The organism is Streptomyces sp. NPDC001787 (assembly GCF_040297465.1).
Classification (GTDB): Bacteria; Actinomycetota; Actinomycetes; order Streptomycetales; family Streptomycetaceae; genus Streptomyces.
Window position 1 is genome coordinate 115,344 of sequence record NZ_JBEOZE010000013.1, and the last position, 106,951, is coordinate 222,294.

The 106,951-nt window shown below is 70.7% G+C and carries 92 protein-coding genes, 1 tRNA gene, 2 pseudogenes and 2 riboswitches (1 of these 97 running past the window's edge); of the genes and pseudogenes, 53 read left to right on the forward strand and 42 right to left on the reverse strand.

Features of this window, described 5'->3' with window-relative positions:
• The 4 genes from ABT170_RS19505 to ABT170_RS19520 form a co-directional block, all read left to right on the forward strand.
• A protein-coding gene (locus tag ABT170_RS19505; RefSeq protein ID WP_351868887.1) for a WxL domain-containing protein crosses the window boundary here: on the forward strand, nucleotides 1-147 show its end. 1,488 nt of this gene lie to the left of the window's left edge; 147 of the gene's 1,635 nt are visible here — the last part of the coding sequence; its start codon lies beyond the left edge, outside the window; the stop codon is at nucleotides 145-147.
• A 249-nt stretch (nucleotides 148-396) separates the two neighbouring features.
• The gene (locus ABT170_RS19510) at nucleotides 397-2,460 is read left to right on the forward strand and encodes a hypothetical protein (protein WP_351868890.1); all 2,064 of its coding nucleotides are present in this window, start codon (nucleotides 397-399) and stop codon (nucleotides 2,458-2,460) included.
• Nucleotides 2,461-2,795: 335 nt separating this feature from the next.
• Nucleotides 2,796-3,440 carry an IclR family transcriptional regulator gene (locus tag ABT170_RS19515; protein ID WP_329944222.1) on the forward strand — a complete coding sequence of 215 codons (645 nt, stop codon included), beginning with the start codon at nucleotides 2,796-2,798 and terminating at the stop codon, nucleotides 3,438-3,440.
• Between the two features lie 66 nt (nucleotides 3,441-3,506).
• On the forward strand, nucleotides 3,507-4,295 hold the full coding sequence (locus tag ABT170_RS19520; RefSeq protein WP_351868893.1) for a S16 family serine protease: 789 nt from the start codon (nucleotides 3,507-3,509) through the stop codon (nucleotides 4,293-4,295).
• On the opposite strand, the gene ABT170_RS19525 is transcribed toward ABT170_RS19520, so the two are convergent.
• The 8 genes from ABT170_RS19525 to ABT170_RS19560 all read right to left on the reverse strand — a co-directional run bounded on the left by ABT170_RS19525 (nucleotide 4,225) and on the right by ABT170_RS19560 (nucleotide 11,134).
• Nucleotides 4,225-5,661, reverse strand: a complete 1,437-nt coding sequence (locus ABT170_RS19525) for an MFS transporter (protein ID WP_351868896.1) — start codon at nucleotides 5,659-5,661, stop codon at nucleotides 4,225-4,227. The genes ABT170_RS19520 and ABT170_RS19525 overlap by 71 nt on opposite strands.
• A gap of 21 nt (nucleotides 5,662-5,682) precedes the next feature.
• Nucleotides 5,683-5,871 (reverse strand): hypothetical protein, encoded by a 189-nt coding sequence (locus ABT170_RS19530; protein WP_329944225.1) that lies wholly within the window; start codon nucleotides 5,869-5,871, stop codon nucleotides 5,683-5,685.
• A 249-nt stretch (nucleotides 5,872-6,120) separates the two neighbouring features.
• Complete coding sequence (locus ABT170_RS19535) at nucleotides 6,121-6,786, reverse strand: helix-turn-helix domain-containing protein (RefSeq protein ID WP_351868899.1); 666 nt, start codon at nucleotides 6,784-6,786, stop codon at nucleotides 6,121-6,123.
• A gap of 88 nt (nucleotides 6,787-6,874) precedes the next feature.
• Nucleotides 6,875-7,852, reverse strand: coding sequence for a glycine betaine ABC transporter substrate-binding protein (locus ABT170_RS19540; RefSeq protein WP_329944227.1), 978 nt, complete (start codon nucleotides 7,850-7,852; stop codon nucleotides 6,875-6,877).
• Nucleotides 7,849-8,715 (reverse strand): ABC transporter permease, encoded by an 867-nt coding sequence (locus tag ABT170_RS19545; RefSeq protein WP_351868901.1) that lies wholly within the window; start codon nucleotides 8,713-8,715, stop codon nucleotides 7,849-7,851. Before ABT170_RS19545 ends, ABT170_RS19540 begins: the two co-directional genes overlap by 4 nt.
• Complete coding sequence (locus tag ABT170_RS19550; RefSeq protein WP_443034319.1) at nucleotides 8,712-10,001, reverse strand: ABC transporter ATP-binding protein; 1,290 nt, start codon at nucleotides 9,999-10,001, stop codon at nucleotides 8,712-8,714. The genes ABT170_RS19545 and ABT170_RS19550 overlap by 4 nt, the downstream gene beginning before the upstream one ends.
• The gene (locus ABT170_RS19555) at nucleotides 9,994-10,641 is read right to left on the reverse strand and encodes an ABC transporter permease (RefSeq protein WP_329944229.1); all 648 of its coding nucleotides are present in this window, start codon (nucleotides 10,639-10,641) and stop codon (nucleotides 9,994-9,996) included. Before ABT170_RS19555 ends, ABT170_RS19550 begins: the two co-directional genes overlap by 8 nt.
• Before the next feature lie 19 nt (nucleotides 10,642-10,660).
• Nucleotides 10,661-11,134: an Lrp/AsnC family transcriptional regulator gene (locus tag ABT170_RS19560; RefSeq protein WP_266931474.1), complete on the reverse strand. Its 474-nt coding sequence runs from the start codon at nucleotides 11,132-11,134 to the stop codon at nucleotides 10,661-10,663.
• A gap of 122 nt (nucleotides 11,135-11,256) precedes the next feature.
• Between ABT170_RS19560 and hppD the strand changes: the two genes are divergently transcribed.
• Together hppD and ABT170_RS19570 are read left to right on the forward strand one after the other, a co-directional pair.
• Nucleotides 11,257-12,402: a 4-hydroxyphenylpyruvate dioxygenase gene (gene hppD, locus ABT170_RS19565; protein ID WP_329944230.1), complete on the forward strand. Its 1,146-nt coding sequence runs from the start codon at nucleotides 11,257-11,259 to the stop codon at nucleotides 12,400-12,402.
• Nucleotides 12,403-12,615: 213 nt separating this feature from the next.
• Nucleotides 12,616-13,959 (forward strand): Nramp family divalent metal transporter, encoded by a 1,344-nt coding sequence (locus ABT170_RS19570; protein WP_351868906.1) that lies wholly within the window; start codon nucleotides 12,616-12,618, stop codon nucleotides 13,957-13,959.
• A gap of 88 nt (nucleotides 13,960-14,047) precedes the next feature.
• Here ABT170_RS19570 and ABT170_RS19575 read toward each other — a convergent pair whose 3' ends face one another.
• Nucleotides 14,048-15,793: a tetratricopeptide repeat protein gene (locus tag ABT170_RS19575; RefSeq protein WP_351868908.1), complete on the reverse strand. Its 1,746-nt coding sequence runs from the start codon at nucleotides 15,791-15,793 to the stop codon at nucleotides 14,048-14,050.
• Nucleotides 15,794-15,890: 97 nt separating this feature from the next.
• Here ABT170_RS19575 and ABT170_RS19580 point away from each other — a divergent pair, with 97 nt between their 5' ends.
• Nucleotides 15,891-17,258: an FAD-binding oxidoreductase gene (locus ABT170_RS19580; RefSeq protein ID WP_351868911.1), complete on the forward strand. Its 1,368-nt coding sequence runs from the start codon at nucleotides 15,891-15,893 to the stop codon at nucleotides 17,256-17,258.
• A gap of 37 nt (nucleotides 17,259-17,295) precedes the next feature.
• Here the strand turns inward: ABT170_RS19580 and ABT170_RS19585 are convergent, their stop codons facing one another.
• Nucleotides 17,296-17,778 carry an SsgA family sporulation/cell division regulator gene (locus tag ABT170_RS19585; RefSeq protein WP_329944234.1) on the reverse strand — a complete coding sequence of 161 codons (483 nt, stop codon included), beginning with the start codon at nucleotides 17,776-17,778 and terminating at the stop codon, nucleotides 17,296-17,298.
• A gap of 247 nt (nucleotides 17,779-18,025) precedes the next feature.
• Between ABT170_RS19585 and ABT170_RS19590 the strand changes: the two genes are divergently transcribed.
• Complete coding sequence (locus tag ABT170_RS19590) at nucleotides 18,026-19,936, forward strand: RDD family protein (RefSeq protein ID WP_351868914.1); 1,911 nt, start codon at nucleotides 18,026-18,028, stop codon at nucleotides 19,934-19,936.
• A 128-nt stretch (nucleotides 19,937-20,064) separates the two neighbouring features.
• Nucleotides 20,065-20,727: an RDD family protein gene (locus tag ABT170_RS19595; RefSeq protein ID WP_329944236.1), complete on the forward strand. Its 663-nt coding sequence runs from the start codon at nucleotides 20,065-20,067 to the stop codon at nucleotides 20,725-20,727.
• 68 nt (nucleotides 20,728-20,795) lie between these two features.
• Here ABT170_RS19595 and ABT170_RS19600 read toward each other — a convergent pair whose 3' ends face one another.
• Complete coding sequence (locus tag ABT170_RS19600; RefSeq protein WP_329944237.1) at nucleotides 20,796-21,113, reverse strand: hypothetical protein; 318 nt, start codon at nucleotides 21,111-21,113, stop codon at nucleotides 20,796-20,798.
• 417 nt (nucleotides 21,114-21,530) lie between these two features.
• Between ABT170_RS19600 and ABT170_RS19605 the strand changes: the two genes are divergently transcribed.
• Both ABT170_RS19605 and ABT170_RS19610 read left to right on the forward strand, forming a co-directional pair.
• Complete coding sequence (locus ABT170_RS19605) at nucleotides 21,531-23,930, forward strand: immune inhibitor A domain-containing protein (protein WP_329944238.1); 2,400 nt, start codon at nucleotides 21,531-21,533, stop codon at nucleotides 23,928-23,930.
• 124 nt (nucleotides 23,931-24,054) lie between these two features.
• The gene (locus tag ABT170_RS19610; RefSeq protein ID WP_329944239.1) at nucleotides 24,055-24,399 is read left to right on the forward strand and encodes a hypothetical protein; all 345 of its coding nucleotides are present in this window, start codon (nucleotides 24,055-24,057) and stop codon (nucleotides 24,397-24,399) included.
• A gap of 37 nt (nucleotides 24,400-24,436) precedes the next feature.
• On the opposite strand, the gene ABT170_RS19615 is transcribed toward ABT170_RS19610, so the two are convergent.
• Together ABT170_RS19615 and ABT170_RS19620 are read right to left on the reverse strand one after the other, a co-directional pair.
• Nucleotides 24,437-25,033 (reverse strand): isochorismatase family protein, encoded by a 597-nt coding sequence (locus tag ABT170_RS19615; protein ID WP_329944240.1) that lies wholly within the window; start codon nucleotides 25,031-25,033, stop codon nucleotides 24,437-24,439.
• 232 nt (nucleotides 25,034-25,265) lie between these two features.
• Entirely contained in the window at nucleotides 25,266-26,594 is a 1,329-nt protein-coding gene (locus tag ABT170_RS19620; RefSeq protein ID WP_329944241.1) for a nicotinate phosphoribosyltransferase, read from the reverse strand.
• 89 nt (nucleotides 26,595-26,683) lie between these two features.
• On the opposite strand from ABT170_RS19620, the gene clpS reads away from it, so the two are divergent.
• The 10 genes from clpS to ABT170_RS19670 all read left to right on the forward strand — a co-directional run bounded on the left by clpS (nucleotide 26,684) and on the right by ABT170_RS19670 (nucleotide 34,703).
• Nucleotides 26,684-26,992: an ATP-dependent Clp protease adapter ClpS gene (gene clpS / locus ABT170_RS19625; protein ID WP_329944242.1), complete on the forward strand. Its 309-nt coding sequence runs from the start codon at nucleotides 26,684-26,686 to the stop codon at nucleotides 26,990-26,992.
• Between the two features lie 113 nt (nucleotides 26,993-27,105).
• The gene (locus ABT170_RS19630) at nucleotides 27,106-27,690 is read left to right on the forward strand and encodes a DUF2017 domain-containing protein (RefSeq protein ID WP_329944243.1); all 585 of its coding nucleotides are present in this window, start codon (nucleotides 27,106-27,108) and stop codon (nucleotides 27,688-27,690) included.
• A 397-nt stretch (nucleotides 27,691-28,087) separates the two neighbouring features.
• The gene (locus tag ABT170_RS19635; protein ID WP_329944244.1) at nucleotides 28,088-29,518 is read left to right on the forward strand and encodes an amino acid permease; all 1,431 of its coding nucleotides are present in this window, start codon (nucleotides 28,088-28,090) and stop codon (nucleotides 29,516-29,518) included.
• A gap of 106 nt (nucleotides 29,519-29,624) precedes the next feature.
• Complete coding sequence (locus tag ABT170_RS19640) at nucleotides 29,625-30,047, forward strand: M67 family metallopeptidase (RefSeq protein WP_329944245.1); 423 nt, start codon at nucleotides 29,625-29,627, stop codon at nucleotides 30,045-30,047.
• A 34-nt stretch (nucleotides 30,048-30,081) separates the two neighbouring features.
• Nucleotides 30,082-30,246: riboswitch (cobalamin riboswitch) on the forward strand.
• 38 nt (nucleotides 30,247-30,284) lie between these two features.
• The gene (locus ABT170_RS19645) at nucleotides 30,285-31,328 is read left to right on the forward strand and encodes an ABC transporter substrate-binding protein (RefSeq protein WP_351868922.1); all 1,044 of its coding nucleotides are present in this window, start codon (nucleotides 30,285-30,287) and stop codon (nucleotides 31,326-31,328) included.
• The gene (locus ABT170_RS19650; RefSeq protein ID WP_351868925.1) at nucleotides 31,325-32,365 is read left to right on the forward strand and encodes a FecCD family ABC transporter permease; all 1,041 of its coding nucleotides are present in this window, start codon (nucleotides 31,325-31,327) and stop codon (nucleotides 32,363-32,365) included. Before ABT170_RS19645 ends, ABT170_RS19650 begins: the two co-directional genes overlap by 4 nt.
• A 28-nt stretch (nucleotides 32,366-32,393) precedes the next feature.
• A complete protein-coding gene (locus ABT170_RS19655) occupies nucleotides 32,394-33,179 on the forward strand; it encodes an ABC transporter ATP-binding protein (protein WP_329944248.1) in 786 nt (261 codons plus the stop codon).
• Between the two features lie 69 nt (nucleotides 33,180-33,248).
• Nucleotides 33,249-33,350 (forward strand): putative leader peptide, encoded by a 102-nt coding sequence (locus ABT170_RS19660; protein WP_323179689.1) that lies wholly within the window; start codon nucleotides 33,249-33,251, stop codon nucleotides 33,348-33,350.
• 124 nt (nucleotides 33,351-33,474) lie between these two features.
• The gene (locus ABT170_RS19665) at nucleotides 33,475-33,753 is read left to right on the forward strand and encodes a MoaD/ThiS family protein (protein WP_351868929.1); all 279 of its coding nucleotides are present in this window, start codon (nucleotides 33,475-33,477) and stop codon (nucleotides 33,751-33,753) included.
• Nucleotides 33,753-34,703, forward strand: coding sequence for a PLP-dependent cysteine synthase family protein (locus ABT170_RS19670; protein WP_329944249.1), 951 nt, complete (start codon nucleotides 33,753-33,755; stop codon nucleotides 34,701-34,703). Before ABT170_RS19665 ends, ABT170_RS19670 begins: the two co-directional genes overlap by 1 nt.
• Nucleotides 34,704-34,871: 168 nt before the next feature.
• Here the strand turns inward: ABT170_RS19670 and ABT170_RS19675 are convergent, their stop codons facing one another.
• Nucleotides 34,872-35,417, reverse strand: a complete 546-nt coding sequence (locus tag ABT170_RS19675) for a type II toxin-antitoxin system PemK/MazF family toxin (RefSeq protein ID WP_351868932.1) — start codon at nucleotides 35,415-35,417, stop codon at nucleotides 34,872-34,874.
• A 213-nt stretch (nucleotides 35,418-35,630) separates the two neighbouring features.
• Here ABT170_RS19675 and ABT170_RS19680 point away from each other — a divergent pair, with 213 nt between their 5' ends.
• On the forward strand, nucleotides 35,631-36,383 hold the full coding sequence (locus ABT170_RS19680; protein ID WP_329944251.1) for an MBL fold metallo-hydrolase: 753 nt from the start codon (nucleotides 35,631-35,633) through the stop codon (nucleotides 36,381-36,383).
• A 91-nt stretch (nucleotides 36,384-36,474) separates the two neighbouring features.
• Here the strand turns inward: ABT170_RS19680 and ABT170_RS19685 are convergent, their stop codons facing one another.
• Together ABT170_RS19685 and ABT170_RS19690 are read right to left on the reverse strand one after the other, a co-directional pair.
• Nucleotides 36,475-37,740 carry a PTS transporter subunit EIIC gene (locus ABT170_RS19685; protein ID WP_329944252.1) on the reverse strand — a complete coding sequence of 422 codons (1,266 nt, stop codon included), beginning with the start codon at nucleotides 37,738-37,740 and terminating at the stop codon, nucleotides 36,475-36,477.
• 265 nt (nucleotides 37,741-38,005) lie between these two features.
• A complete protein-coding gene (locus ABT170_RS19690; RefSeq protein ID WP_329944253.1) occupies nucleotides 38,006-39,265 on the reverse strand; it encodes a PTS transporter subunit EIIC in 1,260 nt (419 codons plus the stop codon).
• A gap of 208 nt (nucleotides 39,266-39,473) precedes the next feature.
• On the opposite strand from ABT170_RS19690, the pseudogene ABT170_RS19695 reads away from it, so the two are divergent.
• The 4 genes and pseudogenes from ABT170_RS19695 to rdgB form a co-directional block, all read left to right on the forward strand.
• Nucleotides 39,474-39,719, forward strand: a pseudogene (locus ABT170_RS19695) (PTS sugar transporter subunit IIB); the annotation flags it as partial.
• Between the two features lie 263 nt (nucleotides 39,720-39,982).
• Nucleotides 39,983-40,720 carry a ribonuclease PH gene (rph, locus tag ABT170_RS19700; RefSeq protein ID WP_329944254.1) on the forward strand — a complete coding sequence of 246 codons (738 nt, stop codon included), beginning with the start codon at nucleotides 39,983-39,985 and terminating at the stop codon, nucleotides 40,718-40,720.
• Nucleotides 40,721-40,843: 123 nt separating this feature from the next.
• A complete protein-coding gene (locus ABT170_RS19705) occupies nucleotides 40,844-41,233 on the forward strand; it encodes a hypothetical protein (protein ID WP_329944255.1) in 390 nt (129 codons plus the stop codon).
• A 61-nt stretch (nucleotides 41,234-41,294) separates the two neighbouring features.
• On the forward strand, nucleotides 41,295-41,897 hold the full coding sequence (gene rdgB / locus ABT170_RS19710) for an RdgB/HAM1 family non-canonical purine NTP pyrophosphatase (protein ID WP_329944256.1): 603 nt from the start codon (nucleotides 41,295-41,297) through the stop codon (nucleotides 41,895-41,897).
• Nucleotides 41,898-41,961: 64 nt separating this feature from the next.
• Here rdgB and ABT170_RS19715 read toward each other — a convergent pair.
• The 3 genes from ABT170_RS19715 to bcp all read right to left on the reverse strand — a co-directional run bounded on the left by ABT170_RS19715 (nucleotide 41,962) and on the right by bcp (nucleotide 44,313).
• Nucleotides 41,962-42,045, reverse strand: a tRNA-Leu gene (locus tag ABT170_RS19715).
• 149 nt (nucleotides 42,046-42,194) lie between these two features.
• Nucleotides 42,195-43,691, reverse strand: a complete 1,497-nt coding sequence (gene proP, locus ABT170_RS19720; protein WP_329944257.1) for a glycine betaine/L-proline transporter ProP — start codon at nucleotides 43,689-43,691, stop codon at nucleotides 42,195-42,197.
• 154 nt (nucleotides 43,692-43,845) lie between these two features.
• Nucleotides 43,846-44,313, reverse strand: a complete 468-nt coding sequence (gene bcp, locus ABT170_RS19725) for a thioredoxin-dependent thiol peroxidase (protein WP_351868938.1) — start codon at nucleotides 44,311-44,313, stop codon at nucleotides 43,846-43,848.
• Between the two features lie 128 nt (nucleotides 44,314-44,441).
• Between bcp and ABT170_RS19730 the strand changes: the two genes are divergently transcribed.
• The 3 genes from ABT170_RS19730 to ABT170_RS19740 all read left to right on the forward strand — a co-directional run bounded on the left by ABT170_RS19730 (nucleotide 44,442) and on the right by ABT170_RS19740 (nucleotide 45,655).
• Nucleotides 44,442-44,762: a DUF3618 domain-containing protein gene (locus tag ABT170_RS19730; RefSeq protein ID WP_329944259.1), complete on the forward strand. Its 321-nt coding sequence runs from the start codon at nucleotides 44,442-44,444 to the stop codon at nucleotides 44,760-44,762.
• Nucleotides 44,763-44,815: 53 nt separating this feature from the next.
• Nucleotides 44,816-45,157: a GroES family chaperonin gene (locus ABT170_RS19735; RefSeq protein ID WP_266931414.1), complete on the forward strand. Its 342-nt coding sequence runs from the start codon at nucleotides 44,816-44,818 to the stop codon at nucleotides 45,155-45,157.
• Nucleotides 45,158-45,230: 73 nt separating this feature from the next.
• Nucleotides 45,231-45,299, forward strand: a riboswitch (guanidine-III (ykkC-III) riboswitch).
• Nucleotides 45,300-45,334: 35 nt separating this feature from the next.
• The gene (locus ABT170_RS19740; protein ID WP_266931412.1) at nucleotides 45,335-45,655 is read left to right on the forward strand and encodes a DMT family transporter; all 321 of its coding nucleotides are present in this window, start codon (nucleotides 45,335-45,337) and stop codon (nucleotides 45,653-45,655) included.
• 68 nt (nucleotides 45,656-45,723) lie between these two features.
• Here the strand turns inward: ABT170_RS19740 and ABT170_RS19745 are convergent, their stop codons facing one another.
• On the reverse strand, nucleotides 45,724-48,126 hold the full coding sequence (locus tag ABT170_RS19745; RefSeq protein ID WP_329944260.1) for a transglycosylase domain-containing protein: 2,403 nt from the start codon (nucleotides 48,124-48,126) through the stop codon (nucleotides 45,724-45,726).
• Between the two features lie 178 nt (nucleotides 48,127-48,304).
• Here ABT170_RS19745 and ABT170_RS19750 point away from each other — a divergent pair, with 178 nt between their 5' ends.
• The 4 genes from ABT170_RS19750 (at nucleotide 48,305) to ABT170_RS19765 (ending at nucleotide 52,001) form a co-directional block, all read left to right on the forward strand.
• Nucleotides 48,305-49,105: an ABC transporter permease gene (locus ABT170_RS19750; protein WP_329944261.1), complete on the forward strand. Its 801-nt coding sequence runs from the start codon at nucleotides 48,305-48,307 to the stop codon at nucleotides 49,103-49,105.
• Nucleotides 49,106-49,112: 7 nt separating this feature from the next.
• Complete coding sequence (locus ABT170_RS19755) at nucleotides 49,113-50,021, forward strand: ABC transporter permease (RefSeq protein WP_502970540.1); 909 nt, start codon at nucleotides 49,113-49,115, stop codon at nucleotides 50,019-50,021.
• Nucleotides 50,022-50,067: 46 nt separating this feature from the next.
• Complete coding sequence (locus tag ABT170_RS19760; RefSeq protein WP_351868944.1) at nucleotides 50,068-51,144, forward strand: ABC transporter ATP-binding protein; 1,077 nt, start codon at nucleotides 50,068-50,070, stop codon at nucleotides 51,142-51,144.
• 161 nt (nucleotides 51,145-51,305) lie between these two features.
• Nucleotides 51,306-52,001, forward strand: coding sequence for a DUF1707 SHOCT-like domain-containing protein (locus tag ABT170_RS19765; RefSeq protein ID WP_351869025.1), 696 nt, complete (start codon nucleotides 51,306-51,308; stop codon nucleotides 51,999-52,001).
• Between the two features lie 33 nt (nucleotides 52,002-52,034).
• On the opposite strand, the gene ABT170_RS19770 is transcribed toward ABT170_RS19765, so the two are convergent.
• The gene (locus tag ABT170_RS19770) at nucleotides 52,035-53,279 is read right to left on the reverse strand and encodes an SGNH/GDSL hydrolase family protein (RefSeq protein ID WP_351868946.1); all 1,245 of its coding nucleotides are present in this window, start codon (nucleotides 53,277-53,279) and stop codon (nucleotides 52,035-52,037) included.
• Nucleotides 53,280-53,376: 97 nt separating this feature from the next.
• On the opposite strand from ABT170_RS19770, the gene ABT170_RS19775 reads away from it, so the two are divergent.
• A complete protein-coding gene (locus ABT170_RS19775; RefSeq protein WP_329944264.1) occupies nucleotides 53,377-54,945 on the forward strand; it encodes a DUF445 domain-containing protein in 1,569 nt (522 codons plus the stop codon).
• A 264-nt stretch (nucleotides 54,946-55,209) separates the two neighbouring features.
• Here ABT170_RS19775 and ABT170_RS19780 read toward each other — a convergent pair whose 3' ends face one another.
• Nucleotides 55,210-55,512, reverse strand: coding sequence for a hypothetical protein (locus tag ABT170_RS19780; RefSeq protein WP_266931401.1), 303 nt, complete (start codon nucleotides 55,510-55,512; stop codon nucleotides 55,210-55,212).
• A gap of 262 nt (nucleotides 55,513-55,774) precedes the next feature.
• On the opposite strand from ABT170_RS19780, the gene ABT170_RS19785 reads away from it, so the two are divergent.
• The 3 genes from ABT170_RS19785 to ABT170_RS19795 are packed head-to-tail and all read left to right on the forward strand — an operon-like array spanning nucleotide 55,775 to nucleotide 58,977.
• On the forward strand, nucleotides 55,775-57,256 hold the full coding sequence (locus ABT170_RS19785; RefSeq protein ID WP_351868951.1) for an MFS transporter: 1,482 nt from the start codon (nucleotides 55,775-55,777) through the stop codon (nucleotides 57,254-57,256).
• The gene (locus tag ABT170_RS19790) at nucleotides 57,253-57,849 is read left to right on the forward strand and encodes a TetR/AcrR family transcriptional regulator (RefSeq protein WP_351868953.1); all 597 of its coding nucleotides are present in this window, start codon (nucleotides 57,253-57,255) and stop codon (nucleotides 57,847-57,849) included. The genes ABT170_RS19785 and ABT170_RS19790 overlap by 4 nt, the downstream gene beginning before the upstream one ends.
• Nucleotides 57,850-57,900: 51 nt before the next feature.
• Nucleotides 57,901-58,977, forward strand: coding sequence for a phosphotransferase family protein (locus ABT170_RS19795; protein ID WP_351868955.1), 1,077 nt, complete (start codon nucleotides 57,901-57,903; stop codon nucleotides 58,975-58,977).
• 175 nt (nucleotides 58,978-59,152) lie between these two features.
• Here the strand turns inward: ABT170_RS19795 and ABT170_RS19800 are convergent, their stop codons facing one another.
• The gene (locus ABT170_RS19800) at nucleotides 59,153-60,502 is read right to left on the reverse strand and encodes an FAD-dependent oxidoreductase (protein WP_351868957.1); all 1,350 of its coding nucleotides are present in this window, start codon (nucleotides 60,500-60,502) and stop codon (nucleotides 59,153-59,155) included.
• 169 nt (nucleotides 60,503-60,671) lie between these two features.
• Between ABT170_RS19800 and ABT170_RS19805 the strand changes: the two genes are divergently transcribed.
• Complete coding sequence (locus ABT170_RS19805; protein ID WP_351868960.1) at nucleotides 60,672-61,319, forward strand: TetR/AcrR family transcriptional regulator; 648 nt, start codon at nucleotides 60,672-60,674, stop codon at nucleotides 61,317-61,319.
• A gap of 21 nt (nucleotides 61,320-61,340) precedes the next feature.
• Here the strand turns inward: ABT170_RS19805 and bla are convergent.
• From bla to ABT170_RS19830, 5 genes and pseudogenes are all read right to left on the reverse strand, one after another.
• Nucleotides 61,341-62,320 (reverse strand): annotated as a pseudogene (gene bla / locus ABT170_RS19810) (class A beta-lactamase).
• 55 nt (nucleotides 62,321-62,375) lie between these two features.
• The gene (locus tag ABT170_RS19815; protein ID WP_329944271.1) at nucleotides 62,376-62,942 is read right to left on the reverse strand and encodes an NADPH-dependent FMN reductase; all 567 of its coding nucleotides are present in this window, start codon (nucleotides 62,940-62,942) and stop codon (nucleotides 62,376-62,378) included.
• A 36-nt stretch (nucleotides 62,943-62,978) separates the two neighbouring features.
• On the reverse strand, nucleotides 62,979-63,581 hold the full coding sequence (locus ABT170_RS19820) for a hypothetical protein (protein ID WP_329944272.1): 603 nt from the start codon (nucleotides 63,579-63,581) through the stop codon (nucleotides 62,979-62,981).
• Between the two features lie 116 nt (nucleotides 63,582-63,697).
• Entirely contained in the window at nucleotides 63,698-64,927 is a 1,230-nt protein-coding gene (locus ABT170_RS19825; RefSeq protein ID WP_351868963.1) for an MFS transporter, read from the reverse strand.
• Between the two features lie 72 nt (nucleotides 64,928-64,999).
• The gene (locus ABT170_RS19830) at nucleotides 65,000-65,311 is read right to left on the reverse strand and encodes an ArsR/SmtB family transcription factor (RefSeq protein ID WP_351868965.1); all 312 of its coding nucleotides are present in this window, start codon (nucleotides 65,309-65,311) and stop codon (nucleotides 65,000-65,002) included.
• Nucleotides 65,312-65,697: 386 nt separating this feature from the next.
• On the opposite strand from ABT170_RS19830, the gene ABT170_RS19835 reads away from it, so the two are divergent.
• Nucleotides 65,698-66,870 carry a hypothetical protein gene (locus ABT170_RS19835; RefSeq protein ID WP_351868968.1) on the forward strand — a complete coding sequence of 391 codons (1,173 nt, stop codon included), beginning with the start codon at nucleotides 65,698-65,700 and terminating at the stop codon, nucleotides 66,868-66,870.
• 25 nt (nucleotides 66,871-66,895) lie between these two features.
• Here ABT170_RS19835 and ABT170_RS19840 read toward each other — a convergent pair whose 3' ends face one another.
• Together ABT170_RS19840 and ABT170_RS19845 are read right to left on the reverse strand one after the other, a co-directional pair.
• Complete coding sequence (locus tag ABT170_RS19840; RefSeq protein WP_351868971.1) at nucleotides 66,896-67,405, reverse strand: DUF6879 family protein; 510 nt, start codon at nucleotides 67,403-67,405, stop codon at nucleotides 66,896-66,898.
• A gap of 215 nt (nucleotides 67,406-67,620) precedes the next feature.
• Entirely contained in the window at nucleotides 67,621-68,436 is an 816-nt protein-coding gene (locus ABT170_RS19845; protein ID WP_351869027.1) for an aminoglycoside phosphotransferase, read from the reverse strand.
• A 256-nt stretch (nucleotides 68,437-68,692) separates the two neighbouring features.
• Between ABT170_RS19845 and ABT170_RS19850 the strand changes: the two genes are divergently transcribed.
• Entirely contained in the window at nucleotides 68,693-69,934 is a 1,242-nt protein-coding gene (locus tag ABT170_RS19850; RefSeq protein ID WP_351868974.1) for a helix-turn-helix domain-containing protein, read from the forward strand.
• A 134-nt stretch (nucleotides 69,935-70,068) separates the two neighbouring features.
• Nucleotides 70,069-70,758 (forward strand): ATP-binding protein, encoded by a 690-nt coding sequence (locus tag ABT170_RS19855; RefSeq protein WP_351868977.1) that lies wholly within the window; start codon nucleotides 70,069-70,071, stop codon nucleotides 70,756-70,758.
• 8 nt (nucleotides 70,759-70,766) lie between these two features.
• Here the strand turns inward: ABT170_RS19855 and drmB are convergent, their stop codons facing one another.
• The 5 genes from drmB to ABT170_RS19880 form a co-directional block, all read right to left on the reverse strand.
• Complete coding sequence (gene drmB / locus ABT170_RS19860; RefSeq protein WP_351868980.1) at nucleotides 70,767-72,611, reverse strand: DrmB family protein; 1,845 nt, start codon at nucleotides 72,609-72,611, stop codon at nucleotides 70,767-70,769.
• A complete protein-coding gene (locus ABT170_RS19865) occupies nucleotides 72,608-75,832 on the reverse strand; it encodes a helicase-related protein (protein WP_329944284.1) in 3,225 nt (1,074 codons plus the stop codon). The genes drmB and ABT170_RS19865 overlap by 4 nt, the downstream gene beginning before the upstream one ends.
• Nucleotides 75,829-77,742 (reverse strand): UvrD-helicase domain-containing protein, encoded by a 1,914-nt coding sequence (locus tag ABT170_RS19870; RefSeq protein WP_329944285.1) that lies wholly within the window; start codon nucleotides 77,740-77,742, stop codon nucleotides 75,829-75,831. The genes ABT170_RS19865 and ABT170_RS19870 overlap by 4 nt, the downstream gene beginning before the upstream one ends.
• Nucleotides 77,739-82,508 (reverse strand): DEAD/DEAH box helicase, encoded by a 4,770-nt coding sequence (locus ABT170_RS19875; protein ID WP_351868984.1) that lies wholly within the window; start codon nucleotides 82,506-82,508, stop codon nucleotides 77,739-77,741. Before ABT170_RS19875 ends, ABT170_RS19870 begins: the two co-directional genes overlap by 4 nt.
• Nucleotides 82,509-82,630: 122 nt before the next feature.
• Nucleotides 82,631-82,975: a hypothetical protein gene (locus ABT170_RS19880; RefSeq protein ID WP_329944287.1), complete on the reverse strand. Its 345-nt coding sequence runs from the start codon at nucleotides 82,973-82,975 to the stop codon at nucleotides 82,631-82,633.
• A gap of 618 nt (nucleotides 82,976-83,593) precedes the next feature.
• Here ABT170_RS19880 and ABT170_RS19885 point away from each other — a divergent pair.
• Genes ABT170_RS19885 through ABT170_RS19895 form a run of 3 tightly spaced genes read left to right on the forward strand, consistent with a single transcriptional unit; the run spans nucleotide 83,594 to nucleotide 87,578 of the window.
• Complete coding sequence (locus tag ABT170_RS19885) at nucleotides 83,594-85,705, forward strand: helix-turn-helix domain-containing protein (protein ID WP_351869030.1); 2,112 nt, start codon at nucleotides 83,594-83,596, stop codon at nucleotides 85,703-85,705.
• The gene (locus ABT170_RS19890) at nucleotides 85,702-86,694 is read left to right on the forward strand and encodes a hypothetical protein (protein WP_351868988.1); all 993 of its coding nucleotides are present in this window, start codon (nucleotides 85,702-85,704) and stop codon (nucleotides 86,692-86,694) included. The genes ABT170_RS19885 and ABT170_RS19890 overlap by 4 nt, the downstream gene beginning before the upstream one ends.
• Entirely contained in the window at nucleotides 86,691-87,578 is an 888-nt protein-coding gene (locus tag ABT170_RS19895) for a DUF6339 family protein (protein ID WP_329944290.1), read from the forward strand. The genes ABT170_RS19890 and ABT170_RS19895 overlap by 4 nt, the downstream gene beginning before the upstream one ends.
• 15 nt (nucleotides 87,579-87,593) lie before the next feature.
• Here the strand turns inward: ABT170_RS19895 and ABT170_RS19900 are convergent, their stop codons facing one another.
• The 5 genes from ABT170_RS19900 to ABT170_RS19920 form a co-directional block, all read right to left on the reverse strand.
• Nucleotides 87,594-88,838, reverse strand: coding sequence for a DNA cytosine methyltransferase (locus ABT170_RS19900; RefSeq protein ID WP_351868991.1), 1,245 nt, complete (start codon nucleotides 88,836-88,838; stop codon nucleotides 87,594-87,596).
• 70 nt (nucleotides 88,839-88,908) lie between these two features.
• Nucleotides 88,909-89,862, reverse strand: a complete 954-nt coding sequence (locus ABT170_RS19905) for a DNA cytosine methyltransferase (RefSeq protein WP_329944292.1) — start codon at nucleotides 89,860-89,862, stop codon at nucleotides 88,909-88,911.
• Nucleotides 89,859-90,311 carry a very short patch repair endonuclease gene (locus ABT170_RS19910; protein ID WP_329944293.1) on the reverse strand — a complete coding sequence of 151 codons (453 nt, stop codon included), beginning with the start codon at nucleotides 90,309-90,311 and terminating at the stop codon, nucleotides 89,859-89,861. The genes ABT170_RS19905 and ABT170_RS19910 overlap by 4 nt, the downstream gene beginning before the upstream one ends.
• A 13-nt stretch (nucleotides 90,312-90,324) precedes the next feature.
• On the reverse strand, nucleotides 90,325-93,267 hold the full coding sequence (locus ABT170_RS19915) for a Z1 domain-containing protein (protein WP_351868995.1): 2,943 nt from the start codon (nucleotides 93,265-93,267) through the stop codon (nucleotides 90,325-90,327).
• A gap of 45 nt (nucleotides 93,268-93,312) precedes the next feature.
• Nucleotides 93,313-94,842, reverse strand: coding sequence for an ATP-binding protein (locus ABT170_RS19920; protein ID WP_329944295.1), 1,530 nt, complete (start codon nucleotides 94,840-94,842; stop codon nucleotides 93,313-93,315).
• A gap of 283 nt (nucleotides 94,843-95,125) precedes the next feature.
• Here ABT170_RS19920 and ABT170_RS19925 point away from each other — a divergent pair, with 283 nt between their 5' ends.
• Genes ABT170_RS19925 through ABT170_RS19935 form a run of 3 tightly spaced genes read left to right on the forward strand, consistent with a single transcriptional unit; the run spans nucleotide 95,126 to nucleotide 100,034 of the window.
• The gene (locus tag ABT170_RS19925) at nucleotides 95,126-95,632 is read left to right on the forward strand and encodes a hypothetical protein (RefSeq protein ID WP_351868998.1); all 507 of its coding nucleotides are present in this window, start codon (nucleotides 95,126-95,128) and stop codon (nucleotides 95,630-95,632) included.
• 5 nt (nucleotides 95,633-95,637) lie between these two features.
• Nucleotides 95,638-98,574, forward strand: coding sequence for a substrate-binding domain-containing protein (locus ABT170_RS19930; protein ID WP_351869000.1), 2,937 nt, complete (start codon nucleotides 95,638-95,640; stop codon nucleotides 98,572-98,574).
• Complete coding sequence (locus tag ABT170_RS19935; RefSeq protein WP_329944298.1) at nucleotides 98,571-100,034, forward strand: extracellular solute-binding protein; 1,464 nt, start codon at nucleotides 98,571-98,573, stop codon at nucleotides 100,032-100,034. The genes ABT170_RS19930 and ABT170_RS19935 overlap by 4 nt, the downstream gene beginning before the upstream one ends.
• Nucleotides 100,035-100,085: 51 nt before the next feature.
• Here the strand turns inward: ABT170_RS19935 and ABT170_RS19940 are convergent, their stop codons facing one another.
• The gene (locus ABT170_RS19940; protein ID WP_329944299.1) at nucleotides 100,086-101,093 is read right to left on the reverse strand and encodes an SEC-C metal-binding domain-containing protein; all 1,008 of its coding nucleotides are present in this window, start codon (nucleotides 101,091-101,093) and stop codon (nucleotides 100,086-100,088) included.
• Between the two features lie 288 nt (nucleotides 101,094-101,381).
• Here ABT170_RS19940 and ABT170_RS19945 point away from each other — a divergent pair, with 288 nt between their 5' ends.
• The 6 genes from ABT170_RS19945 (at nucleotide 101,382) to ABT170_RS19970 (ending at nucleotide 106,283) form a co-directional block, all read left to right on the forward strand.
• Nucleotides 101,382-102,134, forward strand: a complete 753-nt coding sequence (locus ABT170_RS19945) for a class E sortase (protein WP_329944412.1) — start codon at nucleotides 101,382-101,384, stop codon at nucleotides 102,132-102,134.
• Between the two features lie 75 nt (nucleotides 102,135-102,209).
• Nucleotides 102,210-102,368, forward strand: coding sequence for a DUF3311 domain-containing protein (locus tag ABT170_RS19950; protein ID WP_502970541.1), 159 nt, complete (start codon nucleotides 102,210-102,212; stop codon nucleotides 102,366-102,368).
• Nucleotides 102,365-103,867: a sodium:solute symporter family protein gene (locus ABT170_RS19955; RefSeq protein ID WP_351869007.1), complete on the forward strand. Its 1,503-nt coding sequence runs from the start codon at nucleotides 102,365-102,367 to the stop codon at nucleotides 103,865-103,867. The genes ABT170_RS19950 and ABT170_RS19955 overlap by 4 nt, the downstream gene beginning before the upstream one ends.
• 180 nt (nucleotides 103,868-104,047) lie before the next feature.
• Nucleotides 104,048-104,380, forward strand: a complete 333-nt coding sequence (locus tag ABT170_RS19960; protein ID WP_351869010.1) for a DUF6412 domain-containing protein — start codon at nucleotides 104,048-104,050, stop codon at nucleotides 104,378-104,380.
• 99 nt (nucleotides 104,381-104,479) lie between these two features.
• Nucleotides 104,480-105,250, forward strand: coding sequence for a YidC/Oxa1 family membrane protein insertase (locus ABT170_RS19965; RefSeq protein ID WP_329944300.1), 771 nt, complete (start codon nucleotides 104,480-104,482; stop codon nucleotides 105,248-105,250).
• A 172-nt stretch (nucleotides 105,251-105,422) separates the two neighbouring features.
• Nucleotides 105,423-106,283, forward strand: a complete 861-nt coding sequence (locus tag ABT170_RS19970) for a fumarylacetoacetate hydrolase family protein (protein WP_351869013.1) — start codon at nucleotides 105,423-105,425, stop codon at nucleotides 106,281-106,283.
• A gap of 179 nt (nucleotides 106,284-106,462) precedes the next feature.
• Here the strand turns inward: ABT170_RS19970 and ABT170_RS19975 are convergent, their stop codons facing one another.
• Nucleotides 106,463-106,873 (reverse strand): heme-degrading domain-containing protein, encoded by a 411-nt coding sequence (locus tag ABT170_RS19975; protein ID WP_351869016.1) that lies wholly within the window; start codon nucleotides 106,871-106,873, stop codon nucleotides 106,463-106,465.
• Nucleotides 106,874-106,951: the final 78 nt, after the last annotated feature.

Here is a 106,951-nt window from a genome sequence, read left to right on the forward strand (position 1 = left end):
GCGGCCAGCCTGTGCCGGATGAGCCCGGACGGCTCGCGGCCGTTCACCGGCGGACGCTTCGACGCCGACGCCGATCTCACCCTGACGGTCCCCGGGTCCGCACCGCCCGGGGACTACAGCGCCACCCTCACCCTCACCCTGCTCTGAGAGCAGGCACCGCGAAGAGCCCGCCCGATGATCCGTAGCGCCATGGACAGGGCGGGCTCTTCCTCGCCCGGGGCCCGACCGTTCCCGGATCAGCCCCGCCACTCCCGGGCCCGGACCCGCCCCGCCACTCCGGGGGCGTACCCGCCCCGCCCGACCTGGCACTCCGGGGGCCGTACGCGCCCCTCCAGTGCCCCCGTGCCCCCAGTGCCCCAGCACGCCCTCCCACCCGTCCTGCCCGAAGGAGCGACCATGCACCCGTCCCGGTTCCCGACCCCCTCCCCGATCCCACCCCCATCCTCATCATCATTCCCGTCCCCCTCCGCGTACTCCGGCCGAAGACGGTCATGGCGCCGCGCCGTCGCCCTCGCCGCCGGAGCCGTTCTCGTCTGGACCGGCGGTGCCGTCGCCCTGGCCCCGGCCGCCCATGCCGGTACGGTCACCCCGACCGTCCACTGCACGCTGCCCGCCGGACAGGGCGAGGCCACCGGACCCCAGGAGATGACGGTCGAGCTGACCCCCGACGTCGTCGACCCGGGCGGGAAGGTGCACGCCAAGGTCACCCTCGGCCCCTCGCCCGCCACCAGCGGCCTCAGCCTGAACGACGTGCCCACCACACCCAGCCTCGACCTCGCGATGTCGGGCGGTGCCACCGGCACGGTCACCGTCACCGGGCCCGAGGTGATACTCGACATCCCGTCCGGGAAGCCGATCGAAATACCGCCGTACGAAGGGGACTTCCTCATCCCCGCCACCGCGAGCGGGCCGATCTCCTTCACCCCGGTGCGCAACCTGACCCGTACGAAGGTGCTGGGCGGCACCTACCAGACCCCGTGCGACGTGGTCAGCGGAAGCGGCTCCATCGGCACGGTCACCGCCGAGGGCAGCGCCGGACAGCCCCCCACCCTGATCGCGCCCGCGGGCCCGGTCCGGCCCAGCACCTCCGTCGCTCTCGCGGGCAGCCGCTGGACCGCCGGCGGCGCCCCCGTACCGTCCCTGTGCGCCCCCGACGGAGGCGGCTGCGACACCGGGGCGTTCGCCTCGAACTCCCTCGCCGTCAGCGGCTCCGGACAGCTGACCGGCAGCGCCGTCCTCGCCGCCGCGGGCGCGGTCCCTGACGGGGCGTACCTGGTCAAGGTCAACGACGGTACGAAGGAGGCGACCGCACCCCTCACCGTCCGGGCCTTCGTCCCGGGCGGCCCGCGGGCGATCACGCTGTCCCGCGCCGCCGGACCGGTCGGCACGGTCGTCCGGGTGACCGGCACCGACTACCTCCAGGACCGGTGGATCAATGTCATCGGTCTCGACGCGGCGGGTACCGCGCTCGACGACACGGCCGTCTATGTGAAGAGCGGCCCCGACGGCACCTTCTCCGCCGACTTCACCGTCACGTCCGATGCCGTCGCCGCCATCCAGGTCGACGAGGGCAACGACCCCGCCACGGTCCTGAGCCGCCCCTTCACCGTGACCGACGCCTCCGCCACGCTCACCGCCGGGGCCGGGAAGGTGAAACCCGGCGGAACCCTCGCGCTCGGCGGGGGCGACTGGCCGTCCGGGGCCACCCCGGCCGCCGCGCTGTGCGCCGCCGACGGAACCGGCTGCGACCCGGGCCGGATCAGCGGCTCCACCCTCCGTATCACCGCCGGGGGCGCCCTGACCGGCACGGTCACCGTGGCGGGCACCACCCCGAAGGCCGTGTACGCGCTCCAGGTCACCGCCGGGTCCGCGCAGGCCGTCGTCCCGCTGTCCGTCGCCCCGACCTTCGTCGTCCTCACCCCCGCCTCGGGTCCGCGGGGTACCGCGGTCACCGTTCTCGGGCAGGGCTTCGCCAAGGTGGCCACCGTCTCGATCGTGGGACTGCGGGCCGATGGATCGCAGACCTCCGACCCGGTGCGGACCAAGGTCGTCGGGCTGGACGGGGCGTTCTCGCAGACGTTCACCGTCAACGCCGCCGACACCGTCGCCATCCGGGTACGGGAGGTCCTGGTCAACCCGAGGACGGAGACGGCCGCGTTCACCGTCCGGGACGGCACGGTTCCGGCCGGTCCCTCCTTCCAGCTCTCCCCGCCCGAGGGACCGGTGGGCACCGTGGTCCAGGTGACCGGACGCGGCTTCGCCCCCGTGGCGACGGTCGTGGCGACGGGGCGCGCCGCCGACGGGAAGCAGACCTCGGACAGCTATGTCACCCGGATCGTCGGACTCGACGGAACGTTCGCCCTCAACTTCACCGTCCGTGACCCGGCGACGAAGTCGATCAGGGTCTGCGAGGTCCTGGTGAACGGGAGAATCAGCCAACTTGAGTTCACGGTGAGTTAACGCCGGTTCACGAGTGAGTACGGAGTGTCGCGAGGGCGTCGCCCGACCTGGACGCGCGTAGACGTTCGGTTTCCGGACGATGCCCCGCTGACCGGCGCTTATGCTCCGTCGACTCCGCCGGGTTCCGGCGGGAGACCGGATTCTGGACGAGGTCTTCCGCTGAGCGGACTGGCTCGCTAATGTCCCCGCAATGTGAACGCGCCGTGGCAGTGTCGCCGCGTAGCGCAGCCGGTGCCTTGCCAGACCGGCGGCTTTCTCCGTGCGATGCCGCTGGGACCGGTGTCGCAACCGCCGGGAGACTGCCGTCGTCGCTCACCCGAAGAGGAGAGGGCGTCGTGACCGCGGAGACTTCCCAGACGCTCGACCGAGGACTGCGCGTCCTCAAGCTGCTCGCCGACACCGATCACGGTCTGACGGTCACCGAGTTGTCCAACAAACTCGGTGTCAACCGCACCGTCGTCTACCGTCTGCTCGCCACCCTGGAACAACACGCCCTGGTACGCCGTGACTTGGGCGGCCGTGCCCGGGTGGGGCTGGGCGTGCTGCGCCTGGGCCGCCAGGTGCACCCGCTGGTCCGCGAGGCGGCGCTGCCCGCGCTGCGCTCCCTGGCCGAGGACATCGGGGCCACCGCCCACCTCACGCTCGTCGACGGCACCGACGCACTCGCGGTCGCGGTCGTCGAACCGACCTGGACCGACTACCACGTGGCCTACCGGGCCGGCTTCCGCCACCCCCTGGACAGGGGTGCCGCGGGCCGGGCCATACTCTCCGCCCGGCAGAAGAGCCTGGCCGGCGACCCCGGCTACACCCTCACCCACGGCGAGCTCGAAGCCGGTGCCAGCGGGGCGGCCGCGCCCCTGGTCGGGGTGTCGGGCGTGGAGGGCAGCGTCGGTGTGGTGATGCTCGCCGACGCCGTACCGGAACGGGTGGGCCCCCGGGTGCTCGACGCGGCCCGGGAGGTGGCGGACGCGCTGCGCTGACGTCGGCGGACGCGCTGCGCTGACGGTGGGGGACGCGCCGCGGGGGCCGGCGGATAGATTGGGCGGGTGCTCTCTCGTCTCTCGCGCCCCCGTGCCCTCGCCCTCTGCGCACTGCCCGTCCTCGCCCTCTTCGGCACGGCCGCCTTCGCGCCCCTGCCGTTCACCCTGGCGCAGCCCGGCACGACCGCGAACGTCCTCGGGAAGAACGACGGGAAGCCCGTGATCACCATCACCGGCGCACCCACCCGCACCACGGAGGGGCAGCTGCGGATGACGACGATCTTCGCGACCTCGCCGAGCGCCGACGTCGGGATCGGCCAGGTGATCGACGGCTGGTTCAGGACGGACCGGGCCGTGATGCCCAGGGACTCCGTCTATCCGACCGGCGGCTCCGAGAAGGAGATCGAGAAGCACAACCTCGACGACATGAAGGAGTCCCAGGACGTCGCCGTCGACGCGGCCCTCAACTACCTCGACCGGGACCTCGGTTCGATGCGGATCAGCGTGGACCTCGGGGATGTGGGCGGTCCCAGTGCCGGGCTCTTCCTCGCCCTCGGCATCATCGACAAGCTGGACGGCGACGGCTCCGGCGGAGACCTGACCGGCGGCCGTTCCATCGCGGGTACGGGCACGATCAGCGCCGACGGCAAGGTCGGCGCCGTCGGCGGTGTATCGCTGAAGACCCAGGCCGCTCACCGCGACGGGGCGACGGTCTTCCTGGTCCCCGAGGACGAGTGCAAGCAGGCGGAGGCGGAGCGGCCCGAGGGGCTGCGGCTGATCCCCGTCACGACGCTGAAGGGCGCCGTGGACTCGCTGCGCTCCCTGGAGCGGGGCGGGAAGGTCCCGAGCTGCTGACCTCCCCCGCCGCCGGAGCGGGTACGGGCACGGGGGAGTCCCCCGGCCCCTCCGCGGAAGCGGCACCCGGCCCCGCCGCGGGTGCGGCACCCGGCCCGGCCCCCGCACCCGGCTGGTCCATCGTCCGCCAGACCGGGAACACCAGCGGGCTCAGCGTCGCCAGGAGGTACACCCCGCCCATCGCGAGCAGCGCCCCCGTCACCCCGAAGCCCTCCACCAGCAGGCCCGCCGCGAGGCCGCCCACCGGCATGGCGAGCTCGCAGCCCGCGGTGAGTGCCCCGGAGACCCGGCTGCGCAGTTCCTCGGGGACCCGTTCGTACGTCACCGTGGTCAGGATCGGGTTCAGCGCGCCGCCCGCGATGCCGCCGAGCAGCATCGTCACGGCGAGCGGCAGGGTCGTCCCGGTCACCGCGGCGACCAGGAATCTCGGCGCCCCGCACAGGAGCACGCACACCGCGAACACCGTCCACCGCGAGAACCGGTGGCCCACCGCCCCGTAGAGCAGCGCCCCCGTCAGGCCACCGGCGCCGAACAGCGCGGTGAGCAGACCGAGGTCGGTGGCCCCGCCCAGCTCGCCCTCGGCGTGCACCGGCAGCAGGACGGCGTTCCAGCCCTGGTCGGTGCCGTTCATGAACATCACCATGATCACGACGGAGAGCAGCAGCCGGTTGCCGAGCAAGTAGCCGTATCCCTCGCGCAGTTCGGCGCGGTAGGTGCGCAGGGAGACGGGTTCCGCGGCCTTGCGGGGCTCGGCCGCCCGGACCCCGCGTACCCCTGTCGCGACCAGCACGGCGGACAGCCCGAACGTGGCGGCGTCCAGCAGCAGTACGGTCTCGGCCCCGACCAGCGCGATCAGCAGCCCGGCCAGTGCGGCGCCGACCATCCGGGCGCCGCGCGAGACGGCGTCGAAGAGGCTGGCGGCGCGGGTGAGCGTGGTGCCCGCGTGCTCGGCGAGATCGGGTACGAGGACGTAGCGCGCGGTGTTGCCGGGGGTGTGGACCAGCCCGTTGAGCGCCATCAGCGCGCACAGCATCCAGAATTCGAGCGCTCCCGCGTAGTGCAGCAGCGGAATGGTGGCGATGGCGAGGCCGCATACGGTGTCCGAGGCGACGGCGACCCGGCGTCGGCCGAGCCGGTCGATGACCGGTCCGCCGATGAGTGCCGAGACGACGATCGGCAGCGTGGCGCAGAACGCGACGAGGCCCGCCCGCCCCGCACTGCCGGTGGTCTCCAGGACGAACCACGGAACACCGATGAGGGTGAGTGAGGTCCCGGCCGTGGAAATGGAGTTGGCCGCGAGAACGCTGATGAGCGGTGTGCGATGGCGCACCTTCCGCGTGTCCTGCGGGTGCTGTGTGTCCTGCATGTGATGCCCCCCGTTCATCGGTTACGCCGGACGGGGCGCGCGCACGGCGGCCCGGGCGGGCCGGCTCTCGGCGAGTCGGAGGCCCAGCTCGACCATCGTCCAGCCGACCCGGCTGCGCAGGCTGGTGTGCGGCGGCCGGAGGGTCGTGGCCTCGCGGTGCAGTTCGGTGGCGCGGTAGGTGTGTGTCCGGTGGTGGATGTCGCAGTGCATGGCTGGTGGGCCCCTTCGGTCGGCTCGTCGGTGGCTCGTCGGTTCGTCGTCGGTTCGCAGTAGGCCGGTCCGGTAGGTCCGGCGGGTTCGGTAGGTCCGGCGGGTCCGGCGGGGTTCGGCCGGTCCGGCCGGTCCGCTGGTCGGTTCGTCGTCTTCCGGGCATGACGGTTACCGGGGCGGCGGTCAGCTCTTCAACGCGCCGGCCCGTCAGGCCCGTCGGTCGGTAGTTCCGTCTGTCTTCCGGCCGGCCTACTCGGGAGGCCGCGGGAAGACGTGCACATGGCTGCGGACGGTGGCCGAGCCCTCGGTGCCCTCGGGAACCACGCCCCGGTAGCTCTCGATCAGCTCGTGGATCTTCCCGGTCAGCTCGTGGGCGAGCTCGGGGGTGAGCCGTACCTTGAAATTGCTGATGTCCCAGGCCTGGTGCCAGGCCTCGGGCCATTCGTGCATCGTGCCGAGCCAGGTGTTCAGCTCCTGGGCGTGGGCCGTGGCGATCTCGTGGAGGATGACGCCGGTGGCCCCGCGCACCTCGGGGTCCGGGTGGGCCAGGAAGCGGCCCGTGTTGAAGGCGGTGCCCCTGTGGACGGCCCGCCACCACCGCTCCCGGCCCTTGCCCAGTTCCGGGGCGTCCTCGACGAGGCCGTGCGACGCCAGTTGCCGCAGGTGGTAGCTGGCGGCACCACTGGATTCGCCGAGCCGCTCCCCGAGGCCGGAGGCGGTCGCGGGGCCGTACTCCCGAAGGGCGCTCAGCAGTCGCAGTCTCAGTGGATGGGCGAGGGCGCGCAGGGTGCGGGCGTCGACGAGGTGGACGTTGGTCCCCTCGTCGGGCCGCCGGTCAACGGCGGGACTCCCGTCCCCGTCCTCGCCGCCGGTCCCGGCCCCGGTCTCCGCCTTGTCGGCCTCGTTCGCTGTCATGCCATGACTCTAAAGTTGCAAAGGAAGCTTTGCAACGCTTTTTTGCAACGGAATCTTTGCAAGGGGACTTCGGGGCTGCGGCGGGCCGTCACCCCTCCTCGATGAACCCCTCCGCCACCAGCCATTCCTTCGCCACCTCGTGCGGGTCCTCCCCGTCCACGTCCACCTTGGCGTTGAGCACCTGCGCGACCTCCGTCGTCAGCTTCCCGCTGACCGGGTCCAGCAGCCCCGCGATCTCCGGGTACTTCTCGAAGGTCGCCGTGTGGATGACGGGAGCCGCGTTGTAGTTGGGGAAGAAGTGCTTGTCGTCCTCCAGCACTTCCAGGTCCATCGCCTTGATCCGGCCGTCCGTGGTGAACACCTCGCCCAGCAGGCAGGAGTCGGACTTGGAGACCTGGGTGTAGATGATTCCGGCGTCCATCTTCTGGATGTGGGAGGCGGGGACCGACATCCCGTACGCCTTCTCCATTCCGGGCAGCCCGTCGTCGCGGGAGGCGAATTCGTTCTCCACGCAGATCGAGACGGCGTTCGGGTCCTTCTTCGCCAGCGCGGCGACGTCCGAGAGCGTCCTCAGCCGGTACTTCGCGTTGTTCTTCCTGCTGATGGCCAGTGCGTAGGTGTTGTTGAGCGTGGACTGCGGCAGCCAGGTCACCCCGTTCTTCCGGTCCTCGTCCCGTACCGCCTCCCACTGCTTCAGCGGATCGACGATCGGCTCGGCGTGCCCGAGGTAGGTGATCCAGGACGTGCCCGTGTACTCGTACATCGCGTCGGCGTCGCCCTTGACGATCGCCTCGCGGGCACTGATCGAGCCGGGCAGGTTCGTCCGGTCCAGCACCTCCGCGCCGGCCGCCTTGAAGACCAGGCCGATCATCTGACCGAGGATGATGTTCTCGCTGAAGTTCTTCGAGGTGACCGTCAGGGAGGCGCCCTTGAGCGGCTTCCCCCGGCCTACCGACCCGGGCGACACCTCGTCCACCATCGGCGATCCGCTCTTCAGCCCGCACCCGGCGAGCACCAGCGAGAGTGCCAGGGCCAGCGGCAGCCCGGCCCGGTACCCGCGCGTCACGGCGCCTCCAGCCCGCGCGGCGTCAGCGACAGCTCGACCAGCGAGGCCAGCCAGTCCACCAGCAGTGCCAGCACCACCGTCAGCACGGACCCCAGCACCAGCACCGGCATCCGCTGCGTCTGGATGCCCGAGGTGATCAGGTCGCCGAGCCCGCCGCCCCCGCCGAACGTGGCCAGCGTCGCCGTACCCACGTTGAGCACCAGCGCCGTCCGCACTCCGGCGAGGATCAGCGGCACGGCGAGCGGCAGCTCCACCTTCCTCAGCGTCCCGAGCCCCGACATCCCGATCCCGCGCGAGGCCTCCACCAGGGTCGGATCGATCGCCTTGAGACCGGCCACCGTGTTGGACAGCACCGGCAGCACCGCGTAGATCACCATGCCGACGATCGCCGTCGAGGGGCCGATGCCCAGCCAGATCACCAGCAGTGCCAGCAGACCGATCGCCGGGGTGGCCTGCCCGACGTTGGCGATGGCCGTGACCACCGGGGCGCCCTTGCTGAGCCCGCGCCGGGTCAGGGCGATACCGAGCGGGATCGCGATGATCAGCACCCAGAACGTCGAGATCGCCGTCAGCCTGATGTGCTGCCACAGCCGCAGCTGCACATTGCCGCCGGCCAGTGAGTTCTCCGCGATCGAGTCGAGGTGGACATTGGTGATCCACACGTAGGTGATGGCCAGGACGGCCGCGAGCACGAGCGGCAGCACCACCAGCTTCTGCCAGGTGATCCGGCGCGGCGGTCCGGCGGGCGGGGGCGCCGGCTCCGTCTCCTCGTCGCGGAAGGCAACGCCCTTGACCTCGTGCTCGCCCGGCGGCCGGGTCTCGGAGGCGCCGGGCTCGCCGGAGTTCGGAAAGCTGGGAGTCATGCGCCGCCGCCACCCCCTTCCAGCTCCTGCTCGGTCGAGTGGGTGCGCAGCCCCTCCAGCTCGTGCTGGTGCTCCATGGCGGTCAGCCGGTCGGCCTCCAGCAGCTCCTGCACGTTGTCCATCAGGGTGTGCATGTCGACGACACCGATGAACTCGCCGCGCCGCCCGGTCACCGCGACCCGCCCCCCGCTGTCCGTCAGTACGGCCTCCAGCGCGTCGTGCAGCGTGGCATCCCGGGTCACCGTGTCGTGCACCAGCTGCCCGGCACGGGCCAGCGAGCCGCGGGCCCGCATCAGGTCGCCGCGCCGCAGCCACTTGTACGGGCGGTTCCTGCGGTCCAGCATCAGCAGCTCGTTGTGCGGGCCGCTGCGCAGCTTGTTGAAGATCGACTGGAGCGGGTCGTCGACCGTCACCGTCGGGAATTCGGCGATGCCCACATCCCGTACGCGCGTCAGGTTGAGGCGCTTGAGCGCCGCGCCCGCCCCCACGAACCCGGAGACGAAGTCGTCCGTCGGGTTGGTGAGGATCGCCTCCGGGGTGTCGAACTGCGCGATGTGCGAACGCTCGCGCAGCACCGCGATCCGGTCGCCCAGCTTGATCGCCTCGTCGAAGTCATGGGTGACGAAGACGATCGTCTTGTGCAGCTCGTGCTGGAGCCGGATCAGCTCGTCCTGGAGGTGGTCGCGGGTGATCGGGTCGACCGCCCCGAACGGCTCGTCCATCAGCAGCACCGGGGGATCGGCCGCCAGCGCGCGGGCCACGCCCACCCGCTGCTGCTGGCCGCCGGACAGCTGGCGCGGGTAGCGCCCGTGGAACTCGCGCGGGTCCAGTCCCACGAGGTCGAGCATCTCCTCCACCCGGTCCTTCACCCGGGACTTGGACCAGCCGACCATCTTCGGTACGAGGGCGATGTTCTCGGCGACCGTCATGTGCGGGAACAGCCCCGAGGACTGGATCGCGTACCCGACCTTGCGGCGCAGCTTCACCGGGTCGATGTCGGTGACGTCCTCGTCGTTGATCCTGATCCGGCCGGAGGAGGGCTCGATCAGCCGGTTGATCATCTTCAGGGTGGTGGACTTCCCGCAGCCGGACGGACCCACGAAGATCACGGTCTCGCCGGCCCTGATGTCCATGGAGACGTTCTCGACGGCCGGGTTCGGGTTGCCGGGGTAGCTCTTGGTCAGGTCCTCCAGCTCGATCGTGGCCCCGGAGGTGACCGTCGCGGTCCCCTCGCCGCCGTCGCTCCCGCCGGCCCCGGGGGCGGTCTCGGAGACGGTCTCAGACACGGATCCCCCTGGGGATGGTCAGCCGTCCCAGCAGGACGTACGCGGCGTCGAAGAGCAGGGCGAGAATGACGATGCCGAGCGTGCCCGCGAGGACCTGGTTGATCGCGTTGGCGCTGCCCAGCGAGGCGATGCCGCGGAAGATCTCGTTGCCGAGACCGGGCCCGGAGGCGTACGCGGCGATGGCGGCGATGCCCATGAGCATCTGGGTGGAGACCCGGATGCCGGTGAGGATCGGGGGCCAGGCGAGCGGCAGTTCCACCTTGCGCAGCCGGGCGAACCGCGACATCCCGATGCCCTTCGCCGCGTCGACCAGCGAGGGGTCGACACCGCGCAGCCCGACGATGGAGTTACGGACGACGGGCAGCAGTCCGTACATCGTCAGGGTGATGACGGTGGGGGCGACCCCGAGCCCGACCAGCGGGATCAGCAGACCGATCGCGGCGAGGGAGGGGATGGTGAGGATCGTCGCCGTGGAGGTGATGGCCAGCGATCCCGCCCAGCCGCTGCGATAGGTGACCACGCCGATCACCACCCCGAGCACGGTGGCGATGACCATGCACTGAAATACGGCGCTGACGTGCTGGAACGCATCGGTGAGCAACTGCTGGTGCCGATTTCCCAGGTACTCCCAGAAGCTCACACGTCACTCCTCGGCTCGGTCAGTCGGTGTCCTGTGCGGCCTGCTCGACGAGCGGGATGACGCGCAGCGGGACCGGGTTCTCCATGACGATGGCCGTGGATGCCCGGACGATGCCATCAAAACCGACAACCCGGTCGATCACCCGTTGGAGGTCGGCGTTGGAGCGGGCGACGAGCCGGCAGAACATGTCCCCGTGGCCGGTGGTGGTGTGCAGTTCCAGCACTTCGGGCACGCCGCCCAAGTGGGCCCGGACCTGCGCCCCTTGGCCCTGTTTGATCTCCAGTGTCGCGAAGGCGGTGACGGGGTAGCCCAGCGCCGCCGGATCGACGTCCGGGCCGAAGCCCCGGATGACGCCATTCGACTGAAGGCGGTCCAGCCGGGCCTGTACGGTGCCGCGCGCCACGCCGAGCCGGCGGGACGCCTCCAGTACCCCTATCCGCGGTTCACGTGCCAGCAGCACGATCAGCTGCCCGTCCAGACGATCGATCGCCATGTCCCCGCCTCCGATGGTCATCATGTACAGAACGCCTGCTCATAGTGCCGAACTGCTGCACAGATTGCCCAGCGATTCCGCGAACTATTGCGCACCTTGCGGAGCGGGGAGAGCCTGGGTTTATGACTGAGACTCTGCACACCACCCCCGACACCGCCCGGCAGGCCGATCCCTTCCCGGTCAAGGGAATGGACGCGGTCGTCTTCGCCGTGGGCAACGCCAAGCAGGCGGCGCACTACTACTCCACAGCCTTCGGAATGAAGCTCGTCGCCTACTCCGGACCGGAGAACGGCAGCCGCGAGACCGCGAGCTACGTCCTGACCAACGGCTCGGCCCGCTTCGTCCTCACGTCCGTCATCAAGGCGTCCACCGACTGGGGCCACTTCCTGGAGGACCATGTCGCGGCGCACGGCGACGGTGTGGTCGACCTGGCCATCGAGGTCCCGGACGCCCGCGCCGCGTACGCCTACGCGGTGGAGCACGGCGCCACCGGTCTGACCGAGCCGCACGAGGTCAAGGACGAGAACGGCACCGTCGTGCTCGCCGCCATCGCCACGTACGGCAAGACCCGCCACACCCTCGTCGAGCGCGGTGGTTACGACGGGCCGTACCTCCCCGGCTACACGGCGGCCACCCCGATCGTCGAGCCGCCCGCCAAGCGCACCTTCCAGGCCGTCGATCACTGTGTGGGCAACGTCGAGCTCGGCCGGATGAACGAGTGGGTCGGCTTCTACAACAAGGTCATGGGCTTCACCAACATGAAGGAGTTCGTGGGCGACGACATCGCCACCGAGTACTCCGCCCTGATGTCGAAGGTCGTCGCGGACGGCACCCTGAAGGTCAAGTTCCCGATCAACGAGCCGGCGATCGCGAAGAAGAAGTCGCAGATCGACGAGTATCTGGAGTTCTACGGCGGCGCGGGTGTCCAGCACATCGCCCTCGCCACGAACGACATCGTCGCCTCGGTCCGGGCGATGCGCGCGGCCGGTGTCCAGTTCCTGGACACGCCCGACTCGTACTACGACACGCTCGGCGAGTGGGCGGGCGAGACCCGGGTCCCGGTGGAGACGCTGCGCGAGCTGAAGATCCTGGTCGACCGCGACGAGGACGGCTATCTGCTCCAGATCTTCACCAAGCCGGTCCAGGACCGCCCGACGGTCTTCTTCGAGATGATCGAGCGGCACGGCTCGATGGGCTTCGGCAAGGGCAACTTCAAGGCCCTGTTCGAGGCGATCGAGCGCGAGCAGGAGAAGCGCGGCAACCTCTGACCGTACGGCTCACGCGCGGAGCGGTCTTCGCGGTACGAGGGCGGGGCACCCGGTACAACGGGGTGCCCCGCCCTTCCGCGTATGTGCGCGGCGGCCACGCTGCACGGCGCAAGCGCCGCGCTCCGGGCGCACGCCGTCGGCCCCCTTGCGCAACACCCGCGCTCCCGCTTTGGTGATCTGGATCACCTTGGGGACGAGCGGGAGGACACCGGCATGGCAGAAGCGACCGACAGCGGTACCGGCAGTGGTACCGGCCGCAGCGCCGACAGCGGTACCGAACCCCTGAACACCCTTCCGCGCAAGTCCAGTTGGACCTACATCGGCCCCGGTATCGTCGTCGCTGCCACCGGGGTCGGAGCCGGAGACCTCGTCGCGACGCTGATCGCGGGCAGCAAGTTCGGCTACACCCTGATGTGGGCGGCCGTCATCGGCTGCGTCGTCAAGATCTCGCTGGCCGAGGCGTGCGGACGCTGGCACCTCGCCACCGGACGCACGCTCTTCGACGGCTGGCGCAGCCTCGGCCCGTGGACCACCGTCTACTTCGCGGTCTACGTCGTGGTCTGGGGCTTCATCTACGGCGCGACGGCCATGTCCTCGTCCGCCCTGCCCATCGTCGCGCTCTTCCCGGACGGGCCGAACCTCAAGACCTGGGCGATCATCACGGGCCTGATCGGCCTGGCGTTCGTCTGGTTCAACCGGTACGCCGTCTTCGAGAAGGCCATGACCGTCCTGATCGGCGTGATGTTCGTGGTCGTCGTGTACGTCGCGGTGCGCGTCGGCCCCGACGTCGGCGCGTCGTTCGCGGGCCTGGCCCCCGTACTCCCGGACGGTTCGCTCCTCTACACCCTGGGCCTGATCGGCGGCGTCGGCGGCACGATCACCATGGCGGCCTACGGCTACTGGGTGAACGCCAAGGGCTGGACCAACTCCTCCTGGATGAAGGTGATGCGCCTCGACAACCGGGTCGCCTACCTCACCACCGGAATCTTCGTCGTGGCGATGCTGATCGTCGGCGCGGAACTCCTGCACTCCTCCCATCTCGCCCTCACCAAGGGCGACCGGGGGCTGATCGACCTCGGCGCGATCCTGGAGGACCGCTACGGAGCCGCGACCGCCAAGCTGTTCCTGGTCGGCTTCTTCGCCACGTCCTTCTCGTCCCTCATCGGCGTGTGGAACGGCGTGAGCCTGATGTTCGCCGACTTCGTCGACCGCTTCCTGCGCGAGCGCGGGGGTGCCCCGGCCGAGGTGAGCACCGTGGAGGAGGTGGCGGCCGGGACGAAGGAGCGCTCCTTCGCCTTCCGGGCGTATCTGCTGTGGCTGACGTTCCCGCCGATGACGCTGCTCTGGCTGGACCAGCCGTTCGGACTGGTCGTGGTCTACGGCGTGCTCGGCGCGTTCTTCATGCCGTTCCTGGCCCTCACGCTGGTATGGCTGCTCAACTCCTCGCGCACACCGAGGGAATGGCGCAACGGAGGGCTCAGCAACGTGATGCTCGTGGCGGCGGGCCTGCTGTTCGTCGTGCTGTGCGTGCAGCAGCTGCGGGAGCTGCCCTGGTAGCGCCCCGGCCGGGGGAGCCCCCGGCCCCGCCCTCGGGACGGGCGTGGGGGGCCTCCCGTCCGCTTCGGCCGGGGAGGCCCCCACCCGGTCAGCGTCCGGACGGTGTCCCCGCGGTGGACGGGGCGGCCGTGGACGCCGCCGCCGGGCCCGCCGCGCCCGGCTTCGTGGATTCCGGGCTGCCCGTCCGCGGCGTCGGGGAGGCGGGGGAGGAGGGAGAGGCGGGGGTCTGCCGCGGCGGGGCGGGCTTCGCCGTCCCGGTACCGGACTCCGGCTCGGGCTCCGGCTCGGGCTCGGGGGCCGGATCCGGCGGGGGCCGCATGTCCTCCGGGCCGCCCGGCGCGGGCTCCCCCAGCGCGTCCAGGGCCTCCTCGGCGCGGGGCGCGTCCAGCGGGGAGAAGGCCGGGTTGGTGCGCAGGGCCTCCTCCAGATGGCGGCGGGCCGCACCGTACTGGGCCAGCTCCCGTTCGATCGTGCCCAGGTGGTACGCGTACGAGGCGTTGCGGACCCCCGTGTCGACGGCCCGCCGGGCGTACTCCAGACCCTCCTGCGGCCGGCCCGCCCGGTGCAGCGCCCAGCCCAGCGCGTCCGCCACCGCCGCACTGCGGTGCTGCCGGGACCACTCGGCGCGCAGCAGCTCCACCGCCGTGTCCGCGTCGCCGTGGTCGCTCTCGTAACGCGCCCGGAGCAGGGACTCGTTGACCCCCGCGGCCTTCGACCGTGACAGCAGAGTGCGCATCCTCGCGTACTGGCTGCGGGCGTCGCCGTCCAGGCCCAGCGCCTCGTACAGCTCTCCCAGTTCGAGGGCGTACTCCGCGCGGGGCAGCTCCGCCACCGCCGCCTGGTAGGCGTCCAGCGCCTCGTCGGTACGGCCCAGGGCCGCCAGGGCGCGGGCCCGGCCCGCCAGCGACGCGTGCTGGCCGCTGTCCGTGCGCAGCGCCGCGTCGTACTGCGCGACGGCCTCCTCCGGCTCGCCGCGCTCCCACGCCAGATCGCCGAGGCGGTGCAGGGCCTGCGCCTTCTCCACCGCTGTGGTGGCCCGGTCCGCCGCCTCGCGGGCGGTGGCCAGGGCGTCCTCCCGCCAGCCCTGGTCGCGGTACATCTCGGCGGTCCGGGCCAGCGCCGGAACCCCCTTGCGCAGCTGACCGAACCGCTCCGTCGCCGTGCCGGCCGCCCTGTAGTCGCCCAGGCCGTTGTACGCCTCGATCAGGACCGGGTACGTGCTCCAGGTCTTCGGCTCCCGGGTCCGTACGGTCTCGCCCCACCGCTTCGCCGCGACGAAGTCGTGCCGGGCGTTGGCGAGTGCGGCCAGGCCCACCCAGGCCTCCCCGTTGCCGCGTTCACCGGGCTGCTCCTCCAGCGAACGCCTCAGGGCCGTCTCGGCCCGCGCGTAGTACGCCGCGTCCGCGGAACGCCGCCCCCACTCCACGTACGCCGTGCCGAGCACCGCCCACGAGGGCGCGTCGGACGGATGCTCCTCCACCCACTTCTGCCGGTCCCCGATGAGCGCGGTCAGGTCCGAGAGCGAGGCCGGGGAGCCGGCGGTCGCCGCCGCTCGGGCCCGCTCGACCGGTCCCGGCACCTTCGGGCCGTCCTGCCCGCCGTCCGGAACGGCCACCACCGCACCGGCCACCAGAACGGCCGCGGCGATCGCGCCGAGCGTGGCCCTGCGCAGCGTCGTCCGCGCGGTGGGGGGCGGGGGCGGGACCGCGGTCGCGCCCTTTCCGGGATCCTGGGGAGCGGCCGGGAATTCCTTCGCGTCCGCCGTCCGCGGCGGGAAGGGGGACGGCTCGGGCGGCTGGCGGGGGTCCGGGTCCTGCTGCGGCGTGACATCCATGGCGATCACTCTGCGTCAGTACGAAGAGCACACCGCGCCTTGGGAACGCCGTCGCAGACGGGTTCACACCATTGGCCCCGGGTGCCAGTCTTGGATCATGAACGATCTCCTCGCACAGCTGCGCGCCGGTCTGCCCGCCGAGGCTCTGATCACCGATCCGGACGTCACGTCCTCGTACGCCCACGACATGGCGGGCTTCTGTGACGCGGGTTCCCCGGCCGTCGTCGTGCTCCCGCGCACGGTCGAGCAGGTCCAGCACGTCATGCGCACCGCCACCGCGCTGCGCGTCCCGGTCGTTCCGCAGGGTGCCCGTACCGGCCTGTCGGGCGCGGCCAACGCCTCCGACGGCTGCATCGTGCTCTCCCTGGTGAAGATGGACCGGATCCTGGAGATCAGCCCGGTCGACCGGATCGCCGTCGTCGAGCCGGGTGTCATCAACGCCGTGCTGTCACGCGCGGTGAACGAACACGGCCTCTGCTACCCGCCGGATCCCTCCAGCTGGGAGATGTGCACCATCGGCGGCAACATCGGCACCGCGTCCGGCGGCCTGTGCTGCGTCAAGTACGGGGTCACCGCCGAATACGTCATCGGTCTCGAAGTCGTCCTCGCCGACGGGAGGCTCCTGACCACCGGCCGCCGTACGGCCAAGGGCGTCGCCGGCTACGACCTCACCCGGCTCTTCGTCGGCTCCGAGGGCAGCCTGGGGATCGTCGTCAAGGCCGTCCTCGCGCTGAAGCCGAAGCCTCCGCGGCAGCTCGTCCTGGCTGCCGAATTCCCCTCCGCGGTCGCCGCCTGCGACGCGGTCTGCACGATCATGGAGCGCGGTCACACTCCCTCACTCCTCGAACTGATGGACCGTACGACCATCCGCGCGGTCAACGCGATGGCCGGCATGGGCCTCCCCGACTCCACCGAGGTGCTGCTGCTCTGCGCCTTCGACACCCCCGATCCGGCGTCCGACCTGGCGGCCGTCGGTGAACTGTGCGCCGCCGCGGGCGCCACCGAGGTCGTCCCCGCCGACGACGAGGCCGAGTCCGAACTCCTGCTCCAGGCGCGCCGGATGTCGCTCACCGCGCTGGAGACCGTCAAGTCCGCCACGATGATCGACGATGTGTGCGTACCGCGCTCGAAGCTCGGAGCGATGCTGGAGGGCACCGCCGCCATCGCCACGAGGTTCGGCCTCACCATCGGCGTCTGCGCCCACGCCGGCGACGGCAACACCCATCCCGTCGTCTGCTTCGACCACATGGACCCCGACGAGTCCCGCCGGGCCCGTGAGTCCTTCGACGAGATCATGGCCCTCGGCCTCGAACTGGGCGGCACCATCACCGGCGAGCACGGCGTCGGGGTCCTGAAGAAGGAGTGGCTCGCCCGCGAACTGGGCGAGACCGGGGTCGAGCTGCAGCGCGGAATCAAGACGGTCTTCGATCCGCTCGGTCTCCTCAACCCCGGCAAACTCTTCTGACCCCGACACGCCGGGGCACGACAGCCGGATAAGGCCCTCACGCCTCACCCTCCTGGGAGGGGGACTCGTCCGCGGACCACGGGTCGCTCAGCCACAGGTCGTCGGCCGGCAGCGGTGCCAGCAGCTCGGCGAGCGCGTCGTCCAGGCCCAGCCGCTCGCTCTCCGTACCCGGGGGCACCACCCGCAGCGTCCGCTCCACCCACGCGGCCACGGCGGCCGACGGCACCTCCAGCAGGGCGTTGCCATCGGGGGAGGTGAGGGCGACACAGATGACGTTACGGTCGTTGATCTTGGTCGGCCAGATGCGTACGTCTCCGTGTCCGCACGGCCGGAACACCCCTTCCACCAGCAGTTCCCGGGCGAACGTCCAGTGCACGGGGGACTCGGAGCCGATGTGGAAGGCGATGTGCACGGCGTACGGGTCGTCGGTGCGGTAAGTCAGCCTGGCGGGTACGGGGATGGAGCGCTCGGGCGACAGGACCAGCTTCAGTTCCAGCTCGCGTTCCACGACGTTCAGCATGTCAGTGCACGACCTTCCGGTGCTCGTGGACCGGTCCCATGACCGGCCCGCACAAGGAGAGAGCGCCCTCCCCGCCATCCATTACGCGACTTTTCAAAAAAACTTCGGACGGCGTGGAAAGTGGTCCCAAACAGTGGGACCGGCCCGGCGACACGTGGGCGTCTGATAGATGTGGACCCTTGTATTGAGGCCGTCCGCACCTGCGACCGGACGGTCTGAGGCCTCGAAGAGATACGGGACCACGGTGATGAGCGCCCCAACCCCGGCACCCGGTGACGAAAGCCCCCGCGAGGGGTACTACCCCGACCCCTCCATTCCTGGATATGTCCGGTACTGGAACGGTGCGGCGTGGGTACCCGGTACGAGCCGGCCCGCGCCCCAGGGCGAAGCCACTCCCGCGCCGCAGCCGACGGCCTCCGCCCCCCGGATGGAGGAGACCGGGCCGATCTTCTTCGACGAGGTCGGCGAGGCGGGCGGCCCTGACGGAGTGCCGGACGGAGCGAACGGGCCGGGTGGGCCGGGTGGACCCGAACAGGGCGTCCCCGCCCGTCCGGAGCCGGAACCGGCATCCGTCTGGCAGGCCGACACCTCCCGGCAGACCGGCTTCGGCGGCGACCGCGACCGGCGCGTCTCCTGGGGCGGTCCGGAAGCGGCGTCCGGCCGGCCGGACCCGGCGAGTGCCGATCCGCGCACCCCGGGCGACAGCGCGCGGCCCGAGCGCCCCGAACCGGCTCCGGCGGACCCGCGCGTGTCCGGCGCCCCGGACCCGACGGGCGGCGCCCTGCCGGCGATGCGGGACGGCGGTGGCAGTGGCGGTGGCAGCCGTGACGGTCGTGGCAGTCGTGACGGTGGCGGTGCCGAGGGCCGCCCGCCGACCGACGGTACGGTCACGATCCGCGCCGTGGGTCCGGGCGGTGGTGCCCGCACCCCGCGCCCGCGCGACGGGGGACCGGTGCCCGCCGACGGCACGATGACGATCCGCGCGGCCACCCCGGTCGCCGGTCCGCCGGGCCTCATGCCGGGCGGTACGTCGCAGGGGTCGCAGGGGCCGCAGGCGATGCAGCCGTCCCAGGCACCCCGGACGCCACAGGCGCTCCAGGCGGTGCAGCCGCCCCGGACACCCCAGGGCCCGCAGGCCCCGCACGCATCCCAGGCACCCCAGGGCCCGCAGGCCCCGCACGCATCCCAGGCACCGCAGACACCCCAGGCACCGCACGTATCGCAGGCGCCGCACGCTTCACAGCAGCCTCAGGTGCCGCAGCCGACCCGGGTGCAGGCGCCCGCGCCGACGACCGCGTTGCCGTCCGCCCCTCTGCCCGTCGCGCTGCCCGGCGCGACCCAGGGCCCGGTACAGGTGCCTGGCCCCGCCCAGACCCCCGCCCAGACCCCCTTCCAGGCCCCTGCTCCCGTGCCCGCCCCCGGGCCCGGCGGCTCGGCCTCCTGGGGGCAGCAGGCCCACCAGCCGGCCCGGCCGGAGCAGCGCCAGCCACAGGGGCAACTCCAGCCACAGGGCCAACTCCAGCCGCACCAGCAGCAGATGCAGCCCCAGCAGCAGGCGCCCGCCGCACATCAGGTGCCCGCCCAGCAGCAGGCCGGTGCCGGGGCGGATCAGCCCGTCGTGCCCTGGAAGCCCCCGGTCGACGACCCCTTCCAGCAGCTCGCCAGGGCCCAGACATCGGCGCGGCCCGCCGGTCTCGGCAAGCGCTTCGCCGCCCGGCTGCTCGACAGCGTGGTCCTCGGCGCGGTCGTCGGTGCCGTCAGCTTCCCGCTGGTCACCCGGGCGCTGGAGCACATCGACGAGAAGATCACCGCGGCGAAGCAGTCCGGTGAGACGGTCACCGTCTGGCTCGTGGATGCCACCACGGCGGGTCTGTTCGGGGCGGTGCTCGGCGCGCTCCTGGTGCTCGGCTTCCTCCTGGAGGCGCTGCCCACCGCCAAGTGGGGCCGTACGCTCGGCAAGAAGCTCCTCGGCCTCGAAGTGCGGGACATCGAGTCGCACGACTCGCCCACCCTGGGTGCGGCCCTGCGCCGCTGGCTGGTCTACGGGGTGCTGGGCATCCTGGTCATCGGTGTGTTCAACGTGCTGTGGTGCCTGATCGACCGCCCCTGGCGCCAGTGCTGGCACGACAAGGCGGCCCGCACCTTCGTGGCGGGCTGACCGGGGCGGGTTGGCCGGGCCGGGTTGGCCGGGCCGGGCGGGCCCTGTTGGGCCCGTGGGCTGACGCCCCGTCCCCCGAAAGCACCTGAGCCGTTGCGGGTACCGGTGGGCCGGGGTGCACTGCCCCCATGAGTAACGACCAGCCGACGCCCGGCCAGCCGCCCGAGGACGACGATCCGTTCCTCAAGAAGCCGCAGGAGCCCCCGCCGCCGTCAGCGGGTTCGCCGTACGGCAGCGCCCCGCCGCCGCCTCCGCCCCCGCCGTACGCGCCGGGGGGCTACGGCGGATACGGCGGGGCGGACCCGCTGGCCGGGATGCCGCCGCTGGCCCAGCCGGGCAAGCGGATCGTGGCGCGACTGATCGACTTCCTCATCGTCTCCATCCCGCTGTATCTGATCTCGCTCCCCTGGGGCGGCGCGATCGACGTCACGTCGGACAACGGCGACGACGGCTTCGGCGACGCCGTCAGCAACTCCTACAGCGGGCATCAGCTGGTGTGGTCGCTGATCGGGCTGGTGGTCTACGTCGGGTACGACACGTACTTCACCCACAAGGACGGCCGGACCATCGGCAAGCGGCTGCTGAAACTGCGCGTCGCGATGCTCAACGACGGGCGGGTGCCGGACATCAATCCGTCGCTGATGCGGGCCGTGGTGCTGTGGCTCCCGGCACTGCTGTGCTGCCCGTGTCTGTGGTGGCTGATCAACATCGTGCTGATGTTCACCGACAAGCCCTATCGGCAGGGGCTCCAGGACAAGGCGGCGAAGACCGTTGTGGTCAGCGTCCCGTAGGGCGGCGCGGCACCCGGAGACGCCGGGGCAGCCGGCTGCGCCGGGGGCAGCCGGGTGTACGGGGATGCTCAGCGGCGCAGGGAGCGTTCCCCGGCATGCTCACCGGCATGGGCCGCGGGGATCACCGATCCGATGTCGTCCAGGGCCTGCTGCGTGCGGGCGGCGGCCGCATTCCGTCCTTCCGCCGGCCGGTTCCCGTGCACGGTTTGCATGTGCTTGGGCACGGGTACTGTCATGGCCACCAGCAGGCCGAGCACAAGTGCCGCGGCGCAGGCGAAGGCCATACCGAAGCCCGACTCCGTCCGGGACAGCAGCAGGATGGCGAGGGTGGAGAGGATGACGGTGGCCGAACCGTAGGCGAACTGTGCGGCAGTCGGACGCGGCATGGCGGTATCCGTCCTCGGGACATCGGATGGGACAGTCTCTGCAGCGGAATCGCTCGGCGCGGTCGAATGGTGGAGCGGTGGAACGGTCGCGTCGACACACGGTCAAACGACTCTACGACGGTGGATGCCCGAGCCGGGCCGGTGGTAAGCACGGCCTAACCCACGGTGTCGGTGCACAGGGGGCGCACGGATTCACGGATCGCCCCAACAGGTCCTGACCACGCGCCTGTTGCCCCTGCGGGCACCGTCCGGATACCGGAAGAGCGCTCCGCATAGTGCACTTGGTGTGCGCAAGTCAAGGTCTGTCTTTTCTTTCATAACTCCGATCAAATGTCGTCACTTGTGACGCGTTGAACGCGCGCGGCCCTTCACCACCCCCCTGGCCGCGATCGCGGACGCCGGGGAGGACTGCATCAAGTGACCACTAAGAGACGGGCGCTCCGCGCCACCGCTGTTGTCGTGGCCATGGCCGCGACCGCCGCGACAGCGTCGGCATTCGCCACCGCCCAGGCAGACGACAAAACGTCGGGCTCGGGCGCGTCCATCGTCGACCGCCGTGACCCGGCACCGGAGAAGGGCCAGGAACACAACCTGGAAGGCCCCTTCAGCGAGCAGCAGGACGCACAGCGTCAGGCCGCGCTGGAGCAGGTTCTCTCCGGCGACAAGAAGGTGTCGAACCGCAGCGGCTCCAAGGTCGTCAAGCTCGACAACAAGAAGTACGTCGAGCTCGGCCGCGAGAAGACCGACAAGATCTTCACCATCCTGGTGGAGTTCGGCGACAAGGTCGACGACACGACCATGTTCGACCCGGACGGCGACGGCCCCAAGCCGCCCGTCAAGAAGTACGGCGGCACGCCCGGACCGGTGCACAACAAGATCGCCAAGCCGGACCCCAAGAAGGACAACAGCACCGCCTGGAAGGCCGACTACAACCAGAAGCACTTCCAGGACCTCTACTTCGGTGAGGGCGAGGGTGTCGACTCGCTCAAGACCTACTACGAGAAGACGTCCTCCGGGCGCTACTCGGTCGACGGCGAGGTCTCGGACTGGGTGAAGGTCCCGTACAACGAGGCCCGCTACGGCTCCAACTACTGCGGTTCGAGCAACTGCGCCAACGTCTGGGACACCGTCCGCGACGGCGTCAACGCCTGGGTCGCCGACCAGAAGGCCAAGGGCCGCACCCTGGAGCAGATCAAGGCCGACCTGGCGCAGTACGACGAGTGGGACCGTTACGACTTCGACGGTGACGGCAACTTCAACGAGCCCGACGGCTACATCGACCACTTCCAGCTGGTCCACGCCGGTGAGGACGAGTCCGCGGGCGGCGGCGCCGAGGGCACCAACGCCCTCTGGGCGCACCGCTGGTACGCCTACGGCACCAACGCCGGAGCGACGGGCCCGGAGGGCAACAAGGCCGGTGGCGCCGAGATCGGTGACACGGGCATCTGGGTCGGTGACTACACCGCGCAGCCCGAGAACGGCGGCCTGGGCGTCTTCGCCCACGAGTACGCCCACGACCTCGGTCTGCCGGACCTGTACGACACCTCCAACAACGGCGAGAACTCGGTCGGCTTCTGGTCCCTGATGTCGGCGGGCTCCTGGCTCGGCACCGGCACCGGTGAGATCGGCAACCTGCCGGGCGACATGACCTCGTGGGACAAGCTGCAGCTGGGCTGGCTCGACTACGACAAGGCCAAGGCCGCCACGAAGTCGACGCACAAGCTGGGCGTCGCGGAGTACAACACCAAGAACAAGCAGGCGCTCGTCGTCGAGCTGCCCGAGAAGGCCGTCACCACGACTGTCACCAAGCCCGCCGAGGGCTCGAAGCAGTGGTGGAGCGACATGGGTGACGACCTGTCGAACACCCTGACCCGCTCGGTCGACCTGACCGGCAAGTCCGCCGCGTCGCTGGACCTTTCGGGCTGGTACGACATCGAGGCCGACTACGACTACCTCTACACCGAGGTGTCGGAGAACGGCGGTTCCAGCTGGACCGCGCTCGACGGCACGGCCGACGGCAAGGCGCTCCCGCGCGACGCCAGTGACAAGCCGGCCCTGACCGGTGTCTCCGGCGCCGTCAAGAAGCTCTCCTTCCCGCTGAACGCCTACGCCGGCAAGAAGATCGACCTCCGCTTCCGCTACCAGACGGACGGCGGCGCGGGCGGCAAGGGCTTCACGGCCGACGCCATCACGATCACCGCCGACGGTGCCGCGCTCCTCACGGACAACGCCGAGGGCGACGACAACGGCTGGACCGCCAAGGGCTTCTCGCGGATCGGTGAGTCGTTCACCAACGACTACCCGCAGTACTACATCGCCGAGAACCGTCAGTACGTGTCGTACGACAAGACCCTCAAGGTCGGCCCGTACAACTTCGGCTTCTCGCAGAGCCGTCCGGACTGGGTGGAGCACTACGCCTACCAGAACGGTCTGATGGTGTGGCTCTGGGACACCTCCCAGAAGGACAACAACACCTCCGCCCACCCGGGCCAGGGTCTGATCCTGCCGGTCGACTCGCACGCCAAGCCGCTGAAGTGGAAGAACGGCTCGGTCCTGCGCAACAAGATCCAGCCGTTCGACGCACCGTTCAGCTGGTGGCCGAACCAGGGCTTCACCCTGCACAACGCCGACGTGCCGCTGAAGATCAAGCCGTCGCTGGGCGTCCCGGTCTTCGATGACCGCAAGGGGACGTACTGGTACGAGGAGAACCCGACGGGCAGCGTCAAGGTTTCTGACACCAACACCCGGATCTCCATCGTCAGCGAGCCGCTCAGCGGCTCGACGATGACCGTGAAGGTTGGTCCGTCGACCAAGTAATCCGGTAACACCGCAGGTCAAAGCATGATCGGCCGTCGCCCTCTAGCGGGCGGCGGCCGATCGTGTTTAGGTGCCTCTTGTTCTTATCCTTATTGACACGACGTCTCACGGGGGAGCGCGGAGCATGGCAGGCGGAGGTTTCTGCAGGTTGCCCAACGGCACGGTGGTGGTGGCACTCGCCCTGACCCGGCCGGCGGACGGGGCCGGGCCCGGAGCCCCGGTACGGGTGCTGGTGCACGCGGCCAACCGGGCGCGCGCCCTGACCCGGCTGCGCAACCTGGGGCTGCGCGCGGTCTATCTCCGCGGCAACAGCCAGCCGCCCACGCCGGACGAGATAACGGCCGTGCTGCACCACCCGGACGGCCTGCTGTGGCGGGCGGCGCCCCAGGCGGGCCAGGAGCTCTGGCACCCGATCCGGGCGCTGCTGGGCCCCACCGGCTACGCGGGCCCGGCCCGGCCGGCGGCGTAGGGCCCGCGCAGCCGGTGGGGCGGGCCCGCGGGGCGCCCTACAGGGGGCCGGCGACGACCGGCTTGCCGGTGAGCTCCACGCCCGCGTCGCGGAGCTCCTCCAGCGCCCGCTGCGTGGTCGCCCCGGCGACGCCGGCGGTCAGGTCCAGCAGTACGTGGGTGGTGAAGCCCTCGCGGGCGGCGTCCAGGGCGGTGGCCCGGACGCAGTGGTCGGTCGCGATGCCGACCACGTCGACCTCGGTGACGGAGCGGTCGCGCAGCCACTGGGCGAGCCCGACCCCGTTCTCGTCGAGCCCCTCGAAGCCGCTGTACGCCGCGGCGTACGCCCCCTTGTCGAACACGCTGTCGATGGCACCGGAGGCGACCGCGGGGGCGAAGTTCGGGTGGAAGCCCACACCCTCCGTACCGGCCACGCAGTGCACCGGCCAGGAGTGCTCGAAGTCGGGCCGGTCCGAGAAGTGGTCGCCCGGGTCGATGTGGTGGTCCCGGGTGGCCACCACATGGCGGTAGCCGGCCTGGGTCTCGCCGATCAGGTCGGTGATGGCGGCGGCGACATCGGCGCCGCCCGCCACCGCGAGGCTGCCGCCCTCGCAGAAGTCGTTCTGAACGTCCACGACGATCAAGGCGCGGTGCATGGCGGGTGTCCTTAGGTGGGGAGGGGCGGCGGGTCGGGCGCGAGCCGGGATTTCGGGGCCGGGGCGTGAACGGGGTCGGAGGGGAGCGGGAAGGGGGCGGGAGGGGAGCGGTAGCGGATGCCATCGAGCGTAGAGACTCGGACGGCACAATCAAGCCCGTCCGGCAATCCCGGCCCATCCCGCCGTTGCCCCGCTTCGGCCGCCCCACACCTGCCGGCGCACCCGTGCCGGGTCACATGTACTCGGTCGGGATCACCGGCTCGCCCCGCGACAGCTGGATCGCCGACATCGGCAGCCCCTTCCGCGCGGCGACATGCCGCTCGCGGGCCGCCTCCAGGGGTTCGCGGGCGACCACCTCGCCGCCCCGTACCAGCTCCACCAGCAGCTGCCGCCCGGCCAGCTCCTCGGGCACCGGGCCGGTGCCGACGACCTCGGCCTCGGCCACCCCGTGCTCGTCCAGCCGGCGCGCGGCCCACTTGCGTCCGCCCACCGACGACTTCGCGCCGAGCGACTTCTTCGCGACGGGCCGCATGGTCTCGCCGGGGTCGGCGGAGGCGGCGCGGGCGACCAGCTTGTAGACCATGGAACAGGTCGGCTGTCCGCTCCCGGTGACCAGCTGCGTGCCCACGCCGTAGGCGTCGACCGGCGCCGCGGCCAGCGAGGCGATGGCGTACTCGTCCAGGTCCGAGGTCACCACGATCTTCGTCCCGGTGGCGCCCAGCTCGTCCAGCTGCTGCCGCACCCGGTGCGCGACCAGCAGGAGGTCACCGGAGTCGATCCGGACCGCGCCGAGCTCGGGCCCGGCGATCTCGACCGCCGTGCGGACCGCCTCGGTCACGTCGTACGTGTCGACCAGCAGCGTCGTGTTCCGGCCGAGCGAGTCCACCTGTGCCCGGAACGCGTCGCGCTCGCTGTCGTGCAGCAGCGTGAACGCGTGGGCGCTGGTCCCGACGGTCGGGATGCCGTAGCGGAAGCCCGCCGCGAGGTCGGAGGTGGTGTCGAAGCCGCCGACGTACGCGGCGCGCGCCGAGGCGACGGCCGACAGTTCGTGCGTGCGGCGGGCGCCCATCTCGATCAGCCCGCGGCCACCCGCCGCGGCCGACATCCGGGAGGCCGCAGCGGCGATCGCCGAGTCGTGGTTGAGGATCGACAGGATCACGGTCTCCAGCAGCACGCACTCGGCGAAGGAGCCCTCCACCCGCAGGATCGGCGAGCCGGGGAAGTACACCTCGCCCTCCGGGTAGCCCCAGATGTCGCCGCTGAAGCGGTAACCGGCCAGCCATTCGAGCGTGGGCTCGTCGACGACGCGCTGCTGGCGCAGGAAGCCGATCATCTCGTCGTCGAAGTGGAAGTTCTCCACGGCGTCGAGCACCCGCCCGGTGCCCGCCACGACGCCGTAGCGCCGCCCCTCCGGCAGCCGCCGGGTGAAGGCCTCGAAAACCGAGCGCCGGTCCGCGGTGCCGGCCTTCAGGGCCGCCTGCACCATGGTCAGCTCGTACTGGTCGGTGAAGAGTGCGGTCGACGGCACACCGACCCGTCGCCCAAGGTCCGCTGAGTTCATGGCTGGGATGCTACCCCCTATTTCGTCAAAGTGACGAGATGTGGGGTCCGTTTGTGCGATGACCCCTTCCGGGTGGCAGCATGGGGTAGGTGAGCGTTGCTGCCCCCGTAGAGATCGAACGTCCAGAGTCGGCCGAAGAGACCTTCGCGGTCCCCGAGCCGGACGTCCCCTGGGTGACGCTGGTGCACAACGACCCGGTCAACCTCATGAGCTATGTGACCTATGTCTTCCAGGCCTACTTCGGCTACTCCAAGGACAAGGCCCACAAGCTCATGCTCGATGTGCACCAGAAGGGCCGTGCCGTCGTCTCCAGCGGAAGCCGCGAGGAGATGGAGCGCGATGTCCAGGCCATGCACGGCTACGGCCTCTGGGCCACCCTGACCCAGGACCGCACCTAGGAGCGCGGCCGGTCCGCGCTCCGGCGGACAGGGCCGCGCACCGGCCCCGCCCTGCGCGCCCGTCATCCGCTCCGTCCCGCCCCTGCCCCGCACGACCCACCATCGGAGAATCCATGGCCGGCCATTTCGAGGCCACCCCCGGCGGCGGCGCGGCCGTCGCGCTCGACGAGGTCGAGATCTCCATCCTGCGCTCCCTGGCCGTCCAGCTGCTGGAACTGATCGGTCCGGGCGACCAGCCCGCCGAGGGCGAGGATCCGCTCGCCGCGCTCTTCGCCGAGGGCCCGAGCGAACCGCCCACCGACCCCGCCCTGGCCCGGCTCTTCCCCGAGGCGTACGGGAACGAGGACAAGGAGCTGCGCGAGGCGTCCGCCGAGTTCCGCCGCTTCACCGAGAACGATCTGCGCACCCGCAAGCGCGAGGACGCCCTCGCCGTCGTACGCACCCTGGACGGGCTCACGCCCGTGGGGGAGGGCGGGGCCGTGCTCACGCTCACCGCCGACGAGTGCCGCAACTGGCTCGGCGCCCTGAACGACCTGCGGCTCACCATCGGCACCCGGCTGGAGGTGTCCGACGAGGACGAGGGGCAGGAGGGTTCGCTCTACCGCCTCTCCGACAGTGACCCGCGCAAGCCGATGGTGATGGCCTATCTCTGGCTGGGGGCGCTCCAGGAGACGCTCATCGAGACGCTGATGCCGTAATCCGGAGACGAAGGGCTGTCCCGCGGAGCCGTCCCGCGGGGCAGCCCTTCGGTGCGTCCAGCGGCGTGTCCTGCGGTGCGTCCTGCGGTGCCGTCCTGCGGTGCGTTCGCTCAGTGGACGCTCAAATCGGAATAACGATCACGTCACCCGAACGGCCGTCTTTGCAGCGGCTGGAAACTCTTGTCCGCTTTTTCCTGTGGTGTGCGCCACACAATGTCCCGTGGGTCGCCCGGGGGCCCGTGATAAATCTTCACGACCACCCGGGGACGCCATCCCTGTTCCCGGGGGCGCTACAAGTCGGCCGAACGCCGACGGCACTCCATCCATATCCGGGGGGATCAGGAACTGATCCGTCGCCTGTGAAGGCGCGGATCGGCGTGGAGAAAGGCGCACCACCATGACATCGGCACAGGTCGACAAGGGGCACGCCGGCGATGAGGCCGAGGGTGCGGGAAACAGCGGCGAAGGATACCGGCGCGGCCTGGGTGCCCGCCAGATCCAGATGATCGCCATCGGTGGAGCCATCGGCACCGGACTCTTCCTCGGTGCGGGCAAAGCCATCGACCGGGCCGGTCCCAGCCTCATCCTGGCCTACGCGATCGCGGGCCTGGTCATCTTCTTCATCATGCGGGCGCTGGGCGAACTCCTCATGTACCGCCCGGTCTCCGGCTCCTTCTCGGAGTACGCGCGGGAATTTCTCGGCCCGTTCTTCGGATTCGTGACCGGCTGGACGTACTGGCTCTTCTGGGTCGTCACCGGAATCACCGAAGTCACCGCCGCCGCCACCTATATGACGTACTGGTGGAACATTCCGCAGTGGCTGTCGGCACTGGTCTTCACCATCATTCTGTACGGCGCCAACCTCATCTCCGTGAAGCTCTTCGGCGAGCTGGAGTTCTGGTTCTCGATGGTCAAGGTCACCGCGATCGTCGGCATGATCCTTATCTGCGCCGGAGTTCTCACGATCGGTTTCTCCGACGCCGCCGGCACCGCGACCGTCGCCAATCTCTGGAACGACGGCGGATTCTTCCCCTCGGGCATCACCGGCACGCTGATGACCCTTCAGATCGTGATGTTCGCCTTCCTCGCCGTCGAACTCGTCGGCGTCACCGCGGGCGAGTCCAAGGACCCCACGACCGTCCTGCCCAAGGCCATCAACACCGTGCCGTGGCGCATCGCCGTCTTCTACGTCGGCGCGCTGATCATGATCCTCTCGGTGGTGCCGTGGAGCACGTTCAAGCCCGATGTCTCGCCGTTCGTGAAGACCTTCGAGGAGATGGGCCTCGGTGTGGGGGCCGCGATCGTCAACTTCGTCGTCCTGACCGCGGCGCTCTCCTCCTGCAACTCCGGGATGTACTCCACCGGCCGCATGCTGCGTGACCTGGCGCTCAACGGGCAGGGCCCGAGGGCCTTCACCCGGCTGACGAGGAACGGCCTGCCGTTCGCCGGCACCACGTTCTCGGCCGCGCTGATGCTCGTCGGCGTCTGGATCAACTACCAGTGGCCGGGCGAGGCGTTCAACTACGTCGTCTCCTTCGCGACCATCTCCGGCATGTGGGCCTGGATCATGATCCTGCTCAGCCAGCTCCGCTTCCGCGCGCTGGCCGACCGGGGGGTGCTCCCGCAGTCCGCCTTCCGGGCCCCCGGAGCCCCGTACACCAGCGTCTTCGCGCTCGGCTTCATCGCGATGGTCATCGTGATGATGGCCATCGACAAGGACGCCAGGGTCTCGCTGTACTGCGCACCGGTCTGGGCCCTGATCCTCGGTGTCTCATATCTGGTGCTCAAGGCCCGCAACCCCGGGAACACGGCGTTCATCAAGCGCTGACACCCACGGTCACCCACGCCGGAGCGTCCGGCATGCGGGCCCGCCGTACCACTCCTCGGTACGGGCGGGCCCGCCGCCCGCGGCGGCCGGTCCTATCCTGGGCGCCATGCTGACCATCACCCAGGACCTCCACGACCGGATCGTCGCCCACTCCCGCGCGGACCACCCCGACGAGGCGTGCGGAGTCGTCGCGGGACCGGCCGGAACGGGACGGGCCGAACGCTTCATCCCCATGCTCAACGCCGCCCGCTCGCCCACGTTCTACGAGTTCGACTCGGCCGACCTCCTCAAGCTCTACCGCGACATGGACGACCGCGACGAGGAGCCCGTGATCATCTACCACTCGCACACGGCGACCGAGGCCTACCCCTCCCGCACCGACGTCACGTACGCCAACGAACCCGGCGCCCACTACGTCCTCGTCTCCACCGCGGACACCGACGACGCGGGCCCCTTCCAGTTCCGCTCGTACCGCATCGTGGACGGCGAGATCACCGAGGAGGACGTCAAGATCGTCGACGCCTACTGAAGGACGCCCGGGGGGACGTCCACTGAGGGTCGCCTCACCTGCGTCGCGACCAGGTCTGGCACACTGCACCCAGACCCAACGAGGCGGCAGGAACCAGGAAGCCGGTGCAAGTCCGGCACGGTCCCGCCACTGTGACCGAACCCCGTCCACCAGGACCGGGGCTCGGCAGTCAGGAACTGGCCTGCCGCCTTCTCGCACCGACCAGGGGACGCGGAAATCCCCCGGAGAGGCCCCGCCATGTCCCGGCGCACCCCCGCGCTCATAGCCGCCGCCGTGCTGCTCCCGCTCGCCCTCACCGCCTGCTCCGCCTCGGACGCCGACAACGGCTCCGCGGACTCGGCCAAGGCCGGCGGACCGTCCGCCAAGGGCTTCCCGTACACCGTCACGAACTGCGGTGTCACCACGACGTACACGGCACCGCCCAAGCGCGCCGTCACCATGAACCAGCACGTCACCAAAGTGATGCTGGAACTGGGGCTGGCCAAGTCCATGGTCGGCACCGCCTACCTCGACGACCGGGTCCTGCCGGAGTACGAGGACCAGTACGAGTCCATCCCGGTCCTGGCCGAGGAGTACCCCTCGTACGAGAAGCTCCTCGCCGCCGACCCCGACTTCGTCTACGGCGGCTACTCCACCGCGTTCACCGCGAGTGACGGCCGCAGCCGCGAGGCGCTGAAGAAGTCCGGCATCGACACCCGGCTCAACACCGAGTACTGCGCCAAGAGCCCGACCGCGATGGACGCCCTCTACCAGGAGGTCCGCGAGGTCGGCCGCACCTTCGGCGTCGCCTCGCGCGCCGAGTCGTGGATCAAGGAGGCGAAGGCCACCAACGCCGCCGCGGCCGAGCGGCTCAAGTCCGCCCGGCCGGTCTCCGTCTTCGTCTACGACAGCGGCGACAAGACCGCGTTCACCGCGGGCGGCAGGGGCATCGGCAACGAGCTGATCACCCGGGCCGGCGGCCGCAACGTCTTCGCCGACCTCGACAAGCCCTTCGGCGACGCCTCGTGGGAGAACGTCGTCGCCCGCAAGCCCGACGTCATCGTCATCTACGACTACGGCTCCACCACCGTCGCCCAGAAGAAGAAGCGGCTCCTGGAGGACCCGGCACTCGCCGACGTCCCCGCGATCAGGAACAAGCGCTTCGCCGTCCTCCCGCTCTCCGACGCGGTGCTCGGCGTGCGCGCCCCCGCGGCGGTCGGCAAGCTCGCCGCCCAGCTGCACCCGGAGATACCCGGGGACTCACCCACGGAGGAAGCGACGGACGCGGCCACCGCGTCGTGAGCTGCCGCACCCCCGCCGCGCCGCGACGGCTGCGCTACACCCTGGTCCTCGGCGCCCTCGCCGTCGTCCTCGGGGCCGCCGTCCTCGCCGCGCTCGCCCTCGGCTCCGTCCGCATCCCGCCCGGCCAGGTCCTGGACATCCTGACCGGGCGGGCCGGACCGGGCCCGTTCCGCACGATCGTCCTCGACGTCCGGCTGCCCCGGATCCTGCTCGGCGTCGTCGTCGGCGCCGGACTCGCCGTGATCGGCACCGTCCTCCAGGCGCTCGTGCGCAATCCGCTCGCCGACCCGTTCCTCCTCGGCGTCTCCTCCGGAGCCTCCACCGGAGCGGTCCTCGTGATCGTCCTCGGCGTCGGCGCGGGCCTCGCCACCACCGTCACGATCCCGGCCGCCGCCTTCGCGGGCGCGCTCGCCTCACTCCTGCTCGTCTACACCCTGGCCCGCGGCGGATCCGGCCTCACCACCAACCGGCTCGTCCTGGCCGGAGTCGCCGTCTCCTACGTCCTCTCCGCCCTCACCAGCCTCATCCTGGTCACCTCGGCCCGCGCCGACCATCTTCAGGAAGTCCTCTACTGGACCCTCGGCGGGCTCGGCGCCGCCCGCTGGGACATGCTCGCGCTCCCCTCGGCCGTCCTCGTCGCGGGCACGGCGCTGCTCCTCACCCTCGCCCGCCCGCTCGACCTGCTGCTCGTCGGCGAGGAGGGCGCCACCGTCCTCGGGCTCGACACCGCACGCTTCCGGGCCGGTGTCTTCGTCCTCGCCTCCCTGCTCACCGGCGCCCTCGTCGCCTACAGCGGAGCCATCGGCTTCGTCGGCCTGATGGTGCCGCACATGGCCCGGATGGCCGTCGGCGCCGGCCATCGCGCCCTGCTCCCGGTCGCCGCGCTGGGCGGCGCGGTCTTCCTGGTCCTGGCCGACCTCGCCGCGCGGACGGTCGCCGCTCCCCAGGACATCCCGGTCGGTGTCCTCACCGCCCTGACCGGCGGCCCGTTCTTCCTCTGGATGCTCCGCCGCCGCCCCGAAGGAGCCCCGGCATGACCGGCCTTCGACCCGAAGGAGTTGCCGCATGACCAGTCTGCGCACCGAAGGCCTCTCCTACGGGACCGGCGGCCGGCACCTCGTGGACTCCGTCGACCTGACCGCCGCCGACGGTGAGACGGTCGGCCTCGTCGGCCCCAACGGCAGCGGCAAGACCACCCTGCTGCGCTGCGTGTACGGAACCCTGCGCCCCACCCACGGCCGGGTCCTGCTCGACGGCGACGACCTCGCCCGCCTCCCCGTCAAGGCCCGAGCCCGCCGGATCGCCACCGTCCCGCAGGACGGCCAGGCCGGTTTCGAACTGACCGTCGCGCAGGTCGTCGCCATGGGCCGGGCACCGCACAAACGCTTCTGGGAGGCGGACACCGCCGCCGACACCGAACTGGCGGCAGCGGCCCTGGACCGGGTCGGCATCGGCGCACTCGCGCCCCGTGCGTTCGCCTCCCTCTCCGGCGGCGAGCGCCAGCGCGCGCTGGTCGCCCGGACCCTCGTCCAGGAACCGTCCCTCATCGTCCTGGACGAACCCACCAACCACCTGGACATCCGCTACCAGCTGGAGATCCTCTCGCTGGTCCGTGAACTCGGCACCACGAACCTGCTGGCCCTGCACGACCTGAACCTCGCCGCGTACTACTGCGACCGCCTCTACGTCCTGCGGGCGGGCCGGGTCGTCGCCTCGGGCACCCCAACAGACGTCCTCACCCCGGAGCTGCTGGCCGACGTCTACGGAGTGACGGCCGAGGTCACCACCCACCCCACGACGGGCGCCCCGACCGTCGTCTACCTCCCGGGCGGGAGCCGACTTTCCGCATAGTGAACGCCGAGCATCCACCATGCGAGATCACACTCCGGATTTCCGGCCGGGAATCGATACGATGACCGCATGGTTCCCCATGACGTGAGCATCAAGACGCCGGGCACGCTGCTCGTCGCGCGGCTGCACGTCGACCTGTGCAGGCTTTCCAGCGCGATCTGTCCCGGCTGACGCCTGCCCGCGAGCCGCACGGCCTGAGCCGCGGTCCGAGCGCCACCCACACGCACCACCCCCAGCGCGGGGGCAGAAACGCGCGCCCCACGCCACCTCCCCGCTTCCGACAGGAGCCCACGCCATGGCCATCGAGGTCCGCATTCCGACCATCCTCCGCACCTACACCGACGGCGCCAAGGCGGTCGAGGGCAGCGGGGCGACGCTCGCCGACCTCTTCGTCGACCTGGACAGCCGCCACAACGGCATCCGTGAGCGCGTCGTCGACGGGGGCGAGCTCCGCCGCTTCGTGAACGTCTACCTCAACGACGAGGACGTCCGCTTCCTCGACGGCATCGAAACCAAGCTCAGCGACGGCGACAACGTCACGATCCTCCCGGCCGTCGCCGGTGGCATGCGCTGATGCGTTACGACTCCCCGCTGGCAGCCGTGGGCAACACACCTCTGGTGCGTCTGCCCCGGCTGTCCCCGTCCGAGGACGTCCGTATCTGGGCCAAGCTGGAGGACCGCAACCCCACCGGCTCGATCAAGGACCGCCCCGCGCTCCACATGGTCGAACAGGCCGAGCGGGACGGCCGCCTGACACCCGGCTGCACGATCCTGGAGCCGACCAGCGGCAACACCGGCATCTCGCTCGCCATGGCGGCCAAGCTCAAGGGCTACCGCATCGTGTGCGTCATGCCGGAGAACACCTCGCAGGAGCGGCGCGACCTGCTCGCCATGTGGGGCGCCGAGATCGTCTCCTCCCCGGCCGCGGGCGGCTCCAACACGGCCGTCCGCGTCGCCAAGGAGCTGTCGGCCGAGCACCCCGACTGGGTCATGCTCTACCAGTACGGCAACCCGGACAACGCGGGCGCCCACTACGCCACCACCGGCCCGGAGATCCTCGGCGACCTCCCGACCGTCACGCACTTCGTCGCGGGCCTCGGCACCACCGGCACCCTCATGGGCGTGGGCCGCTACCTCCGCGAGAAGAAGCCGGACGTCAGGATCGTCGCCGCCGAACCCCGGTACGACGACATCGTCTACGGCCTCCGCAACCTGGACGAGGGCTTCGTCCCCGAGCTGTACGACGCCTCGGTGCTGACCACCCGCTTCTCGGTCGGCTCGGCCGACGCGGTCACCCGTACCCGCGAACTCCTCCAGCAGGAGGGCATCTTCGCGGGCGTCTCCACGGGCGCCGCGCTCCACGCGGCGATCGGCGTCGGCAACAAGGCGGTCAAGGCGGGGGAGAGCGCGGACATCGTGTTCGTCGTCGCGGACGGCGGCTGGAAGTATCTGTCCACGGGCGTCTACACCGCGCCCACCACGGAAGCCGCCATCGAAACCCTGCACGGCCAGCTCTGGGCCTGAGGGGCCGGGCCCGTCCGGGACAGACCCGGCGCGGCCCGTCCGGCGTTCGAGGGCGGAGCCCCCGGCTCCGGGAAGGTCGGGCCGGGGGACGGGCCCACCGGGGCGCCCCCGCCCGCACCGCCCGTCACCGTCACCCCGTCACCCCGTCACCCCGTCACCCCGTCACCGTCACCCCAGTCCCCGTACCCGCTCCCACACCTGCGGGGCCACGCCGCCCACCCGCCGCCGGAACCCCCGTACCGCCACTTCCCGCAGCTCGTCCGTCTCCAGGAAGCTCTGCCGCCCCCGCGGGTCGCCCACCGTCCCGGGCGGCAGCGCGATCACCCCGGGCCGCTCCTCGTGATGCTTGCTGGTGATCTTGGCGACGACGGCCCGTCCATCCCGTACCGAGAGCACCAGGCACGGCCGGTCCTTCGACCCCGGCCCGTCCTCGAACGGCACGTCGGCCCACCAGATCTCGCCCGGCCGCGGCGTCCGGCCGCCCCCTCCGCCGGTGCCGCGCCCCGGCGCCGAGGGCTTCCCCGGCGGCCGTGTCCGCCCACCGGGCCGGTCCGCCCCGCGGCCCCCACCGGCCCCGCGGCCGGTCCCGGCGGGGCCCGTACCACCACCGCGCCCGCCCGGCCGCCGGCCCGACCGGCCCCGTCCGTCCACCACCGCGGCGACGAGTGCGAGCAGGACCACGGCGGCCAGCGCCACCCACCAGGACGTGTTCATCCCCCGACCGTACCGGCGCCCGTACGGGCCCACCCGGCCGCGGTCCCCGGCGGCCTTCCATCGAACCGGTGACAGAGCAGGTGAGTTCCCCCACAACGGCAGGCCGCAGAGGAGCGACCAGCGGTTTCGCGCCTTACGCTCGACGAACCGCTCGAATGAACCGTACGACCGCACGAACCCTCCCCGTTCCCACGTCTCGGAGGTTCACGTTCCATGAAGCTCACCGTCGTCGGCTGCTCCGGCTCCTTCCCGTCCGCGGGTTCGGCATGCTCCAGCTACCTCGTAGAGGCCGACGGCTTCCGGCTGCTCCTCGACATGGGCAACGGAGCCCTCGGCGAGCTGCAGCGCCACGTCGGTCTCTACGACCTCGACGCGATCTTCCTCAGCCACCTCCATGCCGATCACTGCATCGACATGTGCGCCTATTTCGTCGTGCGCTACTACCGGCACGACGGCGGGCGCCCCGCCCCGCTCCCGGTCTACGGCCCCGACGGCACCGAGCAGCGGCTGACCACCGCGCACGGCGACACCCCGTCCGACCGGGCGATGGGCGAGGTGTTCGACTTCCACACGCTCAAGTCGGGTTCGTTCGAGATCGGCCCCTTCTCGGTGCGTACGGAGAAGGTCTGCCACCCCGTCGAGACCTTCGGCATCCGCGTCGAACACGGCGGTCGCACCCTCACCTACTCCGGTGACACGGGGACCTGCGAGGCCCTGGACGAACTCGCCGAGGGCGCGGACCTGTTCCTCTGCGAGGCCTCGTTCGTGCACGGCAAGGAGGACATCCCGGACCTCCACCTCAACGGCCGGGAGGCCGGTGAGTGCGCCGCCCGCGCCGGGGTGGGACGCCTCGTCCTCACGCACATCCCGCCGTGGACCGACGCCGCCCGCAACGTCGCCGACGCCCGCACGGTCTACCGGGGCCCGGTGGAGCTGGCCGCCCCCGGCGCGGTGTACGAGATCTGAGAGCGGCGCGGCGCGAAGCCCCCGCCTTCCAGGGGAAGGACGGGGGCTCCGGTACGGCTCGGCGGCCCGGGTGCGGCCGGGGAGCCGGGGCCTACTTCGCCTCGGCCTTGAGGATCTCGGCGAGCTCCTCGTCCGACTCACGGCCCGGAGTCGGCAGGTTGAACTTGGTGATCGCGAAGCGGAAGACCACGTAGTAGACGGCCGCGAAGCACAGTCCTATCAGGACCAGCAGCCAGGGCTTCGTCGCGGCGCCGAGGTTCAGGAAGAAGTCGATCGCACCCGCCGAGAACCCGAAGCCGTCCTTGATCCCCAGGCCCCATGTCAGGGCCATCGAGACACCGGTCAGCACCGCGTGGATCGCGTACAGCACCGGGGCGATGAACATGAACGTGAACTCGATCGGCTCGGTCACACCCGTCACGAAGGCGGTGAGGGCCAGCGAGAACATCATGCCGCCGACGACCTTGCGGCGCTCCGGGCGGGCGCAGTGGACGATCGCGAGGCAGGCCGCCGGGAGGGCGAACATCATGATCGGGAAGAAGCCGGTCATGAACTGTCCGGCCGTGGGGTCACCGGCCAGGAAGCGGCCGATGTCGCCGCTCTTGCCCTCGTACGAACCGGCCTGGAACCACGGGAACGAGTTCAGCAGGTGGTGCATGCCGACCGGGATCAGCGCACGGTTGGCGACACCGAAGATGCCCGCGCCCACCGCGCCGGAACCGACCAGCCACTCACCGAGGTTGTGCAGTCCGGTGCCGAGCACCGGCCAGATGTAGCCGAAGACGATGCCGATCAGCAGACCCGCGAAGGCGGAGAGGATCGGGACCAGCCGGCGCCCGCTGAAGAAGCCCGCCCAGTCGGGCAGCTTGGTCCGGTGGAACCGCTGGTAGAGCAGGGCGACGACGATGCCCATCACCACGCCGCCCAGCACACCGGCGTCGACCGGCTTGTCGACCATGACGATCTTCTCGTCCACGACGGTCGCGACCTTCTCCAGGTTGCCGTCGGTGAAGGTGCCGAGCACGTTCTTGAAGACCAGGTAGCCGGTGACCGCGGCGAGCGCGGTCGAGCCGTCCGCCTTCTTGGCGAAGCCGATCGCGATACCGACGGCGAACAACAGCGCCATGTTGTCGAGGATCGCGTTGCCGCCCGCCGCCATGAAGCCGGCGATCTTGACGATGAAGTCCGGGAACGAGTCGCGCCCGAGCATGTCGGGGTTGCCGAGCCGGACCAGGAGCGCGCCCGCGGGCAGCACCGCGACCGGCAGCATGAGGCTGCGGCCGATGCGCTGCATGACGGCCATCACGCCGGCGCCCTTCTTCTTGGTGACCGCGGGTGCGGTGTCAGCCGTGGACATCAACTTCCTCCATGGGGGCAAGGTGCCGCCCGGGTCAGCTGATGTGGGGAGGCGGCGACTCGAAGTAACGCGACAGACGACCACGTGGTCTGGACCACTCAGTGGTGTAGACCATTTTTAGCATGTGAGGGATAGATAAGGAACCTGCGATTTGCCACTTCTTCGCAGTAGCGCATCGGGCGCGTTCGGTGACATGACGAAGGCCCCCGGACCGTGAGGTCCGAGGGCCTTGTGCAGCCGGGTCCGAAGTCCCGGAGAAATTACGTTACTTGGTGAGGTCCTTCTCGATCTCCTTCTCCAGTTCCTCCGGTTCGCGCCCGGGTGTCTGGAGGTTGAACTTGGTGATCGCGAAACGGAAGATGGCGTAGTAGATCACCGCGAAGCACAGTCCGATCGGGATGATCAGCCACGGTTTCGTGTCCAGATGCCAGTTGACCACGTAGTCGATCAGGCCTGCCGAGAAGCTGAATCCCGCGTGCACCCCCAGTGCCCAGGTGACCCCCATCGAGACACCGGTGAGGACCGCGTGCACGCCGTACAGCAGCGGCGCCACGAACATGAACGAGAACTCCAGCGGCTCGGTGACACCCGTGACGAACGAGGTCAGCGCCACGGACAGCATCAGACCGCCGACCTCCTTGCGCCGCTCCGGCCGCGCGGTGTGCGCGATGGCCAGGGCCGCGGCGGGCAGGCCGAACATCATGATCGGGAAGAAGCCGGAGGTGAACTGCCCCGCCGACGGGTCCTCGGCGAAGAAGCGGGAGATGTCTCCCTGCACCGTCACGCCGTCCGCCCCGGTGAACTCGCCCGCCTGGAACCAGAAGAAGGTGTTCAGGAACTGGTGCATGCCGATCGGGATCAGCAGCCGGTTCGCGAAGCCGAAGATGGCCGCGCCCCACGCTCCGAGGTCGATCAGCTGCTTGGAGAACCAGGTCAGCGCGTCACCGACCGGCTGCCACAGCAGGCCGAACAGCACGCCCAGGATCACACAGAGGAACGCCATCAGGATCGGTACCAGGCGGCGTCCGTTGAAGAAGCCCAGCCAGTCCACCAGCTTGGTGCGGTGGTAGCGCTGCCAGACCACCGCGGTGAGCAGGCCGATGAGGATGCCGCCGAGCACACCGGGGTTCTGCGGGATTCCGTCGGGCGCCGCCTCGGTCACCGAGTCGTCGACGGGGAAGGCGCCGAGCACGCCCCGGTAGACGAGGAAGCCGACCACCGCGGCCAGTGCCGTCGAGCCGTCCGCCTTCTTCGCGAAGCCGATGGCCACGCCGATGCAGAACAGCAGGGGCAGGCCGGTGGTGCCGTCGAGGATGGCGTTTCCGCCGTTGAGCAGGACCTTGGAGGTCTTGTCCCAGAAGTCGCCGTGCAGATACGAGTTGAACAGGTTGCCGAGGCTGACCAGCAGGCCGGCCGCCGGGAGGACGGCCACGGGGAGCTGAAGGCTCCGTCCGACCTTCTGCAGACCCTGGATCGGCCCGTTCCACCACTTCTGCTGCGGTGCCGCAGCCGCGCTCGTACTCATCGGCATCCTCCCGGAACACGTCACGTTTGGCGGGCGTTGCAAACTGGTGTAGACCAGTTGCGTTACGGTGCGGGGCCGCCCGGAAGGCAGGGCACCGGTGATCGTCATCCTTCGGGATAGTTCGGTTGCTCGCCTGCGAAGATGGGCCAACCGTGCGTTAACGTGACGAAACGGACCCAGTGGTGGGCGCCGGAAGCATGCGAAATCCAGGGAGAAGCACATGGCCACCAAGGCTGAGAAGATCGTCGCCGGGCTCGGCGGCATCGAGAACATCGACGAGATCGAAGGCTGCATCACCCGCCTCCGCACCGAGGTCCACGACCCCGGCAAGGTCGACGAGGCAGCCCTCAAGGCGGCCGGCGCGCACGGCGTCGTGAAGATGGGCACCGCGATCCAGGTCGTCATCGGTACCGACGCGGACCCGATCGCCGCCGACATCGAAGACATGATGTGACCGCCGCGTCCCGCTGAACCCCTCCTGGCGCACAGGACGTACGAGGACGGCGCCACGCACCACGGCACGACCGCGTGACGGGACCACGGCCCCACCCCCTGACCGTCCGGGTCCGGTCCGCGCCCCGCGGGGCCCCGCTCCTCCCCGGGGAGCGGGGCCCGTGTCGCTCCCCGTGTCGCTCTCTCCCGCCCCGCGCCCCGCCCGGCCGGAAGCTTCCTTCCCACCCGAACGGAGCCCCGCCGTCAGCGGATAAAGTCGACGCCATGTCTCGCATCGACGGCCGCACCCCCGAACAGCTCCGCCCCGTCACCATCGAACGCGGCTGGAGCAAGCACGCCGAAGGCTCAGTCCTCATCTCCTTCGGCGACACCAAAGTCTTCTGCACCGCCTCCGTCACCGAAGGCGTCCCGCGCTGGCGCAAGGGCAGCGGTGAGGGCTGGGTCACCGCCGAGTACTCCATGCTGCCGCGCTCCACCAACACCCGGGGCGACCGCGAATCCGTCCGCGGCAAGATCGGCGGCCGGACCCACGAGATCAGCCGTCTGATCGGCCGCTCGCTGCGCGCCGTCATCGACTACAAGGCCCTCGGCGAGAACACCGTCGTCCTGGACTGCGACGTCCTCCAGGCCGACGGCGGCACCCGTACCGCCGCCATCACCGGCGCCTATGTCGCCCTCGCCGACGCCGTCGCCTGGGCGCAGGGCAAGAAGATCGTCAAGCACGGCCGCAAGCCGCTCACCGACACCGTCGCCGCCATCAGCGTCGGCATCGTCGACGGCGTCCCGCTCCTCGACCTCTGCTACGAGGAGGACGTCCGCGCCGACACCGACATGAACGTCGTCTGCACCGGCGACGGCCGCTTCGTCGAGGTCCAGGGCACCGCGGAGGCCGCGCCCTTCGACCGCACGGAACTGGGCGCGCTCCTGGACCTCGCCACCGCCGGCTGTGTGGACCTCGCCGCACTCCAGAACGAGGCGCTCGCCCGCACCTCCGGCGAGTAACCGGCCGCACCGGGCGGGTAAAGAAGCAACCAAGTACGCACCACAGAGCGTCGTTACGTACACGGGCGCACGGGTCGAACCGTGCGCCCGTCCACGTATCGACCCCCGGGGAGGGACCGCACCATGGCTTCGCGCCGCCACCAACGCACCGCACTCGCCGTCACCGCCGCCCTGCTGACCCTCACCGCCGCGGTCGGCTGCGGCGCCGTCGACAAGGCCATCGACTGCGTCCGTACCGCCGACGCCATCGCCACCAGCGTCAGCAACCTCCAGCAGGCCATCTCCAGCGCCTCCGACGACCCGACCCAGGCCGCCGAGGCCCTCGACGAGATCGACAAGGAACTGAAGAACCTCGGCGACACCACGGACAACGCCGATCTCGGGAAGGCGGTCGACGACCTCCAGGCCGGGGTCGCCAACGTCCGCGACGCCATCGAGAAGGGCGACGCCACCCCGGACATCGCGCCGGTCACCGACGCGGCCACCGAGATCGGCAACGTCTGCACGTCCTGACGTCCCGGGGCGCGTGGCGGGCCCCGTGGGCCGTCCTTTCGCACGCGGCGATAATCGGGGCATGACCCGCCTGATCCTCGCCACCCGCAACGCCGGGAAAATCACCGAACTCCACGCGATCCTCGCCGACGCGGGCCTGTCCCACGACCTCGTCGGCGCGGACGCGTACCCCGAGATCCCCGACGTCAAGGAGACCGGCGTCACCTTCGCCGAGAACGCCCTCCTCAAGGCCCACGCCCTCGCCAGGGCCACCGGCCACCCGGCCGTCGCCGACGACTCCGGCCTCTGCGTCGACGTCCTCGGTGGCGCCCCCGGCATCTTCTCGGCCCGCTGGTCCGGCACCCACGGCGACGACCGGGCCAACCTGGAGCTGCTCCTGGCCCAACTCGCCGACATCGCCCCCGAACACCGTGCCGCCCACTTCGCCTGCGCCGCCGCGCTGGCCCTGCCCGACGGTACGGAACGCGTGGTCGTGGGCCGCCTCCCGGGCACCCTGCGCCACACCCCGTCGGGCACGAACGGCTTCGGCTACGACCCGATCCTCCAGCCCGAGGGCGAGTCCCGTACCTGCGCCGAGCTGTCCCCCGCGGAGAAGAACGCGATCAGCCACCGGGGGAAGGCGTTCCGGGCGCTGGTCCCGGTGGTCCGGGAGCTGGTGGGCTGACCGCCTCGCCGTGAACGCGACCGGCCCGGTCCGCCGTGAAAGGCGGGCCGGGCCGGTGACGAAGTGCGCGAGGAGGGACTCGAACCCTCACGCCGCTAGGGCACTGGTACCTAAAACCAGCCTGTCTCACCAATTCCAGCACTCGCGCGTCCGGGGCAGTCTACAAGGGGACGCGGCCGGAGCCCCGGGCAATAGCGGCGCCCGCGGACCGGCGGGGCACCGCCCCCAGGACCATGTCCGGGTGAACGCGCGGCGGTTGGGGTCCGCCACGTGCGCGGGGACGACCCCGCGGGGGGCTCAGAACTTCGGATCCGGCGACTGGGCCGCACAGATCTCCGCGGCCTCCGCCTCCGTCTCCACCGAGGGCGGGGAGCCGGCCAGCGGCTGCTGGGCCGTTTCCTTCATGCAGGCCACGGCGATCACCCCGACCAGGGCGGCGGCCATCGCGTAGTACGCGGGCATCAGGTTCGATCCGCTCCAGCTGATCAGGGCGGTGATCACCAGGGGGGTCGTGCCGCCGAAGATCGACGCGGAGAGGTTGTAGCCCACCGACAGGGAGCCGTAGCGGACGTGGGTGGGGAACAGGGCGGGCAGCGCCGCGGACATCGTGCCGAGCATGCAGACCAGGGACAGGCCCAGCAGCAGCATCCCGATCGTGATGGCGGGGATGCCGCCCTGTCGGATCAGGAGGAACGACGGCAGGGAGAGGAAGAGGAAGCCGAGCATGCCGGTCATCAGCAGCGGCTTGCGGCCGAAGCGGTCGGAGAGCTTGCCGACCTGGCTGATGATCAGCATCAGGAAGACCATCACGGCGAGCAGGATCAGCAGCCCGTGCGTCTCGCTGTAGCCGAGCTCGTCGGAGAGGTACGTCGGCATGTACGACAGCAGCATGTAGTCGGTGATGTTGTACGCCCCGACCAGGCAGATGCAGAGGATCAGCGTCGGCCAGTACTGCCGGAAGATCTTGGCGAGGTCGCCCTTGGCGGTGGACTCGACGCCGTCCGCCGCCTCGCTCGCGTGGGCGGTGCCGCCCTCCAGCTTCTGGAAGGCCGGGGTCTCGTCCAGCCGCAGCCGCAGATAGAGGCCGACCAGACCGAGCGGGCCCGCGACGAGGAACGGGATGCGCCAGCCCCAGGCCTCCATCTGGGCGGTGTCCAGCAGCGCGTACAGCGCGGTCACCAGCCCCGCGGCGCCGACGTAGCCGGCGAGGGTGCCGAATTCGAGGAAGCTGCCGAAGAAGCCGCGCCGCTTGTCGGGGGCGTACTCCGCGATGAAGGTCGAGGCACCGCCGTACTCACCGCCGGTCGAGAAGCCCTGGAGCATCCGGAAGAAGATCAGCAGGGCGGGGGCCCAGAGGCCGATCGTGCCGTGCGAGGGGATGAGGCCGATCGCGAAGGTGCCGACCGCCATCAGGATCATGGTGAGGGCGAGGACCTTTTTCCGGCCGACCTTGTCGCCCATGGGCCCGAAGAACATTCCCCCGAGTGGCCGAACGAGGAAGGCCACGGCGAAGGTCGCGAAGGACGAGAGCAGCTGGGTGGTGTCGTTCCCGGACGGGAAGAAGACATGCCCGATGGTGACGGCCAGATAGGAGTAGATGCCGAAATCGAACCACTCCATGGCGTTCCCGAGCGAGGCCGCCTTCACCGCGCGCTTGACCGCCTGGTCGTCGGTGACCGTGATGTCGGTCCGGCGAAGCCTGGGATTCCGGCGCTTGCGGGCGGCCCGGAAGAGCGCGGGGTGACGTTTGACCGCATCGGGGTCGGCCGCCTGCTGGGGGTCGGAGGCCGCCATGGCCGGGTCCTTTCCTCGGAGGGTGTTCCAGGAAAGGCTTCTGCGCGGACATGGCGGCTGCAAACCGAATCAGTGGCCGATTGCGATGTCCCTCACATGTTCCCGGCCATTGTGAGGCCGGGTCCACGCGGGTCCGGACCGGCCGGCGGCGGTCTCAGATGCCCAGATCCCTGATGATCTTGGCTACATGGCCGGTCGCCTTGACGTTGTAGAAGGCGTGCTCGATCTTGCCCTGCTCGTCGACCACGACGGTCGAGCGGATGACGCCCGTCACCATTTTGCCGTAGAGCTTCTTCTCGCCGAAGGCACCGTACGCCTCAAGGGTCTCCTTGGACGGGTCGCCGACCAGGGTGACCTTGAGGTTCTCCTTCTCACGGAACTTCGCGAGCTTCTCCGGCTTGTCGGGGGAGACACCGATGACGTCGTATCCGGCCTCGGCCAGAAGGTCCAGATTGTCGGTGAAATCGCAGGCCTGCTTGGTGCAGCCGGGGGTCAGGGCGGCCGGGTAGAAGTACACGATGACCTTGCGGCCCTTGTGGTCCGCGAGCGAGATCTCGTTGCCGTCGGCGTCGGGGAGCGTGAAGGCGGGGGCGGTGTCGCCGGGCTGGAGTCGCTCGCTCATGGTTCTCCTCAGGTGGCACGTGGGGTGTACGGGACCGAGCGTAATAGGGGTGCCGCCGGGTGTGCGGGCGGTCGAGCTGACAGACTGTCGATGAAGGTTTACCGGACGAGGACCACGGAGGCGGCGCAGTGTCGGATGCCAGGACCCCTGCGCAGATCGAGGCGGACATCATCAGCAGGCGCGAGCAGCTCGCGGTGGTGCTCGACGAGATCGGGGTGCGGGTGCACCCGAAGACGATCATCGGCGACGCGAAGGCCAAGGTGGCCCAGTCGGTCGACCGGACGGCCGGCCGCGCGTTCGTCGCGGTGAACCGGTCGGTGTCGGACGTGAAGGCCCAGTTCGTGTCGCAGGACGGTACGCCGCGCCTGGAGCGGGTGATCCCGGCGGCGCTGCTGGTCGTCGGTGTGGTCGGGCTGCTCGCGGTGTCCTCGCGGCGCGGGAAGAAGTAACGGGCGCACCCCGGAGGCGTGCGGATCCGGGCGGGGCGGGTAGGTTTCGGGTCGTGAGCGACAACACCCACGACGACAAGCTGCCCATCCGTATGCTGCACGATCGCGTGCTGGTACGGACCGATACGCCCGAGGGCGAACGGCGCTCCGGCGGCGGCATCCTGATTCCGGCGACGGCGGCGGTGGGCCGGCGTCTGGCGTGGGCCGTGGTGGTCGCGGTCGGACAGAACGTACGCACGGTCGAGCCGGGGGACCGGGTGCTGTACGACCCCGAGGACCGCGCCGAGGTCGAGGTGCGGGGCGTGGCGTACGTCCTGATGCGGGAGCGCGATCTGCACGCCGTGGCCGCGGACCGGTTCGAGGGTTCGGTGGACTCGACCGGGCTGTATCTGTAGCCCGCGTTTCCGCGGCACGCCCCCCCCGCACGAGGTGCGCATGGGCCTGGTGACCGGTGTCACCAGGCCTTTGCGCGTTCTTTGCTACGGTGGGGGGACCCCGACGAGACGCGCCGTACCGGGCTGGAAAAGACGACGCACCCGTGTTGTTCGCGAGTTCGCGTCGGAGGTGCCGTCATGGCCTGGGTTCTGTTGATCGTCGCCGGTCTGCTCGAAGTGGGCTGGTCGATCGGAATGAAGTACACCGAGGGGTTCACCCGGCTGTGGCCGAGCGTGTTCACCGGCCTCGGGATCGTGGCGAGCATGGTGTTGCTGTCCCATGCGGCGAAGACGCTGCCGATCGGTACGGCGTACGGCGTCTGGGTCGGTATCGGTGCGGCCGGGGCCGCGGTCCTCGGCATGGTGATCCTCAATGAGCCGGTGACGGCCGCCCGGATCTTCTTCGTGTGTCTGCTGCTGGTCGCCGTGGTGGGGCTGAAGGCGACCTCCGGGCACTGAGCCCGGGAAGCCCGGGGATCTCTCCGGGAGAAACCCACAGGCGGCGCCCGAGGCCCCCGTACGTGTGCTCAGCCGCGCGTACGGGGGCCTCGGGCGCCTTCCGTGAAGCCGCCGGTGCCGCCCCCGTCGCCGCCTGTGGTGCCGGTGCCGCCGTCCGTCCCGCCCCCGTTCCCGCCCGTGCCGCCGTCGCCTCCGGTTCCGCCGTCGCTCTGGCCGCCGGTGTCCGTGCCTCCGTCGGTCCCGCCCGTGGTGCCGCCGGTGTCCGTACCGCCCGTGTCCGTACCGCCGTCGGTCGGCCCGGAGGTGGTGGGGGCGCTGCTCGGGGGGCTGCTCGGAGGAGTGCTGGACGGGGTGTCACTCGGCTCGGCCGGTTCGGTGGTGCCGGGGTCCTCCTCGGTGGGCGGGGCGGTCTCCGCCGCGCCGGGCTCCAGGTCGAGGTCGAACTCCGCTGCGTCCGAGGAGCGCAGGGCGGCCCCGGTATAGGCGGCCCAGGTCGCGGCGGGGGCGCCGCCGCCGTTGACGCGGGGCAGTCCCAGCGCGCCGTAGAGCGGCTTCTGCGCGCCCGTGTCGGGGTCCTGGCCCATGACCGCGACCACGGTCGCGAGGTCGGGGGTGTACCCGGCGAACCAGGCGGCCTTGTCCTCCTCGGCGGTTCCGGTCTTGCCCGCGGCGGGGCGGCCCGCGGCCTGGGCGGCGGTGCCGGTGCCGCCTTCGACGACGCTGCGGAGGATCGAGGTGGTGGTGTCGGCGGCTTCGCGGGAGACGGTCTGCTTGGTGTTCCGGCCGGGGAGGGCGATCTCCTCGCCGTCCTTGCCGACCTTGGCGACGAGGGTGTACGCGCCGTGCTTGCCGTGATTGGCCAGGGTGGCGTACGCCTCGGTCATGTCGAGGACGCTGGCGGTCGCGGGGCCCAGCGCGATGGAGGGGGACGCGGTGAGGTCGGGGGTGTTCCCGGGGATGCCGAGGGCGACGGCGGTGTCCTTGACCTTGCCGGGGCCGACGTCCTGGGCCATCTGCGCGTAGACGGCGTTGATGGACTTGTCGGTGGCCGTGCGGACGGTGACGGGGCCGTAGCTGACGTCGTCCTCGTTGGCCGGGGCGTAACCGGTGGAGCCGTCGCGGCCCTGGACGGTGCGCTTGTTGGTGCCGTCGTAGACGGTGTTGGGGGTGATGCGCCGGCCGTCGAGGGTGGTGGAGTCGTTGGCGACGGCGGAGGTGAAGACGAACGGCTTGAAGGTGGAGCCGACCTGGTAGTCGCGGCGGGTGGCGTTGTTGACGTACTGCTTGGTGTAGTCGATGCCGCCGTACATGGCGACGACCTCGCCGGTACCGGGGTCGATGGAGGCGCCGCCGACGCGGACGTTCCGGTCGGCGGGCCGTTCGTCGCTGGTCTTGGACATCACCTGGGTGTCGACGGCCTTGACCATCGCGTCCTGCTTCTTCTTCTCCAGCGTGGTGGTGATGCGGTAGCCGCCGGTCGCCAGGGTCTTCTCGTCGATGATCCCGTTGCCGGTGAGGTAGTCCTCGACAGCCTGGACGAGATAGCCGCGCTGGCCGGAGAGCCCGGTGGCGGGCTTGGCCTTGCCGGGCACGGGGAACTCGGTCGCCGCGCGTTCGGTGCCGCTGAGCCAGTCCTCCTTGACCATGCCGTCCAGGACGTAGTTCCAGCGGCCGAGTGCGGCGGCCTTGTTCTCGGGGTGGACGACCACGTCGTACGCGCTGGGGGCGTTCAGCAGCGAGGCGAGATAGGCCCCCTCGGCGGTGGTGAGCTCCTCGACGTTCTTGCTGTAGTACGCCTGGGCGGCGGCCTGGATGCCGTAGGCGTTGCGGCCGAAGTAGCTGGTGTTGAGGTAGCCCTCGAAGATCTGGTCCTTGCTCTCCTCGCGGTTGAGCTTGACCGCGATGAAGAACTCCTTGGCCTTGCGGACGACGGTCTGTTCCTGGCCGAGGTAGTAGTTCTTGACGTACTGCTGGGTGATGGTCGAGCCGCCCTGCTTGCCCTTCCCGGTGAGCGTGTTCCAGGCGGCGCGGATCATCGCCTTCACGTCCACGGCCCGCTCGGAGTAGAAGTCGCGGTCCTCGGCGGCGAGCACGGCGTGCTGGACGGTGAGGGGGACCTGCGAGAGCTGGACGTTCTCCCGGTTGACCTCGCCGTCGCGGGCGATGACGCTGCCGTCCTTGTAGAGGTAGACATTGGACTGCGCGGTGGCGCTCGCGTTGGCGGCCGGGATGTCGACGATCTGGTACCCGGCGATGAAGCCGCCGACGAGCAGCAGGGCGATGCCCAGCACGGTGGCGAGGACCATGCGCCAGGTGGGGATGATGCGGCGCCAGCCGGTCCTCTTGGGGCGCTTCGTGCGCCCCTTCCTGCCCTTCGCGCCCGGCGCACCACTGCCGTCGGCGCCCTCACCGGGCGTGGCCGCGGCGGCTGTGTGGTCGCGCGGGGCCCAGTTCTGCGGGTCGTCGTTCATGTCGGTGGTGACTCCTCGGGCGCGGTCGGTTCTCCCAATAGTGCCCGTTTCGCCAGGAAACCATCGGATCATCCTTCAGGAGGGGGCACGGGAAAAGCGGTCGCGCCCCTCGTCCGCGCTCCACTAGGGTCGTGCGCTTTGGTGCCGGAGCCCGGTGGCGGCGGGGAATGGGGGAGACGTGCGGCTCTACGCGGTGGTGGCGGCCGGTGGTTTCCGGCGCCATGCCACCTACCGGATGGCGACGGCGGCGGGTGTGTTCACCAACACCGTCTTCGGTTTCATCATGGCGTACGTCTATGTGGCGCTGTGGGACGAGCGCCCGCAGCTCGGCGGCTACGACACCTCGCAGGCGCTGACCTATGTGTGGCTGGGACAGGCGCTGCTCATGACCTGCTCCATGATGGGCGGCGGCTTCGAGGACGAGCTGATGGAGCGCATCCGCACCGGTGACATCGCCGTCGACCTGTACCGGCCCGCCGACCTCCAGCTGTGGTGGCTGGCGGGTGACCTGGGCCGGGCGGCGTTCCATCTGCTGGGGCGCGGCATCGTCCCGATGGCACTGGGCGCGCTCGCCTTCGATCTGGCCCTGCCCTCCTCGCCGTGGACCTGGCTGGCCTTCCTCGTCTCGGTGGCGCTCGGTGTGGTGGTCAGCTTCGCCGTGCGCTTCCTGGTCGCGCTGTCGGCGTTCTGGCTGATGGACGGGGCGGGCGCGATGCAGATCGCCTGGCTGATGGGGCTGTTCTTCTCGGGGATGCTGCTGCCGCTGAACCTGTTCCCCGGGGTGCTGGGCGAGGTGGCGCGGGCATTGCCCTGGTCCTCGCTGCTCCAGGTGCCCGCCGATGTGTTCCTCGGCAAGCACACGGGGTGGGAGCTGGTGCGGGCGTACGCCTTCCAGGCCGGCTGGGCGGTGGCCCTGCTGGGGGCGGGCCGGCTGGTACAGACCGTGGCGACCAGGAGGGTGGTGGTTCAGGGTGGCTGATACGGCGGTGGCCGAGGATTCCGGGACGGAGCCGGACGGGGCCGCGTGGCGGGAGTCGTGGGAGGCGTACCCGGGCGGGCCCTCGGCCGGCTTCGCGGGGCGGGCCCGGGTGGTGGCCGACGGGCTCCGGGCGTACGGGCTGATCGTGGCGATGTGGCTGCGCTCGACGATGGCGTACCGCGCCTCGTTCGTGATGACGACGTTCGGGAACTTCGCGGTGACGGCGTTCGACTTCATCGCCCTGATGCTGATGTTCTCGCACATCGACGTGCTGGGCGGCTACACGCTGCCCGAGATCGCCCTGCTGTACGGAACGGCGGCGACCGCGTTCGGGCTGGCCGATCTGGCACTGGGGTCGATGGACCGGCTGGGCAGGCGGGTGCGGGACGGGACGCTGGACATCCTGCTGGTGCGCCCGGTCCCGGTACTGGCGCAGGTGGCGGCGGACCGGTTCGCGCTGCGCAGACTGGGGCGGGTCACCCAGGGGCTGCTGGTGCTCGGGTACGCGCTGGTGTCGCTGGACATCGCGTGGACGCCGCTGAAGGTGGTGATGCTGCCGCTGATGGTGCTGAGCGGGGCGGCGATCTTCGGGGCGTTGTTCGCGGCGGGGGCGGCGTTCCAGTTCTTCGCGCAGGACGCCTCCGAGGTGCAGAACTCCTTCACGTACGGGGGGACCACGCTGCTCCAGTACCCGCCGACGGTCTTCGCGAAGGACCTGGTGCGCGGGGTCACGTTCGTGGTGCCGCTGGCCTTCGTCAGCTGGCTCCCCGCGCTGTATGTGCTGGGCCGGGAGTACCCGCTGGACCTGCCGCGCTGGGTGGCGTTCCTGCCACCGGTGGTGGCGGCGCTGTGCTGGGTGCTGGCGGGGCTGGCGTGGCGGGCGGGGCTGCGCGCGTACCGCAGCACGGGCAGCTGAGAGGCCCGGTCCGGGGGATCAGGACACCGAGGGAGAGAGACGGAGCATGGGTTCGGACACGGACACGGATACGGGCACGGGCACGGGCACGGGGAAGAGCACGCGCAGCTGCGCGGGCAGGGGCGGCGACGCGGACTTCATCGCGCTCGACGGCGTCGAGAAGGTCTTCGACGTACGCCGCAGAACGGGCTTCCTGCGCCGGGAGCGGCGCGAGGTCAGGGCGGTCGACGGGATCAGCTTCCGTGTGTCGCGCGGCGAGATGGTCGGGTACATCGGCCCGAACGGGGCCGGCAAGTCGACCACGATCAAGATGCTGACGGGGATCCTCACGCCGAGCGGGGGCAGCCTGCGGGTGGCGGGCATCGACCCGTCCCGGGAGCGTACGCGGCTGGCGCACCGGATCGGCGTGGTGTTCGGGCAGCGCACCACGCTGTGGTGGGACCTGCCGCTGCGGGACTCGTACCGGCTGATGCACCGGATGTACCGCATCCCGGACCGCCGCTTCCGGGAGAACCTGGACCGGTGCGTCGAACTCCTCGATCTGGGCGAGCTGTTGGAGGTGCCGGTACGTCAGCTCTCGCTGGGGCAGCGGATGCGCGGGGACATCGCCGCGGCGCTGCTGCACGATCCCGAGGTGCTGTATCTGGACGAGCCGACGATCGGCCTCGATGTGATCTCCAAGGCCAAGGTCCGGCAGTTCCTGCGGGATCTGAACGCCGAGCGGTCCACGACCGTGCTGCTGACCACGCACGATCTGACCGACATCGAGCAGCTGTGCAAGCGGGTCATGGTGATCGACCACGGCCGGCTGATGTATGACGGGGCGCTCGCCGGACTCCACGAGGTGGGCGAGAGCGAGCGGACGCTCGTGGTCGATCTGGAACGTGAACTCCCGCCGATCGAGCTGGATTCGGGCTCGGCGGAGGGCGAGGGGGCGGGTTCCGTCCCGGGGGTGCGGGTGGTGAAGGTGGAGGGGCCGCGGCAGTGGCTGACCTTCCCCGCGTCGGTGTCGGCCGCCCCGCTGGTGGCGCGGATCGCGGAGCGCTATCCGCTGGTCGACCTGTCGGTGCGGGAGCCCGACATCGAGGCCGTGATCGCGAAGATGTACGCGTCGGCTCCCTGAGCGCCGCCGCCGGGCGTGTGCGCGGGGCGTGCGGGCGGTGAGGCGCGGCGTGCGGGCGCTGAGGTGGCAGGGCGCGGCGCGCGGGTGGTGTGGGCTGCTCTGCTGTGACGGGAGCGGATGCTTTCAATAGGCTGCGCGGTATGACAAGTGAACTTCCGGAAATGCGTGCCTCCGACGCCGAACGTGAACGCATCGCCGAGACTCTGCGCGAGGCGGTGGCCGAGGGACGGCTGGAGATGGAGGAGTTCGAGCAGCGCCTCGACGCGGCCTTCAAGGCCCGTACGCATGGGGAGTTGGAGCCGCTGGTCCGGGACCTCCCGGCGCCGGGTACCTTCGTGGCGCCCGCCGGCGCGGCCTCGCCCGCGCGGCCGGGTGCGTCGCGGAACTGGCCGTCCCGGGTCGGGGGTGCCGCGACGTCGAACGGGGCCTTCGCGTTCTGGGGCGGGTTCAACCGCAAGGGGCGCTGGACGGTGGGCCGGAAGTTCACCGCGTTCGCGATGTGGGGCGGCGGCGAGATCGATCTGCGCGAGGCGAACTTCGAGGACCGCGAGATCGTGATCCGCTGCTTCACGATCATGGGCGGACTGCATGTGACGGCGCCGCCGGAGCTGAACGTCGAGGTCAAGGGCATCGGCATCATGGGCGGCTTCGGCGAGGGCTCGAACGAGGGGGGCGAACCGGACGCGGACGCCCCGAGGGTGCGGATCACCGGGTTCGCGCTGATGGGCGGCGTCGGTGTGGAGCGCAAGCGGACCAAGGCGGAGCGGCAGCGGCTGAAGGACGCGGAACTGGCGCGGCAGCGGGAGCTGGACCGGGACCGGGGCGCGGACGGGGGCAGCCGCAAGGAGCTGGGCTGAGCGCCCCCGCCCGCTCCGGCGGGCGGCGGTGCGTCAGAACGCGTCGGACCTCGGGGCCCCTGTCAGGGCCTTGAGGTCGATGTGACGGCCCAGGGTGCGGTAGCCGTCGTCGTTGAGGTGCAGATGGTCGCCGGAGTCGAACGACGGCAGGAGGCGGTTGGGCGCGTACGGGTCCCGCACCGCCCGGTCGAAGTCGACGTACGCGTCGAAGATCCCGCCCGCCCTGATCCGCTCGTTGACGGCCTGCCGTACGGCGTTGCGCGCGGGGGACCAGGTCCGGTACCCCTCGTACGGCGTCAGCGTCGCCCCGACGACCCGTAGCCCGCGGGCGTGCGCCCGCTGGGTGAGGGCGCGGAGGCCGTCCACGACGCGCTGCGGGTCCGTCTCCTGCGGGGCCTGCTGCACGTCGTTGATGCCGAGCGCGACGAACACGGTCTTCGCCCCGGCCACCGACAGCACGTCCCGCTCGAAGCGGCCGGTCCCGCCCTGGCCGCCGCTCCGGGCGAGTCCGTCGCGCAGGAGCCGGTTCCCCGCTATGCCCTGGTTGGCGACGCCGTACGTGCCGCGCAGCCGGTCGCTCAGGACGTCGGTCCAGCGGGCGTTGGCGTCGGTGGTGGAGCCGCTGCCCGCGGTGATCGAGTCACCGAGCACGACGACCGCGCCGGCGGCGGACTCGTTGCGGACGTCGACGGCGGTGAGGTAGCGCCACCGGGTGGTGCTCCAGGTGCCGTGTTCGTCGGCCAGGTAGGACGTCTGGTGCGCGTTCGGGTGGAAGGTGACGGGCCCGCCCCCGCGCGGGGTGCGCAGGCTGACCAGCAGGTCGGCGTCCGGGGCGACGGGCACCACGACCGGGTCGCTGATGACCTGTCCGCCCGCGGCGATGGTGACGGTGGGGGCGCCCTTGAAGGTGACCGGGCGGGTGTTGACCGTGGCCTGGTCGACGACGAGGGGGGCCGCGCCGAAGAGGTTGGAGAGGGTGATGCGGACGGCGTCACCGCCGATGCTGGTGTGCACGGTGTTACGGATGGTGCGCCCGGGGAAGCCATGTCCGGTGCCCGGTTCGGCGCTGACGGCGGCTCCGGTCCAGGTGGCGACCCAGGTGCCGGTGGAGTTGGCCGGGGCGGCGGGGTTGCGCGCCGCCGCGTGCGTCTCGGCGCCGCTGAGCGGTGCCGGGCGGGGGCCGGAGAACAGCGTCGTACCGAACGCCGCGGCGGCGGCGAGTGCGGCGGTGCCCGCGACAAGGGCGGTGAGCAGGGCATACCCCTGGCGCCTGGGCATGTGCGGTGTGTCTCCTTGTGCTGATCGGGCTGGTCCCATGATGCGACAGGTCGCGGGGAACTCGACGTGCGGCCCGGGAGTAGGTGAGGTAGGGACAATGCGTACGGCACGGGGGAGATGCGTACGCGGACGGGTGGAGCGGATGGAACGGGCCGGAGCCGGAGAGCAGGACGCGGTGCAGAAGTCAGTGGAGGGTCCACAGGGCCCGGGTGCCTCGGCGGACCCGGCGCCCCCGACCGGTCCGGGCGGTTCGTCCGGTCCGGGCGGGCGCGGCGGTTCGGCCGGGCACGGCGGGCCGGGCGGTGCGTCAGGCGGTGCTTCCGGGGACGGCCCGGGTGGCGCTCCCGGGGACGGCCGGGGCGGTGCGCCGGGGTCCGGGCGCCGGGCGTCCACGCCGCTCGCCTCGTTCGCGTACACCGCCGCCGACGAGGAGAAGCGGCGCGGAGTACGCCGTATGAAGACCACAGCGACCGGCCTCCTTCTGCTCGTCGCGCTCGTGTACGTCCTCGCCACATGGGCGAAGAACGCGGGGGTGGGCGGCTGGCCGGGCTACGTCGCGGCGGCTGCCGAGGCGGGAATGGTGGGCGCGCTGGCGGACTGGTTCGCCGTCACGGCGCTCTTCCGGCGCCCGCTCGGCCTGCCCATCCCCCACACCGCCATCATCCCCACCAAGAAGGATCAGCTCGGAGCGTCACTTGGTTCCTTCGTCGGGGAAAACTTTCTCTCCCCGGGGGTCGTTCGTGACCGAATTCACGCTCTCGGTGTCGGCCGGCGGCTCGGCGCCTGGCTGGCGGAGCCGGAGCACGCGGACCGTGTCACCGCCGAACTGGCGACCGCGCTGCGCGGGGCCCTGACCGTCCTGCGGGACTCCGACGTCCAGGCGGTGGTCGGCGAGGCGATCACCCGGCGGGCGGACGCGGCGGAGGTCGGCCCCGGACTCGGCAAGATGCTGGAGAAGGTCGTCTCGGACGGTGGCCACCGCAGGGTCGTGGACCTCGTCTGCGCGCGGGCGCACGACTGGCTGGTCGAGCACGGCGACTCGGTGATGGACGCGGTGCAGGGCGGCGCCCCGGGGTGGACACCCCGGTTCGTGGACAAGCGGGTGGGTGAGCGGGTCTACAAGGAGCTGCTGCGCTTCGTCACGGAGATGCGGGACATGCCCGGCCATCCGGCGCGCGGCTCGATCGACACCTTCCTGACGGACTTCGCGGCCGACCTCCAGTCGGACTCCGACACCCGGGCCCGGGTGGAGCGGCTGAAGTCGGAGATCCTGGGCCGTCGTGAGGTCCAGGACGTCATCGCGTCGGCCTGGTCCTCCGTCCGCACGATGATCATCGCGGCGGCGGAGGACGAGCAGAGCGAGCTGCGGCTGCGGGCCCGCGCCTCGCTGATGTCGCTGGGCGCCCGGCTGGCGACGGACGAGCGCCTCCAGGCCAAGGTGGACGGCTGGCTGGAGGACGCGGCGGCGTACGTCGTCACGACGTACCGCGCGGAGATCACCTCACTGATCAGCGACACGGTGGCGGGCTGGGACGCGGACCAGACCTCGAAGAAGATCGAGGCGCACATCGGCCGTGACCTCCAGTTCATCCGGATCAACGGCACGGTGGTCGGCGCGCTGGCGGGGCTGGTGATCTATTCGGTGTCGCGCGCGGTGGGGGCGTAGGCCGATCGGGGCGTACGCGATCGGGGGCGTACGCGGCGATCGGGGCGTACGCGATCGGGTTGTGAGGGGCGTGAGGGGCGCGTTCCGCGTGGACCCGGGCCGGGCCCCGGAGCGGGGCGTACGAGCGCGCGGGGCGGAATACGAGCGGGGCCACGCGGACACGCGGGGCGGACATGAGTGGGGCCGGGCGCGCGTTTCTGCGCCCGGCCCCACTCATGTCCGAGGCCGCTCCCGTTCGGCGGCTCCTCGCCCGGCGGTCCTTCGTCAGGCCGCGCGGCGGGTGACCGCCCACGACGCGGCGGCCACGCCACCCGCGACGGCGAACACGGCGGGCCAGGCGCCGACCTTCTTGGCGAGCGGGTGCGATCCGGCGAACGCGGCGACATAGGCGACGGTCAGCCCGGCGGCGGCACGCGGTCCCGCCTGCCGGTTCCACTCGTACGCGGCGAGCGACCCGGCGGCGGCGAGCGCGACCCCGCCCAGCGGGCGCTTCTTGGTCCAGCGGGCGACGCCGTAACCCCCGACGAGTCCGCTCGCCGCCACCGCCGCTGCCGGAACCTTCGCCATTGCCGCCACCTTCGCTCTCGTGTTCTCGGCTCTCGCCACCGAGGCCGTCGTCAGGTCTCGCCACCGAGGCTAACGCGCTTCCTCGGACACAAGCCGTGCGCAGGGGGTGCACAAGCGTTTACCCTGGAGGTGAACGTTTGTGCACCCCTCTCGCTCGCGCATCCCACTCGCTCGCGCACCCCCTGTCCTCTCCGGCCCCGACCGGACCGGATCAGCCCCGACCGGACCAGCCCCTCCCCGCCGGACGCCGTACGGAGATCGCATGCCCGCGGACCCACCAGCAACAGCCGCCCCCCACCCCCGCTTCGCCGTGGGCGTCCTGGCCTTCTGCGGGGTCGTCGTCGCGGTCATGCAGACGATCGTCGTCCCGCTCCTCCCGCACATCCCGGAGCTCACCGGTGCCACGCCCGCCGCCGCGAGCTGGCTGGTCACCGTGACGCTGCTGACGGGCGCGGTGTTCACGCCGGTGCTCGGCCGGGTCGGTGACATGTACGGCAAGCGGCGCGTGCTGGTGGGCTCGCTCGGGGTGCTGGTCCTCGGCTCGGTGCTGTGCGCGGTCAGCTCGCACATCGGCGTGCTGATCACCGGCCGGGCGTTGCAGGGCGCGGCGCTCGCCGTCGTCCCGCTGGGCATCAGCATCCTGCGGGACGAACTGCCTCCGGAGCGCGTGCTGTCCGCCGTCGCGCTGATGAGTTCGACGCTCGGGATCGGCGCGGCCGTGGGTCTGCCGGTCGCGGCGCTCGTCATGGAGAACTTCGACTGGCACACCATGTTCTGGGTCTCGGGCGTCATCGGCGTCATCGACATCGTGCTGGTGCTCCGGCTCGTACCGGAATCATCGCTCCGCTCCCGCGGCCGGTTCGACGCCGTGGGGGCGCTCGGACTGTCGGCGGCCCTGGTCAGCCTGCTGCTCGCGGTCACCCGGGGGGCGGACTGGGGGTGGACCTCGGCGCGTACGACCGGGCTGCTGGCCGCCGCCGTGGTCGTCGGCCTGCTCTGGGGGGCGTACGAGCTCCGCGTCCGCGACCCGATGGTCGACCTGCGGGTCTCGGCCCGCCCGGCCGTCCTGCTCACCAACGTCGCGGCGCTGCTCATCGGCTTCGCGTTCTACGCCAACTCCCTGGTCACGGCGCAGATGGTGCAGGAGCCGAAGGCGACGGGGTACGGGCTCGGCGCCTCGCTCGTCGTCAGCGGGCTGTGCCTGCTGCCCGGGGGCCTGGCGATGGTGGCGCTGTCGCCCGTGTCGGCGCGGATCTCCGCCGCGTACGGACCCAGGGTCAGCCTGCTGCTGGCCGCCGCGATCATGGCCGTCGGATACGGGGTGCGGTACTTCACGAGCCACAGCCTGTGGCTCATCATCGCGGGCGCGACGGTCGTCGCCTCGGGCACCGCCATCGCGTACTCGGCGCTGCCCGCGCTGGTGATGCGCGGGGTCCCGGTGAGCGAGACGGGGGCGGCCAACGGTCTGAACACGCTGATGAGGTCGATCGGGCAGGCGTTCTGCAGCGCGACGGTCGCCGCCGTCCTCGCCGGCCTCACCTTCGAGGTGGGCGGTGCCACGGCGCCCACGCTCCAGGCGTACCGGCTGGTCTTCCTGATCGCGGCGGGCGCCTCCCTGCTCGCCCTCGCCGTCACGCTCTGCCTGCCGGGTCCGGGCGGCCGGGGGAAGGCGGGTACGGTCGGAACGACCCGCGAGAACCGGAAGGCCGGTGCGCGGACGATCCCGATCCAGGAGGGCGCATGACCGGCGGCCGGTCCACGACGGACACCCGGGCGGGGGCTCCCGGCTCCGATTCCGGCTCGGGCAAGGACGCGATCCTGCGGGCCGCACGGCGGGCGTTCACCCAGCGCCCGTACGCGGAGGTGACCATCAGGGCGGTCGCGGCCGACGCCGGGGTCAGCCCGTCCCTGGTGGTCAAGCACTTCGGGCGGAAGGAAGACCTCTTCAACACGGTGGCCGACTTCGGCCCCGACGCCGAGGAGCTGTTCGACGCCCCGTTGGAGAGGCTCGGCCGCCACATGGTGCTCGCGCTCGTGCGCCACCGGCGGGAGCGGCAGCGGGACCCGCTGCTCCGGGTCGTCTTCTCCCTCGGCAACACCGACGAGCGCTCCCTCCTGCGCGACCGCTTCCACGAACAGATCACCCAGCACCTCGCCGCCCGGCTCCCCGGCCGCGAACGCACCCTGCGCGCCGAGCTGATCGCGGGCCATCTCCTCGGCCTGGGCGCCACGCTCAGCCTCCACCGTGAGGGCGCGGGTTCCACGGCCACCGCCGAACACCTGGCGGACCTGTACGCTCCGGCGCTCCAGACCCTGGTCACGGGCACGGCCGGATGACGGGCGAGGACCGGAAGCAGGCGGTCCGACAGCTTCGTTAGGGTGACCGGCATGAAGGATCAGCCCACCGATCTCGATGTCTCCGCCCTCGCGGACGCCCTCGCCGCCTGGGCCGTGGCCCCCGCGTCGCTCACGTACACGCCTGTCGGGTTCGGCGATCACCACTGGACAGCGCTCGCCGCCGACGGGCGGCGCTGGTTCGTGACGGTGGCGGACCTGGCGCACAAGCCGTACTGCGGCCAGGGCGTGGAAGCGGCCTGGGCAGGGCTGCGGCGCGCGATGGACACGGCTGCCTCCCTGAGCGCGGAGGCGGGCCTGGACTTCGTCGTCGCGCCCCTCCGGACGTCCGGGGCCGGGACGGGCGTGGGGGCGGGCACGGGGGCGAGCACGGGCACGGGGGCGGGCGTGGGGGCAGGCGTGGGGGAGACCGTGCGCCGGCTCGGGGACAGGTACGCGGTGAGCGTCTTCCCCCATCTGGAGCTGCCCGCGGGACACTTCGGGCAGGTGCTGGCGCCGGAGCGCCGCCGCACGCTCGTGGAGCGGCTGGCGGCACTGCACCGTACGCCGCCGCCGGACGCAACGCCCGTGCACCGCCCGGGACTTCCGGATCGCGCCCCGCTGGAAGCGGCGCTCTGCGCGCCTCACGACGCCTTCACGCCGGAGCACGGCCCGTACGCCGAACGCTGCCGCGCGCTCCTGACGGACAGCGCCCGGGGGCTCCGGGACCGGCTCGCCGAGTTCGACGGGCGGACCGAGCGGCTGATCCGGCAGGCGCCCGCCACGGTCGTGACGCACGGCGAACCGCACCCCGGGAACGTCATGGACCCGGGCGGCCGGACCCTGCTGCTCGACTGGGACACCGTCGCCCTGGCGGTGCCCGAACGGGATCTCTGGCTCTGTGCCCCGGACCCCGACGACCTCGCCCGCTACGAGGAGCTGACCGGCCACCACCCGGACCGGGAACTGCTCGCCCACTACGCGCTCCGCTGGGACTTCGACGATGTGGCCGCCTGCCTCGACGTGTTCCGCGCGCCGCACGCGGCGACGGAGGACGCGGAGCAGGCGTGGCAGGGGCTGACCGGAGCCGTGGAGCGCCTGAACCGCGACGGAGGAGCGCGCCACCACTGAGCCACCGCAGTCGAGCCGTTCCTGAGCCTCCACCGCCGAGCCACCGCAAAGCCACTGCTGAGCCCCCGCCGAGCCGCGCCTGGGCCGACCGCTGAGCCTCCGCCGAGCCGCGCCTGGGCCGACCGCTGAGCCGCGGCCGTGGCGCGGCTGAACACCGAGGGGCACCCCGGACGGCTCAGGCGGTGTAGCCGTCCGGGCGGACCAGGAGCGTGTCCCTCCGGTCGCTCGCCCAGTGGACGACGGCCGTGCGCTCGTCACCCGGTTCCGTCCGCCCGCGCGGCAGGACCCGTACGAACTTCCCGGCGCGCAGGGCCTCGTACATCCGTCCTTCCTGGAGCCGGATGTCGGGGACCCGCCTGACTCCCGGTCCGTACGCGTAGCCGATCCCGCTCAGCCTCCCGAGCAGACGGCGGGTGGCGGCGGCGGGCAGCCGGCCGACGGTGAGGGCGGCGACGGTACGCAGCGCGCGCCAGGCGGGGGTGTGCGCCATCGCGAAGCGCAGCATGCCGCCGCTGCTGCGGATCACGTCCCGGCCGATGGGGTGCCGCTCCGCGTGATAGGTGTCCAACAGCCCTTCCGCTTCCTGGCTGTTGATGACGGCGGCGAGCTTCCAGCCCAGGTTCGCGGCGTCCTGGAGGCCGGTGTTCATGCCCTGGCCGCCCACGGGCGAGTGGGTGTGCGCGGCGTCTCCCGCGAGCAGCACGCGGCCGACCCGGTACCGGGGGACCTGCCGCTCGTCGCTGTGGAACCGGGACGTCCAACGGGCGTCGTGCATACCGAAGTCGGTGCCGAAGACCCGCTCGACGACGGCGCGCACCTCGGCCAGGTCGACGGGCTCGTCATCGGCGGCGTCGGGGTGGACGCGGAGCCAGCCGCCCACGCGCCAGTAGCCGTCGCCGAACGGGGCGGCGAAGGCGACGGCCTGCCCCGAACCGTTGACCGCCACCGCGCGGGCCGGCTCCTCGGTCAGCCTGACGTCGGCGAGCACGATCGACTTGATCACGGAGTGGCCGGGGAAGGGCAGCCCGATCGCCTCCCGGACGGCGCTGTGGATGCCGTCCGCGCCCACCACGTAGGCGGAGCGAAGGGTTTCGGTGGTTCCGTCCTGACCGGCGAACTCGACCGTGACGCCCTCGTCGTCCTGCGAGACCCCGGTGACCCGCGCCCCGTGCCGGAAGGTGACCCCGTGCTCGACCGCGCGGCGCAGCAGGAGCTTCTCCACCTCGAACTGCGGTGTGGCCAGCAGATACGGGAAACGGGTACGGAGCCTGGAGAGGTCGAGGGCGAGCGAGCCGAAGAACCGCAGTTCGGTGACCTTGCGCCCGGTCGTGACGAGCTCGTCGGCGAGGCCCCTCGCGTCGAGCTGTTCCATGGTGCGGGCGTGCACGGCGAAGGCGCGGGTCAGGTTGCTGATGCCCGCGGGGCGCTTCTCGATGACGGTGACGGGCACGCCCGCGGCGGCGAGGTCGCCGGCGAGCAGCAGTCCTGTGGGTCCTGATCCAACGATGGTGACGGTGCCGTTCATGGTGGCCTCCCGTGGTCAACGCCAGTTGGTCAACGCTTGTGGGTCAACGACTGTGGGTCAACGCTTGTTGTCAACGGTAGAACCCTGCTCCTAGGCTGTCAACGCTTGTTGGCCTACGGCTGTTGGCCTCCGCTTGTTGGCCTTCGTCCGTTGGCCTACGGTTGTTGACATGACGCGAGACGCGAAGCAGGACCCGACGCCGGAACCGCGGTCCCGCCGCTCCGACACCACCCGCGCGAGCATTCTCACCGCGGCCCTCGAACGCTTCGCGGCCGATGGCTACGAACGAGCCACGATCAGGGCGATCGCCAAGGACGCGCGTATCGATCCGTCGATGGTGATGCGCTACTACGGCAACAAGGAGCAGCTCTTCGAGGCCGCCTGCACGGTCGACCTGCGCCTTCCCGATCTGTTGACGGTTCCCGAGGCGGAGGTGGGCCGCACGCTCGTGGGCCATTTCGTCGACCTCTGGGAGCAGAGCGGCGCCCTGACCGCGCTGCTCAGGGTCGGCGTCACCAACCAGGCGGGCGCGGAGCGCATGCAGGAGATCTTCAAGCAGCAGCTGCTGCCGCTGGCCGCCCGCATCTGCCCCGCCCCGACCACGGCCCCCGTACGCGCGGCCCTGGTCGCCTCCCAGATGCTCGGGATGGCACTGACCCGCTATGTGCTGCGGTTCCCGGTCACCGCCGCCATGACCCGTGACGAGATCACGGACTGGCTGGCCCCGACGGTCCAGCGCTACCTGACCGCCGAGAACCCGGCCGCAGGGGCCCCGGCCCCCGTACCGCCGTCCCCCGAACCGCCGAGTACACGCTGACGCGGCCCCAGGACGCCGGGCTCAGGCCAGGGCGTCGAGTGCCACCTCGGCGGCACCGGCGATGAGGGCGTCGTCGCGCTCCGCGTCCCGCGTGTCACGCCGGGAGAGTACGGCGATGGTGATCGGTGCGGCGTCGGGGGGCCACACGATGGCGATGTCGTTACGGGTGCCGTAGCCGCCGGTACCGGTCTTGTCGCCGACCTGCCAGCCCGCCGGGGCCCCGGCGCGGATGGTCCGGTCGCCGGTGGTGTTGCGCTTGAGCCAGTCGGTCAGCAGGGCGCGCTTGCCGGGGGAGAGGGCGTCGTCCAGGACGTAGGCGCGCAGATCGGTGGCGAGGGCGCGCGCGGTGCTGGTGTCGCGGAGGTCACCGGGCACGGCGTCGCTCAGCTCGACCTCGTAGCGGTCGCAGCGGGTGACGCGGTCACCGAGGGCGGCGAGCGCGCTCTGCAACCCGCGGGGGCCGCCGAGTTCACGGAAGAGCAGGTTGGCCGCACCGTTGTCGCTGTACCGGATGGCGGCGTCGCACAGCTCCCGCAGGGTCAGTCCGGCACCGACGTTCCGCTCGGTGACCGGCGAGTGTCCGACGGGCACCTCGCGCCCGTACCGTACGCGCCGGTCGAGCTGCTTGAGGGAGATCCTGTCCATGACGGCAGCGGCAAGGAGGGCCTTGCAGGTCGAGGCGTAGGCGAAGCGCTCGTCGGGCCGGTGGGTGACGTACCGGCCGGTGCCGGTGTCGAGCGCGTAGACGCCCAGCCGGGCATCGTACCTGCGCTCAAGTGCGCGGAAATCACGCCCGGTTCGACGCCCGGCCGGCCGCTCCGGACTGCCGGAGCCGGAGCCCGAGCCCGAGCCCGCGCCCGAGCCGGAGCCCGAGCCGGTTCCCGAGCCGGTAGGAGCCGCGCCTTCGGTCTGTCGCTGTCCGTCCCGCACCCGGCGAGGGGGAGCGCGGCGAGTCCCGTCAGGGAGGTGAGTGCGGCACGGCGGGGCACGCGAGTACGCATGGGTGGACGGACTTCCGTTCGTTCGTCGGGCCCCTCGGCGGGAGCGTCAACGGACCTACAGGGCAGGGGGAGCGTCAGCGGCGGAGGCCGCCGCGTCCACCAGGGCGTCGAGCGTGCCCGCCAGCTGCCGGCGGATCTCCGGATCGGTGCTGATCCCGTCCGCGCCGACGGTGTTCCGGTCGAGCGAGACCCGTACGCAGGCCGCGTCCACGACGGCCGCACCCGTGTAGCCGAGCACACTGCGAAGGGTCGCCGATGCCCCCTCACCCCGGCCGGGCGCGGCGGCGTTCAGCCAGGCGACGGGCTTGTCACCGATCTCGGTGCCGCCGACGGTCCAGTCGAGGAGGTTCTTGAACGACCCGGGCAGCGTCCCCGCGTACTCCGGCGTACAGATCAGCAGCGCGTCGGCGGCGTCGATCGCGGCCCGCATCTCCGTCACCGGCTTCGGCAGTGGATCGGTGTCGTCGTCGGGGTTGAAGTGGGGCAGCTCCCCCAGGCCCTCGTAGAAGACCGTGCGTACGGAGGCGGGGGCCACGTCCCCGGCGGTGCGCAGCACGGTCTCGTTGGAGGACCCGGCCCGCAGGCTGCCGGACAGCAGAAGGACTACGCGTGAGGTAGGCATGTCCTCAGAACTCCGGACGGCACCGGACTTGTTCCGTCAGCTCTGCGTGAGAAACGCGGCAGACCGGCACGGGTCGCACACCAGGACGTACCCGCAGCCTCCGCCGAAGTTGGCGGCGGTCGCACTGTCGTTGCCCTCCTCCAGATGCGCGACGAACGTCATGAGCTGCCCGCAGCCGGGGCACGCGGGCCACTGGTCCTCGTAGAACCAGTCCGCCTCACCGCCCAGCGACCCCAGCACCAGGCGCCCCCTGCCGCTGCGCAGGCGGTACTGCTCGCGTGCGTCGTTGTACGTGTCCTCGTCGACGGTCTCCAGCCTGATCGCCGAGACCGCGCCCAGCAGGGTCTCGCCCTCGGCCGGGACGGCTGCCGGTACCAGCCCCTCGCGCGGGAACAGAAAGGCCCGATTGCCTCCCTCGAAGGCCTCCCACTCCTCGCACAGGCCGGGGTCGTTCTCGCACTGGAACACGGACACCACCCCCTGCTCGACCGGCAGATGCGCCAGGAACTTCATCGCGCCGTCGCAGGTGTCGCAGTGCGGCCACGAGAAGTCCGCGGGGACGAGAGGTATCCCTCCGGTGCGCGGCTCGTCCGCCGTCTCGTCGGTCGTGCCGTTGTAGATCATCAGTGTCTGTGCCATGGGGCAGGAGCATACGGAGGGTATGTGACAACGGACCTGCGGCAGCGGACCTGTGACAGCGGACTCGTGGCTGCGGACTCGTGGCTACGGACCTGCGGCACCGGTCCCGCGACCCCTCAGGCAGGTACCGGCTCGATCCGCGACGCCCGCTTCCCGGCCCGGTCCAGGCTCAGGCGCACCAGCATGACGACCAGCGCGGCGACGGCGAATCCGGCTCCCGCCCAGGGCAGCCGGCGCGTACCGGCGGAGGAAATGACCCATCCGCCGACTGCGGTGCCGAGGGTGATGCCGAGATTGGAGAAGGAGATGAAGAGGCTGTTGCCGAACTCGGGGACGTCACGCGCGTCGCGGCCCAGCCAGCTCTGGGTGACGATGAGCCCGCCGGAGTGCACGGCTCCCCAGACCAGTACGCCCACGACCATCGGGGCGAACCGCGGCCCGATCGCGTAGACGAGTACGTAGACGAGCAGGCAGAGGACCGGATAGGCGAGCGCGGTACGGGTGAGGTTCCTCTGGAGCAGGCTGCCGAAGGCGAAGTTGCCGAGGATCATCACGATGCCGAAGGCCATCAGCATGGCGCTGACCCAGGAGCCGTTCATGCCGGTGACCTCGCCCAGGTACTCCGCGAAGTAGCCGTAGACGGAGAACATCGACGCGAAGATGAACACGACCGACGTGATGGTCAGCCACATCCGGGACTGCTTGAGGACGCTCAACTGGGTTCCGTACGAGACGCGTTGTCCGACCGGCATGTCCGGGAGCAGGCGCAGGATTCCGAGGAACGCGACGAGATTGACGAGCGCGGCGAACCAGAAGGCCGTGGAGAGCGACAGGTGCTCGGCGAGGTACGAGGTCAGCGGCACCCCGAAGGCGAACCCGACGGTGACACCGGCGAAGACGGTCGTCGTCGCCCGCGTGGCGGCCTTGGAGCCGTCCGGGTCCACCGCGTCGACCGCGCCCTCGCTGTCCTTGGTCATGGCCATGCGGGCGGCGGTGGCCAGCGCGACCGAGAAGAAGACCGGATGGAAGACGGCCGGGATGACGCGGAAGGCGAGCATCACCTCGTACTGGGTGGTGAGGGCGTACACGGCGTTGGAGAGGGCGAACACCGCGATCGCGGCGGCGAGCACCTTCTTGCGGTTGATCCCGGAGGCGAGCAGTGTGGTGAAGGGCCCGGTCACCGCGATGACCAGGGCGAACGCCCCGACGAGCCAGCCGGCGGTGGAGGGCTGGACGCCGAGCTCGGCGGAGAGCTGGGGGAGCACACCGACGATGCCCATCTCGGTGGTGATGATGCCGAACACGCCCAGGGCGAGCACCAGGACGGCGGCGGAGGTCTTTCTCATCACGGCCTTTCTTCAAATCTAGAAAAGTAGATACATTGAGCCGCAGGAACGACCTCGTGGGTGCGCGGGGTGTTACAGCTCGTCGCGTACGTGGGCGGCGAACTCGGCGATCACCGGCTCGTTGCGCCGGTAGTACGTCCACTTGCCGACGCGCTCCGAGGTGAGGAGGCCCGCGTCTCTGAGGGTCTGGAGGTAGCCGGACACCACGGACTGGGCGAGCCCGGCCCGCTTCTGGATGTCGCCCACGCATACGCCGATGTGGAAGCCCAGCCCCTGCTGCGTGTAGGAGTCCTCGTCGAAGTACTTCTCGGGGTCCTTCAGCCACTGCATGAACTGCAGCCGGGCAGGATTGGCGAGGGCCTTGTGCACGGCCAGGGGGTCCATGGGGGCGCCTCTCTGTGAATCCTTGATTCTTCGGGTCCTCGGGTCTTCGGGTCTCCGTGGGCCCACCGGCCTCACTGTATGCATCTAGCTTTCTCGATATGTAGGAGCAAGTCAAATCGCGCGTACGAACGCAATGGGCGGACAGGCGGCAGGCCCCCTGTCCTGTGGAGATCCCCCTGTCCTGCGGAGATCCCACCGGCGTACCACCGGCACGGCTCGCTCCGGCTGGCGTAAGTCCCGCTCGTGTGGTGGGAGATGGGACCGGTGCGGTACGGTGACGGGGTAATCACCCTCTGTGTGCGCGTAGGCGCATGGAGCGGCCCCCGATGGTGCGGGAACACCACACGAGGGCCTACACCACCAGTGCCACTGCGAGGCAACCGGAAATGCTGCGTCATGTTATCGCGCCCTCTTCGGGCTATACGAAGGCATCGAACAACGTCGTGCGTACGCGGCGGATGAGCAGCGATGCGAAGATCCTTCTCCTGTACGTCCAGGGCCTCCCCGAGTCCGCCAGGAACCGCCCCTTGAGCGAGCTGGCCAACCGGCTGGACATGACGGGCCGTTCGTACCAGCGGGCGAAGGGGCAGCTGATCGAGAACGGCTTCGTGCACGAGTGGAGGAGCCAGGGCGAGGGTGGCCGCTGGACCACCGAGCAGCTGTTCACGAACGTCCCCCTGACGAGCGCCGAGGCGGCGGCCCTGAGAGAGGGTCCCTCCGCGTTCTCACCACCGAGTGAGCAGTCTCCGACGGTCGGTCGGCCGACCCCTCGGCAGACCGCTGGCTATCAACCGGTAGAAGACAACAGAGATAAGACCACTTCCCACCCACCCTCCGAAGCGGAGCGGGACCCGCAGTCCACCGCAGACGCCCCGCAGCCCCCGAATCCCTCCCCGGCCTCTTCCCCGGCGCCATCCGAGACACCCTCATCCCCCACCCCGGCGGCTTCACCCTCCCCCTCCTCCTCCCTCTCCCTCTCCCCCTCCTCCTCCCCGAACCCGGCCCAACTGGCCCTGGCCGAACGCATCCTGCTCTCCCTGCGCCACACCCGCCGCGAACTGCACCTGGGAGTCCGTGAGGCGCGCGCCCTGGCGCAGGAGGCGGTGAAGTGGCTGGAACGCGGCCTGGGCGAAGCCGACCTCCGCCAGGCATTACTGGCCGAGCGCCCGGAGGGCGGCGTCCGCTCGGCGGTCGGCTTCCTCCGCTACCGCCTGACCCAGAAGTGCCCGGAACCCGCTCCCGTACCCGCACCCCGCCCCGCTTCCACCCCCGCCCCCTCCCCGGTCCGCGACCTGATCACCTGCGCGGGCTCGGGCTCCGGCTCGGGCTCCGACTCAGGCCCAGGCCCAGGCTCCGGCTCTGGCTCCGGCGAGGAGCACGTCTTCCGCCCCCTGGGCGACGAAACGGAATGCGCCGAGTGCCGCCGGGCCACGGCGTACGAGAACTGGCTCCAGGACACCGACACCCACTACTTCCCCGAAGGCACCCCCTGGCGCGAACGCTTCGCCACGGTAAGAGCCGCAGAAGGCCTCCCGCCAGCGGCGCCGCGGGGCGCGTGAGGCCCCGGGCAAGGGAAGCCGGTAGTCACGGCCGCCGCTCCCAGTAGTCCGCGAACGGCACGGCGGCTGCCAGAGCACGGTCACGGTAGGTCTGGTACTGGACGAGATCGCGGGCGGGAACCCGTTCGCCGCCGACAAAGGTGCCCTCGACGGTGTAGTGCATTCGGTACGCCTCCTGGTTGTCGAACAGCCAGAAGTCGTGGTCGGGCAGCCCTGTTGGGGCCTGCTCCGCCAAGTCGATGATGCCGATGGACTCCCCGGCCTTGGTGTTGCCGAGATAGGCGGCCAGTTCGTAGCGCAGATAGTCGGTCAAGGGCGAGCGCAGCACATGAACCCGGGACACCTGCTTGCCCTGATCCGTCATCGAGCGGACCCACGGGTTGTCGTCCCAGTCCGGCCCCATTTCTGCACCCGCCAGAAAGCGTTCGAACTCCTCCCGCTCCTCCGACACGTCGTAGACGGCCAGCGTCTCCAGCCGAAACGCGGTTCGTTCGAAGGTCTCGAAGAGCCGTCCGAACGCTTCACTTCCGAGCACGTAAGTACCCCTCATTCTCGCTGACTTGGCCACGAAATCGACTGTCGGTCTGGCGCTGCGGTGACTTCGGGAAGGTATCCATCGTCGCTATCGCCCAGGACGCCAGGGATGGTGTACGTGCTCACCGAAGGTGGTGGTGTCGGATGTAGGCCTGTTCTGTTCCCCATCGGGAGCGGTGAGCGCCTCGTACGGGTGGACAGGCGGATCCGTGGCCATCAGGGTTCCCTTCGTCCGCTGCACCGATGGGCGGCCCATCGGGCGGCGGCGTCGGCGAGGTCGCGCTTCCAGGAGACTTCGGGGGCGTCCGCCGCGATGCCGCTCCACAGTCGTTGCTGGGCGGTGGCGAACACATCGAGGGCGCGTGCGGGCGCGATTCGCCAGCCCGGGGTTTTCGCGGCCCACTGTTCGGCGCCGTGCGGGGAGTGGCCGGAGGCGACGAGCCGGACCACCCAGCACGCGGCGTCGATCCATGCGGCCCCCCGAGTCGGCCAGGCCCAGTCGACCACGCGGGCGGCGCCGTCGACGATCAGCACGTTGTCCGGGGTCCAGTCGGTGTGAAGCAAGGAGTCGCCGCAGAGGAGCTGGGCGTCTTCGGAGTTGTCGAGGTAGTCGGCGAAGCGCTGTTCGATCTGCTTGAGCTCGATGTCCGCCGGGGCGCGGACGGCCGCGAGCGCCGTGATCGCGTCGGCCGTGAGAGCGAGATCGGTGGATCCCGGGCTGTAGTCGGCGAGGCGGCCGTCCAGGTACTCGAAGCCGAGCAGGTTCCATTCGCCGTCGTCGATCCGCCAGAGGAGGCGCGGCGCGAGCGGGGCGACGTACGGGTTGATGGCGGCCTCGCGCCGCTGGGTCCAGACGCGGGGGTGATCGCAGCGCAGGCCCTTGACGAAGACGCGTCCGGCGCCGGTTTCCAGGGTTGCGGCGATCTCGCTGTTGAGACCCTTGTCCGCGGTCGTCGCGACGAGGACGGGACCGGTGTGGGCCGCGACGGCGTCGCGGGTGGCGGTGGGGAGGTCGTTCCAGTGCAGTCTCATGGTCACCACGGCGAGAGTGTATGGGCGGGGCAAGGCGTGAATCGGTTCCCGTGCGGGCCGCTCGAACACCCGCAGTGCCTCTGCTGGGCGCGGACTCGCAGCTCTGCTGATGCGTTCAGGAAGGGCGGCAGGCGTCATCTTCCTGCCACGTGGACCAAGGTGCCCGGACGGGGGCCGGCGCGGCATCCGGCACCCGACGAAGCGGCCGATGCGCCCCGGTGCGAGTCGTACGCTGAGTGGCGAAGGGTGGTGTCGCATGTCGGACGAACTCGCGGACAACCTAAGGAAGTACCGACGGGCGAGTGGGCTCAGCCAGGAGCAGCTCGCGCACCGGTCGGGGCTCTCGGTCGGGCCCATCCGCCGAATCGAGCAGGGCGCCGATGGGGTGCGGATGGAGACCCTTCATCAGATCGCCAGAGCCTTGGGAGTCAAGACGTCGGACCTGATGGCGGCCGGTCCGCCGGAGCCCGTCAGGCATGACGATCCGAACAGCCTGAATCTGCGCGAGTTGCGCATCGCGCTCACTCCGGCGATCGGCCTTGTCCCCGCGAGCGCGCCTGCCGGTGAGGAGCCGGACCTGCGTCGTCTTCGGCGCATGACACACGACCATGCGGTGCTGTACTTCGGTGACAGCTACAAGAGCATCGCGGCCGATCTGCCCGCGCTGATTCGCGCGGTGAGTGAGGCCGTTGCGTACTACGACTCGGGGCAGGACCACATCGAAGCCCTGGTCGCCCGATCGGAGGCGCTGCAACTGGTCGGTCGCTACCTGACGCAGATCCGTCAGTACGACCTCGCGCACGGTGCCATTCGGGAGGCCATCTCGGATGCGCGGAGGGCCGAGGCGCCGCTGACGGCCGCGTCGGGCGTCGGCGGTATGTGCTGGATGCTCATGCGTACCGAGCGCTTCGACGAGGCCGAAGAGATCGCTGTCGCGACGATGGACGTTGTCGAGCCAAAGATCAAAGGTGCCTCGCCCGACGAGTACGCGACGTGGGGAGGCCTGGCGATGGAAGGTGCGGCGGCGGCTGCCCGTAACAACCGTCCCGAAGAGGCGAAGGCGCTGCGCCGCGCCGCCGGTACCGCTGCCAGGGCCGTGGGTGCGGCGCACCGGAACCTTCTTCGCCACTGGTCGATGTTCGGTCCCGTGACCGCGTCCATGAAAGAGCTGGAGGACTTCATGATCGTCGGCGACGCGCGATCAGTGGTCCGCAAGTCGAGCGAGGAGGAGAGCCTCCAGCCCAAGAGCTGGAAGCGGCTCGGGAAGCCGAGCAGCAATGACGGAAATCGGTACCACCTCGACCTCGCGCGGGCTCAGGTGCGCACGGGTGACCCCACGGGCGCCATGGAGGAGCTGACCCGGCTCGACCGTGTGGCACCCGAGTGGTTCCGCCACCAGTCGTCGGCCGCGATCACCTTCGAGGAGATCACCAGGAAGCGCCGCACGCTCACGACGGAGATGCGGGAGGTGGGCACCCACTTGGGTGCCTTCGCGTAACTACACGACCGCAGTGCACTTCTGACGCTACGTCGACGCAAGTACATCGCAACGTGTCTGGTCGATCACACAGGGTGTCCCTAGCGTTGCTCCTGTCGGTGGTACGCGGCGGCCCGACCCGCGGGACGCGCCAGATGACCGCTGACGTCACGGGAGTAGTGGTCGGGATGGACAGCTGTCGCTTCGGTGTGGTTCGCAAGGCGTGGGCTCTGCCCTTCCTGGCGGAGCCCAAAGAGCTGGCCGCCCTGCGTCGAGTGATCCGGTTACACCTGGGGCTGTGGGGCCTGAGCTCGGTGGTCCGGGACGCACAGCTCTGCGTCTCCGAGCTGGCGGCGAACGTGATCAAGCACGTGGGGCCGGGTACGCCGGCCCGGCTGGCCGTTTCGATGAACGGGAGTCGCCTTCGTATCGAAGTGAGCGACCCGGACACACGCGTGCTTCCCGTCCTCCGTTCGGTCGCGGACGGATCGGAGGACGGGCGGGGGCTGGCCCTGGTGGACGGGGTCGCCGAGCGCTGGGGTGTCGACCTGCGCGGCGACTCCAAGGTCACCTGGTGCGAATTGGTCACCGGCCTGCGCTCGTCGGTCGACCATGCCGATGGGCCGCAGGTCGCCAAGGCCGAAGCGTTGCTGGGGCTGATGGGGGCGGTGGTCGAGCCGGAGGAGGTCTCGTACGGGCGGCTCGGGGTGGCGAGGGCGGAGGAGTCCGCGATCAACCTCATCGCGGACCTCCTCCACTGGCTACGGGCGCATGGGTGCGATCCGGACGGGGCCCTGGACCGTGCGCAGACGCACTTCGAGGCCGAGCTCGGCGAAGCCGTGTGAGCGATCCATCAGGATCGCACCGCCTCGCTGAAGAATCCGATGGAGGGATCCTCCGGAGTGCCGATCAGCAACGCCCGGTCGAGCAGCCCGTTGTTGTGCTCGCAACTGGTCTCGGGCAGGAGGACGCAGGCGTGGCAGGCCGCCAGGTTGATGCCGCCGACGCCGCTCGCCTCGGACTCCACACAGAGCGGGTCGGCCGAACACCACTGGGCCCGGACCAGCGCCGACCGCAGGGAGAGGGCCAGGTGGTCCGGTTCGCCCTGGGCGACCAGGCCGCCGAGGCTCCCCGCGGAGTCGCTCGTCGCCGTGGCGACGAGGATTCCCGCCATGGCGTCGTCCGCGTACAGGCGCTCGCGCAGGGACGCGGCGGGGTAACCGTCGTCCAGACTCCACTCGTTGATCAGCGCGTGCGCCAACGTGTGCAGGAGGACCATGCGCGGGGTGGCCGGCGAGTCGGGGACATCCGCCGGGTCCTGTGCGCGTTCCCGCATCATGCGCCGGTGGTTGGCGCGCAAGCGGTCCACTCTGGCCGCGACCGCGACGCTCCGTGCCCAGGAGTCCAGCCGCTGCTCGTCGAGCCGCAGGAAGACGCCTTCGCCCTGGACCTCCATGGCGGGCAGCCAGTCCATGTCGACGAGGGACAGCGCGGCCTCCTGGACGTCCGTGCGTGTCTCGGGTGTGTCGACCCGCGAGAACGCCTTGAGCGCACGGACCTCCCGCAGCCGCTTGACCAGCATCGGGCCTTCCAGCCCGTAGGGAGTCAGGACGGACGCGGAGGACCGGGGAGGTTCGCAGACGAACTGGTCCTCGTGGTCGGTCTCGCTCTCGGCACGGCCCGCGATCAGCCGTTCGTACTCCTGCTTCCGGAGCGCCGTGTAGGCGTCGTCCTTGACCGCTTCCTGGTCGGGTGCCACATCCTCGTGGTTCTCCCCTTCGAGAAGGGCGATGACCTTGTCGGCCGAGAAGTCGTACTTCTTGGTGAGGGCGACGGCCTTGAGGTAGACCATGATCCCATGGATGTCCCCGTCCGCGTACATCGTGCGGAGTTCGTCCATGTGCGGGGCGAGCCGGGCGAAGTGTCCGTCGCTCCACGGCGGGATCGACAGCGCCGTCCGCACGATGGGCTGCCAGGCCACGGACGAACCGCGCTGGAGCGTACGCGGACGCTCCGAGCAGGACTCGGCGGGAGCGTCCTTCAGCCAGGGGCGCCTGCCACCGCAGAACACCTTCAGATCGGACAGCGCGGTGCCGCGGAAGGCGCCCTCCATGGACACCTCGGGGATTCCGCAGGTGCAGGAGATCAGGATCGAGCGGAGCGAAGCGGTCCTGCCGCTGGTCCGCAGCCGCATCCGACCGCCGCACAGACCGGAGTCGCCCTCCTGACGATTCTTGCGGTGCGCCCACTTCCAGTACGGGAAGTCGTCGATGTGTCCCTTGGCGCAGGCCATGACGAAGCGCGAGGGGACGAGGTCCTCCCCGCAGTCTCCGCACTCGTTCTTCCCCGGCGGGGAGTTGAAGAGCCGAACATGCTGGAGGGACTGACAGGTCGGGCACGAGTGCCACAGGGGGAAGCGGCGGACGTGCACACCGTCCTTGCTCGTGTCGTCCGAAGCGGGCGGCAGGCGGAACGACTTCACCCCGAGCACCCGGGCCAACCGGTGCTCGTGGATCGTCGGCGCTCCACTGACGTTCCACGAGTCGATGCCGGTCACCATGAACGACTCGTTGTCGACGGCGACGAGCGAACCGACGCCGTACGTCGTGATCATCTGCGCCCTGCGGACGGAGCCCCGACGGGGATATCCGCGCTCGGGCGCACCGGCCCGGCGGCGCCGGGAGGGGGGAGGGGTCATCGGGTTGCCTCCATGAAGAGAGCGGACTCGGCGTCGACATCGCGCAGGCTCCACAGGGTGGGCCACGCCTCCTCGTTGTCGTCGTCGAACGCGCACAGCAGGGACGGTGTCCTCCGGCCCCGCTTGGGCTCGTAGGTGAGCTCGCCATGGAGCTCGGCCTCGTCGGACCACCACTCGACGAACTCGTCGAACGCGTCGGCCGTCGCCGCGTACTCGTCCGGGTCGACCGCCTGGACCCGGGCCAGGAGCGCCGTCCTGACGATCCGGTCCAGTTCGTCGCGGAACTCGTCGATCCGTCCGGCACCGTCGTCGGGTCGGGCCGCGGGGATCAGGATCCGGGCGAGCGCTACCACCACCGCGTGCAGACCGCGTTCCCGGGAGCGGGAGGAGAAGGGCGTCACGCTGGTCGACTCGACCTCGCGGTACAGCGCCGAGTGGAAGTGCTGGAAGCTCTCGTAGTGCGAACGGTCGCGCGAGCGGTTCGAGTTGAGCATCACGGCAACCAGGCCCGGGTGGCGGCGGCCGACCCGGCTCGTCGCCTGGATGTACTCGGCCGTGGTCTGCGGCTGCCCCATGACCGCCATCAGGCCGAGCCGGTCCACGTCGACACCGACCGAGATCATGTTGGTGGCCAGGAGGACATCCACGACATCGGGATGCGGCAGCCGTTGCTCGACCTGCTTGAGCCGCTTGGGCACCTCGCTGGAGTTCGCCCGACTGGTCAACTCGGTCTGCTCCAGGACCTTTCGCTGCTCGCAGCCGTCACGTTCGGCGAGGTAGCCGAGATAGGCGTCGACGTCGTCGTGGACCTGCAGCTCGGCGGCGGCCAACAGTCGAAGGCTGTTGAAGTAGCCGACGAGCGTCCAGTAGGCGTCGCGCACCTCATCGGTGGCTCCGGCCCGTGCCGCCCGGTGGAGGAGGTTGGCGTAGGTGCGGATGAGAAGCGTGGACTGGCTCGTGCTCGGAGTGAGCAGACCGACGTACTGGCGGCTCGCCTTGCGGTCCTTGGGCGTCTCCACGGCGAACCAGGAGTCGCGGGCGTCGATGCCCGCCGGCGGGAACTGGGCGACCTCGCGGGCGAACAGCTTCCTGCCCTGGTCCGAGGCCCGGCGGATCGTCGCGGTCGAGGCGATCACCTTCGGCTCGTCGGCCAGCAGGTCCACGGCCGTCTCGTACAGACCGGTGAGCGTGCCGAGGGGACCCGAGATGAGGTGCAGTTCGTCCTGGACGATCAGCTCCGGAGGCGGGGTTCCGTCGGAGCGGTCGCGGTTGAACAGCGCGGCCGTCTGCTCCCGCCACGGCATGGCGGCGAACTTGTCGACGGTGGCGATCACCAGCGTGGGGCGCGCGTCGTAGACCGCCTCGTCGATCAGATGGACCGGGAGCCCGTGGTGGAAGTCGCACCAGGTGTCCGGGCACCGGACGTGCATGCGCTTCGCCGGCTCGTCGACCTCGTACTGATGCGCGTCCATGCGGGTGCCGCACCACGGGCACGCGTGCAGTTGGACGGGATTCCTCTCCTGGAGCTCCTTCTCCTTCCGCAGTTGGGCCAGGCTCTCCTCGGCCACGGAGAGCTTGTTGGGCGTGGCCGACTGGCCGACCCACATGCCGATGGAGATGGGCTCCGTTCCCAACGTCCGTTCGTCGCCGAGACGGATCCGCTCCATGGCACAGATCAGAGCCGCCGCCCGTTCGAACTGTTGCAGGGTGAGCAGCCGCAGCGTGTACCGCATGAGGACCGTGACACCCCCACCGCGCTCCTTGAGCCGCATGCGCCGCAGGAAGGTGGTGAAGGCGATCAGGCCGAGGTACGCCTCGGTCTTGCCACCACCGGTGGGGAACCAGAGCAGGTCGGCGATCGAACGGTCCTCGTGACCGGGGTCCACGATCCCTTCGAGGCACAGGAGCATGAAGGAGATCTGGAACGGACGCCATCGCCCGACGGATTCGTCCGGGGAACCCTCCCGTCCCTTCTTCACCCACTCGCTGCGGGAGCGCTGCTGGGCCATCGCGCGGTTGGCCAGCCGGAACGCCCGCATTGCCTCGCTGTCGGTGCCGAGCACCCGGATGCCGCGACGCATCCGGGCGAGCGCCGTACGGCAGTGCTCGATCTGCGCGCGGGCCGGTGCTTCGTGCGGGGTGTCGCGAAACGCGCCCGATTCCGCCTCCTTGCGATCGATCCACTCGGCGTACGCGGCCATCAGATCGTTGAGCGCGGCCAGGATCTCGCTCTCGGGCCCGGTCGCCAGGCCCTGCATGGTGAGGGACGAATCGTCGATGTCGGGGTTGGAATCGGTCAGCAGCACATCGTGCGCCGGGACGAACTCGGTCCGTACGGTGTCGATGGCGGCGCGCTTCGTACGGGGCACCCCGATGGGCGGCGGCGTCCAGTCCCAGTCGGCCGAGCAGCCGTGTCCCACGGCGAAGGTCGGGGCGTGCCGGTGCAACAGCCTGCTCGTCGCCACCTCCGGGTCGATCACCCGCCGCTCGGAGGGGCGTTCGACGAAGCCCGGGGCGCCGGACTCCGTCGTGACGGTGAGGCGGGGCTGGTACAGGCAGAAGGCGTCCTGCAGCGCCCGCTTCCCCACCAGGTGCGAGTTGATCAACGTCACCGTCACGGTCACGGTCCCGCTCGCGGGGGCCACCGGCCGGACCACGACGTCGATGGCGACACCGGGGTGCAGATCGTCGACCCGATACCGACGGGGCACGGACACGTCGACGGTCTCCGGGCGCAGGGTCAGCAGGCGCCTGCGCCAGTTCTCCTTCTGCTCGGAGACGGTGCGGGCCTGGGCGCGTTCGGCGGCGACAGGACGTCCTTCGGCGTCGACCGGATCGTAGACGGCGGCTTCCGCGCGCACGACGAGGCGTCGCGAGACGGCGGGGTCGACGGCGAACGTCAGACCCATGGACGAGGGGCGCCGGTCGCCGACGTGGGCGACACCGAGGTCGGGGGCGGACTCCTCGATGTCCCTGCCCCTCCTCGCCAGCGGCACGTCGTCCAGACCCTCGTTCTCGGCCGCGTCCTCACCGAGGGCCCGCTCGGCGTCGTCGTCCGAGGCGCGCGGGAACAGCACCCCGATCGGATAGGTGGTGATCGGCGGGTCCTGTGTGAGGACCTCGTCGGGTGATCCCGGACCGAGCAGGTCCCTGCGGAGCTGTGCGACCAGGCCGTCCCGCAGCTCGTAGTGCGCGGAGTGCGGGTTCGTGTCGTCGGTCATGCGTCGTTGCCTTCCTGCGCGGTCTTCCCGGCTCGCCTGTACCGACCGAGTCCTGTCATACGGGGCACCGTCCAGATGCCGTGATCCCCCAGTCCGGCGCGGGCGCCGGAGGCGACGCTTCCGGCGACACTCTCCAGACAGTCCACCCGGAATCCTCCGATCTCCACCGGCCAGCTGACGTCCCAGGTCCTGCTGATCTTCAGAGAGGCGTGGAGATCCCTGCGGAAAAGCTCCGAGACGACCGCGATCGGTCGGTCCCCGTGAAGGACGGTGTACGGGGGGCTCTGGTCGGCGGCCACGGGCAGCCCGTGCTGGGCCCGCAGAACCAGCGAGTCACCGGGGGACACCGCCGACGCCATGTACTCCTGCACGCCCGCCGCGTCGTCGTCGAATCCGTCCGTGCCGGGCGGGTGCTCCCGGCACACGTCGCGTCCCGAGGCGGCGATGCCGTCACGGACGTACGACTTCCAACCGCCCAGGTACCAACGGTCGGTCGACCTGTCACGACGGATCAGCGCCGTGTCCGGCGCCGCGATACGGAACAGGTCGTCCCGCGGTCGGGTCATCGCGACGTAGAGCGAACGCGCCTCGGCCGCCGGGTCGACATGGGTGTGCTGCTTGCGCAACTCCACCATCGGGGCCGGGTCGAGCACGATCACCCGATCGAATTCCAGACCCTTGGCACGGTGCACGGTCGACACGACCAGGCCGGCGGGTTCGACGGCCGCCAGATCGTCCGGGAACCGGCCTTCGGCGACCAGCCGTCGCACGGCCGACACGTCCAGCAACCCCCTGGGGGCACGGGCGGCGCCCCGCAGGGAACGCCAGATCCTCGCACGGTCCCCGACCGGTGCCACCGGGCTCGCGGAGAGCAGCGCCAGGAAGCGTTCCTCGGTCAACGTGGTGCTGCCCGTCGCGCGCAGAACGGAGGCGACCCAGGCGGGAACGGGCCGATCCTGCAGGGCACGCTGCACCCGGTGCCGGACCCCGAGCGAGAACAGCTTGTCGGACAGCACGAGCGCCTGCCGATTGTCCCTGCAGAGGATCGCGCAGGTTCCCGGGTACGACTGCAGCGACTCGACGGTGAACGGGGCCTCCGGATCACCGAAATCGGGGCACGAACGAAGCAGGTCGGTCAGCTTCCGGTGGTAGTCCTCACCTGCGGCATCGGACTCCGCCGACTCCGAGGGCAGCCGCCGGAGCGCGTCGCCCAGGGCCAGCGCGGTGCGCGCCTCGTCCGTACGGGCCCGGAAGTTGGTGGAGAGATGCAGCTCCACCAGGTCGTCCGGATAGGAGGCGCGCAACCAGTCGAAGAAGTAGTTCGTCTCGGCCGCACGGGCATCCTCGTCCGACACCTGGAAGCCGAAGATCGCCTGGGCCCCGTCGCCCACCACGGTGAAGCCGCAGCTCTCCTGGAAGCGGTCCAGCAGGGTCTCCACCATGTCCCGCCGATCACCGACGAGGTCCTGGACCTCGTCGATCACCACGTGGGCGGGTGCGCCCTGCTCGCCCGCCTCGACCGCTCCTCGGAGAATGGCCTCGGTGGTCTCCCTGATCCGCTCGTCGAAACGGAGAACGCCCCAGTCACGGTCGGGCTGCTCGCTCCGCAGCACGCCGTACGCCCATGAGTCGAAGGTCTGGACCCTGACCCGACGGGCCTCGTGGGCATGCGCGGAGATCCGCTCGCGCAGCTCCCGGACCGCCGCACGGGAGAAGCTGAGAACCAGGATCTCACCGGCCTCCAGCGCCTCGTCCTCGTCACTCATCAGGGCGTCGAGACGTCGGACCAGGGTGTGTGTCTTGCCGGCGCCTGCGCCGGCCGTGACCAACAACCTGGTGTCCCAGGGGTGGTCGACCACCGCCTGCTGCTCCTCGGTGAGGGGCGGGCTGTCGAGGTAGGCGTCGGTCACTTGGCCCTCCACAGGTGCTCGAACTGCGTGAAGGCGAGCGCCTTGTCGTAATTGGTGATGTTGTCCCGGACGTTCAGGATGAGGCAGGTCTCCTTGCCTCCGTTGCCGGGACCACGCAGACCGCGACCGATCATCTGCTGGTACACGTTCGGGCTGTAGGTGGGGCGGGTGATGACGACGGCACGCGTGGCCGGCGCGTCGAACCCCTGCGTCAGAACACCGTAGTTGGTGAGAACGCGCACGCGACCCCGGCGGAAGTCGTCGATGCTCTTCCTGCGTTCGCCCGTCGGCGTGGCGGAGTCCACCGAGGCGGCGGTGATGCCCCGGTCCTTGAGCTTCGCGGCCAGGAACTTGGCGTGCGCGACGGACGTGGCGAAGACCAGCACCGGCCAGTCGGCGGGCATGGCCTCGATCTCTTCGAGGATGCGCCTGTTGCGGTCGTGGTCGTCGGCGAGACGCTGCTCGGCGGCCTTCGACAGCAGGCTCATCTGCTCGGCCCGCTCCTTCTCGTCGTTGGTCAACACGATGGTTCCACCGGTGAGTTCGCGGTGGTCCACCTTCGCCAGCATGCGCAGCTTCTGAAGCTCCGCGTACGGGTCGTCCGAGTCGAAGACCCCGTCGTCGAGCCGCTGCGCACCGAATCGCTGGACCAGTCGCCGGGTCTCCTCGTCGTTGGTGTTGCGGAACGGGGTGGCGGTGAGCCCGAGCAGGTGGCGACGTGTCTCGCGCGAGGTGAGACCGAGGTGCGCGAGGATCTCCGTGTACTGCGGAGAGATCGCCACATGCGCCTCGTCGACGATCACGAGGCACGCCTGTCGGAGCCAGGCGTACGCGTCCTCGCCCAGGCAGTTGCGGAGCTTCGCGTCCGTCGCGACCACGAGATGGGGGCGGTCGACGACCGGGCCGGCCTCGTTGGTCGTCCACAGCCTGCTGATCGTCAGCGGGGACTCGGCCCCCACCTTCGACCAGACGAAACTCCAGCTCTGGACCGCCTGTTCGCAGAGCTCCTCGGTCTGGGCGATCCAGAGAATGGGACCTTCCAGCTCGCCCATCTGCTTGACCCAACGAATGACCGCCTCGGCCGCCACCCGGGTCTTGCCCGCACCGGTGGGCAGCGACAGCATCCCGCGCTGCGGGGTGAACCGGTCCAGCATCGCGAAGACCTTCGTGGCCAGGCGTTCCTGGTAGTCGTGCAGACGGGGGAACTCCGTGGGGCCCGGAACCTCGACCCTCGGGGGCAACGAGGGGGTTCTGGTGCCGGCGAAGGAATCGGGGAAGCCGAACTCCGAGACGAACCTCACCGCGGACGAGGAGCCGGTGAAACCCGACGGGGCATGACTCGGATAGGCGGACAGGAGATCGCGGGTGTGTATGTGCAGGACGCTGTCACCGTGGGCGTTGTACGCCATCCGCGCGATGCGACGGGCCGACGGCTCGACGTCGCCGAGTTCGGCGCGCTCGCTCTCCATCAGGCCCGGCGGCAGACCCGCGCGCAACGCCGTCGCCCCGATGAGCAGTTCCAGCTTCTCCTCGACGCTCTCCGCCTCCCGGACCCGGCGGAGGGAAGCCTGGAGTTGCTGGTCGGCCTCCTGTCGCTCCTGTGCGTCGAGAACCGCTCGGCACCCCGCTTCCTTCAGCCCCCAGCGCAGTTCACGGTCCACCGCCACCAGCGCGGCCAGTCGGTTCTCGGGTTCGAGGACGAGCACGGTGGTGCCCTGGAGCGCGCTGCTCAGGGGGGTGGCCCGGGTGCCCTGCGGCGTACGGATCAGCTCCTCCAACTCGGAGCACGGCAGGAGCCGGTAGTTGTTCACCGAGTTGCCCATGCGCTGCCGGAGCGTGGGGAACTCGTCGTGCAGGAGGGTGGGCTCGCCGATACCCACATGACGGGTCTCCTTGCTGATCACGTCGGCGTAGCGCAGCATGCCCCACGTCTTGACCAGGAGCGCGGCGTCCTCCGGGCTTCCGGCGAAGAGGGCGGGCAGCTGCTCCGCGCGCAGCGCGCGATACTCCGCCTCGGTGGCCGCGACCGCGATCTCGTGGTCCTCGCGTGCGGACCACTCCGATCCGACGCGGCAACGGGTCGGTTCCCCCTCGGGGAAGTCGACTTCGAGGCGGGTCAGCATCACATAGGTGCGACCGACGAAGGTGTCGTCGTCGCTGGTGCCGAGCTGTTCGCGCAGACGGGTCCACTGCTTCGCGGGGACGTCCTCCACCACGGTCGGAAGGTGCAGCTTCCGGGCCTTCTCCGCACTGATGTCCGCGACGGGAAGGACATCCGCGTACGCGCGGAGCTGCGGGCCCACCGCGCCGGCGAGCGGCACGACACCCTGTGAGGTGGGGACTCGGCCGTGTCGGGCGAGCATCCATCGCAGGGGGGAGTAGACGGTCTTGCGTGTGGAGACCTGGACGCCGAACTGCATGTTCCAGGTGTCGATGACACCCGCGTCGGGCAGCGCCTTGACGAAAGCACCCCTGCCTTCCTCCGACAGCCGCTCCAGGAGATGCAGCGGCCCCCCGACGGGGGAGCCCTCCAGCTTGAGCCTGCTGAAGGAGGGGCGGCCGGCGCTGCTGCTCAACGTCCGGCAGTAGCTGTCGTACATGGCTGTGCGGTACTCCTCGTACCACTGCTCGTCCGCCGGACGGTGTCCGGTCGTCGGCAGCGCGCGCAGGCCGAACTCGTGGAAGACCATCCTGTCGTCGGAATGGAACTCCAGGTCCACGGCGACCGAGCCGTCCCGGCTGCCGTCCCCGGGTACTACGTCCCCGGGGAGCAGGCAGTCCCGCATGGGATGGAAGCGCCCGTCGACGGTCCGTACGTACAGGGTCGCCAACGGGTCGGCGACGCGGGCGGTGACCTCTCCGCTGACCTGACTGCCGCCGGCGCTGTGGAAAAGCTCCCAGAATCGTGACCAGTCCTGCGGACCGTAGTGGGCGAAGCCCTGTTCGAGGACGCCGATGAAGCGACCTCGGGAGTCCGCCTCGCGGATGCCGATCTCGTTGAGATCACTGATCAGGGACTGGTCCTCGGACAGCTTCTGATCGACGTACGTCGTTCCGTCCCGAAGCCCGTCCTGAACGGCCCTCCGGAAGACCTTGCCCACGACGGCGGGAACCATCCCGCTCTCCTCGGTGAGCACGATGCGCGCGGCGCGGGCCTCGGCCGCGAACGGGGACGCCTCACGGATCATCGCGGCCAGGATGCGGATCGCGACGGCGGACGCCTCGGCCGTGCCGTCGGCGACCAGCGCCTCCAGCCACTCCCGGACGGTCGCCCGGCCCTGGCGGGTCTCGTCGAGGACGTGTCCCACCTTTCCGGCGCGGAACTCGGCGGCCTCCACCGAGGGGTGGATCCAGTGCGTGGGGCGCCCGGGATAGGCGTTCCACATGCGGAGCCAGTCGAGCTTGAGCGCGACCTTTCCCACCGGGGCCGGGTGGACGCGCAGATCCCGGGGGACCCGCAGGACGCCGTCCTGATCGGGGAGCGAGGGCAGCTGGGCCGTCAACTTCCAGATCTGTTCGGTCAGATACTTGTCCGCCCAGTTCAGGGTCTCCGAATCCCGGGACCGGCCGGGCAGGAAGGGCAGATAGGCTCCCGGATCCTCGGCGGGGGCCAACCGCGGAAGCGATTCGACCACCAGCCGCGCCGCGACCTGGATGATCTCCTGGTTGAAGGGGCTGGAGTCCAGAAGGTTCTGTCTGTCCTCGTTTGTCTTCCAGGCGCCGTTGAGAATTCCGCCCAGGGTCATGGGGTACTTGGTCGGGAAGAACGACCAGAACTCGCCACGCCCCTTGGGGGCGGTCAGCACGGTGTCACCGGTGTACTCGGGAACGGCCCAGGCGATGTCGATCGTCCCCCGGTCGTGCATCTCGCCCGCGCTTGCCCTGGCCACCTCGGTGGGACGGTGGGCGTGCGAGAAGACCTTCCAGGTGGACCGAGCATCCGGCTTGCCGGTCCGCGCCTCGTGGACGGTGTGGACGAAGCCCTCGTGCTCGACCGTGATCTCACGGCGGACCTGCGGCATCGACCGACGGTCCTCCAGCACCACGGTCCCCACGTGGTGGGAGAAGAGCTGGAACCGCGCGGGGAACTCCCGCTGGATGTCGGACTTGCCGGCGGACGTGTGGATGTCGTGGCCGAGCCGTTCCGCGGCGCCCGGCAGCAGGGGAAGTCGCACCACGGTGGTGGCCCAGTCCAACAGGTCGGCCAGCACGGGATCCGCCGCGCGCTCCTTCGAGGCGTCCAGCGGACGGGCCATCCGCAGGACCGGTGCCTCGAACTCCTCGTCGGCCGCGCCCCCGCGCGCCTTCCTGATCTCCTCGTACGACCATCCCCGGTCGAATCCGAACGAGCCGGACGTGCTGAAGAATTGAGGAGTGTCGGTGACGGCCAGGATCGACTTCACACCGACCCCGAATCGGCCGATCTGGCCCCCGCGCTTCTTCGACACACCCATCCTGAGAATGGTCTCCGCGCCCTGAGCCGTGACCGCTGTTCCCTCGTTCGCACAGTAGAGGTGTGTGTTCGTGAGAACGACATGCACCTTCCCGCCGGGGGAGTCGGCGATCTCGTCGGCCGCATTCTGGACGAGCTCGAACAACTGCCGGTCCCCGTAGCCGCCCTGGGTGATCCGCCGCTCACCGTTGGCGTGTTCCAGGATCAGGCCCGGATCGACCTTGTAGGTCTCCAGGACACGCGTCGACTGCTCGATGATCGTCTGGATGACGGACGGGTCGCCCGAACCGCCCGTCACGTTGGGGTAATTCACAGTGAATCCATTTCATGGCCGTGAGCTGGATGAAACGCGGGAGGAGCCGGCGGACGGCCGCTGCGGGGGTACGGCCGTCCGCCGGATGAACGATAGACGCGGGTATTGGGCCGGGGGGCCGGTCAGTCCAGTTCGATGACAATCACGAGGACGACGCGCCGCCGACGACGCGGGGGCATGCGCCGGGTGCCGCCCCGGTTCGGCGGGTGGTTGACGGTCACCCGGGAGCGGCGGGGTGCGCGGCGACAGCGAGGACGGGGCTCCCGCCGGTGCTCGTACGTCGAAGACTCGTTCGACTCCGACTCCTCGGCGGCCTTCGCCGCATTGCGGGCGGCCTGGGCGTCGCGGAGGCGCCGAAGATACTCGATATGGGCACGCGTCGTGCCGATGGTATCGAGAAACTCGGACTTGAGGTGCGGGTCCTCGAACGCGTCGTACTGGTCGAGGATGCGGAATTCGTTGGGCATGGCTGTTGTACCTCTGCTCTCGTGTTCTGTGTACGTGATCGAATCGGGCGGTGTCGAAGATGGCGCACGTGCAGAGAGGCTGAATACACACGAGAGGAGAGAGGCGTGAATTCTGCGGAACGATGGAATCGGGGTTATGGAACTTCCGGACGGTCGAGGGGTGTTGCCGCCGTCTTGGCGACCGGTGCGTGAATCAAACTCCGTTCCACCGAATCGAGCAAGGGTTTTTGAAGATTCGGCCGAAATTGCGTATCGGGCATGATTTTGGTGTCCGGGTACGCAAAGGAAGGCCCCCGAATTCGGGTGCCGATCGGGGCCGACAAGGCCTCGCCCACTTCGACTCTACAGGGCTATTCCCGTACTCCGCAAGGGTGTTCGTCGCACGGTTGTCGCAGGCCGGGTTCAGTGAATTTCGGGCAATAGATGCAAAACGGCATGCGGGGGCATTCCTCGCATTATTCGATCCCGTGACGCATTGGGGCATTTGAACGATGTGACGGTGAGAACCTTCCTCGGGCCCACGGAGGATGTCAATCAGGATTGTCGCCCGCGTGTCGCTGTCAAATATGCGTGTACGGTGGACTCCATGGGCAGTGCAGGAGCTGAGGAGTGGTGACGATGGACACCGGCATGGACTTCGGTCCCTGGCTCGCACGACAGCTGAAGCAGTCGAAGATGAGCCAGGCCGATCTCGCTCAGGAGATCGGCCTGACCCGGGCGGCCGTCTCGGCCTGGATCACCGGGCGGGCGACTCCCCGCGAGGAGACGATCGCCAAGATCGCCGAGGCGTTGGGGACGGATCTGGGGACCATCCACACCCGGACCACCGACACCCTGGCCGGCCTGCCGGTCTCCTGGTACCACCGCCCCGGATACGCGGACGGGGGACGCGAGTTCGGCAACGCGGCGGCCTTCGCGTTCCGGGCCGATGTCGGAGTGCTGGCCCGCGAGGCCACCCAGAACAGTCTGGACGAACGCCTGGACCCAGCCCAGCCCGTCCGGGTGCGCTACACGCTGCACGAACTGACCGGAGAGTCCTTGGCCCGGTTCAAGGAGGAGATTCGCTGGGACGACCTCCTTCCGCACTACGAGGCGGCTTCCGCGCAGGACCAGAAGGTCGGCCGGACGATCGCCGCCGGGCTGCGCGACATGTACGAGCGCGACCGGCTGGTACTCCTGCGCATCGACGACTACAACGCCTCCGGTCTGACCGGCGACGACTACGAGACCGGCCGCTTCGCCGCGGTCGTCCGTCGTCAGCTCGACAGCCACAAGTCCATGAGCGCCGCCGGTGGCTCGTACGGTCTGGGCAAGGCGACGCTCTGGGCGACGAGCCGACTCGGCCTGGTGCTCATGAACTCCACGCTGTCGGAACCGCACGAGGGACGGACCGAACGGCGGCTCATCGGCCGACTCGATCTGCCCTGGCGCGAGGTGGGCGGAACGCCCTGGGCAGGTCCGGCCTGGTTCGGTCGGCCGGATCCCGACGCCGACGATGTGAACGTCGCCCGCTCGTGGTGGGCCGACGAGGGCGGAGCCGAGCGGCTCCATCTCTCCAGGGAGAGCTCCGAGCCCGGCACGTCGTTCCTGATCGTCGGGGCCCACGACGTGGCGAGCCTCGCCGAGGAGACGGAGAGCGGCGACGTCGAGGACAGCGACAGCGTGCATCGGATGCACCATCGTCTGCGGGAGGCACTCGGCCGGAACTTCTGGGCGGCCATGACCGGTGGAGCGACCGGGCGACCGTTGCTGGAGGCCTCCGTCCGGACGCTCCGCAACGGCGAGGAGATCATCGCGGAGACGCGGGTCGATCCTCAGGACACCCAACCTTCCCGCACCCGCGCACTGCAGGCGTTCCTTGACGGCACGACCGTGGAGCGGTTGACGGAGTCCGGACAGGTGGCCATGACCACCGTGCCCCTGGTGGTGCCGGGGCGGGCGGGACGGAGCGACGGGGAGCACCGGGCCGTCGTCCTGGTGACCGCGGCCGAGGACGGCGACGACGGGAAGTCGAACCGGGTGACGACCATGCGGGGCAACCGCATGACGGTCAGGATCGGGTGGGTGCCCAACCTGCCGGTAGGGACGAATCCCTTCCAGGCCGTGCTGCTCGCGGGCAGGGCGGCGGGTGAGGACGCGCCCTTCGCGGACGAGGCGGAGGCGTTCCTCCGAGCCGCGGAACCGCCCGAGCACGACAAATGGGGACAGACGGAAGAGCTGCGGATGCTCTACTCGCCGTCCGCGTACCGGCGCATCGCCACGCTCACCACCGAGACGAACAGAGCGGTGCGCGATCTGGTCGCGCTTCCCGCCAAGAAGCGCAAGGGCGGCTCGGAGCGGCTGCGCAAACGGCTCGCCGTGGGAGGCCGTAAGGTCGCCCGGCCCGTGTCGGCGGCCGGTCCGCCGACCCTGGAGGAGCTCGACGCCCGGATCGACGACGACGGCGCGTGGTGCGTCACGGGGGAGATCAAGGTTCCTCTCGGAGGAGACTCCTGGCGTCCCGTCCCGGTCGCCAAGCTGGAAGTGCGCTCCGGGCCGCGACCGGTTCTGGGCTGGTCCGAACTCGTCGCCGTGCACAACTGCGAGGTGGTGGACGGGGCGATCCACATCGCGCCCGGCGCGCGCGGTGCGACCTTCCGGGGAACCACCGACGTATCCACCCATCCGGTACGGGCCGTGTTCAGCGGACTCGTCGTGGAGCTGCGCACCGACAAGGGGGTCCAGGCATGAAGGTCTATCCGTACAAGCGACTTCCCGGTGTCGTGTCGCTCCGGGTCGAGGCCGTCGAACTGCGGGGGCCGGGCGAGATCCGGGAACCGCTGGACACCAACGCGTTCTCGACCGTCGACCAGGTGGTCGCGCCGGGAGCGGCCGGGCGGGACGACTGGGAGAGCGCCCGGCTGAAGCTCTCCGCCACCGTGCCCGGCAGGGCGACCGAGCCCGACGGCCCCTGGTCGGACGTGGCGGTCGTCGTCGTGCTGAGCGAGGGCGCGACCAACACGAGGATCACGGCGTCCCTGAGGCCCGGGGCCGAAGGGGGCCGCCAATGGGCGGGCCATCTGGATCTGTGGCGTGAGGACCATCTGGACCGGGCCACGATGTCTGTCCATGTGGTCGCCACTGTCGACGGCGTGCCGGGACGGGAGATCGCGACCTCGGACAGGGACTGGATCATCGACCTGAAGGCCGATGCGCCCCTTCGTGAGCGGGAACTCGAAGTCCATGAGGTCGGATTCCGCGAAGGGCCGGAATGGCTGCGCGGCTTCCGTGAGGTGCCGTGGATCGTCGACACGTCCGGCGACCTCCCGGCCGTCCACGTGAACACCGATTTCGAAGGCATCACCGAACTTGTCGGTGGCAACGGCACCTCGGTCGACAACCTCGTCCGCGATCTTCTGATCGCCCAGATGTGCACGGATGTGTGGACAGCCGTCTTCCACACCGCCATCGGCGACCTGGAGATCGAGGAGGACGGAACGCCGCTCTTCCCGCGCGACTGGCGCGGTGAGGTGCTCCGCGAGATGCTGCCCGACGTCGTGCCCGACCGCTCCCTGGAGGAATCCCTGCGGGAGGTCCACCGGCGACGCACCGGAACGGCCGGCTGGACCGACCTCCAACCCCGCATCCACTACGCGGCGACGCGCAGGGCGGAAGTGCCCAAGGCCCTGACCGCCACCATTCGTGGCCTCGAAAGCATCCACCGGGGGACCGACGCATGACCGAGAAGCCGAGCCACCTGCCCGAACGTCTGGCCCTGCTCGCGGACCTCAACGCCGCGCGGTACATCGGTGAAGGACTGCTCACCGGTAAGGAGAACGTCCCCTCCATCGGGCTCAACAAGGTCACCGAACCTCTGCCGTACGCGGAGGCGAGCCGTGCCGAGCTGGGGCCGGTCCGTGGTCTGGTCGACGACGCCATGCACGCCTTCGGTGACGGGAAGCCGACGGCTGCCGACGCCTGGCTGGCCCCTCGGTTGCACGCGACGCTGAGACTCAGCCGACGCGAGGCCGCCGACCGGCGGTTCTGGAACTACCTGGCGCTGGGTGTGGCCCCCGACTACGTCGTCTGGCGTCACACTTCCGAGCCGAAGAAGGACGAGCTGCCGAGGGCCACCGCCGCACGGTTCAGCGGACCGGCGTACACACAGGCGTTCGCCCGGCTGTGGTGGGCGGCCGAACTGTTCCGCGACGGCCCCGACTACGCCCCGGTCGAGACCGTGTGCGCGCACCAGGACATGCTCAACACCGTCCTGAGGCTCGACGCGATCGACCACCGACCCACGGCGCAGGCGATGGTGCGCCTGATCGATCGCGGCACGGTGAGGACCGGCCGGGAGATCAACGCGTTGGCGGCGGTGATCAACGCTTCGGCGGCCACGCTCATGTACGACGTCATCGCTCCGGACATCGAGCGGGACGGCCGGCCTCTGCGGGGCTGGATCGAGGCGGCGGAGTGGTCGGCCGCCGTGCCGCGCCGGACGCTTCCGGAGGGTCCCCCCGAGGAGAAGACGCCCGAGGCGTCCGTGGTCGCGCTGGCCGACCTGTTCGCGAGCCTCTTCGCCGAGGCCCCCGTACGCGGAAGGGGCACCGCCGACGCGGCGTGAGGGCGGGCCGGGGCCTCAGGCGTCCTCGGCCCCGTCCTCGACCGGGGACGGGGTCTGCGGCTTCCAGTCCTTGAGCTCGTCGTACCACTCCTTCCTCGGCTTCTCGCGCAGGAGAGCCATGCTCAGGATGTGGAGGGAGAGACGGGGCGGGATGGCGTTGCCGATCTGCTGGGCCACATCGGTGGACCGCCAGGGGTACGCGGCGGGGAAGGACTGGAGGAGCCCGGCCTCTTCGAACGACAGCCGTTCCAGTTCCTCACCGACCTCCTTCGCGCCCGCCTCGCCCTTGAGCAGGTAGAGCCGGTTGCGTCGTACCTTGCCGGTGATCGTCGGCGCGGGCTCGTCGGAGGTGCGGCGTCCTCGGTTCTTGGGGTCGCCGCCGGAGCCGTAGTTGGAGACCATGACGAAGTCCTCGGGACGGGTCGCTTCGAGCGCGTCCCCCATGGACACCCAGGGCTCGATGGGCGCGTCCTCCTCCTCACCGTCCGGCAGGGTCGAGAAGAGGGAATCGTCCTCCTGGTCGCCCGCCGTCGTCAGCCTTTCGGCGCCCTTCACGTACCTCTGATGCGTCGCCTTCGGGAAGCGCACCTCACGCCGCTCGTTCCCGGGGTCGTACTGCGCGATCAGCACGGCCCGTCGACGGGCCTGGGGGACACCGAAATCCTCGGAGTGCAGGATGTGGGCGTCGGCCGCGTATCCGGTCCGCTTGAGGATCTTGACGTAGTGCTTCCACACCGGCAGAACGGTGGGTACCTGTTCCAGGACGACCACGTCGTACGGTCGACCGCGCCTGAGCTTGGCCTCCATGATCCAGCGCAGGGGCTGGAGCACGAATCCGGTGCGCTCGTCCGACATGAGGTCGGTCTCGGCCTTGACCTCTTCCCACGCCTTGTCGAACGAATCGATGTCCTCGTGGTCGGCCAACCGCGTGGCCAGACGCTCCACGTCGTCCAGCGCCTTGTGCCCCTTCCGGTTGCCCGCGACGGAGAAGGACTGGCAGGGCGGCCCGCCGGTGAGCACCGTCGCCTCGACGACCGACGGGTCGCACGGGCCCAGCGCGGCGACGTCCTTGACCTCGGTGGTCAGCAGACCGGCCGCGTCACGTGTCCGGCGCGTGGCGTCGTCCCACTCGACGCCGATGCTCGCCACACCCTCGCCCGCCATGATCGTGGCGGCGATGTCGAGACCGCCGGGCCCGGCGAAGAGATCGACGATCCCGAATTTCGCAGGCGGAAGTGAGGGGTGTGCTGGGCGGGTCATGGTGTGAAAGTGTAGCCGGCGTTCAACCTCTCTCCGTCCAGCGCTTCGGGGTCGGTCGACCCGCTCGGGATCACGCGTCCAGGGCCGCCGCGACGGCCCGGCCGAGTGCCGTTCCGACGGGCGGGGGTGAGGCGTGGCCGATCTGGCGGTAGCGCGCGGTCTTCTTCCCGGCGAACGACCATTCCCGGGGGAACGACTGGAGAAGCGCGGCCTGCTCGACCGTGAGTTTGATCAACCCTGAGGGGGAGTCGTCCGGTCCGGGGACCTCGTCGGCCAGCGCCCCACCGTTGACCCCCATGCGCTCCCAGGCCTTCTTGGTCCCCGTGAGCCCCAGGTCCGCGCCTCCCCGGTTGTCCGAGCCGCCCACCAGGGTGGGCGCGACACTCAGCGCCTGTGCCGCCCACGCGTCCGCACCGGGCCAACCACGAGCGGCCATGGAGCGGTGCAGCGCGCTGCCGACCGGGACATGACTGTCGACCGTGGGCGCCGGCGGGCGGAACGCGTCGAAGTACCGCTCCTTCAGCGCGACGAGCACGCCCTGCTTGCGGTCCTGCGGCACGCCGAAGTCGGCCGCGTTCAGGACGAACCAGCGGAACCGGTACCCGAGGTGTTCCAGCTCCTTGCGGATGAACTCCCGGACGCCCTCGAAGGACGGGGAGTCGACCAGTCCGGGCACGTTCTCGATGAGCAGTGCCCTCGGTTGGACGGAGTGTGCGAGCAGCACCGCCGCCTCCAGCAGGCGCAGTTCCTCCTCCGTCTCCACCCTGGCCGCGGTCGCGCTGGACTTCACGCGCGGCAGCCCGGCCGACAACAGATCGACGTCGTAGGTCCGCGGATGCTCGTCCGGAACGAAGTCCAGCAGATCCATCTCCAGGACGTTCCACCCGGGCCGGTTCCGGCGAAGCGTCTCGCAGGCCACCGGCTTCCGGTCCAGAAGCAGGACGGGGTCGAAGCCCGCCCCCTCCAGCCCCAGCGCCAATCCGCCCGCGCCCGCGCACACATCGACGAACCGCAGTTTGCTCATAGGTCCCCACCCTTGTGTCGTTTCTGCCGTGCCTGTCGCTCCCGCTCGACGGCCGCCGCCACCTTCTCGGCGGCACCGGCCGGAGGTTCGTGCTCCCAGAACCGCAGTACGGTCCAGCCCGCCGATGCCAGGTGCTCGGTCGTCTCCAGGTCCCGCGCCATGTTCCGGTCGAGCTTGTCCCGCCACCACTGGGCGTTCGACTTCGGTTGCGTCGCGTGCACGGGGCAGCCGTGCCAGAAGCAACCGTCGATCATCACGGCCACCTTGGCCCGGGTGAACGCGATGTCGATGGTCCGCCGCGGCATGTCCGGCACGCGCACGTTGACCCGGAAGCGGTACCCCTCCGCGTGCAGCAGCTTTCGCACCGCCACCTCGGGCGCGGTGTCGCGGCTCGCCTGGCGGCTCATGCGGGCGGAGACGCCGGGGGACGAAGGTTTCGCCGTGCTCATCACCACCAGTCTCCTACGTTCCGTCCGTCCCGCGTTCGATGATCGCCGAATCTCTCCTGGTGGAGTCGATGGTCCGGAAGCGCACCAGGCTCTGCTGCGGGCCGGTCGACGACCTCGGCGGAACCAGGGAGAAGGCCATGACGAGGTGCTCGGGGTCGATCGCTCCGGCGGCGGAGATACGGGGTGCCCGGTCCTCCACCACGGGATACAGGACGAGTACGCCGCGTCGCTCGCGTACGAGCGATTCCACGATCCCGTTCCCCGTCCCCTTCTCCGTGTCCCTCGCGCGGGCGATCCGCAGCGCGGCCCCGCGGTGCTTCGGTTCACTGATGGCGCCGAAGAGGTCGCCCCGGCGCCTCCTGCGGTGGGCGAGGGAGAGCGGGCGGGAGCCGAGGACCGTGGCGGCGACACGGCGGGAGGACATCTGCTGCGGAGCGATCACCAGCCAGTCGTCGATTCCCGGGCCGTGCTCGCCCGCGGTGAGCAGGGCTTCCAGGTGCGGAGAGAACTGTGCGGGCGCGGACCACCGCAGATCGCACAGGACCCTGATCAGGGACTCGTGGTCGAGCGTGCCGAGCAGCGCCTCGTAGCTGTCACGGCCACCGTGGGTCAGGGTGACGGGGGTGGGGTCGAGCGTGTCCAGGACCGGTCGCCACACCTGCGCGTTGTGCCGCAGGTCGGCGGTGTCCGTCGGGTAGGCGGTCGGCTCGACCCATTCGCCGGGGGAGCGGATCTCCACCAGCTCCGCGTTGAACATCTTGTTGCGGGCGGACGGTTTGATCCAGGAGAGGTGCTGGGAGACCAGGGGCGGGATCTGGGCCGGGGTGACCTGGGGTTTGCCGTCGATCAGGGTGGCGTAGCGGGTGAGCTGGGCGCGGAACGTCTCCTCGTCGCGGCAGATCGCCTCGAAGGCCTCGTACAGGTCGACCGTCTTCGTTCTGCCCATCGGCTCCTCGCGGCCGATGTAGAGGCGGACCAGGTCGCGGTAGCCGGGGCGGAAGCCGAACCAGCGGCCCATCTGCATCAGGGTGTCGGCCTGCTGGGTCTTGCGGCGGTAGTACGTCACCGTCAGGCCCTCGACCGTGAAGCCCCGGGAGAGCTTCGTGCCGCCGACCAGGATCTTCCATACGTTCGGGGTGCGGTCGAAGTCCAGGTCCGGCTGGGCGTAGTCGCGTTCGGAGTCGCCGTTGACGACGAGCACCGGGGTGCCGCCGGAGTTGATCAGCTGGCGGGCGCGGAAGACGTGCGGCTTCAGGTCCTCGTACGACGTGGGCGTGGGCAGCCCCTCGTCGGCGAAGCGCCGGAAGTCGGAGACGAGGAGGGCGGCGAGGCGGTCGTGGCCCTCCTGGCCGGTGTAGGACGCCTTCTCCCACAGCGTCCTGATGCGATCGGCGAGGATCTTGTGCTCGGCCATGCGGACGGACTCGTGGACCAGCATCGTGTGGTGGCGGAACGGGCCGTCCGGGACGCCCCGGGCCGCGCGGTACAGCTTCAGGGCCCCGGTGAGGAGGAAGGCGTCCAGGGCCTCCTGGAGGCGGTCGCCCCGGGCGTCGTCGTGGATGCCCCGGATGTGGGACTCCTCGGCGCCTCCGGTGGCGGACTCGTCGGTCCGGTCCAGGTCGTGGAAGTCCTGCACGCCCATGTAGCCGGTCGGGCGCGGCAGCGAGATCAGGAAGTCGCGCGGGAAGATGTCCTCGCCGTCACCGGGGTCGACGAAGACGTTGGCGAACGGGGTGGCCGTGTAACCGACGTACTGGGCCCGGGGCAGGAGGCCGAGCAGCTGGGAGATCTGGCTGTTGATGGCCGTACGGGCGACCTTGCCCTCCTCCCACTTCTTCGGGTCCGTCGTGTTCACCGAGGCCTGGTCGGACTCGTCGTCGATGATCAGCGCCGGGATCTCGGAGAGGATCATCGGGCCGATCTTCTTCAGGTCCGTGATGAGCTTGCCCAGTACGGACTTGTTCTTCTTGACGACCATCACGCGGGCTGCCGCCCGGTGCAGGTTGTCCGGCGCGTACAGCGGCTGTGTGCGGTCCTGCTTGTCGATCTCCAGGGCCCGGATCCCGGTGGCCAGACTCTGGTAGTCGTCGTCGCGCGTGGTGAGGCGTTCGATGTCGAACGCGCCCCGTGTGGACGGGCGTCCGCCGTGACTGACGAATTTCGCCGGCCAGTCCTCGTCGTCCTGGTAGTCGACGCCGATCAGCGCGTCCAGGTCCGTGGGGTCGGCGCCGCGCAGGATGTTCTCCTGGCCGATCAGCTCCATGTCGAGCCGGCGCTGGGTCTGGCCGCGGAGGAGGTTCAGCGTGCCGCCGAGGACGATGACCAGGCGGTAGCCCGTGTCGATGGCCTTCGCCGTGACGCCGGTGAAGTTGGCGGTCTTGCCCGATTGGACGTAGCCGACGACCAGGCCGCGGGCCCCGTACGCCTCGGTGCGCGTGGGGTCGGCGAGGCGCTCGACCACGGCGTGGCTCGCCTCGTCCAGACTGGAGACCGCCGCGTCCGACCAGCCCTTGCGGCGCAGCAGCCGCTCGTACGCGTCCCAGTAGAAGGAGCGGGCGGCAGCGGTGTCGCGGGAGTACCAGGCGGTCGGCGTCGTGCTGATGACGGTCGGGCCGGGCTCCTTGAAGACCGGGACCGCCCCGTCGAGCGCCTTGCGCAGGTCGGCGCCGAAGCCCAGGCGGGTGTACGTGTCGGCGCGGCGCTCGTCGGTACGGGGCGGGGCGGACGACCACTCGGCCCGCTCCGCCAGGTCCCAGCCGGTCAGGGTGCGGTGCCACAGGGCGGTGAGTTCGTCGCCGGGGCCCGCGCCGATGACGCGGTCCGCGAAGTGGCTCAGTCCGGTGTCGGCGGGTTCGTCGGCCTCCGCGAGGGCGAAGGCCAGCTTGGCGAAGTGCTTGGGACCCCGGCGCATCGCGCCCAGGACATCGCCGTGGAGGTTGAACAGGTGGTCGGTCATGGTGTGCTCACGCTTCCTCGGGTGGGTACGTCCGGACGCGGCCGGTCAGCGCGCGAGTTCGCAGCGCGCGGCCGTCACCAGGACGCTGTTCCACAGGGCGACGTTGTCGGTGTGGACGGCCCGGACCCGTTCCTTCTGGAAGATCTCGTTGACCATCAGATAGAGCATGCTCTTCACCACCGGGGCGTCGTTCAGGCCGCCGCGCCGCCCGCCGTTGAAGACCTGCCGGTACTCCTTGTTGAGCCTGATCTCCCGCTCCTCGCGGTCGAGTTCGAAGAACACGTCCGAGGGCAGCGCGTCCCAGCGGAAGGTGATCGGGTCCTCGCCCTCCAGCTCGGGCAGCTCGTCGCGCAGGGTGCGCTTCAGCCGGGGGTCCAGGCCCTTGCCGGGCGGGATGACCGCCTTGCGCTGCGGCTCGGTGGCCCGCCGCGCCGCTTCCCGGTACGTCGTCTCCGCCTCCTGGAGATACGTGGCGAAGCTGTGCCCCGTGCCGTCCACGGCCTTTTCGAGACCGCGGGCGAAGGCGGGAGTGACCGTCACCCCGTCCTTCTTGACGGTGAGGCTGAAGACGTCGTTCGGCCCGGACGGCAGGTCGACGGCGATACGGGCCAGGGCGAGGTGTCCCTCGGCGCTGCGGGTGCTGTTCCAGCCGCCCGCCTGGACGAGCCGGTCGTTGCGGTAGATGTAGAAGCCCTGGCGTTCGGCGAGCGGGCCGATGCCCCGGTAGCTGACCAGCGGGGACTTCGGCGGCCAGATGTGGGCGGCCAGCTCCACGTCGCCGACGCCCTCGACCGGGGCGGTGAACGTACGCGGGTAGCCGGGCCGGCCGGGGAGGCGGTAGCCGAACGGGTCGATCGGCTCGACCCCTCGGTGGTCCAGCTCCTCCTTCGTCGTCACGTCCTCGACGACGATGTCGACGTTGAAGTCCTCGCGGGCGAGGAAGCGGTGGAGATAGAGCCCGAGGTGGGTCTCCAGCTTCTCGATCGCGTCGTTGAGGAAGCGGTCGGCCTGGCCCGCGGTGACGGTCTCGAACGCGCGGACCCGGTCCCAGCGGACGATCGTGCCGTGCCACTCGATCAGGCCGTCGTACCGGTCGACGAGGTCCTGGCAGTAGCCGGGGTCGACGATGTCGCACGTGAAGTCGGCCTGGGCGCGGGCGGTCAGCCAGCGGCGCCCCGCCGACGGGCTGCGCTTGGTGCGGCTGATCACGGTGAGCGAGTCGGCGTGCGAGAGGGACGCGGCCTTGAGACCGGCGCCGAAGTGGCCGAGCGCGCTCTTCCCGTACTCCTGCCGACCGCCGACCGTCATCGCGGTGTCGAGCGCCTCGTCGTTCATGCCGGTGCCGTCGTCCACCACGAGCAGGCTGACGAGCCGGTCCTCGTCGCGGAGGAAGCTGATCACGACACTGCGGGCGCCCGCGTCTATGGAGTTGTCGACCAGGTCGGCGATGGCCGCCTCGAAGCCGTATCCCTGGTGGGTCAGCGACTCGACGTAACGGGCGGCGGGCGGGAGCCGCTTGCTGCCGGTCGTCGGGATCTCGTACTGCCAGTCCGCGGACGGCTGGTAGGGCGGCATGAAGACTTCCTCGCGCACACGGAACGGGGCCCGACGGGGAGGCGCGGCCCCAAGACGATTGTTGAATTGTGATCGTATGGCAAAGGTCGGACATCCGTGAATCCTCACCACTCGTTCCACGGGGCGTGGCCGGAAGTGAACCTTGAGTGAGAGGGGGTGTCGGCGCGGCTCCCTCGCCGTTGTGCGGAACAAAGCAGTGCCTTGTGTCAACTCCCGTGAAATAATGGCTTGTTCGGTGGAGTCCGGCAGGGCGGGCGGCAACGGTGCCGATGGGGGCGGGCGGATGACTGACAGCGGGAACGCCGGTGGGCGGGGCGACGGGCAGGTCACGGGGGGTGGGGAGCGGGGCGGGACCGTCGCGCTACGGATCACGGTGAGCGGTACGCACCGGCGCAGGGAGGATCTGGCCGCGCTCTGCGCCTGGCTGGAGAACGCGCCCGCGCTGACGGAGGCGCGGGGGTGGGCCGGGCTGGAGGTGGAGCGGGGGGACTCGCTCGCCCAGAGCGAGTCCATGAGCGGCGAACTGGTCCAGGACATCCTGCTCATCGTGGCCGCCGAGGCCGCCCGGCCGCTGGCCGACATCGCGTGGAACTCGGTGACGACCTGGCACCGCAACCGGCGCCGGCTCGCCAACAGCGAGGAGGATCCCCGCGTCAGCCTCGTGGCGGACGGCTTCGAGGACGACCCCGCGCTCAACCGGGACACGGACGACCCACCGGCTCCCGACGACGATCCGGACCCCGGCGCGGGGGAGCACGGGCACGGTGGTGAACGGCCCGAGGGGGTATAGCCGTCGTGTCGCCGTACAACACACGCGGCGCGGGGAACCGCGGCAAGCGGCACCGCGCGGTGCTCATCGGCGTGGACTCGTACGACCACGAGATCGACCTGCCCGCGGTGACGCAGAGCCTCCGGCTCATGGCCGAGGCGCTCACCCACGTGACATCCGGCGTGCTCGACGAGTCGGATCTCGTCATCCTCCCCGACCCCGCCGAGAGGGAGGGGAGTCCGGGGGCGGCGCGGCCGGTGGATCCGTTCCAGGCGCACGCCGCGCTGCGGGCCGCCCGTGACGAGGTGGACGGGCTGCTCGTCGTCTACTTCGCCGGCCACGGGATCGTTCGCAGCGACGGCAGCGATCTGCATCTGCTGTTCACCTCCTCGCGCGTCACCCAGGACCCGCTGCACCCGTTCGTGGACGCCCTGTCCTGGCGGAACGGCGTGATGGCCGAGCTGCGGAAGGCGAAGGCCGACTGGGTCGTCGCGATCCTCGACTGCTGCTTCGCGGGCAACGCGCTGAACGAGTTCACGCCGGAGGTCCGGCAGAACTTCGCCGTGCTCATGGCGGCGGAGCCGGGCGTGGAGATCCCGCCCGGTGCCGAGGGCATCGGCACCGATTTCACCGTCGCCCTTCACGGGCTGCTGACCGGGCGGACCGCGGCCGACGAACCGGTCAGCTTCACCCGGATCGTCCCCGAGATACGGGAGGCGATGGCGCCCTTCAAAGCCGTCGACGGTCACCGGTGGGTTCCCGAGGAACGGCGGCACGGCGATGACGTCCTGCTCGCCCTGACACCGGCGAGCCGGCGGGTGAACTGTGTCCTCCCGCCTCCACCCCATCTACCACCGCCCGTGCCGCCCGAGGCCGACGGTCCGGGTGAGCCAGAGCACGGGACCGCCGAGTCGGGTGAGCCCGGACCGGAGGCCGTCGCGCCGGACACGCCCGAGCCCGCGCCAGCCGAGCCGGGTGAGCCCAAGCCCGCGCCAGCCGAGCCGGGTGAGCCCAAGCCCGCGCCCGTCGCGTCGGACACGCCCAAGCCCGCGCCCGTCGCGCCGGACACGCCCGAGCCCGAGCCCGTTCGCGCCGAGCAGGGCGGTGCCCTCGATCGGGTACGTCAGCGTCTGCGGGCCCTCCGCCGGAAACGGGCCATCGCGCTCACCCTCGCCCTCGCGGTCGGTGCCGGAGCGGTCCTCTGGGCGGCCCCGGACTGGCCGCCGGGCGGCGGACGCGGCGGCTGTACCCCGCCCATGGAGCTGCGGGTCCTCGTCGACCCCGATGTCCTGCCCACCGTGCAGAAGGCCGCCGACGCCTATACGAACCGGGACGCGGAGGGCTGCCGGACCGTCGGGATCGGTGTCTACGCGGGCAAGTCCACCGACGTGGTGGACGCGTTCCGGTCCGCCGCCCTGTGGCAGTCGCCGCTCCCCACGTGCCCCGTGTCCGGGGACTGCCTGCGGCCCCAGCGGGACCTCGGCGCGCAGCCGGACATCTGGATCCCGGCGGCCGGGAGCACCCTCGCGCGGGTGCGGGAAGGGCAGAGCGGGTCCGCGCGGGAGACGGTGAGGCTCGCCGGGCTGGGGCCGCTGGCCTTCACCCCGATGGTGCTCGCCGTTCCCGACCTCGGGCCCTCGGCGGCCGGTGCGCGGACCCGTGCCCCGCTCGGCTCGCTCATCGCCGGGCTGAAGACCGGCCGGCCCGCCGGTGAGGAGCCGTTGCAGGTGCTGCGGCCCGATCCCGAGGGCACGGACGGGGCGCTGCTGTCCACGGCCGCGCTGTACGACTCGGTCTCCGCCGGGGAGCCCTCCGTCGGGGAGCCTTCGGCCATCGAGGCTGGGATGGCCGACCGGCTCCGGCCGATGCCCGGCACGGCGCGCGACCTGATGTGCGCGCTGTCCGACGGGTCCCGCAACACCCTGGAGAACCGGGCCGCCGTGCTGGTCCCCGAACAGACCATGGCGCTGTTCAACCTGCCGTCCAAGGTCTCCGTGCAGGGCACCCGCCCCTCCTGCGCCAGCGACACCCTCCAGCACCGTACGGCCCGCTACCCCACCGACGTACCGGTGCTGGAGCTGCCGTTCGTCCGGGTCACCTGGACCGACGCCGACCGGGACACGAAGGCGCGCGAGCGGGCGGTGAAGGACTTCTACGACTGGCTGGTGGGGGACCCCGACGCACGGGCGCTCTTCGTGCGGGACGGGTTCCGGGATGTCGAGGACGGCAAGCAGGCGCCACCGGGACCCACCTCGCCGCTGCGTGCTCCCGCCAACGACGGGGCGGTGAGCCTCGACATCCCGGATTCGGACTCCCTCATGTCCGTGGCCTCGATCGCCGGTGCGCTGAGCGACTACCGCAAAGCCCTCGGACCCGGCCGGGTCCTCTATCTGCTCGACAACTCGACGTCCATGGAGGACAAACGGGTCTGGTCCGGGCCCGGCCGCGCCAAGGAGCTGGTGACCCGGTCGTTGCGTTCGCTCGGTGCGTTGGACCAGTACGGGGTGTGGACGCTGGCCCCCGAGAAGAAGGCGAAGAAGAAGACGGATCACCCGGACGTCGTCCGGTACGGGAAGAACACGCTGATCGGTGCGCAGAAAGCGGTCGGGGAGGCGAAGGCGGTGAATGCCGACGCGGACATCGTCACCGGGCTGACCGACGCGCTGAGGACGCTACGGAGCGGCTCGTCGGGCGCCGATCCCCGGCTGATCGTTCTGATCACCGACGACGAGGACTCCTCGGAGCTGAAGCGGAAGGACATCGAGGCGGTGGTGAAGGCGGCGGGTCAGGGGGCGCGTGTCCGTGTGGTCGCGGTCTCCCTGCGCCCCGACGGCTGTGCGCCGGGACGGCTCAACCAGCGGCTCGCCGAGGTCACTGGGGGGCGCTGCCTGGATCCGTCGGACAGCATCGCGACGGAGCTGACGGCCGAGGTCGCGAAGACCGGTACGGGGGACGCGGAATGAGTACGACGGGAAGAGACATCCGAGGGAGCCGGTGGCCCCGGACGCGTCGCCTGCGCCTCGTCGCGCTCGGCGCGCTGTTCGCCCTCGCCGCGCCGGCGTGCTCCGGCGGCTCCGGCGGTGAAGGGCCCGGCCCGGACGCGAGCGGGAAGGGTCCCGGTACGACGGCCGCCGGGCCCATCGTCGTGGCCAGCGGTCTCGATGTGACCGGCTCCGGCGGCGTACGGCAGCAGCTCATCGAGGAGTGGAACCGGCAGCACCAGGACGATCCCGCCCTCCGGGCCAAGCTCGTCGAACTCCCCGGCGGCGCCGACCAGCAGCGCAGCCAGCTGCTCGGCGCACTCCAGTCGGGCAGCGCCGCGTACGACGTGGTCAACCTCGACATCACCTGGATACCCGAGTTCGCCGAGGCGGGTCTCATCCAGGCGCTGCCCGCCGACGAAGCGGACGATCCGGACTTCATCCCCCGGGTGCAGAGCACCACGCTCTGGGAGGGCAGCAGTTACGCCAGGCCCTTCAACAGCGATGTCGGGCTGCTGTACTACCGCCGCGACCTGCTCCAGAACGGCGGGATCACCGAGGACCGGATGCCCAACAGCAGCTGGACCTGGGAGAGCCTCTACGCCTCCATCACCACCCTCGACAACGGCACTCTCGACCGGGAGCGCGGCGAGGCGGGCTGGACCACCCAACTCCGCCAGTACGAGGGGCTGACCGTCAACACCATCGAGGCCTTCGCCGCCGTCGGCGTGGAACTCGTGCGGGACGACGGCACGTACCGGTCCGACCCGGCGGAGCTGAAGAAGGGCCTCAACGAACTGCTCCGGCACGCCGACAACGACCGGCTGCTGCCCGCCGCGCTCTCCTCGGACGAGAACGCCACCCTGGCCGACTTCGCCGCCGGACGCGTCGCGTACCTGCGCCACTGGCCGTACGCCTACGGGGCGTTGCAGAGCCTGCTGAAACCCGGGCAGTACGCGGTCACGGCCCTGCCCGGCCACGCCGTGCTCGGCGGCCAGAACCTCGCCGTCACCGCGGACTCCCCGCGAGCGGAGAACGCCCGCGGGCTGACCAAGTTCCTGACCTCGCCGGAGAGCGAACGCTGCCTGCTCGACGCGGGGTTCGCCGCCACCCGCACCTCGGCCTACGAGCCCACCGCGATGTCCCGGCCCTGCTGGCCGGCGGTCGCCGCGGCCCTGCGCCCGGCCGGCAGCGCCCCCGGCGCGCCCGTGACGGGCGAGGGCAGCGCGCAGATTCCCACGGAGTCAGCCCGCGCCGCCTTCACCCGCACGCTGAGCGAGGCGCTGAAGACCGCGGTGCAGCGGCCACGCACCCCGTACTACGGGGCGTTCACGCAGGTGCTCCAGTCGAAGGCGCACGATCTGCTGACCGAGGGTTCCCCCGACATCGACGCGGCCGAGGAACTGGACAAGGCCCTCGAAGCCGCCTTCGAGGGCCGGTAGCCGGGGCATCGGGGAATACGGGGATTCGCCGGGCCCCGGCGGGTCACGGGGTCACGCGGCCCCGTGGCACTCCCGGTACGTGTTCCCCGAGCCGCACCAGCACGCGGCGCTGCGGGCCGGCGGCCAGGGGACGGCTCGGCCGCGGGCGGCGAGGGTGGTGGCGTACTGGGGGAGCAGATCCGGATCGGCCGGGGACGCGGCCTCCGACGCGGCGAACGCCTCGTACGAGGGCACCGTGCCCGTGACGATGCCGAGATTCGGCGTGCCCGCCGCGTGCAGATCGCGCAGGGCGGCCTCCAGCCGGTCCAGATGGGCCTCGTGCGTGACGTACTCGGCCGCCAACCCCGGGTAGGCGGTGAGCAGTTCGCCCAGCTCCTCGGCGGTCCAGCGCAGGACGGCGACCGGGAACGGCCGGGACAGCGCCGTGCGGTAGGTGCCCAGTTCCACGCGGAGCCGGGTGATCTCGGCCTTCAGCTCACCGGGGTCGGAGGAGCCGAGCGCCCACACCCGCTTCGGGTCGTGCAGTTCGTCGAGCGGGACGGCGGCCGTGTGCAGGGCGTCGGCCAGCTCGTCCCAGGGGTCGTGTCCGACCCCCATCAGCCTGCGGACGCGATGGCGTCCGGTCAGCAGGGCCTGGGTGGCGTACGGGACTTCCTCGCCGGGCGTCAGCAGCAGGGTCAGCGCGGCCGAGAAGACGTCATGGGCCGACTCCAGCTCGTCATGGGCCTCCAGCGTCTGGGCGGCGATGTCCCACGGTGCCGCCTCCGGCGGGCCCGCGGCGCGGATGCCGTCGATGATCGCGCGGGCCTCGGCCTCGTGCCCGTACTCCCAGAGGTTGGCCGCCTTGAGGGCCTTGACCAGGTGCGGGTTGTCGACGGTGGCGTCGGGGGCGGCGAGGAGTTCGTCGTAGAGGGTGCTGGCGCGGGCGCGATCACCGGCGAGTTCCAGATGGGCCGCGGCCTGGAGGACCAGCGGCTCGCGGTCCTCGGGGTACTGCGCCGCGGTGCGCAGCAGGCGCTCGGCTTCGGTGGTGTGGTCGGCAGGCGTGTCGGGGCGCATGAACCACACGGTACTGCCGTACGGCAACGGGAGGGAGGACGGGGAGAACCCCGCCGGGTACCGGGAGAACCCTGGTGGGTTACGGGGATTGCCCCTATCGTGCGGCCCGTGCGGGAGCGGGAGCGGATACCGGTCGTGGTGCAGGGGAGCGCGCGAGGACGGCTGTCGGCCGTGCTGCGGCGACTCCCGCGGCAGACGTGGAACCCGCGGAACCGCTGGGGCCCGCGGCGCTCGTCGAGCGTGCGCGGGACATGGCCCCCGCGGGGCGGTGTGCCGCCCGGCTCGCGGATGCGGGGCGCCGCGGTGCGCGGACTGTGGACCGGGGCCGAGCTGGTGGTCACCCTCGGCGTCCTGCTGCTGCTCCTCGTCGCCCATCAGCTGTGGTGGACCAACCGGCAGGCCCGCGAGGGCGCCGAGCACGAGGTGCGCGCGTTGCAGCGCGACTGGCGGCAGGACCGGCGGCAGGACCCGGACGGCATTGGCGCCGCAACCCTTCCCGATGCGGCGCCCGACGCGGCCCCGGGCACCGCCCCGGACGAGCCGCGCGACGGGCGGCCCGCGCGCACCGCCCCGTCCGCCGCCCCGCGCTGGGACCAGGCGTACGCCGTCCTGCGCATCCCGCGCCTCGGCCTCACCGCCCCGGTCGCCCAGGGCATCAGCAAGGGCGGCGTCCTCGACAAGGGATACGTCGGGCACTACCCCCGCACCGCGCAGCCCGGCCGGCCGGGCAACTTCGCGGTCGCCGGACACCGCAACACCCACGGCGAACCGTTCCGCCGCATCGACCGGCTGCGGCGCGGCGACCGGATCACCGTCGAGACCCGGGAGGCCGTGTACACGTACACCGTCGACAAGAGCCTCGCGCGCACGACGGCGTCGGACAGCGGGGTCATCGCCACCGTGCCGCGCAGCAATGTGCGCACGTCGGCCGGATACAGCACCCCGGGGTACTACCTGACGCTGACGACGTGCACGCCCGAGTTCACCTCCCGCTACCGGCTCATCGTGTGGGGCAAACTCACCGCGATGCGCCCGAGGTAGCCACGGGGGCCAAGGGGCCGGGGATAGGGTCCCGGAGTGCTCAGAGTCCTCAAGACACGTCCGCAGTTGCTGTGGCTGCTGGTCCCCTATGTGCTGTACCTGGGGGCGCTGCCGTTCGTGAACCGGGTCCAGCCGGTGGTGTTCGGGCTGCCGTTCCTCTTCGTGTGGCTGCTGGGGGCGACCCTGCTGACACCCGTGGCGGTATGGCTGACCTGGCGGGGGGACCACCGGTGAACGCCGCCGTGGCGACCTCCGTCTTCGCCGTCTTCATGGTCGCGACCGTCGCCCTGGGCCTGCTCGCGATGCGCGGGCGCGGCGGCGGCACGGGCGGCCTCGCCGAATGGTCGGTCGGCGGCCGGAGCCTGGGCCCCGTCTTCATCTGGGTGCTGATGGCCGGTGAGGGCTACACCAGCTTCAGCTACCTGGGCGCCGCGGGCTGGGGCTACAACTACGGGGCACCCGTCCTGTACGTCGTCGCGTACATGTCCTGCGGATACGCCATCGGCTATGTCGTCGGCCCGATGCTGTGGGCGTACGCGCGCCGGCACGGTCTGGTCGGGATCACCGACATGGTGGCGCACCGCTTCGGGCGGCCGTGGCTCGGCGCGTTGGTCGCGGTGCTGGCGACCGTGTTCCTGCTGCCGTACATCCAGCTCCAGATCACCGGCATGGGGGTCGTCGTCTCGACCATCTCCTACGGCGCGATCAGCCTGAACTGGGCGTACTTCGTCGCCTTCGCCGTCACCACCGGCTTCGTCGTGGTCAGCGGACTGCGCGGCAGCGCGTGGGTGTCCGTGCTGAAGGACGTCCTCGTCATCGCCACCCTGGGCTTCCTCGCCCTCTACGTCCCCCTGCACTACTTCGACGGGTACGGGCCCTTCCTCGACCGGCTCGTCACCGAGAAGAGCGAGTGGCTGACCTTCCCCGGCCACGGCGGCAGCGGACTCGGACAGGCGTGGTTCATCAGCACGTCGTTCCTGAACTCGCTGACCGTGGTCATCTTCCCGACCACCGTCGCCGGGTACCTGGGGGCGCGGAACGCCGACGCCCTGCGCCGCAACGCGATGTATCTGCCCGCGTACAACATCCTGCTGTTCGTGCCGATGCTGCTCGGCATGGCCGCGCTGTTCGTGGTGCCGGGGCTGGTCGGCGCGGAGTCGAACCTCGCGCTGTTCAAGCTGGTCGTGGACTCGCTGCCCGCCTGGGCCGTCGGGGTCATCGGGGTCGCCGCCGCGCTGTCCTCGATCGTTCCCATGGCCGTCTTCATGCTGGTCATCGGCACGATGTGGGGGCGCAGCGTGCTCTCGCTCGTGCCGCGCTGGGAGCAGCGGCAGAAGGGCGCCGCGCAGGTGGTCGTGGTGGTGGCGGGCGGCCTCGCGCTGCTGCTCACGTACACGGCGCCGAACACCCTCGTACGGCTCTCCCTCATCTCGTACGAGGGGATGGCGCAGCTGCTCCCCATGGTGCTGCTGGCGCTGGTGTGGCGGAGGCTGACCCTTGCCGGGGCGTTCAGCGGGCTGGCCGTCGGGGTGGCCGCGGTCTGTGCGCTCGTCTTCACGGGGAACGATCCGGTGTGGGGGGTGAACGCCGGGCTGGTCGCGCTCGCCGCGAACCTGGCCGTCGCGCTGGCCGTGACGTTCGCGGGACCGCGCGAGCGGGACGAGCGGCCCGATGACGACGTGCTGGCGAAGGACGAGCTGGAGCCACCGGCGGCCCGTACCGTCGCGGCGTGAACCGGTCCGTACGGGCGGGGGCGTGAACGTCCGCGCGGTCCGGGCCCGGACGTCCGCGTGGCCCGGTCCTGACACCCGCAGGCTCCGGTGCGACGGGTGCCATCGTGTATAACGAACGGAGTAGCGGATACGCGTACGCGCGTCCGGACACGTCAGGCAGAGCGACGAGAGGAGGGGCCGATGCGGGACACGAACCGTCTGCGCGGCGCCTTCCCGCGGCTGCTCCGGCCCATCGGTCTGCTGGTCCTCTTCCTCACCGAGGTGCTTCTCGCCGAAGGCGGCAGCCTCTCCGCCGCCGTCGCGCTCGCGGCCACCGCCGCCGCGGGCTCCGCACTCCTCGCGTGCTCCGTCATCAGCGCCCGCTGCGCCGCCCCGGTGCCCCGCACCCGGGTCCGTACCGCCATCAGGGACCGGGAGAAACGCACCGCGTTCCTGCCCCAGCGGGACCCCGACGCCAGGGGCCGCACCAGGCCCCGAGCTCCCGGCCGCGCCCTCCTGACGGCCGCCGCGTAGGGCTTCCCTTCCTCTTTTCCGCAACGGACGCACCCCGCGCGGGCCGTCATGCCGAGTTCGTCTCATCCCGGCACGACGAGACCCCCGGAGGGCTCACCCATGTCCGCTTTCATGTCCGCCTTCGCGAGCCTGGTCGGCTCGCTCGCCGATCTGCTCCAGCCGCTCTTCCAGGGCGCGTCCGCAGCCGCCGCGATCGTGCTGTTCACCGCCCTCGTACGGCTGGCCGTGCACCCGCTGTCGAGGGCCGCGGCACGCGGGCAGAAGGCCAGGACCAAGCTCCAGCCGCAGATCGCCGAACTGCGCAAGAAGCACGGCAAGAACCCCGAGCGGATGCAGAAGGCCCTCATGGAGCTGCACGCCAAGGAGCAGGTGTCGCCGCTCTCCGGCTGCCTGCCGAGCCTGCTCCAGATGCCCGCGTTCTTCCTGCTGTACCACCTGTTCTCCAGCCGGAACATCGGCGGTGAGCCCAACGAACTGCTCGGCCACCAGCTCCTGGGGGCGCCGCTCGGCGAACGCTGGCACGACGCGCTCTCGGACGGCGGGGCCTTCGGCGCGTCCGGCCTCGTCTACCTGGGGCTCTTCGCGATCGTCGCGGCCGTCGCCACCTTCAACTACGGGCGGACGAAGCGCCAGATGGCCGCCAACCCCATGACGCCCGCCACCGGCCCCGACGGACAGCCGGTGCCCGGCATGGGGGCGATGACCAAGCTGATGCCGCTGATGTCCTTCGCGACGCTGTTCACCGTCGCGGTCGTCCCGCTCGCCGCCGCCCTGTACGTGGTCACCAGCACCACCTGGACCGCCGTCGAGCGGGCCTGGCTCTACCGCGACCAGCCGGCCGCCGGTGCCGCCATGGCCCCCACGATGTAGGGCGCGGGGCGGGTGCGCGGGCAGGTACGCCGGTCCGGCGCGAACGGGGCGCGCCGGTCCAGTGTGTGAACAGGGTCTTGCGGAGTGATCCGATGTCTTGGAGGATCGGCCAAGCCTTTCGCTGGCCGCAACCCACCGACGGGCTCGATCTCGACCAAGGGGAGTTGGACCGTTGAAGCTGCTTCGAGTCGGTACGGCGGGCGCGGAACGACCCGCGCTCCTTGACCGCGACGGGACCCTGCGCGACCTTTCAGGGATCATTCCGGACATCGACGGCGATATGTTCGCCGACGACGCGTCGCTCGCCCGGGTCCGGGAGGCCGCCGCCGCGCCCGGTGAACTGCCCGCGCTGGACGCGGAAGGGCTGCGGGTCGGTCCGCCGCTCGGCCGGATCGGCAAGATCGTGTGCATCGGGCTGAACTACCACGACCACGCCACCGAGACCGGCGCGTCGATCCCGGACGAGCCGATCCTGTTCTTCAAGGCACCGGACACCGTCGTCGGACCCGAGGACACCGTGCTGGTGCCGCGCGGCAGCCGCAAGACGGACTGGGAGGTCGAGCTCGCCGTGGTCATCGGGCGCACCGCCCGCTACCTGGACTCCGCCGAGGAAGCGCTCGGACATGTCGCGGGCTACGCCACCGCGCACGACGTCTCCGAGCGGGAGTTCCAGATCGAGCGCGGCGGCACCTGGGACAAGGGCAAGAACTGCGAGACGTTCAACCCGCTGGGCCCCTGGCTGGTGACGGCCGACGAGATCCCCGACCCGCAGGCGCTGGCGCTGCGGCTCTGGGTCAACGGCGAGCTGAAGCAGAACGGCACCACCGCCGACCAGATCTTCCCGGTCGGCGAAGTGGTCCGCTACCTCAGCCACTTCATGACGCTGTACCCGGGCGATGTGATCAACACCGGTACGCCGGCCGGGGTCGCCCTGGGGCAGCCCGAGCCGAAGCCGTATCTGAAGGCGGGCGATGTCGTCGAGCTGGAGATCGAGGGGCTGGGGCGGCAGCGCCAGGAGCTGAAGGACGCCTGATCGGCCCGTGGCGGACGGCGGGGGGCGGGTGCCGCGGACACATCGCGGCGCCCGCCCCCCTTCCCGGTCCGGCTGCCCGCCCTGTCCGGTCCGCCCGTCCCCTTTCCCGGTCCGGCCGTCCGTCCCCTTCCCGGTCCGCCGCGCTCCCGGTCGGGAAGGGCGTCCGGCCGCCCGCCCGTTCAGGCGCCCAGCGACGAGACGAACCGCTCCAGCGCCTCGGTGACCAGCGCGTGGTCCTCGGCCTGCGGCAGACCGGAGACCGTGACCGTCCCGATCACGCCCGCGCCCTCGACCGCGATCGGGAACGAACCGCCGTGCGCGGCATAGACGTCCGGGTCCAGCCGCGAGGACTCCTCGAACGTGGTCCCCTTCGCCCGGAACCGGGTGCCGACCAGGTACGAGCTCTCGCCGTACCGCTCCACGACCCGGCGCTTGCGGTCGATCCACGCGTCGTTGTCCGCGCTGGATCCGGGCAGCGCGGCGTGGAAGAGCTGCTGGGCGCCGCGCCGGATGTCGATCGCGACCGGGGCGTGCCGCTCGCGGGCCAGCGCGACCAGGAGACCGCCGAGCGCGTAAGGGCTGTCCCGCAATTCCTGGCGGGCGCACGACGACAGCTACGGCACCTCGCCGCGTTGTCGAAACGCCCGAATACATCCAGTATGCGGGCG

Bases quoted from the DNA above. Each gene is read 5' to 3' on its own strand.
- ABT170_RS19780 (WP_266931401.1), bottom strand. From the start codon at position 55,512: ATGGCGAAGGTTCCGGCAGCGGCGGTGGCGGCGAGCGGACTCGTCGGG.
- ABT170_RS19530 (WP_329944225.1), bottom strand. From the start codon at position 5,871: ATGCACTGCGACATCCACCACCGGACACACACCTACCGCGCCACCGAA.
- ABT170_RS19905 (WP_329944292.1), bottom strand. From the start codon at position 89,862: ATGAGCAAACTGCGGTTCGTCGATGTGTGCGCGGGCGCGGGCGGATTG.
- ABT170_RS19545 (WP_351868901.1), bottom strand. From the start codon at position 8,715: ATGACTCCCAGCTTTCCGAACTCCGGCGAGCCCGGCGCCTCCGAGACC.
- ABT170_RS19795 (WP_351868955.1), top strand. From the start codon at position 57,901: ATGAAGGATCAGCCCACCGATCTCGATGTCTCCGCCCTCGCGGACGCC.
- ABT170_RS19830 (WP_351868965.1), bottom strand. From the start codon at position 65,311: ATGGACCCCCTGGCCGTGCACAAGGCCCTCGCCAATCCTGCCCGGCTG.
- ABT170_RS19635 (WP_329944244.1), top strand. From the start codon at position 28,088: ATGACATCGGCACAGGTCGACAAGGGGCACGCCGGCGATGAGGCCGAG.
- ABT170_RS19940 (WP_329944299.1), bottom strand. From the start codon at position 101,093: ATGCGCCCCGACACGCCTGCCGACCACACCACCGAAGCCGAGCGCCTG.
- ABT170_RS19640 (WP_329944245.1), top strand. From the start codon at position 29,625: ATGCTGACCATCACCCAGGACCTCCACGACCGGATCGTCGCCCACTCC.
- ABT170_RS19620 (WP_329944241.1), bottom strand. From the start codon at position 26,594: ATGAACTCAGCGGACCTTGGGCGACGGGTCGGTGTGCCGTCGACCGCA.
- ABT170_RS19510 (WP_351868890.1), top strand. From the start codon at position 397: ATGCACCCGTCCCGGTTCCCGACCCCCTCCCCGATCCCACCCCCATCC.
- ABT170_RS19945 (WP_329944412.1), top strand. From the start codon at position 101,382: ATGCGGGGCGCCGCGGTGCGCGGACTGTGGACCGGGGCCGAGCTGGTG.
- ABT170_RS19655 (WP_329944248.1), top strand. From the start codon at position 32,394: ATGACCAGTCTGCGCACCGAAGGCCTCTCCTACGGGACCGGCGGCCGG.
- ABT170_RS19670 (WP_329944249.1), top strand. From the start codon at position 33,753: ATGCGTTACGACTCCCCGCTGGCAGCCGTGGGCAACACACCTCTGGTG.
- ABT170_RS19885 (WP_351869030.1), top strand. From the start codon at position 83,594: ATGGACACCGGCATGGACTTCGGTCCCTGGCTCGCACGACAGCTGAAG.
- ABT170_RS19745 (WP_329944260.1), bottom strand. From the start codon at position 48,126: ATGAACGACGACCCGCAGAACTGGGCCCCGCGCGACCACACAGCCGCC.
- ABT170_RS19705 (WP_329944255.1), top strand. From the start codon at position 40,844: ATGGCTTCGCGCCGCCACCAACGCACCGCACTCGCCGTCACCGCCGCC.
- ABT170_RS19675 (WP_351868932.1), bottom strand. From the start codon at position 35,417: ATGAACACGTCCTGGTGGGTGGCGCTGGCCGCCGTGGTCCTGCTCGCA.
- ABT170_RS19900 (WP_351868991.1), bottom strand. From the start codon at position 88,838: ATGACCCGCCCAGCACACCCCTCACTTCCGCCTGCGAAATTCGGGATC.
- ABT170_RS19865 (WP_329944284.1), bottom strand. From the start codon at position 75,832: ATGACCGACGACACGAACCCGCACTCCGCGCACTACGAGCTGCGGGAC.
- ABT170_RS19585 (WP_329944234.1), bottom strand. From the start codon at position 17,778: ATGCTGAACGTCGTGGAACGCGAGCTGGAACTGAAGCTGGTCCTGTCG.
- ABT170_RS19965 (WP_329944300.1), top strand. From the start codon at position 104,480: ATGTCCGCTTTCATGTCCGCCTTCGCGAGCCTGGTCGGCTCGCTCGCC.
- ABT170_RS19790 (WP_351868953.1), top strand. From the start codon at position 57,253: ATGACCGGCGGCCGGTCCACGACGGACACCCGGGCGGGGGCTCCCGGC.
- ABT170_RS19785 (WP_351868951.1), top strand. From the start codon at position 55,775: ATGCCCGCGGACCCACCAGCAACAGCCGCCCCCCACCCCCGCTTCGCC.
- ABT170_RS19570 (WP_351868906.1), top strand. From the start codon at position 12,616: ATGGCAGAAGCGACCGACAGCGGTACCGGCAGTGGTACCGGCCGCAGC.
- ABT170_RS19890 (WP_351868988.1), top strand. From the start codon at position 85,702: ATGAAGGTCTATCCGTACAAGCGACTTCCCGGTGTCGTGTCGCTCCGG.
- drmB (WP_351868980.1), bottom strand. From the start codon at position 72,611: ATGACCCCTCCCCCCTCCCGGCGCCGCCGGGCCGGTGCGCCCGAGCGC.
- ABT170_RS19895 (WP_329944290.1), top strand. From the start codon at position 86,691: ATGACCGAGAAGCCGAGCCACCTGCCCGAACGTCTGGCCCTGCTCGCG.
- ABT170_RS19845 (WP_351869027.1), bottom strand. From the start codon at position 68,436: ATGAGACTGCACTGGAACGACCTCCCCACCGCCACCCGCGACGCCGTC.
- ABT170_RS19820 (WP_329944272.1), bottom strand. From the start codon at position 63,581: ATGGCACAGACACTGATGATCTACAACGGCACGACCGACGAGACGGCG.
- ABT170_RS19775 (WP_329944264.1), top strand. From the start codon at position 53,377: ATGCGTACGGCACGGGGGAGATGCGTACGCGGACGGGTGGAGCGGATG.
- ABT170_RS19850 (WP_351868974.1), top strand. From the start codon at position 68,693: ATGTCGGACGAACTCGCGGACAACCTAAGGAAGTACCGACGGGCGAGT.
- ABT170_RS19610 (WP_329944239.1), top strand. From the start codon at position 24,055: ATGGCAGGCGGAGGTTTCTGCAGGTTGCCCAACGGCACGGTGGTGGTG.
- bcp (WP_351868938.1), bottom strand. From the start codon at position 44,313: ATGAGCGAGCGACTCCAGCCCGGCGACACCGCCCCCGCCTTCACGCTC.
- ABT170_RS19660 (WP_323179689.1), top strand. From the start codon at position 33,249: ATGGTTCCCCATGACGTGAGCATCAAGACGCCGGGCACGCTGCTCGTC.
- ABT170_RS19615 (WP_329944240.1), bottom strand. From the start codon at position 25,033: ATGCACCGCGCCTTGATCGTCGTGGACGTTCAGAACGACTTCTGCGAG.
- proP (WP_329944257.1), bottom strand. From the start codon at position 43,691: ATGGCGGCCTCCGACCCCCAGCAGGCGGCCGACCCCGATGCGGTCAAA.
- ABT170_RS19580 (WP_351868911.1), top strand. From the start codon at position 15,891: ATGAACGATCTCCTCGCACAGCTGCGCGCCGGTCTGCCCGCCGAGGCT.
- ABT170_RS19685 (WP_329944252.1), bottom strand. From the start codon at position 37,740: ATGTCCACGGCTGACACCGCACCCGCGGTCACCAAGAAGAAGGGCGCC.
- hppD (WP_329944230.1), top strand. From the start codon at position 11,257: ATGACTGAGACTCTGCACACCACCCCCGACACCGCCCGGCAGGCCGAT.
- ABT170_RS19740 (WP_266931412.1), top strand. From the start codon at position 45,335: ATGGCCTGGGTTCTGTTGATCGTCGCCGGTCTGCTCGAAGTGGGCTGG.
- ABT170_RS19960 (WP_351869010.1), top strand. From the start codon at position 104,048: ATGCGGGACACGAACCGTCTGCGCGGCGCCTTCCCGCGGCTGCTCCGG.
- ABT170_RS19590 (WP_351868914.1), top strand. From the start codon at position 18,026: ATGAGCGCCCCAACCCCGGCACCCGGTGACGAAAGCCCCCGCGAGGGG.
- ABT170_RS19910 (WP_329944293.1), bottom strand. From the start codon at position 90,311: ATGAGCACGGCGAAACCTTCGTCCCCCGGCGTCTCCGCCCGCATGAGC.
- ABT170_RS19800 (WP_351868957.1), bottom strand. From the start codon at position 60,502: ATGAACGGCACCGTCACCATCGTTGGATCAGGACCCACAGGACTGCTG.
- ABT170_RS19575 (WP_351868908.1), bottom strand. From the start codon at position 15,793: ATGGATGTCACGCCGCAGCAGGACCCGGACCCCCGCCAGCCGCCCGAG.
- ABT170_RS19630 (WP_329944243.1), top strand. From the start codon at position 27,106: ATGGCCGGCCATTTCGAGGCCACCCCCGGCGGCGGCGCGGCCGTCGCG.
- rph (WP_329944254.1), top strand. From the start codon at position 39,983: ATGTCTCGCATCGACGGCCGCACCCCCGAACAGCTCCGCCCCGTCACC.
- ABT170_RS19665 (WP_351868929.1), top strand. From the start codon at position 33,475: ATGGCCATCGAGGTCCGCATTCCGACCATCCTCCGCACCTACACCGAC.
- ABT170_RS19600 (WP_329944237.1), bottom strand. From the start codon at position 21,113: ATGCCGCGTCCGACTGCCGCACAGTTCGCCTACGGTTCGGCCACCGTC.
- ABT170_RS19925 (WP_351868998.1), top strand. From the start codon at position 95,126: ATGACTGACAGCGGGAACGCCGGTGGGCGGGGCGACGGGCAGGTCACG.
- ABT170_RS19855 (WP_351868977.1), top strand. From the start codon at position 70,069: ATGACCGCTGACGTCACGGGAGTAGTGGTCGGGATGGACAGCTGTCGC.
- ABT170_RS19825 (WP_351868963.1), bottom strand. From the start codon at position 64,927: ATGAGAAAGACCTCCGCCGCCGTCCTGGTGCTCGCCCTGGGCGTGTTC.
- ABT170_RS19880 (WP_329944287.1), bottom strand. From the start codon at position 82,975: ATGCCCAACGAATTCCGCATCCTCGACCAGTACGACGCGTTCGAGGAC.
- rdgB (WP_329944256.1), top strand. From the start codon at position 41,295: ATGACCCGCCTGATCCTCGCCACCCGCAACGCCGGGAAAATCACCGAA.
- ABT170_RS19935 (WP_329944298.1), top strand. From the start codon at position 98,571: ATGAGTACGACGGGAAGAGACATCCGAGGGAGCCGGTGGCCCCGGACG.
- ABT170_RS19815 (WP_329944271.1), bottom strand. From the start codon at position 62,942: ATGCCTACCTCACGCGTAGTCCTTCTGCTGTCCGGCAGCCTGCGGGCC.
- ABT170_RS19680 (WP_329944251.1), top strand. From the start codon at position 35,631: ATGAAGCTCACCGTCGTCGGCTGCTCCGGCTCCTTCCCGTCCGCGGGT.
- ABT170_RS19835 (WP_351868968.1), top strand. From the start codon at position 65,698: ATGCTGCGTCATGTTATCGCGCCCTCTTCGGGCTATACGAAGGCATCG.
- ABT170_RS19765 (WP_351869025.1), top strand. From the start codon at position 51,306: ATGCGTGCCTCCGACGCCGAACGTGAACGCATCGCCGAGACTCTGCGC.
- ABT170_RS19770 (WP_351868946.1), bottom strand. From the start codon at position 53,279: ATGCCCAGGCGCCAGGGGTATGCCCTGCTCACCGCCCTTGTCGCGGGC.
- ABT170_RS19915 (WP_351868995.1), bottom strand. From the start codon at position 93,267: ATGACCGACCACCTGTTCAACCTCCACGGCGATGTCCTGGGCGCGATG.
- ABT170_RS19920 (WP_329944295.1), bottom strand. From the start codon at position 94,842: ATGCCGCCCTACCAGCCGTCCGCGGACTGGCAGTACGAGATCCCGACG.
- ABT170_RS19595 (WP_329944236.1), top strand. From the start codon at position 20,065: ATGAGTAACGACCAGCCGACGCCCGGCCAGCCGCCCGAGGACGACGAT.
- ABT170_RS19805 (WP_351868960.1), top strand. From the start codon at position 60,672: ATGACGCGAGACGCGAAGCAGGACCCGACGCCGGAACCGCGGTCCCGC.
- ABT170_RS19560 (WP_266931474.1), bottom strand. From the start codon at position 11,134: ATGGCGATCGATCGTCTGGACGGGCAGCTGATCGTGCTGCTGGCACGT.
- ABT170_RS19645 (WP_351868922.1), top strand. From the start codon at position 30,285: ATGTCCCGGCGCACCCCCGCGCTCATAGCCGCCGCCGTGCTGCTCCCG.
- ABT170_RS19525 (WP_351868896.1), bottom strand. From the start codon at position 5,661: ATGCAGGACACACAGCACCCGCAGGACACGCGGAAGGTGCGCCATCGC.
- ABT170_RS19760 (WP_351868944.1), top strand. From the start codon at position 50,068: ATGGGTTCGGACACGGACACGGATACGGGCACGGGCACGGGCACGGGG.
- ABT170_RS19535 (WP_351868899.1), bottom strand. From the start codon at position 6,786: ATGACAGCGAACGAGGCCGACAAGGCGGAGACCGGGGCCGGGACCGGC.
- ABT170_RS19690 (WP_329944253.1), bottom strand. From the start codon at position 39,265: ATGAGTACGAGCGCGGCTGCGGCACCGCAGCAGAAGTGGTGGAACGGG.